This is a genomic window from Haemophilus parainfluenzae (genome assembly GCF_014931395.1).
In the GTDB taxonomy this organism is placed as follows: Bacteria; Pseudomonadota; Gammaproteobacteria; order Enterobacterales; family Pasteurellaceae; genus Haemophilus_D.
In genome coordinates this window covers 935,506-1,050,848 of record NZ_CP063120.1, presented here as the reverse complement: position 1 = coordinate 1,050,848, position 115,343 = coordinate 935,506, and the positions used below count along the sequence as shown (strand labels likewise).

General features: G+C 39.4%; 107 protein-coding genes and 3 tRNA genes (2 of these 110 only partly in view). 42 read left to right on the top strand and 68 right to left on the bottom strand.

The window, feature by feature from the left end:
- The 5 genes from uspA to INP94_RS05125 form a co-directional block, all read right to left on the bottom strand.
- Nucleotides 1-314, bottom strand: partial view of a universal stress protein UspA gene (uspA, locus tag INP94_RS05145; RefSeq protein WP_005698692.1) — the 5' portion only. 112 nt of this gene lie to the left of the window's left edge; the window shows 314 of its 426 coding nt (coding positions 1-314); it begins with the start codon at nucleotides 312-314; the stop codon falls past the left edge of the window.
- A 103-nt stretch (nucleotides 315-417) separates the two neighbouring features.
- Nucleotides 418-1,710 carry a Xaa-Pro aminopeptidase gene (pepP, locus tag INP94_RS05140; RefSeq protein ID WP_197544224.1) on the bottom strand — a complete coding sequence of 431 codons (1,293 nt, stop codon included), beginning with the start codon at nucleotides 1,708-1,710 and terminating at the stop codon, nucleotides 418-420.
- Nucleotides 1,711-1,722: 12 nt separating this feature from the next.
- Nucleotides 1,723-2,271 carry a YecA/YgfB family protein gene (locus INP94_RS05135; RefSeq protein ID WP_049365675.1) on the bottom strand — a complete coding sequence of 183 codons (549 nt, stop codon included), beginning with the start codon at nucleotides 2,269-2,271 and terminating at the stop codon, nucleotides 1,723-1,725.
- 111 nt (nucleotides 2,272-2,382) lie between these two features.
- On the bottom strand, nucleotides 2,383-4,029 hold the full coding sequence (groL, locus tag INP94_RS05130; protein ID WP_005696764.1) for a chaperonin GroEL: 1,647 nt from the start codon (nucleotides 4,027-4,029) through the stop codon (nucleotides 2,383-2,385).
- Nucleotides 4,030-4,051: 22 nt separating this feature from the next.
- Nucleotides 4,052-4,342: a co-chaperone GroES gene (locus INP94_RS05125; protein WP_005629492.1), complete on the bottom strand. Its 291-nt coding sequence runs from the start codon at nucleotides 4,340-4,342 to the stop codon at nucleotides 4,052-4,054.
- Nucleotides 4,343-4,563: 221 nt separating this feature from the next.
- Here INP94_RS05125 and aspA point away from each other — a divergent pair, with 221 nt between their 5' ends.
- Nucleotides 4,564-5,982, top strand: coding sequence for an aspartate ammonia-lyase (aspA, locus tag INP94_RS05120; protein WP_070591602.1), 1,419 nt, complete (start codon nucleotides 4,564-4,566; stop codon nucleotides 5,980-5,982).
- Nucleotides 5,983-6,065: 83 nt separating this feature from the next.
- Here the strand turns inward: aspA and INP94_RS05115 are convergent, their stop codons facing one another.
- From INP94_RS05115 to frr, 15 genes are all read right to left on the bottom strand, one after another.
- On the bottom strand, nucleotides 6,066-7,055 hold the full coding sequence (locus INP94_RS05115) for a transferrin-binding protein-like solute binding protein (RefSeq protein WP_178163516.1): 990 nt from the start codon (nucleotides 7,053-7,055) through the stop codon (nucleotides 6,066-6,068).
- Between the two features lie 198 nt (nucleotides 7,056-7,253).
- Nucleotides 7,254-7,847 carry a DJ-1/PfpI family protein gene (locus tag INP94_RS05110; RefSeq protein WP_178163514.1) on the bottom strand — a complete coding sequence of 198 codons (594 nt, stop codon included), beginning with the start codon at nucleotides 7,845-7,847 and terminating at the stop codon, nucleotides 7,254-7,256.
- Between the two features lie 85 nt (nucleotides 7,848-7,932).
- Nucleotides 7,933-9,786 carry an SLC13 family permease gene (locus INP94_RS05105; RefSeq protein WP_197544223.1) on the bottom strand — a complete coding sequence of 618 codons (1,854 nt, stop codon included), beginning with the start codon at nucleotides 9,784-9,786 and terminating at the stop codon, nucleotides 7,933-7,935.
- 35 nt (nucleotides 9,787-9,821) lie between these two features.
- Complete coding sequence (gene rnhB / locus INP94_RS05100; RefSeq protein WP_197544222.1) at nucleotides 9,822-10,424, bottom strand: ribonuclease HII; 603 nt, start codon at nucleotides 10,422-10,424, stop codon at nucleotides 9,822-9,824.
- A complete protein-coding gene (gene lpxB / locus INP94_RS05095; protein WP_197544221.1) occupies nucleotides 10,417-11,586 on the bottom strand; it encodes a lipid-A-disaccharide synthase in 1,170 nt (389 codons plus the stop codon). Before lpxB ends, rnhB begins: the two co-directional genes overlap by 8 nt.
- 96 nt (nucleotides 11,587-11,682) lie before the next feature.
- Complete coding sequence (lpxA, locus tag INP94_RS05090; protein ID WP_049363211.1) at nucleotides 11,683-12,471, bottom strand: acyl-ACP--UDP-N-acetylglucosamine O-acyltransferase; 789 nt, start codon at nucleotides 12,469-12,471, stop codon at nucleotides 11,683-11,685.
- A 23-nt stretch (nucleotides 12,472-12,494) separates the two neighbouring features.
- On the bottom strand, nucleotides 12,495-12,899 hold the full coding sequence (gene fabZ, locus INP94_RS05085) for a 3-hydroxyacyl-ACP dehydratase FabZ (protein WP_049363477.1): 405 nt from the start codon (nucleotides 12,897-12,899) through the stop codon (nucleotides 12,495-12,497).
- 140 nt (nucleotides 12,900-13,039) lie between these two features.
- On the bottom strand, nucleotides 13,040-14,065 hold the full coding sequence (lpxD, locus tag INP94_RS05080; RefSeq protein WP_197544220.1) for a UDP-3-O-(3-hydroxymyristoyl)glucosamine N-acyltransferase: 1,026 nt from the start codon (nucleotides 14,063-14,065) through the stop codon (nucleotides 13,040-13,042).
- Nucleotides 14,066-14,077: 12 nt separating this feature from the next.
- Complete coding sequence (locus INP94_RS05075) at nucleotides 14,078-14,686, bottom strand: OmpH/Skp family outer membrane protein (RefSeq protein WP_049370886.1); 609 nt, start codon at nucleotides 14,684-14,686, stop codon at nucleotides 14,078-14,080.
- Between the two features lie 103 nt (nucleotides 14,687-14,789).
- Nucleotides 14,790-17,168, bottom strand: coding sequence for an outer membrane protein assembly factor BamA (bamA, locus tag INP94_RS05070; RefSeq protein WP_197544219.1), 2,379 nt, complete (start codon nucleotides 17,166-17,168; stop codon nucleotides 14,790-14,792).
- Between the two features lie 26 nt (nucleotides 17,169-17,194).
- Nucleotides 17,195-18,526, bottom strand: coding sequence for a sigma E protease regulator RseP (gene rseP, locus INP94_RS05065; RefSeq protein ID WP_197544218.1), 1,332 nt, complete (start codon nucleotides 18,524-18,526; stop codon nucleotides 17,195-17,197).
- A gap of 9 nt (nucleotides 18,527-18,535) precedes the next feature.
- Nucleotides 18,536-19,402 carry a phosphatidate cytidylyltransferase gene (locus INP94_RS05060; protein ID WP_197544217.1) on the bottom strand — a complete coding sequence of 289 codons (867 nt, stop codon included), beginning with the start codon at nucleotides 19,400-19,402 and terminating at the stop codon, nucleotides 18,536-18,538.
- 11 nt (nucleotides 19,403-19,413) lie between these two features.
- Nucleotides 19,414-20,133, bottom strand: a complete 720-nt coding sequence (gene uppS, locus INP94_RS05055; RefSeq protein ID WP_005698715.1) for a polyprenyl diphosphate synthase — start codon at nucleotides 20,131-20,133, stop codon at nucleotides 19,414-19,416.
- Nucleotides 20,134-20,173: 40 nt separating this feature from the next.
- Complete coding sequence (gene ispC / locus INP94_RS05050) at nucleotides 20,174-21,373, bottom strand: 1-deoxy-D-xylulose-5-phosphate reductoisomerase (protein ID WP_197544216.1); 1,200 nt, start codon at nucleotides 21,371-21,373, stop codon at nucleotides 20,174-20,176.
- An 89-nt stretch (nucleotides 21,374-21,462) separates the two neighbouring features.
- Complete coding sequence (gene frr, locus INP94_RS05045; protein ID WP_005696784.1) at nucleotides 21,463-22,020, bottom strand: ribosome recycling factor; 558 nt, start codon at nucleotides 22,018-22,020, stop codon at nucleotides 21,463-21,465.
- 153 nt (nucleotides 22,021-22,173) lie between these two features.
- Here frr and INP94_RS05040 point away from each other — a divergent pair, with 153 nt between their 5' ends.
- A complete protein-coding gene (locus tag INP94_RS05040) occupies nucleotides 22,174-22,596 on the top strand; it encodes a hypothetical protein (protein WP_232087417.1) in 423 nt (140 codons plus the stop codon).
- Nucleotides 22,597-22,777: 181 nt separating this feature from the next.
- Nucleotides 22,778-23,659 (top strand): DUF4189 domain-containing protein, encoded by an 882-nt coding sequence (locus INP94_RS05035; protein WP_197544215.1) that lies wholly within the window; start codon nucleotides 22,778-22,780, stop codon nucleotides 23,657-23,659.
- Between the two features lie 55 nt (nucleotides 23,660-23,714).
- On the opposite strand, the gene pyrH is transcribed toward INP94_RS05035, so the two are convergent.
- Nucleotides 23,715-24,428, bottom strand: a complete 714-nt coding sequence (gene pyrH, locus INP94_RS05030; protein WP_197544214.1) for a UMP kinase — start codon at nucleotides 24,426-24,428, stop codon at nucleotides 23,715-23,717.
- Between the two features lie 125 nt (nucleotides 24,429-24,553).
- Here pyrH and INP94_RS05025 point away from each other — a divergent pair, with 125 nt between their 5' ends.
- Nucleotides 24,554-26,113: a phosphoethanolamine transferase gene (locus INP94_RS05025; protein WP_197544213.1), complete on the top strand. Its 1,560-nt coding sequence runs from the start codon at nucleotides 24,554-24,556 to the stop codon at nucleotides 26,111-26,113.
- A gap of 65 nt (nucleotides 26,114-26,178) precedes the next feature.
- Here the strand turns inward: INP94_RS05025 and tsf are convergent, their stop codons facing one another.
- The 4 genes from tsf to mtr form a co-directional block, all read right to left on the bottom strand.
- A complete protein-coding gene (tsf, locus tag INP94_RS05020; RefSeq protein ID WP_005699805.1) occupies nucleotides 26,179-27,030 on the bottom strand; it encodes a translation elongation factor Ts in 852 nt (283 codons plus the stop codon).
- Nucleotides 27,031-27,163: 133 nt separating this feature from the next.
- Entirely contained in the window at nucleotides 27,164-27,886 is a 723-nt protein-coding gene (gene rpsB / locus INP94_RS05015) for a 30S ribosomal protein S2 (RefSeq protein ID WP_197544212.1), read from the bottom strand.
- Nucleotides 27,887-28,055: 169 nt separating this feature from the next.
- Nucleotides 28,056-28,829: a class I SAM-dependent methyltransferase gene (locus INP94_RS05010; protein ID WP_070583016.1), complete on the bottom strand. Its 774-nt coding sequence runs from the start codon at nucleotides 28,827-28,829 to the stop codon at nucleotides 28,056-28,058.
- A 65-nt stretch (nucleotides 28,830-28,894) separates the two neighbouring features.
- Nucleotides 28,895-30,151: a tryptophan permease gene (gene mtr / locus INP94_RS05005; RefSeq protein WP_070583015.1), complete on the bottom strand. Its 1,257-nt coding sequence runs from the start codon at nucleotides 30,149-30,151 to the stop codon at nucleotides 28,895-28,897.
- Between the two features lie 125 nt (nucleotides 30,152-30,276).
- Here mtr and INP94_RS05000 point away from each other — a divergent pair, with 125 nt between their 5' ends.
- On the top strand, nucleotides 30,277-31,059 hold the full coding sequence (locus INP94_RS05000) for a M48 family metallopeptidase (protein WP_197544211.1): 783 nt from the start codon (nucleotides 30,277-30,279) through the stop codon (nucleotides 31,057-31,059).
- A 130-nt stretch (nucleotides 31,060-31,189) separates the two neighbouring features.
- On the opposite strand, the gene acrB is transcribed toward INP94_RS05000, so the two are convergent.
- The 5 genes from acrB to priA form a co-directional block, all read right to left on the bottom strand.
- Nucleotides 31,190-34,294, bottom strand: a complete 3,105-nt coding sequence (gene acrB, locus INP94_RS04995; RefSeq protein WP_197544210.1) for a multidrug efflux RND transporter permease subunit AcrB — start codon at nucleotides 34,292-34,294, stop codon at nucleotides 31,190-31,192.
- Nucleotides 34,295-34,307: 13 nt separating this feature from the next.
- On the bottom strand, nucleotides 34,308-35,504 hold the full coding sequence (acrA, locus tag INP94_RS04990) for a multidrug efflux RND transporter periplasmic adaptor subunit AcrA (RefSeq protein WP_197544209.1): 1,197 nt from the start codon (nucleotides 35,502-35,504) through the stop codon (nucleotides 34,308-34,310).
- A gap of 30 nt (nucleotides 35,505-35,534) precedes the next feature.
- Entirely contained in the window at nucleotides 35,535-36,113 is a 579-nt protein-coding gene (locus INP94_RS04985; RefSeq protein WP_197544208.1) for a TetR/AcrR family transcriptional regulator, read from the bottom strand.
- Nucleotides 36,114-36,269: 156 nt separating this feature from the next.
- Entirely contained in the window at nucleotides 36,270-37,160 is an 891-nt protein-coding gene (ftsN, locus tag INP94_RS04980; RefSeq protein WP_197544207.1) for a cell division protein FtsN, read from the bottom strand.
- Between the two features lie 93 nt (nucleotides 37,161-37,253).
- Nucleotides 37,254-39,443: a primosomal protein N' gene (gene priA / locus INP94_RS04975; RefSeq protein WP_197544206.1), complete on the bottom strand. Its 2,190-nt coding sequence runs from the start codon at nucleotides 39,441-39,443 to the stop codon at nucleotides 37,254-37,256.
- A 113-nt stretch (nucleotides 39,444-39,556) separates the two neighbouring features.
- Here priA and trmB point away from each other — a divergent pair, with 113 nt between their 5' ends.
- The 9 genes from trmB to INP94_RS04930 all read left to right on the top strand — a co-directional run bounded on the left by trmB (nucleotide 39,557) and on the right by INP94_RS04930 (nucleotide 47,272).
- Complete coding sequence (gene trmB, locus INP94_RS04970) at nucleotides 39,557-40,303, top strand: tRNA (guanosine(46)-N7)-methyltransferase TrmB (RefSeq protein WP_197544205.1); 747 nt, start codon at nucleotides 39,557-39,559, stop codon at nucleotides 40,301-40,303.
- Between the two features lie 52 nt (nucleotides 40,304-40,355).
- Entirely contained in the window at nucleotides 40,356-40,697 is a 342-nt protein-coding gene (locus INP94_RS04965) for a YggL family protein (RefSeq protein ID WP_005696799.1), read from the top strand.
- Nucleotides 40,698-40,919: 222 nt separating this feature from the next.
- The gene (gene napF, locus INP94_RS04960; protein WP_005696800.1) at nucleotides 40,920-41,462 is read left to right on the top strand and encodes a ferredoxin-type protein NapF; all 543 of its coding nucleotides are present in this window, start codon (nucleotides 40,920-40,922) and stop codon (nucleotides 41,460-41,462) included.
- Entirely contained in the window at nucleotides 41,449-41,712 is a 264-nt protein-coding gene (locus INP94_RS04955; protein WP_005696801.1) for a chaperone NapD, read from the top strand. Before napF ends, INP94_RS04955 begins: the two co-directional genes overlap by 14 nt.
- 61 nt (nucleotides 41,713-41,773) lie before the next feature.
- Nucleotides 41,774-44,260: a nitrate reductase catalytic subunit NapA gene (gene napA / locus INP94_RS04950; RefSeq protein ID WP_197544204.1), complete on the top strand. Its 2,487-nt coding sequence runs from the start codon at nucleotides 41,774-41,776 to the stop codon at nucleotides 44,258-44,260.
- A gap of 116 nt (nucleotides 44,261-44,376) precedes the next feature.
- Entirely contained in the window at nucleotides 44,377-45,282 is a 906-nt protein-coding gene (gene napG / locus INP94_RS04945) for a ferredoxin-type protein NapG (RefSeq protein WP_049384758.1), read from the top strand.
- The gene (gene napH, locus INP94_RS04940) at nucleotides 45,282-46,172 is read left to right on the top strand and encodes a quinol dehydrogenase ferredoxin subunit NapH (protein ID WP_197544203.1); all 891 of its coding nucleotides are present in this window, start codon (nucleotides 45,282-45,284) and stop codon (nucleotides 46,170-46,172) included. Before napG ends, napH begins: the two co-directional genes overlap by 1 nt.
- 21 nt (nucleotides 46,173-46,193) lie before the next feature.
- Nucleotides 46,194-46,622: a nitrate reductase cytochrome c-type subunit gene (locus INP94_RS04935; RefSeq protein WP_049373152.1), complete on the top strand. Its 429-nt coding sequence runs from the start codon at nucleotides 46,194-46,196 to the stop codon at nucleotides 46,620-46,622.
- Nucleotides 46,623-46,633: 11 nt separating this feature from the next.
- Entirely contained in the window at nucleotides 46,634-47,272 is a 639-nt protein-coding gene (locus INP94_RS04930) for a NapC/NirT family cytochrome c (protein ID WP_049373150.1), read from the top strand.
- 52 nt (nucleotides 47,273-47,324) lie between these two features.
- Here the strand turns inward: INP94_RS04930 and gss are convergent, their stop codons facing one another.
- Together gss and INP94_RS04920 are read right to left on the bottom strand one after the other, a co-directional pair.
- Nucleotides 47,325-49,214: a bifunctional glutathionylspermidine amidase/synthase gene (gss, locus tag INP94_RS04925; RefSeq protein WP_197544202.1), complete on the bottom strand. Its 1,890-nt coding sequence runs from the start codon at nucleotides 49,212-49,214 to the stop codon at nucleotides 47,325-47,327.
- 171 nt (nucleotides 49,215-49,385) lie between these two features.
- Complete coding sequence (locus INP94_RS04920) at nucleotides 49,386-50,459, bottom strand: tRNA/rRNA methyltransferase (protein ID WP_197544201.1); 1,074 nt, start codon at nucleotides 50,457-50,459, stop codon at nucleotides 49,386-49,388.
- A gap of 149 nt (nucleotides 50,460-50,608) precedes the next feature.
- On the opposite strand from INP94_RS04920, the gene pssA reads away from it, so the two are divergent.
- From pssA to bamJ, 3 genes are all read left to right on the top strand, one after another.
- Nucleotides 50,609-51,976 (top strand): CDP-diacylglycerol--serine O-phosphatidyltransferase, encoded by a 1,368-nt coding sequence (gene pssA, locus INP94_RS04915; protein ID WP_197544200.1) that lies wholly within the window; start codon nucleotides 50,609-50,611, stop codon nucleotides 51,974-51,976.
- A 125-nt stretch (nucleotides 51,977-52,101) separates the two neighbouring features.
- Nucleotides 52,102-52,971, top strand: a complete 870-nt coding sequence (gene asd, locus INP94_RS04910; RefSeq protein ID WP_197544199.1) for an archaetidylserine decarboxylase — start codon at nucleotides 52,102-52,104, stop codon at nucleotides 52,969-52,971.
- Nucleotides 52,972-52,993: 22 nt separating this feature from the next.
- Entirely contained in the window at nucleotides 52,994-53,626 is a 633-nt protein-coding gene (gene bamJ, locus INP94_RS04905; protein WP_197544198.1) for a BamJ family beta-barrel-assembly machinery protein, read from the top strand.
- 35 nt (nucleotides 53,627-53,661) lie between these two features.
- On the opposite strand, the gene INP94_RS04900 is transcribed toward bamJ, so the two are convergent.
- A complete protein-coding gene (locus tag INP94_RS04900; RefSeq protein ID WP_049365632.1) occupies nucleotides 53,662-54,042 on the bottom strand; it encodes a hypothetical protein in 381 nt (126 codons plus the stop codon).
- A 112-nt stretch (nucleotides 54,043-54,154) separates the two neighbouring features.
- A complete protein-coding gene (gene proB, locus INP94_RS04895) occupies nucleotides 54,155-55,264 on the bottom strand; it encodes a glutamate 5-kinase (RefSeq protein WP_197544197.1) in 1,110 nt (369 codons plus the stop codon).
- A 141-nt stretch (nucleotides 55,265-55,405) separates the two neighbouring features.
- On the opposite strand from proB, the gene folA reads away from it, so the two are divergent.
- Nucleotides 55,406-55,906: a type 3 dihydrofolate reductase gene (folA, locus tag INP94_RS04890; protein WP_197544196.1), complete on the top strand. Its 501-nt coding sequence runs from the start codon at nucleotides 55,406-55,408 to the stop codon at nucleotides 55,904-55,906.
- A gap of 77 nt (nucleotides 55,907-55,983) precedes the next feature.
- Here the strand turns inward: folA and pfkA are convergent, their stop codons facing one another.
- The 4 genes from pfkA to dprA form a co-directional block, all read right to left on the bottom strand.
- Nucleotides 55,984-56,949 carry a 6-phosphofructokinase gene (pfkA, locus tag INP94_RS04885; protein WP_049363272.1) on the bottom strand — a complete coding sequence of 322 codons (966 nt, stop codon included), beginning with the start codon at nucleotides 56,947-56,949 and terminating at the stop codon, nucleotides 55,984-55,986.
- A gap of 112 nt (nucleotides 56,950-57,061) precedes the next feature.
- Nucleotides 57,062-57,652, bottom strand: coding sequence for an HI_0983 family protein (locus tag INP94_RS04880; protein ID WP_197544195.1), 591 nt, complete (start codon nucleotides 57,650-57,652; stop codon nucleotides 57,062-57,064).
- Entirely contained in the window at nucleotides 57,645-58,421 is a 777-nt protein-coding gene (yaaA, locus tag INP94_RS04875) for a peroxide stress protein YaaA (RefSeq protein WP_049375008.1), read from the bottom strand. Before yaaA ends, INP94_RS04880 begins: the two co-directional genes overlap by 8 nt.
- A 64-nt stretch (nucleotides 58,422-58,485) precedes the next feature.
- A complete protein-coding gene (gene dprA, locus INP94_RS04870; RefSeq protein ID WP_197544194.1) occupies nucleotides 58,486-59,604 on the bottom strand; it encodes a DNA-processing protein DprA in 1,119 nt (372 codons plus the stop codon).
- Between the two features lie 522 nt (nucleotides 59,605-60,126).
- Here dprA and leuA point away from each other — a divergent pair.
- The 9 genes from leuA (at nucleotide 60,127) to INP94_RS04825 (ending at nucleotide 71,320) form a co-directional block, all read left to right on the top strand.
- On the top strand, nucleotides 60,127-61,674 hold the full coding sequence (gene leuA / locus INP94_RS04865; protein ID WP_005696823.1) for a 2-isopropylmalate synthase: 1,548 nt from the start codon (nucleotides 60,127-60,129) through the stop codon (nucleotides 61,672-61,674).
- Between the two features lie 73 nt (nucleotides 61,675-61,747).
- The gene (gene leuB, locus INP94_RS04860; RefSeq protein WP_197544193.1) at nucleotides 61,748-62,824 is read left to right on the top strand and encodes a 3-isopropylmalate dehydrogenase; all 1,077 of its coding nucleotides are present in this window, start codon (nucleotides 61,748-61,750) and stop codon (nucleotides 62,822-62,824) included.
- Nucleotides 62,825-62,978: 154 nt separating this feature from the next.
- Nucleotides 62,979-64,388 carry a 3-isopropylmalate dehydratase large subunit gene (gene leuC / locus INP94_RS04855; protein ID WP_041918225.1) on the top strand — a complete coding sequence of 470 codons (1,410 nt, stop codon included), beginning with the start codon at nucleotides 62,979-62,981 and terminating at the stop codon, nucleotides 64,386-64,388.
- A gap of 10 nt (nucleotides 64,389-64,398) precedes the next feature.
- On the top strand, nucleotides 64,399-65,001 hold the full coding sequence (leuD, locus tag INP94_RS04850) for a 3-isopropylmalate dehydratase small subunit (RefSeq protein WP_197544192.1): 603 nt from the start codon (nucleotides 64,399-64,401) through the stop codon (nucleotides 64,999-65,001).
- Between the two features lie 175 nt (nucleotides 65,002-65,176).
- Nucleotides 65,177-68,869, top strand: a complete 3,693-nt coding sequence (gene metH, locus INP94_RS04845) for a methionine synthase (protein ID WP_197544191.1) — start codon at nucleotides 65,177-65,179, stop codon at nucleotides 68,867-68,869.
- A gap of 368 nt (nucleotides 68,870-69,237) precedes the next feature.
- Complete coding sequence (locus tag INP94_RS04840; protein ID WP_197544190.1) at nucleotides 69,238-69,459, top strand: hypothetical protein; 222 nt, start codon at nucleotides 69,238-69,240, stop codon at nucleotides 69,457-69,459.
- Nucleotides 69,460-69,505: 46 nt separating this feature from the next.
- Nucleotides 69,506-69,793, top strand: coding sequence for a helix-turn-helix domain-containing protein (locus INP94_RS04835; RefSeq protein WP_049375703.1), 288 nt, complete (start codon nucleotides 69,506-69,508; stop codon nucleotides 69,791-69,793).
- Nucleotides 69,786-70,736 (top strand): reverse transcriptase family protein, encoded by a 951-nt coding sequence (locus INP94_RS04830; RefSeq protein ID WP_197544269.1) that lies wholly within the window; start codon nucleotides 69,786-69,788, stop codon nucleotides 70,734-70,736. Before INP94_RS04835 ends, INP94_RS04830 begins: the two co-directional genes overlap by 8 nt.
- 116 nt (nucleotides 70,737-70,852) lie before the next feature.
- On the top strand, nucleotides 70,853-71,320 hold the full coding sequence (locus INP94_RS04825; RefSeq protein WP_197544189.1) for a hypothetical protein: 468 nt from the start codon (nucleotides 70,853-70,855) through the stop codon (nucleotides 71,318-71,320).
- Between the two features lie 89 nt (nucleotides 71,321-71,409).
- Here the strand turns inward: INP94_RS04825 and INP94_RS04820 are convergent, their stop codons facing one another.
- From INP94_RS04820 to INP94_RS04795, 6 genes are all read right to left on the bottom strand, one after another.
- Complete coding sequence (locus INP94_RS04820) at nucleotides 71,410-72,831, bottom strand: sucrose-specific PTS transporter subunit IIBC (RefSeq protein WP_197544188.1); 1,422 nt, start codon at nucleotides 72,829-72,831, stop codon at nucleotides 71,410-71,412.
- A gap of 127 nt (nucleotides 72,832-72,958) precedes the next feature.
- Nucleotides 72,959-73,044: transfer RNA gene (locus INP94_RS04815), tRNA-Leu, on the bottom strand.
- Between the two features lie 20 nt (nucleotides 73,045-73,064).
- Nucleotides 73,065-73,412, bottom strand: coding sequence for a preprotein translocase subunit SecG (gene secG / locus INP94_RS04810; protein ID WP_005696834.1), 348 nt, complete (start codon nucleotides 73,410-73,412; stop codon nucleotides 73,065-73,067).
- Between the two features lie 116 nt (nucleotides 73,413-73,528).
- Nucleotides 73,529-75,472: a DNA topoisomerase III gene (locus INP94_RS04805; protein WP_197544187.1), complete on the bottom strand. Its 1,944-nt coding sequence runs from the start codon at nucleotides 75,470-75,472 to the stop codon at nucleotides 73,529-73,531.
- 4 nt (nucleotides 75,473-75,476) lie between these two features.
- Nucleotides 75,477-76,079, bottom strand: a complete 603-nt coding sequence (recR, locus tag INP94_RS04800) for a recombination mediator RecR (protein ID WP_005696838.1) — start codon at nucleotides 76,077-76,079, stop codon at nucleotides 75,477-75,479.
- A gap of 61 nt (nucleotides 76,080-76,140) precedes the next feature.
- Nucleotides 76,141-76,470, bottom strand: a complete 330-nt coding sequence (locus INP94_RS04795) for a YbaB/EbfC family nucleoid-associated protein (protein ID WP_005696839.1) — start codon at nucleotides 76,468-76,470, stop codon at nucleotides 76,141-76,143.
- A 135-nt stretch (nucleotides 76,471-76,605) separates the two neighbouring features.
- Between INP94_RS04795 and INP94_RS04790 the strand changes: the two genes are divergently transcribed.
- Complete coding sequence (locus INP94_RS04790) at nucleotides 76,606-77,697, top strand: metallophosphoesterase (RefSeq protein ID WP_197544186.1); 1,092 nt, start codon at nucleotides 76,606-76,608, stop codon at nucleotides 77,695-77,697.
- A 45-nt stretch (nucleotides 77,698-77,742) separates the two neighbouring features.
- Here the strand turns inward: INP94_RS04790 and INP94_RS04785 are convergent, their stop codons facing one another.
- The 3 genes from INP94_RS04785 to epmA form a co-directional block, all read right to left on the bottom strand.
- Entirely contained in the window at nucleotides 77,743-79,113 is a 1,371-nt protein-coding gene (locus INP94_RS04785; RefSeq protein WP_049373211.1) for an L-serine ammonia-lyase, read from the bottom strand.
- Between the two features lie 35 nt (nucleotides 79,114-79,148).
- A complete protein-coding gene (locus INP94_RS04780) occupies nucleotides 79,149-80,387 on the bottom strand; it encodes an HAAAP family serine/threonine permease (protein ID WP_197544185.1) in 1,239 nt (412 codons plus the stop codon).
- A 238-nt stretch (nucleotides 80,388-80,625) separates the two neighbouring features.
- Nucleotides 80,626-81,609: an elongation factor P--(R)-beta-lysine ligase gene (gene epmA / locus INP94_RS04775; RefSeq protein ID WP_049365332.1), complete on the bottom strand. Its 984-nt coding sequence runs from the start codon at nucleotides 81,607-81,609 to the stop codon at nucleotides 80,626-80,628.
- A gap of 279 nt (nucleotides 81,610-81,888) precedes the next feature.
- Between epmA and frdA the strand changes: the two genes are divergently transcribed.
- The 5 genes from frdA to INP94_RS04750 all read left to right on the top strand — a co-directional run bounded on the left by frdA (nucleotide 81,889) and on the right by INP94_RS04750 (nucleotide 86,185).
- Nucleotides 81,889-83,688 carry a fumarate reductase (quinol) flavoprotein subunit gene (frdA, locus tag INP94_RS04770; RefSeq protein WP_197544268.1) on the top strand — a complete coding sequence of 600 codons (1,800 nt, stop codon included), beginning with the start codon at nucleotides 81,889-81,891 and terminating at the stop codon, nucleotides 83,686-83,688.
- The gene (locus tag INP94_RS04765; protein ID WP_005696861.1) at nucleotides 83,681-84,451 is read left to right on the top strand and encodes a succinate dehydrogenase/fumarate reductase iron-sulfur subunit; all 771 of its coding nucleotides are present in this window, start codon (nucleotides 83,681-83,683) and stop codon (nucleotides 84,449-84,451) included. The genes frdA and INP94_RS04765 overlap by 8 nt, the downstream gene beginning before the upstream one ends.
- A 10-nt stretch (nucleotides 84,452-84,461) precedes the next feature.
- Nucleotides 84,462-84,872, top strand: a complete 411-nt coding sequence (frdC, locus tag INP94_RS04760) for a fumarate reductase subunit FrdC (RefSeq protein ID WP_197544184.1) — start codon at nucleotides 84,462-84,464, stop codon at nucleotides 84,870-84,872.
- Between the two features lie 11 nt (nucleotides 84,873-84,883).
- Nucleotides 84,884-85,228 (top strand): fumarate reductase subunit FrdD, encoded by a 345-nt coding sequence (gene frdD / locus INP94_RS04755; protein ID WP_197544183.1) that lies wholly within the window; start codon nucleotides 84,884-84,886, stop codon nucleotides 85,226-85,228.
- A 117-nt stretch (nucleotides 85,229-85,345) separates the two neighbouring features.
- The gene (locus tag INP94_RS04750) at nucleotides 85,346-86,185 is read left to right on the top strand and encodes a MurR/RpiR family transcriptional regulator (RefSeq protein WP_197544182.1); all 840 of its coding nucleotides are present in this window, start codon (nucleotides 85,346-85,348) and stop codon (nucleotides 86,183-86,185) included.
- A 37-nt stretch (nucleotides 86,186-86,222) separates the two neighbouring features.
- Here INP94_RS04750 and INP94_RS04745 read toward each other — a convergent pair whose 3' ends face one another.
- On the bottom strand, nucleotides 86,223-88,133 hold the full coding sequence (locus INP94_RS04745) for a bifunctional 5-dehydro-2-deoxygluconokinase/5-dehydro-2-deoxyphosphogluconate aldolase (RefSeq protein WP_197544181.1): 1,911 nt from the start codon (nucleotides 88,131-88,133) through the stop codon (nucleotides 86,223-86,225).
- A gap of 309 nt (nucleotides 88,134-88,442) precedes the next feature.
- Here INP94_RS04745 and iolD point away from each other — a divergent pair, with 309 nt between their 5' ends.
- Genes iolD through iolG form a run of 3 tightly spaced genes read left to right on the top strand, consistent with a single transcriptional unit; the run spans nucleotide 88,443 to nucleotide 92,339 of the window.
- Nucleotides 88,443-90,389 carry a 3D-(3,5/4)-trihydroxycyclohexane-1,2-dione acylhydrolase (decyclizing) gene (iolD, locus tag INP94_RS04740; RefSeq protein ID WP_197544180.1) on the top strand — a complete coding sequence of 649 codons (1,947 nt, stop codon included), beginning with the start codon at nucleotides 88,443-88,445 and terminating at the stop codon, nucleotides 90,387-90,389.
- Between the two features lie 40 nt (nucleotides 90,390-90,429).
- Nucleotides 90,430-91,326 carry a myo-inosose-2 dehydratase gene (iolE, locus tag INP94_RS04735; protein WP_014064784.1) on the top strand — a complete coding sequence of 299 codons (897 nt, stop codon included), beginning with the start codon at nucleotides 90,430-90,432 and terminating at the stop codon, nucleotides 91,324-91,326.
- Between the two features lie 2 nt (nucleotides 91,327-91,328).
- The gene (gene iolG, locus INP94_RS04730) at nucleotides 91,329-92,339 is read left to right on the top strand and encodes an inositol 2-dehydrogenase (RefSeq protein WP_197544179.1); all 1,011 of its coding nucleotides are present in this window, start codon (nucleotides 91,329-91,331) and stop codon (nucleotides 92,337-92,339) included.
- A 293-nt stretch (nucleotides 92,340-92,632) separates the two neighbouring features.
- Here the strand turns inward: iolG and INP94_RS04725 are convergent, their stop codons facing one another.
- From INP94_RS04725 to INP94_RS04685, 9 genes are all read right to left on the bottom strand, one after another.
- Nucleotides 92,633-93,586 carry an ABC transporter permease gene (locus tag INP94_RS04725; RefSeq protein ID WP_049375417.1) on the bottom strand — a complete coding sequence of 318 codons (954 nt, stop codon included), beginning with the start codon at nucleotides 93,584-93,586 and terminating at the stop codon, nucleotides 92,633-92,635.
- Nucleotides 93,587-93,641: 55 nt separating this feature from the next.
- A complete protein-coding gene (locus INP94_RS04720; RefSeq protein WP_111326388.1) occupies nucleotides 93,642-95,153 on the bottom strand; it encodes a sugar ABC transporter ATP-binding protein in 1,512 nt (503 codons plus the stop codon).
- Nucleotides 95,154-95,213: 60 nt separating this feature from the next.
- The gene (locus tag INP94_RS04715; protein WP_197544178.1) at nucleotides 95,214-96,146 is read right to left on the bottom strand and encodes a sugar ABC transporter substrate-binding protein; all 933 of its coding nucleotides are present in this window, start codon (nucleotides 96,144-96,146) and stop codon (nucleotides 95,214-95,216) included.
- 78 nt (nucleotides 96,147-96,224) lie between these two features.
- Nucleotides 96,225-97,163, bottom strand: coding sequence for a substrate-binding domain-containing protein (locus tag INP94_RS04710; protein WP_049380131.1), 939 nt, complete (start codon nucleotides 97,161-97,163; stop codon nucleotides 96,225-96,227).
- 269 nt (nucleotides 97,164-97,432) lie between these two features.
- Nucleotides 97,433-98,572: a Gfo/Idh/MocA family protein gene (locus INP94_RS04705; protein WP_197544177.1), complete on the bottom strand. Its 1,140-nt coding sequence runs from the start codon at nucleotides 98,570-98,572 to the stop codon at nucleotides 97,433-97,435.
- A 91-nt stretch (nucleotides 98,573-98,663) separates the two neighbouring features.
- Complete coding sequence (locus INP94_RS04700; protein ID WP_193475716.1) at nucleotides 98,664-100,172, bottom strand: CoA-acylating methylmalonate-semialdehyde dehydrogenase; 1,509 nt, start codon at nucleotides 100,170-100,172, stop codon at nucleotides 98,664-98,666.
- A 291-nt stretch (nucleotides 100,173-100,463) separates the two neighbouring features.
- Nucleotides 100,464-101,300: a phosphatidylinositol-specific phospholipase C domain-containing protein gene (locus INP94_RS04695; RefSeq protein WP_197544176.1), complete on the bottom strand. Its 837-nt coding sequence runs from the start codon at nucleotides 101,298-101,300 to the stop codon at nucleotides 100,464-100,466.
- 24 nt (nucleotides 101,301-101,324) lie between these two features.
- Nucleotides 101,325-102,689, bottom strand: a complete 1,365-nt coding sequence (locus INP94_RS04690; RefSeq protein WP_197544175.1) for an MFS transporter — start codon at nucleotides 102,687-102,689, stop codon at nucleotides 101,325-101,327.
- Nucleotides 102,690-102,739: 50 nt separating this feature from the next.
- A complete protein-coding gene (locus INP94_RS04685; protein WP_197544174.1) occupies nucleotides 102,740-103,537 on the bottom strand; it encodes an inositol monophosphatase family protein in 798 nt (265 codons plus the stop codon).
- Nucleotides 103,538-103,791: 254 nt separating this feature from the next.
- Between INP94_RS04685 and iolB the strand changes: the two genes are divergently transcribed.
- Nucleotides 103,792-104,622: a 5-deoxy-glucuronate isomerase gene (gene iolB, locus INP94_RS04680; protein WP_197544173.1), complete on the top strand. Its 831-nt coding sequence runs from the start codon at nucleotides 103,792-103,794 to the stop codon at nucleotides 104,620-104,622.
- A 99-nt stretch (nucleotides 104,623-104,721) separates the two neighbouring features.
- Here the strand turns inward: iolB and rplI are convergent, their stop codons facing one another.
- The 5 genes from rplI to infA form a co-directional block, all read right to left on the bottom strand.
- The gene (gene rplI, locus INP94_RS04675) at nucleotides 104,722-105,171 is read right to left on the bottom strand and encodes a 50S ribosomal protein L9 (RefSeq protein WP_197544172.1); all 450 of its coding nucleotides are present in this window, start codon (nucleotides 105,169-105,171) and stop codon (nucleotides 104,722-104,724) included.
- A 14-nt stretch (nucleotides 105,172-105,185) separates the two neighbouring features.
- The gene (rpsR, locus tag INP94_RS04670) at nucleotides 105,186-105,416 is read right to left on the bottom strand and encodes a 30S ribosomal protein S18 (protein WP_005696867.1); all 231 of its coding nucleotides are present in this window, start codon (nucleotides 105,414-105,416) and stop codon (nucleotides 105,186-105,188) included.
- 11 nt (nucleotides 105,417-105,427) lie between these two features.
- Complete coding sequence (priB, locus tag INP94_RS04665; RefSeq protein ID WP_005627623.1) at nucleotides 105,428-105,754, bottom strand: primosomal replication protein N; 327 nt, start codon at nucleotides 105,752-105,754, stop codon at nucleotides 105,428-105,430.
- Entirely contained in the window at nucleotides 105,741-106,118 is a 378-nt protein-coding gene (gene rpsF / locus INP94_RS04660) for a 30S ribosomal protein S6 (RefSeq protein ID WP_005627620.1), read from the bottom strand. Before rpsF ends, priB begins: the two co-directional genes overlap by 14 nt.
- A 188-nt stretch (nucleotides 106,119-106,306) precedes the next feature.
- The gene (infA, locus tag INP94_RS04655; protein ID WP_005627617.1) at nucleotides 106,307-106,525 is read right to left on the bottom strand and encodes a translation initiation factor IF-1; all 219 of its coding nucleotides are present in this window, start codon (nucleotides 106,523-106,525) and stop codon (nucleotides 106,307-106,309) included.
- Between the two features lie 225 nt (nucleotides 106,526-106,750).
- Between infA and rsmA the strand changes: the two genes are divergently transcribed.
- From rsmA to INP94_RS04635, 4 genes are all read left to right on the top strand, one after another.
- Entirely contained in the window at nucleotides 106,751-107,614 is an 864-nt protein-coding gene (rsmA, locus tag INP94_RS04650; protein WP_197544171.1) for a 16S rRNA (adenine(1518)-N(6)/adenine(1519)-N(6))-dimethyltransferase RsmA, read from the top strand.
- 14 nt (nucleotides 107,615-107,628) lie between these two features.
- Nucleotides 107,629-108,456 carry a bis(5'-nucleosyl)-tetraphosphatase (symmetrical) ApaH gene (gene apaH, locus INP94_RS04645; RefSeq protein WP_197544170.1) on the top strand — a complete coding sequence of 276 codons (828 nt, stop codon included), beginning with the start codon at nucleotides 107,629-107,631 and terminating at the stop codon, nucleotides 108,454-108,456.
- A gap of 9 nt (nucleotides 108,457-108,465) precedes the next feature.
- Entirely contained in the window at nucleotides 108,466-109,089 is a 624-nt protein-coding gene (locus INP94_RS04640; protein WP_197544169.1) for a glucose-6-phosphate 1-dehydrogenase family protein, read from the top strand.
- Nucleotides 109,090-109,190: 101 nt separating this feature from the next.
- Entirely contained in the window at nucleotides 109,191-110,525 is a 1,335-nt protein-coding gene (locus tag INP94_RS04635; protein ID WP_197544168.1) for an NAD(P)/FAD-dependent oxidoreductase, read from the top strand.
- 44 nt (nucleotides 110,526-110,569) lie between these two features.
- Here INP94_RS04635 and gorA read toward each other — a convergent pair whose 3' ends face one another.
- From gorA to mutY, 6 genes are all read right to left on the bottom strand, one after another.
- On the bottom strand, nucleotides 110,570-111,940 hold the full coding sequence (gene gorA / locus INP94_RS04630; RefSeq protein WP_070715071.1) for a glutathione-disulfide reductase: 1,371 nt from the start codon (nucleotides 111,938-111,940) through the stop codon (nucleotides 110,570-110,572).
- A gap of 163 nt (nucleotides 111,941-112,103) precedes the next feature.
- A tRNA-Asn gene (locus INP94_RS04625) sits at nucleotides 112,104-112,179 on the bottom strand.
- Between the two features lie 2 nt (nucleotides 112,180-112,181).
- Nucleotides 112,182-112,257: transfer RNA gene (locus INP94_RS04620), tRNA-Phe, on the bottom strand.
- 228 nt (nucleotides 112,258-112,485) lie between these two features.
- Entirely contained in the window at nucleotides 112,486-113,565 is a 1,080-nt protein-coding gene (gene mltC, locus INP94_RS04615) for a membrane-bound lytic murein transglycosylase MltC (protein WP_005696844.1), read from the bottom strand.
- A gap of 9 nt (nucleotides 113,566-113,574) precedes the next feature.
- A complete protein-coding gene (locus tag INP94_RS04610; protein ID WP_049365232.1) occupies nucleotides 113,575-113,847 on the bottom strand; it encodes an oxidative damage protection protein in 273 nt (90 codons plus the stop codon).
- Nucleotides 113,840-114,958 carry an A/G-specific adenine glycosylase gene (mutY, locus tag INP94_RS04605; RefSeq protein ID WP_197544167.1) on the bottom strand — a complete coding sequence of 373 codons (1,119 nt, stop codon included), beginning with the start codon at nucleotides 114,956-114,958 and terminating at the stop codon, nucleotides 113,840-113,842. The genes INP94_RS04610 and mutY overlap by 8 nt, the downstream gene beginning before the upstream one ends.
- Nucleotides 114,959-115,151: 193 nt before the next feature.
- On the opposite strand from mutY, the gene rpmE reads away from it, so the two are divergent.
- Nucleotides 115,152-115,343 carry the 5' portion of a 50S ribosomal protein L31 gene (gene rpmE / locus INP94_RS04600; protein WP_005696847.1) on the top strand. The gene runs 21 nt beyond the window's last position, so the window shows 192 of its 213 coding nt (coding positions 1-192); the start codon lies at nucleotides 115,152-115,154; its stop codon lies beyond the right edge, outside the window.

The following is a 115,343-nucleotide window of genomic DNA, read 5'->3' as shown; positions in this document are numbered from 1 at the left end:
AGATCTACATCATACTGATCAATAGCGTCTGTCAAAACTTGACCTAAATCACCGCTACCGCTCAATTTTTCTTTTATTGGATAACCAGCATGTTCCGCTAAATTAATTAGCGCTTTTTGGGTTTCGCTCGAGATTCTATCTTGCATTGATGACATATTGACATCAATTAAACCAGTATAGAGATCCGAGAAGTTTACATCTACATGAATAATGGAAAGTTGCGCATCATTACGTTTTGCAATTCCCACGGCTTTTTTGAGTAGAAATTCACTTTCATCAGAAAGATCTACCGCAACTAAAACGTGTTTGTACATAATCGACTCCTTACTGATTTGATTGGCCTTTTTTATCTAACAGCATATTAGCACCTTAAATGCACAAAAAACTTGCACTAGATCACAATTTTGAGAATTCTTCTCAATTTTTCATTAAATTTTCAATATCATCGATTTCTTTTGGTGCCGCCGCGGTCAGATTTTTATTGCCATATTCAGTCATTAGCAAATTATCTTCAATACGCACGCCAATGCCTTTATATTGAGCAGGCACATCTGCTTCTTCTGAAATATAAATGCCTGGCTCAACAGTGATGATCATCCCCACTTCAAGCATGCGGCTACGATCATCATCATAACGGCCAACATCGTGCACATCCAAGCCAAGCCAATGGCCTAAACCATGCATATAAAATTGACGATAAGCTTTTTCTTCAATCAGCTTATCGACATCCCCTTTCAGAATGCCTAAATCCACCAAGCCTTGAGTTTTAATACGAATCACTTCATCATTGGCCAACTTAATTGAATTACCTGGCACTAATAGCTCAATCGCGCGTTTTTGTGCTTTTAACACTAATTCATAAATCTCACGTTGTGGCTGAGTAAATTTACCGTTCACCGGGAATGTACGTGTGATATCGCCTGCATACATAGCAAACTCACACCCCGCATCAATCAAAACAAGATCGCCATCTTTCAAAGGTTGATCATTTTCAGTGTAGTGCAAGATACAGGCATTATCGCCCCCGGCAATAATGGAATTGTAAGACGGGAATCTAGCGCCATGACGATTAAATTCATGCAGAATTTCGCTTTCAATTTCATATTCAAAACGATTTGGACGAGTCACTTGCATCGCTTTAATATGTCCGAATGCAGTAATCTGTCCCGCTTGCTGCATTAAGCGAATTTCATTCGGGGATTTGATTAAGCGCATTTCACTTAACATCGGCTGCCAATCAAAAACAGCGTAAAATTTCACCGCACTTTCGGCTAATAATTTATCGCCCCAAGGATGACGATCGGCCACATGATAAAATGCGGTCAATTTTTCCGTTAATTTTGGAAATTCTGTTTTAAAATCATCGATAGAATAGGCTTCATCAACATTGAGTTTTTGCGGTGCGCGCTCAACGCCTAATCGACGACCATTCCAGGTTTCAAGTAAAGGATCTCGCGGACGAAGAAATACCACTGCCTTTTCAGCCTCTTCCGTTTTAATCAATAACAACGCTGCATTTGGCTCATTAAATCCCGTTAAATACCAAAAGTAACTGTCTTGACGGAAAGGAAAATCGCAGTCGTTATTACGACGTTTTTCAATTTCGGAAAATAGCAATAAAGCAGAATTTGGCTGCATTTGTGCGAATACTTTTTGACGACGTTCTGTAAATTCTTCTTGCGGTAATGCCGCCATGTATGCGAGATCCATGTTTCGCTCCTTTTAATGTAATATCGGTTTTATTTCTTGTGCATCATCGTTGAAATGGGTGTAAAACAGCATGGCAATGGTGCGAACATATTCAATAATTTCTTCTAGGGCTTCAGCAAGCTCTTCTTCATCATCATCTTCTTCATAACCAAGCTGACAAATATCTTGTAAATCATCTACCGCTTCGCCAATTTCGCCTTTTTCTTTATCTAATTCAGGCTGGACAAGCCCTAAACCCAATAAAAATTGGTTTGCCCAGTCTGATAGACTGTCTGCACGTGCAAACACGCTCTCATCTTCGGTTAAGCCTAATTCAAAATCAAATCCTTCTACATCCCCTAAGGTTTTACCAATCTGTTCATAGATTTCGGTAATCGGCTGAATTAATGCGGTTGGATAGGCGTGGTTATCGTTACTGAATTGATATAAAAGCGGTAACCAGCTTTGATCTTTCAGTCCACCACAAATTAAGCCGCTCAAAAAGCCATGTAATTCAGTTGCATTAATACCAATACCGGCAGATTTGAGTTGTTGATTAAGTTCAGTTTGGGAAATTGTCATTGTTATACCTATAAAATCATTGAAAACCATTAAAGTGTAGCACCACACAAATAAAAATGCGATCGCATTTCTATAAAGAAAAACGATCGCACTTTCTTTTGCAAAGGGGAATTACATCATTCCGCCCATGCCTCCCATACCGCCCATTCCAGCAGCACCTAAATCGGCTTTATCATCTTTTGGAAGATCGGTCACCATACATTCTGTAGTGATCATTAAGCCCGCTACAGAAGCCGCGAATTGTAACGCTGAACGAGTTACTTTAGTTGGATCTAGAATACCCATTTCGATCATATCGCCATACTGTTCAGTACCTGCGTTATAACCAAAGTTACCTTCGCCATTTTTAACCGCACTTGCCACAACAGATGCCTCTTCACCCGCGTTAGTGACGATTTGACGAAGTGGCGCTTCCATTGCACGTAATGCAAGTTTGATACCTACATCTTGTTCTTCGTTATCACCTTTTAAGGTTGCCGCGACTTTGGTTGCAGCACGAACTAATGCAACACCACCACCAGCAACGATACCTTCTTCAACTGCTGCACGAGTTGCGTGTAATGCATCATCCACACGATCTTTTTTCTCTTTCATTTCAACTTCAGTTGCTGCACCAACTTTGATTACAGCGACACCGCCGGCAAGTTTAGCCACACGCTCTTGAAGTTTTTCTTTGTCATAATCAGACGTTGATTCTTCGATTTGCTGACGAATTTGCGCTACGCGACCTTTGATTTGTGCTTCATCACCCACACCATCGATAATCGTGGTATTGTCTTTGTTGATGACAACACGTTTTGCTTGACCTAAATCTTCTAATGTCGCTTTTTCAAGTTCCATACCGATTTCTTCAGAAATCACAGTACCTGCAGTTAAGATCGCAATATCTTGTAACATTGCTTTACGACGATCACCAAAGCCTGGCGCTTTTACTGCTGCCACTTTTACGATACCGCGCATGGTGTTCACGACTAAAGTTGCAAGTGCTTCACCTTCGATATCTTCAGCGATAATTAATAATGGTTTGCCCGCTTTCGCGACACCTTCTAATACTGGAAGTAATTCGCGAATGTTTGATACTTTTTTATCTACTAAAAGAATGTACGGGTTATCTAATTCAACAGTTGCCGTTTCTGGTTTGTTGATGAAGTAAGGTGATAAGTAACCACGATCGAATTGCATCCCTTCAACAACTGCTAATTCATCGTCAAGACCCGTACCATCTTCTACAGTAATCACGCCTTCTTTACCCACTTTTTCCATTGCTTGAGCAATTAATTGACCCACAATGCTGTCTGAGTTCGCAGAAATTGTCCCTACTTGCTCAATTTCTTTAGAGGTTTCGCAAGGTTTAGATAAATTTTTAAGCTCAGAAACAACCGCACTTACTGCTTTATCGATACCACGTTTTAAATCCATTGGATTCATACCCGCAGCCACAGCCTTTAAGCCTTCATTTACGATAGCTTGAGCAAGAACTGTTGCTGTCGTTGTACCGTCACCTGCTGCATCATTGGCTTTAGAGGCAACCTCTTTCACCATTTGTGCACCCATGTTTTCAAATTTATCTTCTAGTTCAATTTCACGTGCGACAGATACACCATCTTTAGTGATGGTTGGTGCGCCAAATGATTTATCTAAAATGACATTACGACCTTTAGGGCCAAGGGTCACTTTTACTGCATCGGCTAATACATTCACGCCTTTAAGCATTTTTACGCGTGCATCGTTACCAAATTTTACGTCTTTTGCTGCCATTTTCTTTTTTCCTTAATTTAAATTATTCCACAATCGCCAAAATATCGTTTTCAGAAATGATTAACACTTCTTCACCATCGATTTTTTCACTTTTCACACCATAACCATCATTGAAAATGACTGTATCGCCAACTTTTACATCTAAAGGTTGAACGGTACCATTTTCCAAAATACGACCTTTACCCACTGCCAATACTTTCGCACGGGTTGATTTAGTCGCCGCTGAACCGGTTAATACGATACCGCCAGCTGAACGAGTTTCTACTTCTTCACGTTTAATGATTACACGATCGTGTAAAGGACGAATATTCATGATTAATTTCCTTCTTATTAAAATAAAGTGTTTTAAATGTGGGGATAACTTTTTCGGTTTCAAGGGGATAAATAAAAAAATTTCACCCTAAAAAAATTTATGCGAGAAATGAAAATATCTCTTATACGTCTTATTTGAAATGTGATCCACGTCAAATTTATTTTCTATTTAAATTCCTATAATTAACTCAAATTAATTAACAACCAGGAAAGGTGATTAAAATGACTCAATACAGAAAAGAAGTGGATTTATTAGGTGAACGCGATGTACCAGCAGATGCATACTGGGGTATCCATACCTTAAGAGCGGTTGAAAACTTCAATATTTCTAATGTAACCATTTCTGATGTACCGGAATTTGTTCGCGGCATGGTAATGGTTAAAAAAGCGACTGCCCTAGCGAATGGTGAATTAGGTGCTATTCCAAGTGATATTGCAAAAGCGATTGTAGCAGCTTGTGATGAAATTCTTACCACGGGGAAATGCTTAGATCAATTCCCATCTGATGTATATCAAGGTGGTGCGGGTACTTCTGTCAATATGAATACCAACGAAGTCGTTGCTAACCTCGCGCTTGAAAAAATTGGTCATAAAAAAGGTGAATATGATGTTATTAACCCAATGGACCACGTGAACGCTAGCCAATCTACCAACGATGCGTATCCTACCGGTTTCCGTATTGCGGTATATAACAGCATTTTAAAACTTATCGACAAAATCCAATACTTACATGATGGTTTCGATAATAAAGCAAAAGAATTTGCTAAAATTTTAAAAATGGGCCGTACCCAATTACAAGATGCTGTACCTATGACCGTTGGTCAAGAGTTTAAAGCCTTTGCCGTATTACTTGAAGAAGAAGTACGTAACTTAAAACGTACCGCTGGATTACTCCTTGAAGTCAACCTTGGTGCAACAGCAATCGGTACTGGTTTAAATACACCACAAGGTTATACAGAATTAGTAGTAAAACACCTTGCCGAGGTAACTGGATTACCTTGCGTACCAGCTGAAAACTTAATCGAAGCAACATCTGACTGTGGTGCTTATGTCATGGTTCATGGTGCATTAAAACGTACCGCAGTAAAACTATCTAAAGTATGTAACGACTTACGTTTACTCTCTTCTGGTCCACGTGCAGGTATTAAAGAAATTAACTTACCTGAATTACAAGCAGGTTCTTCTATCATGCCTGCAAAAGTAAACCCAGTTATTCCAGAGGTGGTGAACCAAGTATGCTTTAAAGTAATTGGTAACGATACTACCGTTACTTTCGCATCTGAAGCGGGTCAATTACAATTAAACGTAATGGAGCCAGTGATTGGTCAAGCAATGTTTGAATCTATCGACATCTTAACCAATGCTTGCGTGAACTTACGCGATAAATGTGTAGACGGTATTACTGTAAACAAAGAAATTTGTGAAAACTATGTATTTAACTCAATCGGTATCGTGACTTACTTAAATCCATTTATCGGCCACCACAATGGCGACTTAGTGGGTAAAATCTGTGCTCAAACCGGTAAAGGCGTGCGTGAAGTCGTATTAGAAAAAGGTTTATTAACAGCAGAACAATTGGATGATATCCTTTCTGTAGAAAACTTAATGAACCCAACTTACAAAGCGAAATTAAATAAATAATCTCGCTGAGGTATAAAAAGAGCGGTCAATTTTGACCGCTCTTTTTTATTAACATTCATTAAAACATGATTAACGACACTTAACTACCATTCATGTCTCGCACTAAATGCACCACTAAAACCTTCTTTCTCATTGATATAAACGCCACCCATTTCATTAGCATTTTCACCAAAGAATGCGCCTTGCAGTTTTGTATCATTTTTTGTACCACTGAATTGGTTTCCAGAGATAGTTCCCTCTAATTCAGCGAGTACATTATCATTCTTCGCTGCACTGGCATGAACTAGGTGGCCAGCAACCGTTTTATCTTCAAAATTTGCCGTCATATCAACACCTACAATACCAAATCTTGGAGGCGCGCCATAAAGATTATCAAGAGCACCTTCACGTAGTGTATCATTATTCACATGGTAGCTACTTATGCCAAGATAACGCACTTTGCCGGTTTTCGGAATATTATCTGTCGGAGTAAGTTCACCTTGGATATAAACGTAGGTTTTTCCATCTTTTTGGTTTTGATAAATCCCATTTTGCATACTGTCTTGGAAAACGACACCATTAACAAAAGCCCCTGTACTTAAATGAATTTCTCCATCCTTATCCACATAAGTATACGCTGGATTTACACCCTCTGGTGCAATATCAATGCGTTTACCATTAACGTTTAACACGTAGATATTATCCGTTGATAATTGATGTACTTTTGGATTCGCAATTTTGTCACTGTCATAACGGCTGCTAAATTCATAAGCAATTCCATTAAATTTACCGGTTGTTGGAATCGCATTATCTTTTGCTGTTGATGGGTGCCCTTTACTTGCCGGTCCTCTTTCAATTATTGTCAAGTGAGGTTGGGTTGATTGGTTTTGGTTATTTGATTCGTTTGTTTGATTTGCTGAATCATTTTCTGATGAAGATTGGTTTGCCGAATTATTCTCTGATGAAGATTTATTCGGTTGGAAAGTTGAAACATTATTAGAAGATGGGTCATAACTCTCTTCTTGGCTCGATGAACAAGCAGATAATCCCATAGCAAGTGCTATAGCTAGTGCAGAAAGCGTTACTTTTCTCATAAAGGAATTCCTCGACTAAGCGGTTAAAAATAAAAGATAATCACTATTTATCATCCAGGATGATACAAGGTAGCATAACAAAAAACAAAACAATAGTATAGTAAATTCATCAGGAATTTTAATATAAATAACGGTCAAAACTCTTTGTATTTTTGACCGCTCTTTTTTTAGATTAAAGAAAATTTAATCTTTTACTTATTATCTGTATATTCCAGCAAAATCATCAAGGCTAGGCTCACTTTGCCAATGATATTCGGTGTGGTTAGCAATGTCTTGAGCCAAGTCACTGCCATAATAATCAGCAATAAACCCAAGCGCCATATCCATACCAGCAGAAACGCCTGATGAAGTGTAAAACTTGCCATCTTTCACCCATCTTGCAACGGGCTGCCATTTTACAGCTGGGCGACATTGTTTTACCCATTCAAAAGATTTTTTATTAGAAGTCGCTTTTAAACTATCTAATCGCCCCGTACAAGCCAATAATGCTGAACCTGTACAAACACTGAGACAAATCTCTGACTCATCAATCCATTTACCAAGCTGATTAATAAATTGTTCATCGTTTACTAACTGACGAGTTCCCTGTCCACCAACAACCAATAACACACTATGAGGTAATAAATGTTCTAGCTTTTCTGTTTCAATATAAAATCCTTGCTTACTACGAATTAATCCACCAACTTGGGATACATAGTGAAGCTTAACATTAGGGACTCTTGCTAAAAACTCAACAGAACCCATTAAATCTAACGTTTCATAGTCATCAAAGACAAGGCAATAAATATTCATTTTCTATTCCAAATACATAATGCAAATGCTTTATAAATTACGACAGCAGTAAAAATTTAACCTCAAAACTGACCGCTCTTTTCATTTAAAATGGAAATAGTGTTGGCACAATAAAAACAGTTACCAACATAACAATTAAGGTAAAAGGCACGCCAATTTTAATAAAGTCAGCAAATTTATAGCCACCAGGTCCCACTACCATGGTATTCACCGGAGAAGATACTGGAGTCATAAATGCAGCTGAAGCCGCAATCGCCACGACCATTGCAAATGGCACTGGAGACACATTAAGCTGGGTTGCGAGAGAAATCGCAATAGGTGCCATCAAAATTGCAGTGGCAGTATTCGATATAAACAATCCGACTAATGCACAAAAAATAAAGAGCACAATCAATACAGGATACATTCCCCATCCATCAATGATTTGAGTCAGCCATTTCACTGCAAACTCAACTCCACCTGTTTTTTGAAGTGCGGTTGAAAATGGCATCATTCCGATAATCAGAATAAGGCTCGGCCATTGAATGGAGTCATAAGCACTTTTCGCATCAACACAGCGGAAATAAGCTAGCATTAAACAGCCAATTAAAGCCGCTACAACATTCGGCACGATGCCTGAAACCATTAATACCACCATAGTTAAAATGGATAGTAAGGCTAGTGGTGCTTGACGTTGAGCTGGTACGGCACGCGCCATTTCTTTCGGATAATTCAATACAAGGAAATCTTTCCGACGATCACGCATCGCTTGAATAAGACGCCAATCGCCAATCACTAAAAGCAAATCACCTGAGCGATATTTTTCTTTAAAGGCATCACTCACCACTACCCCATCTCGCTTAATCCCAACTACATTCAACCCATATTTAGTACGGAATTGTAACTCAGCAGTCGTTTTACCAATACAGGCTGAGTTTGGCACAATAATTAACTCAGCCATTCCAATGGAACGTGCCTGCTGATCAAACGATTGTGATTTGATTTCGGCAGGTTCTAAATGAAACTCTTGGCAAAACATATCGAAATTAAAATCACAGCGTTCCAAATCCACCATGAGAATATCTTTTGCTTTTATCTCTGATGTGCCAAGAGGCATAATGTAACTTGGACGGAAATGCTTCCAACGCTCAATCGCCAACACATTTAGTTGATAGCTAGAACGCAAATGAAGCTGATCTAAGGTTTTACCTACGAAAGGAGAAGTGCTTTTCACCACCAAACGTTTGGTACGATCTTTCAAACCATATTCATTAATTAGCTCATTCATAGAGCTTTGCAGGGTATCTTGATTGCTTTCATCGTTATTATCAGAAAGCCATCGACGGGCAATAAGCATATAACCCATGCCTAGCACTAAGATCAACAATCCGATTGGTGTGAAATCAAAAAACTCAAGACGAAGATTCGTATCTTTCACTAATTCCGCATTCACCACAAGGTTAGGGGCTGTCGCGATTAACGTCATCATCCCACTGATTAATCCCGCTACGCTTAATGGCATCATTAATCGTTTTGGGGAAATATTCATTTGACGGCAAATCATCATCACAACAGGGATAAACACTGCAACCACGCCAGTAGAACTCATAAATGCACCTAATCCAGCCACTGAAAGCATCAGTAAAATAAGCACTTTAGCTTCACTATTTCCCGCAACTTTCAAGATGCCGTCACTCACACGATAAGCAATTCCTGTCCGAACCAAACTTTCCCCCACAATGAAGAGTAAAGCAATCAGGATAATATTAGGATCGCTAAAGCCAACTAAGATCTCTTGGATACTGAGAATGCCACTTAGATAAAAAGAGAGCATCACCAATAATGCCACCACATCCATACGAATTTTATTATGCACAAATAAAATGATGGCTACGCCAAGCAACATCAATGTCCAAAATAATGGGCTCACCCAAAGTGCATGATCAAAAATGGTATTCATTCTCTATCCTTTAATCTTACGACCTTCCACTCTAACTATTCTTCTATGCCTAATGCTTTCTTCACGGGTGAAAAACTACGACGATACTCCGGTAAAGGACCAAGCTCCGCTAACTTTTCTAAATGTAATTTAGTGGGATAACCTTTATGTTGAGCAAAAGCATATTCAGGGTGTTTTTTATCTAATTCTTCCATTTCCTGATCCCGTGCGACTTTTGCCAAAATAGAGGCAGCGCTAATTTCAGCCACAAGTGAATCCCCTTTCACCACAGCTTGGGCAGGCAAACCAAGGTTAGGCGGAATTCGATTACCATCCACCAACACAAAGTGCGGTTGAATTTTTAAGGCTTTTACGGCTCGCTCCATGGCTAACATAGAGGCATGCAGAATATTCAATTCATCAATCTCGGCTGGCTCTGCTCGCCCCATTGCCCAAGCTAAGGCCTTCTCTTTAATTTCTGCTGCGAGTGCAAGACGTTTTTTCTCGCTGAGCTTTTTAGAATCCGCCAAACCAGAAATCGGCTTATTCGGATCTAAGATCACTGCAGCCGTTACAACTGCCCCCACTAAAGGGCCTCGGCCAACTTCATCCACTCCTGCAAATAATTGATAACCTTCAGGATAAACAAAATCAGTCATGTTTTTGCTCCAATAAATCAATCACAGCTTGTGCGGCTTGGCTATCCGCATCACATTGAATTAATTTATGCAACGCTGTAAAACGTTGAATTAAAACACTGCGAGATTTGACCGCACTTTCGTCATCGCCTAAATACTGAGAAAGTTGTTCTGCCAATTTTTGCGGTTCGCAATCTTCTTGAATCATTTCTGGCACAAGCATTTCATCCGCTAACAAATTAGGCAATGAAATATATTTTGTTTTGACCAATCGTTTTGCCAAGAAATGCGTGAAAGGTTTCATTCGATACCCCACTACCATTGGCGATTTACACAACATCGCCTCAAGCGCTGCGGTACCCGAAGCAAGTAAAGTTGCTTCGGCAGCAATCATCACTTGGCGTGCTTTACCATCAATTAAATGCATATCGAGATCAGGTGCAATCTGAGCCTTTATTTCCTCAAATTGCTGGCGACGTTTTTCATTCACTAAAGGGACTAAAAACTGCAAGTCTGGATATTTTTCTTTTAATAACAAAGCGGTTTTTAGAAATGGTTCTGAAAGAAACCCAACTTCGTTCCCCCTACTCCCCACTAAAATGGCAAGATAACGTCCTTTTTCATCAATACCTAAGATCTGGCAAGCTTCCGTTCTATTTGGTTTTAATAGAATCGTATCTGCCATGGTATGGCCAATAAAACGGCAAGGCACATTAAAACGATCATAAAAGGCTTTTTCAAAAGGAAGAAAGGCTAATACTTGATGAGTCGCTTTGGCAATTTTATAAATACGATTTTGACGCCAAGCCCAGACAGATGGACTCACGTAATGAATGGTCTTAATCCCTTTTTCTTTTAATTTCAGTTCAACCGTAAGATTGAAATCCGGTGCATCAATACCGATAAATACATCAGGTTTAATGTCAGAGAGTTGGTCGATGATACTACGACGAATTTTTAGCAATCGCGGCAAATGTTTGAGAACTTCTACTAGCCCCATGACAGAGAGCTCTTCCATATCAAAAAAGCTTTCAAAGCCTTGAGCAATCATTCGCTCGCCACCAATCCCGACAAATTTAGCTTGCGGATAGTGGCGTTTTAGCGCCTGAATGAGACCTGCACCAAGAATATCGCCAGAGACCTCGCCGGCAATAATCGCAATAATCGGATTTTCTTTAATCATTAAATTTATCCTAAAAAACAACCGCACTTTGAACAAATCATAGTGCGGTCTCTTTGTTATTTCATCATTTTCTCTTAATGAGAAAAGAAACGTTAATTAACGAATAATGCCACGGGTAGAACGTTTGAAGAATTCCACAAAGAAACTAATTGCAGATTCAGTTTGCGCAATCTGTTCAATTTCAGGCAATACTTCTTCGAGGGTTTTACCACTACGGTAAATCATTTTATAGACGTTACGAATCGCGTGCATGGTTGGTTTATCAAAACCACGACGTTTTAATCCTTCCAGGTTAACACCGAAAGGCTGAGCATGGTTACCTTGAGCCATCACATAAGGTGGCACATCTTGGCTAACCATAGAACCGCCACCTAGCATAACATGTGCCCCTACGATCACAAATTGGTGAATCGCAGACATACCACCAACAATCACAAAATCATCTAATTCAACATGACCAGCAAGTGTTGCGTTATTTGCTAAGATACAGTTATTCTTGATTTGGCAATCATGAGCAACATGTACGTTTACCATGAGTAAATTGTTATTACCAATACGTGTTACACCACCACCTTGGATAGTGCCGCGGTGAATCGTCACATGCTCACGAATACGGTTTCCATTACCAATAATGGTTTTTGTTGCTTCGCCCTTATATTTTAAATCTTGGTTCACTTCACCAATGCTGGCGAATTGATAAATCTGGTTATCTTCACCAATCACGGTATCGCCTTTCACGACAATGTGAGAATTTAAAACAGTACGTGCTTTAATCTCAACGCTCCCTTCAATAATACAGAAAGGACCGATAACAACATCTTCGCCAATAACTGCGCCATCAGCAACAAGCGCGGTCGGGTGAATTTTTGCACTTGGGTGGATCATACTTACCCCTTAATTTTCTTTAATTATCGACGAGCACACATTAATTTGGCTTCACAAGCTACTTCACCGTTTACGGTTGCAATACCCGTGAATGCTGTAATACCACGACGTTCTTTAATCACTTGAACGTTCAATTCCATTTGATCTCCAGGTAATACTGGGCGTTTGAAACGCGCTTCATCAATACCTGCGAAATAGAATAATTCGCCACCTTTTAATTCATGAGTTTTAAATGCAAGTAATCCCATTGCTTGTGCCAAAGCTTCAAGAATTAACACACCTGGTAAAATCGGTTCACTCGGGAAATGGCCGGTAAAGCAAGGTTCGTTTACACTGATATTTTTAATTGCTTTTAACCATTCACCTTCTTTGTAGTCCAACACGCGATCCACTAATAAAAATGGATAACGATGTGGCAATAAGGTCATAATTTCTTTTGCTTCAATCACTTTACTTACTTGATTCTCTGACACGTCTAATACCTTTAAAATAAATAATAATAAAACATTGAGATTATACGATATTTCTGTATAAAAATAAAACGCACCCTAAGGTACGTTTTAAAATCTTAGCCAAGTTTTTTCTCAAGGGCTTTCAATCGTTTATTCATACCATCAATTCCCAAGGTAAGTGCGGCTGTTTTTCGCCACTCTTTATTGGTTTGTAGTGGAATGCCCGATGAATATACGCCAGGCTCAGTAATTGGGCGCATCACCATGCCCATGCCTGTCACGGTTACTTTATCGCAGATTTCCATGTGGCCATTAATCACACTTGCTCCGCCAATTAAACAATAACGACCTACTTTTAGGCTACCCGCCATAATCACACCGCCAGCCACCGCTGTACCTGTGCCAATATGAACGTTATGGGCAATTTGACAAAGGTTATCAATGATGACGTTATCTTCAATGACTGTCGCGTCTAAGGCACCACGGTCAATACAAGTACAAGCACCGATTTCGACATTATTACCAATAATCACTTGCCCTACTTGTGGAATTTTCACCCAGCGGCCACGATCATTCGCATAACCGAAGCCATCACTACCGATGACTGCACCTGATTGAATTAAGCAATTTTGCCCAATTTCGACTTCATGATAAACGCTTACGTTTGCCCAAAGCTGTGTACCCGCGCCAATTTTTGTGAATTTACCCACAAAACAACCCGCGCCAATAATCACGTTATCGCCTAATACAACACCTTCTTCAATAACGGCATTTGCACCAATTGATACATTTTCACCAATTGAAGCTTTTTCAGAAATAACCGCACTTGGGTGGATATTTTGAGCAGCTTTTGGGGTGGTGTCCATATATTGAGCTAATACTGCATAAGCAACATAAGGATCTTTTACGATAAGTAAATTACTTTCAGGTGAGCAAAATTCCACATCCGCTTCTGACACGACAAGAATACCAGCTTTAGATTCAGCTAATAAAGGGCGAAATTTTGCATTAGAAATGAAGGTCAGTTGGTTAGGTTCTGCTTTTGATAGTGCGGCAATATTATTAACGACAACGTCGGCGTTACCGCGAAGGGTACCGCCGACTTTTGTTGCTAATTCCTGTAAAGAGTAGGATTTTTGCATTATGAGAACCTATTATTTTTTCTCTTCAGTTTTTGCTGGCGCTGCTTTTTCAGTTGCTGGAATAGATTTTAATACTTCTTCAGTAATATCTTTACCATCTACTGCAAATACTACAGAGTTAGCATCTAAAACATAAGTATAACCTTTTGCTTTTGCTAAGTTATTCGTTGCAACTTGAATGCTTTCTAATAATTTACCACGCTCTTCAGTTTGACGTTTTTCGTTTAACTCTTGGAACTCTGCCACTTTTTTATCTTGCTCTTCCATTAATTTATTTAATGCAGCTTCTTCATCTGAACCAAATTTAGTGATTTCTTCTTGGCGTTTTTGAATTTCAGCTTGACGTAAACGAGGTGCATCTTTTTGTAAAGCAGCCACTTTTGCTTCTACTTTTTTACGAGATGCTACGATTTTGTCATCAATTTCTTTCTTACTTGCAGCAAGTTTGTCCGCCATTGGTTTGAATTCTGCATCTAACTTATCTGCTACAGCTTGACGATCCGGGTGATTTTGGAATAAGTAACCCGCATTGATGAATGCGATATTTTCATCTGCAGCAGCAAAACCTGATGCAAGTGCAAGACCTAAAGAAAGTGCGGTAACTTTTACTACGTTTTTCATATTTGAATTTCCTTAAATTAGTTTAGTAAATATTTCTGTGTCAGCTAACTCACTGACACAGAACGAAGATTTTGACTTAAATAGAACGTAAAAGTTCAATTTATTAGAAAGAACCACCAATACTAAATTGGAATTGTTCTACATCATCATTTTCATATTTTTTGATTGGTTTCGCGTAAGAGAATACCAATGGTCCGATTGGTGATTGCCATTGGAAAGCAACACCAGTCGAAGCACGGATTCGACCTGCTTTGCTGTAATCAGGTAATGTTGCATAAATCGGAGATGATTTTAAGCCTTCTTTATCTGATTTCCATTTTGTATTCCAAACGCTCGCTGCATCAACGAAAAGTGAGGTTCTTACGCTATTTTGGCTTTTATCTCCAACAAATGGGGTTGGAACAATAAGTTCCACGCTTGCTGTAGCCATCGCGTTACCACCAACGACATCAGTACTTTGATACCATTGGCCATATTTGTCTTGATAAATCGCATTAGGACCTACTGCACCATAAGCAAAACCACGTAATGAACCGATACCACCCGCCGTATAAAGTTGATAGAACGGTACACGTTTACCACCTAAGCCATTTGCATAAGAAGCAGTTGCTTTTCCAGATAATACCCAGCGATGATCACGATCTAATGGGTAGAAACCTTGAAGATCAGCACTTAATTTATAATATTTATTATCAGATCCTGGAATGGTGACACGGCCACCTAAACTTGCTTTCACCCCTTTAGTTGGGAAATAGCCACGGTTTAGGCTGTTGTAGTTCCAACCAAATGAGAAATCAAAATCATTAGTTTTGATTGAGTTTCCAGTCAAATTCATTGACTTCATGTATAAATCACGGTTGTATTCATACGCGAAGTTACTGATTTTATTATAAGTATAACCTAATCCCACGTAATATGAGTTATTCTCATTAACTGGGAATCCTAATGTCATGTTACCACCATAAGTGGTACGTTTATAGGTTGATGAAGTATCACTTTTCGAGTTATCGTAAGTTTCATAGAATACGTTTCCACCTAAACTTACGCCATCTTTAGTAAAGTATGGTTCTGTATAACCCAAGTTTACACTTGTACCGTAGTCATTACGTGTACCACCTAGACTTACCGCCGCACCTGTTCCCAAGAAGTTATCTTGTTTCACACTAGCTTGATAGCTAATACCACTTTCTGTACCATAACCGATACCAAAGTTAATGCTACCGGTATTACGTTCTCTTACTTTATATACGACATCGACTTCATCATTAGAACCCTGGATTGGTTCAACACGATTTTCTACGCTCTCAAAGAAACCTGTTCTATCTAAACGCACTTTACCTAACTCAACTAATTGTGAGTTATACCAAGTTCCTTCTTGCTGACGCATTTCTTGACGTAATGTACTATCTGCAGAAACGGTATTACCTTCAAAGCGAACTTGACGTACAGATAAACGACGTCCTGCATCAACCACAAAGGTTAATGCTAATGTTTTATTCGCATCATCAAAAGTTGGTACAGCATTAACCGTTGCACTACCGTAACCACGTTCACCTAATTTATCTTTAATTAAGCTTTCAACATTTTGCACATCCGCACGGCTGAACGTATCGTTTAAGTGAAGTTCACCTAATAATGGTTGCAATTCATCAGCCATACCACCTAAGTTACCGACAATACGAGCAGAACTTAAATTGTATTTTTCGCCTTCACTTACATCAATAGTGATATCTGCTTTGGTATGCTCTTCATTTAACTGAACATCTGTTTTAGTCACTTTCGCTTTTGCGTAACCATTATTTTGGTAGTAATCTTGGATAGTTTGGATATCTTTCTCAAACTGAGAACCATCAAACTTATTACCCCAAAGTTTCCACCAAGCATCCGGTTGAAGCTCCATTTGTTCTTGTAATTTGCTGCTAGAAATCGCTTCATTTCCATTAAAAGTCACTGAACGAAGTTTTGCTGTATCATCTTCATCAATTTGAAGGGTTATTTCTGCACGGTTATTGGGTAAAGTCGTCACGATAGGCTCAACTTTCGCATTATAGCGACCTACGCTCTTATAATGTTCTCTTAAGCTTTGAGCAAACCCTTCTAACTTCGCACGATTTAGCACCTCACCGCTCTTTAATCCATTTGCATCAAGATTTTGTTTCAGTGCTTCCGTAGGAACGGCTGAGTTGCCTTTAATATTCACTTCAGAAATGATTGGTTTCGCAATAACGCTCACAACTAATGCGTCGCCATCTTGGAAAGCTTTAACATCATCAAACTGTCCACTTACGAATAATGAACGTACAATATTGGCTACATCTTTATCCGTTACACGCTGACCACTACGAACAGGAAGGCTTGCGAGAATTTGCTGTTCTAAGTCTCCTTGAGCGCCGTCAACACGAATGTCTTTTGCTACAAATGGTGCCGCAAATACACTCGTTGTAGTACCGAATAACAAACTTGCGATTAGAAGTTTTTTCATCGACTTTATCCTATAAAAAACAATAGTTATAAACGTAAGAAATCATTAAAAAGCACAAAAATTGTTTCAATTAACAAGATTGTGAGCCCTATACGATAACTTAAATTTTGTACCCGTTCTGAAACAGGTTTTCCTTTGATAGCTTCCGCTGCCAAAAATATGAGATGTCCACCATCTAAAACTGGCAACGGAAATAAATTCATTATGCCTAAATTAACACTGATTAACGCGAGAAAACTTAAGAAATAAATCACCCCCGCGTTAGAAGATGCGCCTGCACCTTGGGCAATTGAAATTGGCCCCGCCAAACTGGAAAATGAAAGCTCTCCACTAAACAATTTCCCGATTGCCTTCACAATAAACCAAGAAATTTGGCCTGTTTTTTCCACACCTTTTTGTAGGGCATCAAGAATACCATATTTTAATTCAGTTCGATACTGTTCGCCAACTTTTAAGAACGTCGGACTTAACCCAACAAACCATTTACCGTCTTGATTCTTCTCCGGTTGCAAGGTTTTGTCAAAAATTTCTTGATTGCGTTCAACCTTGATTGTAAAAGGTTGACCTTGTTGCACCAGTGCAACAAAAGCTTTCCAATCAAGTGCGGTCGAATTTTCTGCTAAAATTTTATCGCCAATTAACAAGCCTGCTTTTTCTGCTGGTGAGTTTTCCACTACTTTAGATAGTGTCATCTCTACTTTACTTGAAACGGGATTGATCCCTAATGTTTCAAATGCTGTTTCTTTATCTGGCTCAAATGACCAATTTTGCAGATTAATAGTTCGTTGATAAGGTTGTTCTTCACCAAAAGGCGTTAATGTGAGTTCAACCGAATCAGAACCTAACTTATCAGTGAGCAATAAATTAATGGTTTCCCAATCGGGTGTATTCTTCCCATCAATTGCTAAAATCTGGCTATTCGGTTCAATTTGAGCCATCGCAGCGGGAGAATTTGGCGTGACATTTTCAATGACTGGTTTAACACTCGGAATTCCAACGGCATAAATGACCCAATATGCCAAAATCGCAAAAATAAAATTAGCCAAAGGGCCTGCAGCAATCACAAAAGCACGTTGCGCGACTGATTTGCTTTCAAATGCCTGCGATTTTAATTCTGCGGGAACTTCTTCATTTCGTCCATCAAGCATTTTGACATAACCGCCAAGTGGAATGGCCGAAATAGCAAACTCTGTGCCTAATTTATCTGTGCGTCGCCAAATCACTTTACCAAAGCCAATCGAAAAACGATGAACTTTAATACCACACTTTCTTGCCGCCCAAAAGTGGCCGTATTCGTGTATAGCAACCAATATGGCAATTGCAACAATAAATGAGCCAAGCGACCACAAAAACGACATGTTCTTTCCCTATAACACAAAGAAATAGAAGTATGTGAAGAATGGTACTGCTGCCGTTAAGCTATCAATACGATCTAAAATTCCACCATGACCAGGAATTAATTGACTACTATCTTTAATGCCGGATTCACGTTTAAACATACTTTCGGCTAAGTCACCTAATACAGAAATAGCCACAGTTGCCACAGAAAGCACAACAAAACCGCTCATTGCACGGCTACCTAATAAGGTTTCACCTGAGAAATGAATAAAGACAAATGCCAATACCGCTGCGGTGATCATGCCACCAAATACGCCTTGCCATGTTTTCCCCGGTGATACTTTCGGTGCAAGTTTGTGCTTACCAAAAGTGCGTCCTGCGAAATATGCACCTGAGTCAGCTGCCCATACTAATACAAATACATAGAGCAATAAGAACAAGCCATGATGTGGATCAGCCGTATAATTATCTAAACGTAAACGCAAGACGGCGGCGACAAAAGGAATCAACGTAGAAAAAGCAAATAAAAGTTGTAAAGGAATATTTTTACCCCAAAACTTCGCTGAGCTTGGATAAGTCACCACTAACACTAATGCAAGTGCCCACCAACCGACTGAATTTAGCAATAAAAGCGGTAAGTAGTTTTCAAACACTCTCCCCGCATCTAAATAATTCCCTTCGTTGTAAAGCCAAAGGAAGATAAATGCGCCTAAAAATGCCGCGATACAAAGACGCGCCAAAGGATTTTTAAAACGAGCAAATTGAGCCCACTCCCAAATACCAAGCGTCGCCACAAAACCTAAGGCTAGGGCAAAATAAAATGGGGTAAATAAGAACAAGGCACATAATACCAAAGCAATCAACACAATGGCTGATAATACACGTTCTTTAAGCATAAGTTCTCCGCTTATTCTGTCCCGCCAAAACGGCGATGACGTTGTTGATAGCAGGCGATTGCCTGATTAAAATCTTTTTCACTAAAATCTGGCCAAAGCACATCTAAAAAACACAATTCCGCATATGCAATTTGCCAGAGCAAGAAATTACTAATGCGTTGCTCACCACTTGTGCGAATTAGTAAATCGACCGGCGGTTCATCTTGTGTCACTAAATGTTGTTGGAAAAGTGATTCATTAATATCACTTACCGAAATCTCATTATTTTTTACTTTTTCAGCGAGTTGTTGAGTCGCTTGAACAATATCCCAACAACCACCGTAATTCGCCGCAATATTTAAAGTCAGTGCAGTATTATTTTCCGTTAAATTTTCTGCTTTTGCGATCTTCTCTTGCAATTTCTCACTAAAACGAGAAATATCACCGATGATCTTTAAACGAATATTATTTTTGTGTAATTTTTTAACTTCTCGATCAAGTGCTTGCATAAAAAGTGTCATTAATGCACTCACTTCTTGCTCGGGGCGATTCCAGTTTTCGCTGCTAAATGCATATAACGTCAAAAATTTAACGCCAGTTTGTCGTGCATAACTCACCGCACGGCGCACTGCCGCCACACCATTTGTATGGCCAAAAATACGCAGCTTATTTTGTTGTTTCGCCCAACGCCCATTGCCATCCATAATAATAGCAACATGTTCGGGAATATTATTGTTATCAAGTTCTTTCATTCTAAAATATTCGAATTTTATGACCGCACTTTTGCGTATTCTACATCAACTTTTTAATCAGCGAATCGGCTAATTCACGGGCTTGCTCATCTACAGCTAATACATCATCAATGCTTGAAATAATAGAAGATGGCATTTTCTCAACCGATGCTTGGTTAATTTTCGCAATATCCGTAAATTTAATATAGCCATCTAAAAAGGCTTGTACGGCAATTTCATTTGCTGCATTCATTGCGGTTGTCGCATACTGCCCTTCTGCAAACGCATCAATCGCTAATTTTAAATTTGGATAACGATTAAAATCAGGTTCGATAAATGTTAATTCTTTGATTTTAAAGAAGTCTAATGGTTCCACACCACTGACTGTACGATTTGGATAAGCCATGGTTTCCGCAATGGGCGTACGCATATCCGGGTTACCCATTTGAGCAATGACCGAGCCATCGACATAACGCACCATTGAATGAATAATAGATTGAGGATGAATAATCACTTCCATTTCATCTGCTGATGCATTAAATAACCAGCGCGCTTCAATGTACTCTAAACCTTTATTCATCATCGTGGCAGAATCCACAGAGATTTTTTTGCCCATTGACCAGTTTGGATGAGCAACGGCTTGTGCGGGAGTTATATGCTCAAACTCATTTAATGGCGTATAACGGAAAGGTCCACCAGAACCAGTTAAGACAATTTTACTGACCCCTAATTCTTTCAAAGGACAAAATCCAACCTTTTCTTGTGCCTCCGGCGGTAAGGATTGAAAAATCGCGTTATGCTCACTATCAACAGGCAATAATTTTGCTTTTGATTGTTTCACTGCATCAATAAAGAGCTGGCCACAAGTCACCAACGATTCTTTATTCGCAAGCAAGACTTTCTTACTTGCTTTTACTGCTGAAAGAGTCGGTAGTAATCCCGCCGCCCCAACAATGGCTGCCATAACTTGATCTGCATCTGGATGTGCTGCCAACTCACAAATGGCTTTCTGTCCCGCTAAGACTTCCGTTTTAATGTGGTGTGAAGCTAATTTTTCTCGCAATACCTTTGCTGCATTTTCATCATCTAATGCAGCAAAGTGCGGTTGAAATTTCACGCATTGTTTAAACATTGTCTCAACATTTTTGCCCCCTACTAACGCAAAGGCATGGTATTTGTCAGGATTATGTTCGATAACAGAAAGGGTGCTATGACCAATAGAACCGGTTGCTCCTAAAATAACAAGATTTTGTTTTTGCATAAAATTTCGACCGCACTTTGTGCTTTTATTTTTTTATCAGAATAGAACAAGGGCAGACACTTGGTCTGCCCCAAAACATGGTTCGACAATTAGAAATCCATTAATTCTTTTTCTTTATCTGCTAAGATCTCATCCACTTTTTTGATATAGCTATCAGTCACTTTTTGAATGATTTCTTCTGCTTTGTGTTGATCGTTTTCGCTGATTTCTTTGTCTTTTAATAATGCCTTGATTTTATCATTTGCATCACGACGTACGTTACGAATCGCTACTTTACCTTGCTCACCTTCGCTTTTTACGATTTTGATTAAATCACGACGGCGTTCTTCAGTTAATGGAGGAAGAGGCACACGAATTGTTGTACCTGCTGAAGATGGGTTTAAACCTAAATCAGACGTTAAAATTGCTTTTTCTACTGCACTGATTAAAGAACGGTCAAATACTGTTACCGCTAAAGTACGTGCATCTTCTGCAACAACGTTAGCTAATTGACGAAGTGGTGTCGCTGCACCATAGTATTCCACTTGGATTGCATCTAATAAGCTTGGTTGTGCACGGCCTGTACGGATTTTTGCAATATGCCCACGCAACGCTTCGAGGCTTTTTTCCATGCGAGCTTCAGCATCTTGTTTGATTTCATTAATCATTCATCTGTCCTTTTTAATAAATAAAGATAAAACACAGTGATTTTACTGGATTTTTAGGGAGTTTTGAATCTTTTATTTTGAATATAAGTTTCTATTGCTTAAAGCATGATTTGATAGTATCTTGGCGCTCAATTAATAACAGAGGATTTTAGTATGATTTATAACATAAAAAACGTATTCCGTATTGCTGCTATAGTTTGCGCTTCAGCGTGGTTATCTAGCTGTTCAACTTATGCTCACCCAGGTACAACATTATATTGGTCAGGTAAAGATATTAGCGAATTTATAGCAGATGAAGGGATTTGGCCTGACACTAAAAAGATTTGTAAGGATAAAGATAAGCCATTTCTTATTTATGGTTTTGCTAAACCTATTTACAATACATATGACCGTGAAGTAGGCCGAGGCCATCATGCTTATGGTACAACTATTTATACGCAAACAGAATATCAATTTACAGGTAGATATAGATGGAATTATGTATTTACTGACATTGAAGGCAAAATTACTTCTAACCGTTTTGACACAGGCTTTGGTGACATTGATAAAGAGTTTAACTGCCAAAATATGGACTAAGTACTCAATGATAAAGCTAAAGTAATGAAAGGCCTTTGTGCAACAGCTTGCGATATGGAGCATGAGAAAGATTGTATATTGCCGAAACCAGAAGTAATTGCACCATAATATAAAACAAACCGCTTATCGTTAAGGTAAGCGATTATATTTTCACTAAAAAATTCGACATAAAGAGTCTCATATGAAATATTCAATAAAACCATTATTAAAGCTCGCGTTTTTTACCTCTATTTGCGGATTCTTAAGCAGTTGTTCCACTTATATTCACCTTGGTACAACACTTTATTGGTCAGGAAAAGATGTTAATGAATTTATGGAAAGCAAAGGGCTTTATCCAGATGATATTAAGCAATGCTCTAGTGAAAAGGAGACTTTCTTAATTTACGGTTTTGCTAGACCGCTTTACAATGTTTTAGAATATGAAGTAGGGCGTGGCCATCATGCTTATGGCACAACCATTTATACTAAAAAAGAAAAAGTCTTTACAGGTAACCATAAGTGGACTTATGTTTTTACCGATATGAATGGCAAAATTAAATCTCATCGTGCTGAGACTGGGTTTGGTGATCTTGATAAAGAATTCAAATGTAATGGATATTACGATACAAGCAAACTAGAATTAAAACCTCGTACTTGGTCTGCAGTTGCAGTAAGACAAGGAAATAAAAAACAAGGAATATGGGGTAATGATGTTCCTGCTTCAAATTTAGCAAATGCCAAAAAAGAAGCCATTAGTCAGTGTGAAAAAGAAAGTGGTGAACGTTGCGAATTTCTATTTGGATTTAGTAATGCTTGTTTAAGCGTCGCACATGCAGAGAAAAATGGACCTACATCTTATTTCGGATTAGGGATTCTTGGTCAGCGTTCCAAAGATGACGCCTTAGCAAATTGCAAAGAAGATGGTGCTTCAAATTGCCAAGTATCAAATATTTATCCTGTATGTTCTACGCCATGCGATTATGAACAAGATAAGCAATGCTTCTTTGATAAACCACAATTAGCCAAACCAGGCAAAAATGGGCAAGATGACATTTTTAATGCTGGGGAAAAGAACTTATTTTAATTAACAAAAAACGGTAGAAATCATTTCTACCGTTTTTCATTTTGACTTTATTAAATTAACAAATCGTTGTGCCTTCTTCTGTACCGAGTACCACTTTGCGTAACGCACCGGGTTTACACATATTAAATACACGAATTGGCATACCGTGGTCACGAGCGAGTGTGAACGCAGCTAAATCCATTACTTGTAATTCTTTATCAATCACTTCTGCATAAGATAATTTATGGTATAGCTTCGCATTAGGATTTTTTGCAGGGTCGCAATCATACACGCCATCAACTTTGGTCGCTTTTAACACGATATCCGCTTCAATTTCGATACCACGTAAGCATGCAGCAGAATCCGTTGTAAAGAATGGACTACCTGTACCGGCTGAGAAAATGACTACACGTTTTTCACGCAACATTTTGATGGCTTCAGACCAGTTATAGGTATCACAAATCCCATTTAATTGGAACGCAGACATTAATTTTGCATTCACATCTGCACGATGAAGCGCATCGCGCATTGCCAAGCCATTCATTACGGTTGCAAGCATCCCCATATGGTCGCCCACTACGCGATTCATGCCGGCTTTAGCTAATTTTGCACCACGGAATAAGTTACCACCACCGAGCACAACACCAACTTCCACGCCCATTTCAATTAATTCTTTAATCTCTAACGCCATACGATCAAGAATAGAAGGATCGATACCGAAGCCCTCATCCCCTTGTAATGCTTCACCACTTAATTTCAATAAAATACGTTTGTAAATTGGTTGGCTCATTTGTCTTTTCCTTTGTCGGTTACAAAAATTGGCTTATTCTAGCAAAAGAGCGAAAAAGTTAAAAATGGAAATTGGTCAGAAAAGTACGATAAAATAATGCCATTTTGATTTTATAGGTAAACTTTATGAAGATTTCAAAAACCTCACAAATTTTAACCGCACTTTTTTCTTTGGCTTGTGCCATTGCTGCCGGTTATTTGATTTTACGAGGTTCAGGGATGTTTCCTGAGCCATCTATTAGTCTGATTTTACTCACGGCTATTTTCATTATTTTATTAAGTAGTAGCCGAAAATCCTTCTATTTTATTTTATCACCCTTAGTTTGCTTACACGCAATTTATACGCCGACAGGCTTAAATTTTGGTGCGCCAAGCTACCAATATATCGCTTCGGTTCTTGCAACAGATATGTTAGAGACCAAAGAGTTTCTCATGCAAATCCCTGTGAGCAGCTATTTAGCAGCATTCGCTATTCCAGTTTTAGTCTTTTTACATTACAAAAGTGCGGTCAAATTTGGGGTGAAATTTTATCGCAATAAAACATTCATTGCCCTCGCAACCCTGTTAATTGGCTACAACTTACCGATTGCTGCGCCATTAAAAGAAACAATAGATTCGAGTGTAGAAATTGTTAATGAATGGCAAAAATTGAAAAAAATGTCACAGGAAAGCAGCTGGGGACAATCCACATTAGAAAATTCTAAATACCAAGATTATGTAATTATTTTGGGTGAAAGTGCACGAAAAGACTACTTGCATGCGTATGGATACCCCGTCAATGACACACCCTTTATGTCATCTGCAAATGGTACACTGATTGATGGGATGACATCTGCCGGAACCAACACTGTCGCCTCATTGCGCTTAATGTTAACGTTACCTGATAAAGAAAAATGGGAACCAAACTATGATTTAAGCTTAGTGGATCTCATTAAGTCTGCAGGTCTGAAAACCTACTGGCTGTCTAATCAAGGTTTCTTAGGTGAATACGATACGCCAGTCGCTTCGCTTGCATCAAAATCTGATGAAACCATTTTCTTGAAAAAAGGTGGGAGCTTTAATTCGACAAACTACAGCGATTTTGATTTAATCCCTAAATTTGCCCAAGTTTTAGAAGATCCAACACAAGGTAAACGCTTTATTGTATTACACATTTATGGTTCACATCCGCTCGCTTGCGATCGCATTGAAGATTACCCGAAAATTTTCAATGACAATGACATTGAGAAAAAGAACGAATACTTAAATTGCTATATTACATCCATTAAGAAAACCGATGATTTCATCAAGAAAGTGTATGAAACGCTCAAAGAAAACGAGCAAAAAACACACCGCACTTTCTCCATGATTTATTTTTCAGATCATGGTTTATGTCATCAGGAAGATGATAAACATGGCGTCACCTTGTTTAACCAAAACTGTCACAGCCAATTACATCATAATATTCCGCTCTTTAAGATTTCATCTGATGATACGACACGTAAAGAATACAAAGCCTTTAAATCTGGTTTGAATTTCTTAGAAGGTATTGCTAATTGGATTGGAATTAAAAATCCGAAGCTGACATTAGAAGAAGATTTATTCTCTGAACAAGCTGACAAAGATGACTATGGACTGAAAAAACTGATTGAAGAAAAATATCGTAAAGATGCAGACCCTGCCATCGATATTCGTCCAAAGAAATAGAAAATTTCAGACAACAAAAAAAGCCGATATTCAATATCGGCTTTTTTATATCTCAATGGAGAAAATTAAGCGTTACCGCCAGTGATTTTTGCAACTTCAGCTGCGAAATCTTCTTCTTTTTTCTCGATACCTTCACCCACTTCTAAACGGATGAAGTTAGACACTGAAGTGTTTACTGATTTTAAGAAGTCACCTACAGATACTGAAGGATCCATGACGAATGGTTGACCTGTTAATGAAACTTCACCAGTGAATTTCTTCATACGGCCTTCAACCATTTTTTCTGCGATTTCTTTTGGTTTACCAGAGTTAACTGCGATATCAATTTGAATTTGACGCTCATGTTCAACAACATCTGCAGGTACATCTTCTGGGTTCACGAATTCTGGTTTAGATGCCGCTACGTGCATTGCCACTTTTTTAAGTTCATCTTCTGAACCTTCACCTGCAACTAATACACCGATTTTTGCACCGTGTAAGTATTGAGCAATAACTTGACCTTCTAAGTAAGCAACACGACGGATGTTCATGTTCTCACCGATTTTAGCCACTAATGCAGCACGTTTTTCTTCAAATTGTGCTTGTAATGCTTCGATAGTGGTACCTTTGTGTGCTGCTGCGAAATCAGCTACTTCGTTTGCTAAACCTAAGAAGCCAGCATCTTTTGCTACGAAGTCAGTTTCACAGTTCATTTCAACTAATACACCGAAACCATTTTGTACACGAGCAAGGATAACACCTTCAGCTGCAACACGGCCTGCTTTTTTAGCTGCTTTAGCTTGACCAGATTTACGCATGTTGTCGATTGCTAACTCGATATCACCGTTTGCTTCAACTAATGCTTTTTTACATTCCATCATACCGGCACCGGTACGTTCACGAAGTTCTTTTACTAATGATGCTGTGATTTCAGCCATTTTAAAAATCCTCTGTCGAAAGTACGATTCATTTTGACCGCACTTTTAGATAAAAATATAGGGGCTAAATTTTAGCCCCTATGCCAATTAATCGTTTGATTATTAAGGGCTTCGCCTTATTGCAAAACTTAAATTATTCTGCGTCAGCTGCTAATTCTTCAGCAACTTGAGCTTCGTTACTACGACCTTCTTTAACCGCTGCTGCAGCTGCAGAAACGTAAAGTTGGATAGCACGAGTCGCATCATCGTTACCAGGGATAACGAAATCTACGCCAGCTGGAGTTGAGTTAGTATCAACGATAGCAAACACAGGAATACCTAGGTTGTTTGCTTCTTTAACAGCGATATGTTCGTGGTCTGCACCGATAACGAATAACGCATCTGGTAAGCCGCCCATATCTTTGATACCGCCAAGGCTTAATTCAAGTTTTTCCATCTCACGGGTACGCATTAACGCTTCTTTTTTGGTTAATTTGTCAAAAGTACCGTCTTGAGATTGAGTTTCTAAATCTTTTAAACGTTTAATTGATTGACGAACGGTTTTCCAGTTAGTCAACATACCACCTAACCAACGGTGGTTTACATAATATTGTTGACAGTCTAATGCTGCAGCTTGTACTGCTTCTTGAGCCGCGCGTTTAGTACCAACGAATAATACTTTACCGTTGTTGCTAGCAATACGGGTTAATTCCGCTAAAGCTTCATTGAATAAAGGTAAAGTTTTTTCTAAGTTGATGATATGAACACCGTTACGAGCACCAAAAATGAAAGGTTTCATTTGTGGGTTCCAGTAACGAGTTTGGTGTCCGAAGTGTACGCCCGCGTTGATCATGTCGCGCATTGAAACTTGTGCCATAATATTTTCCTTTTGTTGGGGTTGAGCCTCCACATATCAGCTAATCGACCGTTTGGCACCCCGATTAAGCCTTAATGATATGTGTGTGTTGTTAATAATTAAAAACGCTGCTTTTGAAACCCAAAAACAGCGGTGCGATTTATACCATAAAGTGCGGTCAAAAACCAGTTTATTTTGTCAAATTTATTACTTTTCTTGCTTTAATAAACAATAAAGGGGGACGATGCCGCAAATCTTTAAATTCATCATGCCATTGTGGCTGCTCGGCTAACATGGGTTCAGCCATTTGTTCAATTTGAAAACCTGCAGCAATTAAATCATTAATAATCGTTGCCGTCGTACGGTGATAGGTTTTAAAAGGTTGTTGAAACCAATTCCGCTCTCTTAGCCCTTCATCACGGTAATGATTTAAACGATAAGCGACTTGCTGCTTTTTCTCATTTTTTTCCCAGCGCTCCCCTTCTTTATGGCAAGTGGTAATCGGATGCTCTTGGGAAAAAACTAATGTACCATTAGGCTTAAGTTTGTTGGCAATAGAAGCTAATAAAGCAGGAAAATCTTCAATATAGTGAAAAGCAAAAGAGCTGGTAATAACATCAAAATCACTTTCTGGCAATTCTGACAATTTTTCCATCGGTAGTGGATATAACGAAAAACATCCAGAAAATTGACCGCACTTTTGTAAATCTTTTTCGGCTTGTTCGAGCATTTTAACTGAAAGATCTGTTCCCACTACTCTCTCCGCATCGCGTTCTAGATAGAGTTGCAAATGTCCGCCCGTTCCACAGCCTAGATCGAGTAATTTTTTCCCTTGTAAATCAGGTAATAGGGAAAGCATCGTTGGCTTTTCCACTATTTCATTGAGACTGATGGGATTAGATCGAAGTTTTTGATAAAGCGCAAAGAAGTTTTCTTTATCGTAAACACTCGTTTTGTTATTCATCTCATTTCCTATGCAAAATTAAAAAGGGCGTATTTGATACGCCCCTACTATATTAACGTGAAAACTTATCCTGCGAAACTTGCAAACCATCCTAAGTTTGCGCCTACTTGTGCCACAATATTTAACACACCGAATAAGATCACAAAGCCAATCATAAAATTACCACCATAGACTTTATAAGTCGCATTTGGGAATTTTTGACGACTGGCTTTAGCAAGCAGTGCTGGTACGATTGCTGCCCAAATGGTTGCAGCTAATCCGGCATAACCAATAGCGATCACAAAGCCATAAGGGAATTGTAAACTTAACAATAGTGGCGGTAAGAATGTCACCAATGTGGTTTTGGTTCTGCCTAATAAGCTGTCATCAAATTTAAATAAATCAGCAATATAATCAAATAACCCTAAAGTCACCCCTAAGAATGAAGTCGCAATAGCCATATAAGCAAAGAAATTCAACACAACGGCAATGTATTCTACTTCAATGTATTTGTGTAACGCTTCTAATAATGCTGATACATCGCCACCTTTTGCAATCACCGGAGCAAACTCGGTACGCGGTAAATTACCTTGCACCGCAAGCTGCCATAAGATGTAAATCACTAAGGCTAAGCCCGTACCGATAAAGATCGATTTCATTACACGACTACCATCGCGATCGTAATATTTTACGAGACTAGGTACATTTCCGTGGAAACCAAAAGACACTAAGCAAACAGGAAGTGCGGTCAATAAATAAGGTAAATAAGTTTGCTCACCTTCTGCAATGCTATTGAATAACACCTCTGTTTTCACAGAGCTCAATAAACCTGCAGTAGAAAGGAAGAAAGCAACTACCATTCCAACAATCAATACCGTTGTGAAACGATCCACAGCTTTAGTAGAAAGCCATACGAAAGCTGCAAGAATAAAACAGAAAATTAAGGATCCAGAAGTACGTCCAATATCGACCGCACTTTCAGCAGAACCAAAGGCTTGATTGAGCAAGTTTTGTGTAATACCGCCACCAGACGTGATATAAGCATAAGTCAAAATATACAAAACAAAAGCCACAGAAAGGCCGTTGATAATATTCCAACCTTTTCCTAACAAATCTTTCACTATGGTGTCAAAGCTTGAGCCGGTAGGATAATGTAAGTTAGCTTCTAAAATCATCAAACCTGATGTAGTCATACAAAACCAGGTGTAAACCAAGGCCAAAATAGAGCCGATAAACCATACACCGGCCGTTGAGGTTGGGTTAGCGAGCATGCCAGCACCAATCGCGGTACCGGCAATAATCATGGCGCCGCCTAATAAAGAAGGAGATTTTTTTATTGTCATAGTAAAGTCCTAGAATATAATTTTGCACTATTATAGTAGTACAAAATTAAAAGACAATCTTTTTATATCGACAACAATAAAGAAATTTATATAATATTGATATTTTAACCAAAAAGGACTTAATTATGAAAAAACAAATTAAAAGCTTTGCTTTTGCCGCGTTAGCGGGTGTTGTATTAACTTCATGTGCTGATTCTGCCTCTATCAATCAACAGGCTGCAAGTAGCTATACCCAAGAAATGGGGAATATGCGTGCACATGGTGTAATTGATACTTCATCAAAAACTGCAAAACGTGTTCATGCAGTGTTTAATAAAATGGTGCCTTATGCAGACCAAGCGAATGAAACTGGACAACAATTTAACTGGCAAATCAATGTCATTAAATCAAAAGAACTGAATGCTTGGGCAATGCCAGGCGGTAAAATGGCATTCTACACAGGTTTAGTGGATACCTTACAGTTAAACGATAATGAAATTGCTGTTGTAATGGGTCACGAAATGGCACACGCTTTAAAAGAACACGGTAAAGCGAAAGTGAATTTTGGTATGGCTACTAATATTGCAGCAAGTTTAGGTCATGCTGCACTTTCTACTGTTATCGGTTCAAGTGCAAGTGAATTAGCAGTAGGTTTAACCAAAGACTTTGCTTTAGATAAACCTTACTCTCGTAGTGCAGAGACAGAAGCTGATGAAGTAGGTTTAATGTTAATGGCTCGCTCAGGTTACAATCCTGAAGTTGCACCAGGTTTATGGCAAAAAATGGCTAAAGCCTCGGGTGGTTCTAAAGGAGTACTTGATGTATTAGCATCTACTCACCCGAGTGATGCCTCTCGTGAAGAAAACTTACAACGCTTATTACCAGAAGCGATGGAACTTTACAAAGCCGCTAAAAATAAAAATGGCTAAATAAAACAGTCAAAAAATTGACCGCACTTTCATAAATAAAAAGCGAACATCATGTTCGCTTTTTTAATCTCTCAAAGAAAACCGCACTTGAAAAATAAAAGTGCGGTTTGTTTTTTTATAGTATTTTCAATTAATGTTGTTCGTTAATGTGACCTTCGATTGGTTTCACATTTTCATCAAACACTGGTAACGGTTTGTGTTCGCTTGCAATGTAAGAATAAATTACTGGCAACACGAACAAGGTAAACAATGTACCGATTGCCAAACCTGCCACGATAACGATACCAATACTAAAACGAGATACCGCCCCCGCACCTGTTGCATAAAGCAACGGTACAAGACCTGCAATCATCGCAGCGGTTGTCATCAGAATTGGACGTAAACGTACTTTAGCCGCTTCGGTAATCGCTTCAATACGCGTTTTACCATGATTTAACTGCTCTTCTTTCGCTACTTCACACATTAAAATACCATGTTTCGTGATAAGACCAACTAAGGTAATCAAACCAACCTCTGAGTAGATATTTAGCGTTGTCCCTGCAATGCCAATAAATCCGAAGGCATTTAAGGCTAACAATGCGCCACTCACGGCTAACGGTACGGAAATCATAATCACGATTGGATCGCGAATTGATTCAAACTGAATTGCCAAGACTAAGAAAATAATCACTACCGCAAGTAAGAACGTTACAGCAAGCGCATTACCTTCTTGTACTAACTGACGCGCTTCACTTTTAAAGTCATAGTTATAACCTTGCGGTAAGGTATTTTTCGCATTGTCTTGCAACCATTGGATTGCATCACCAATTGAAGTCCCAGGCATCGGTACAGCACTAATCACCGCAGAGTTTAACTGACTGAAACGAGGCAATGTACTTGGTTGCGGTTCCAATGTAGCCGTCACCAAGCTGCTTAATGGCACAGAGGTACCATTTGCCGCAGTGACGTAATACTTATTAAAACTTTCCGGTGATAAACGATTGTCACGTTTTACTTGGGAAATGATTTTATAAGCACGGCCATCAATATCCACACGTTCAATAGTTGCGGCAGATAAGAAACTACCTAAAGTACGGCTGATTTGTTGCATCGTAATACCGTAAGTTCCTGCTTTTTCACGGTCAATCTTAATACGCATTTGAGCAGTATCAAATTTAAGATCGAGATTGGTATAAACAAACTTACTGGATTTCCGCATATCCTCTAAGAATTTACCCGCCACATTTGCTAAATCACCGTAGTCTTGTGATGTGCTGATCACAAAACCAATTGGAGGACCTTGCTCTCCTGTATCAATTTCTGGGAACGCAAAGCCTTGTACAGACACTTCAGGAATGGATTTTGCTTTTTCATTCAACTCATTCATGATAGCTGTTTGGCTTTTTGAGCGTTCTTTCCAATCTTTTAAAGTCACAACGTTTAAAGATTGGTTAGAGCTTGGTGCCCCTGCAATCGTCATCGCAAACTGTACTTCTGGCGTATTGGTTAAAATCTCTTGATAAGGTGTCATCGCATTTTGCACGTAATCTATGTTTACGTTAGAAGGTGCAGAACCGACCGCTATAAATGCGCCTTTATCTTCTGTAGGTGTTAATTCACTTGAAAGTGATTTAAACAACACGGGTAAGGTTGCAAAAATGATTGCCGCAAACATCAACATACATTTACGGTTTACCATCACCAAATCAAGTACATACGCATAAGCTGCATTCACTTTACTAAGGGTATGCTCTACTCGTTGTTCCAATTTACTTGGAGCCTCATTGGATTTTAGCAATTTACTGGTCATCATTGGTGAAAGCGTTAATGCTACGATACCGGAAATAAATACTGCTCCAGCAAGGGTTAAAGCAAACTCTTTAAACAACGTACCCGTAATACCGCCCATTAACGCCATTGGAGAATATACTGCAATCAAGGCAATGGTCATGGAAATAACCGGAACGGCAATTTCACGCGTACCTATAATCGCCGCACGGAATGGCGTTTCACCTAACTTAATGTGGCGGTCTACGTTTTCCAATACCACAATCGCATCATCCACCACCAAACCGATGGCTAGAATCAATGCCAGCAACGTCATCAGGTTAATAGAAAAATCAAATGATTGAAGCAACATGATTACCCCAATTAATGAAATCGGAATGGTGATAACCGGGATTAAAATCGCGCGGAATGAACCAATAAACATGGTAATCACCACTAACACGATTATCGTTGCCTCAACAATCGTTTTGATTACTTCATTAATTGAGTTATTAATCGCAATTGTACGGTCATATAAGATATCAGATTCAATAGCATCCGGTAGATTATTTTTAATACTGTCATATAGCGGACGTACTTTCGCCGCTACTGTTAATGGGTTTGCTGACGAGGTTGGGTTAATCGCTAATACAACAGAATCTGCGCCATTCGCTACCGCACGTGAGCTATCACTTGATTTATTTAATTCAATATCAGCGATATCGCGTAAACGTACTAACTTATCACCGCTAGACTCTACAATTAAATTACCTAATTCTTCAACCGATTTTGTCGTGGTTTCTACTTTGTTTTTATAGGTTACAAAATAGCCATTATCATTACCAGCTGCCGTTTGAACGTTATTCGCTGATAATGCGGACATCACTTGTGTAGCAGAAAGGTTTTGAGCCGCCATTTTTTCTGGGTCTAACCAAACACGAAGAGCGTACTCTGATGCACCAAAAATATCTACACTTGCCACCCCTTCTACGGTAAAGAACTGAGGTTTGACTACGCGTTGAATATAGTCAGTCACTTGGCTTGCATCAAGTTTGTTAGAACGGAAACTAATGTACATAATTCCCGAACCACCTGTAGAGGAAGAAACCGTTGGATCTTCAATACCACTTGGCAATTCAGAACGAACTGAGTTAACTTTAGCTAAAACATCTGCCAAGGCCGCATTCGGATCCGTATTTAATTTCATTTTTACGGTGACCGTTGACGTACTTGGACTAGAGCTTGAAGACATATAGTCCACATTATCTGCTTGCGCTACCGCCTCTTCAATTTTGGAAGTAACAAACGCTTGAATTAAGTTCGCATCCGCCCCTGGATATGCAGTGGTCACCGTAATCACCGTCGTGGTCATTTTCGGATATTCGCGCACAGCCAATTTCGAGATCGCTTGTAATCCTAAAATAATGATTAACAAGCTAATCGAAACGGCCAAAACTGGACGACGAATAAATATATCGGTAAATTTCATTCGCTTTTCCTAATTAAAGATTCGTTTTATTCGCAGGTTGTTCAGTACCTACGCCCGCTTTATCTGCAACAGAGACTAATGCACCGTTACTTAAGTTTTGCTGACCGCCGGTCACAATTTTATCGCCGACTTTAACTTCATCGCCTTTTAATTGTGCATAAATACCTTGACGATCTTTCGTAAATACAGTGATTGATTTTGCACGGTACATATTCGCCGCTTTTTCTGCTCCGCCTAATTTCTCAATATCTTCATCTGAAAGTACGGTCAAAATATAAAGCGATTCGCCATACATGTTGTAGCTCACTGCCACTTGTGGCACAACGATTTGATTATGCTCAGTTGGTAAAGCAACATTTAAGCGAGTAAACATACCGGATAATAATTTTGCGCCATCTTCTGGTTCAAACGTTGCTTGAACATCGACTAAACCCGTTGAAGAATTAATTGCTGGCTCAATTGCTGTAACCTTCGCGGCAAAAGTTTCACCTTTACGCGCATCTGCCGTAGCTGTTACTTTTTGACCAATATGCAATTTATCTAATAGGTTTTGAGCAATCGCAAAATCCACTTTCATAGAAGAACGATCTTCCACACGCACAATTTCAGTACCGTTTGAAACGTACTGACCAACATTCACTTTCACGATACCGGCTTTACCATCAAATGGTGCCACGATTTGGCGACGTTCAATCGCCGCTTTTAATGACTCAATATTTGCCGCTTGTGCTTCATAAGCTGCTTTTGCATTATCTAATTCTTGACGAGAAACAGCCCCGCTGCCCGCAAGGTTTGCATAACGTTGATAAGTTTGACGTAATGACACCACCTGAGCTTGTGCGGCTTGTAAGCTTGCACGCTCAACTGAGCTATCTAACTCAACTAACAAATCACCTTTTTTCACGCTCTGTCCATTTTGCACGAGCACTTTAGACACGGTTCCTGCACTTTGAGCGCTTAACATCGCCCCTTGGTTCGGACGAACAATACCTGTCGTTTCAATGATTGGCGTCCATTCTGAAGCCTTAACTGTCATTGCAGTCACAGGAGAAGCTGTTTCAGGTTTATTTGCTAAGAAATCAGCAATGCCTTTTGCTTTCATATGATTCAGAAAAATCATTGCAGCAAAAATTAACACAAATACGCCTAACGCTAATTTCAAAAAGAAAACGTGTGAGCGCTTTGGTCTATTAGTTTGAGTTATACTCATTTGGAAAACTCCATTAAGACAATAAAATTACTACTTCTGAATTGCACGCCAAGAGCGTTCAATAACAGATTCTAAAATTACATCAGTCACTGTTGTACCGAGAAATTTGTTATCTGAGACTATAACCATCGCGGTTTTAAGGCTCAGCAAAAATAACATATGAGGATCTAAATCAGCTAACACATTTGCGGCTTGTCCCTTGAGACAAAACTGTTCCCAACACGAATGCTCCGTTTCTTTGCAGGTTTCAATAAACTCTGGTAAAGATCGATATTGATTCATGTTTAACAGAATCGTTGGATTTTCTTGAAGAAAATGCCAAATATTCCACCACATTTTTCTGTATTGCTCGAAAAAAGATTGGCTTTCATCAAAACCTTCTTCAATCGCCACAACAAACTTATTGAATACTCGACGAGCAAATTGTGCTAATAACTCGTCTTTACTCTTAAAATAAAGATAAATCGTACCTGCTGCGATGCCTGCTTCCTTGGCTAACTTATGCATAGAAAGATGATGTAATCCTTCTTTTGCCATAAGACGATCTGTTGCATCAAAGATCTGCTCACTGACATCAAGCTTCGTTTTAGAGGCTTTTACTTGTCGCATAATAAAAAATTAAATTCTTAGGGTTATATATGAGAAAGGTCATTTAAGATAAACATCAAAAATGAATGAACGTTCATTTTATTGATTTTTCGTTTTTTGGCAAGTGAAAATATAAAAAAAGTGCGGTTATTTTTAACCGCACTTTTAAATTCTGAATTACATTCCAATCACAACGCAACTCGCTACTGATTTTGCTTTATCTTGTGCTGCTGTTGCTGCATCTCGACTACCAAATGGTCCTACACGTACGCGGTTCCATTCTTCACTTGTCGCAATTTGTGCATTTACGCCAGCCATCGCTAGACGACCTTGTAAGCTTTCTGCTTGTGCACGATTTTTAAATGCACCACATTGTAAACCAAATTTTTTGCCGCCAGCCTGTACTTGTTGTTCAGCGGGTTTCGGTTCTGCTTTTTTCGATTGCTCAGTTTTAGCTGGTTCCGTTTTAGCTGGTTCCGCCTTCACTACTTCTACTTTTTTCGGAGGTTCAGGCTTTTTAACTGGCTCTGTTTTTTTAACTGGCTCAGGCTTTTTCACTTCCGTTTTTGCTGTTTGCTGTGGCTGTGTTGGCTGAGTTTGAGCTGTCTGTGCTGGTTGAGCTTGCTGTGCTTGAGCCGCGGCTTTTTCTGCATTCGCCGCTTCTTGCTCTTTACGTTGAGCTTCTAATTTTTTTGCTTCTTCTGCCGCTTTTTGTTCTTTTTCCATTTGAATAAGCACTTGACGCTGTTCTTCTGTCAAACGCATATTTTTTTCAACTGAAGAAGGATTATTATCCACCGGCACCGTACGAGTTTCTAATTCTTTAATATAGTGCCACACTTCTTCTGGGCGATTTGGTAACACACTTTTCGGTTGTGTTTTTTCCGGCTGAACATTTGTCGTCACTACAGGTGCTGGTGTCTTACTTTTTAAGAAGTAAAGCCCTAACCCAAAACCTAATACCGCCACCAACGCAAGAACAATTAAGGTATTGCGATTAAAACTTTTCTTTGCTTTCTTTTTATTATTTTTTGAGCCGCTTCGACCGGCAAAATCTCGATGAGCCACGATAAAATCCTAAAATATTCGATAAATTAAACTTAGAGTATAAAAAACGCTTAATTCTACTGAAAAACTGTGCATTTTTCTAGGGAATTTTTGCTAACTCAAATCCAATGGATCCACGTCTAAAATCAACCGCACTTGAGAAGACTTTATCAGCTCTGGCGAATATCGACTTAATGCCGCCTGTAATTGTTTCCGAGACGCGTGCTGTAATAGTAACTGCCAACGATATTGCCCCGCTTTTTTGCTGAACGGTGCGGGAATCGGTCCCAACACTTGCAAGCCTTCTATTTTTTGTTCATAGAAGAAAGAGGCTAATTGCGACAATGCATTTTCCGCCTCTTCAGAATGACGACATTGTGCTTTAAACAATGCCTGGAAACTAAACGGAGGCAAGCCCATATTATGCCGCAACTTCAAGGTTTCTTCTGCAAAGGCTTGATAGCCCTTTTCAAGTAAGGTAGTTAATAACGGGTGATCCGGATAATGCGTCTGCAAAACCACTTCGCCTTGTTTTTCGGCTCTGCCTGAGCGTCCTGCAACTTGTATATAAAGCTGCGCTAAACGCTCTTCGGCTCTGAAATCCAGGGAAAATAAGGCATTATCTACATTCACTAAAGCAACCAAAGTGACATTCGGAAAATGGTGTCCTTTGGCTAACATTTGGGTGCCAATTAAAATCTGACTTTTACCTTGCTGAATATCCTCTAAATAACCTTCAAGCTTGCCTTTTCGTGCTGTGCTATCACGATCGATACGAGCAATATTATATTGCGGGAAACGTGCTTTTAGGGTTTCCTCCAGTTGTTCTGTGCCTAACCCCGTTGTGACTAAATGCGTTGAACCACAATGACCACATTGCATCGGCACTGTTTTTTGCGCACCACAATGATGGCAGCGTAAAACGCGCTGGTGTTGGTGATAAGTATAAGGTTTTTCACAATGATGACATTCATCAATCCAGCCACATTCATGACATAACAACACAGGCGCAAATCCACGTCGATTAAGGAATAACAATACTTGGTTGCCTTTTTCTAAGTGTTCTTGCATACGTTGTAATAGCGGCTCGGATAAGCCGTTTTGAATTCGTTGATGTTTTAAATCAATCACAAACTGGCGAAGTGCGGTCGCATTTCCAGCCCTTTTTGATAGCACCAAATGATGATATTTACCATTTTGTACGTTATTTACACTTTCTAAACTTGGTGTGGCAGAACCTAATAAGATAGGAATATTGAGTTTTTGCGCTAAAACAATACCTAAATCTCTCGCATGATAACGCCAACCATCTTGCTGTTTAAACGAGCCGTCATGTTCCTCATCTAAAATGATTAAGCCAAGATCTGAAAACTGGGTGAAAAGCGCCGATCTCGTGCCAATTACGATTGCACTCTGTCCTGTTCTTGCTCGCTCCCAGACATTTAAGCGTTGCGTATCGTTCAAGTTGGAATGCAATACATCAATTTCCACATTAAAACGTGCTTGGAACCGTCTCACTGTCTGAGGGGTAAGCCCAATTTCAGGAACAAGCACTAAAACCTGCTTGCCTTTCTTTAACACCTCTTCAATGTATTGCAGATAAATTTCGGTTTTGCCCGAACCAGTTACGCCTTCTAATAACCACACATTAAAGCCTTCTTGGAAAAGCAACTGGCTAAATGCGAGGGCTTGTTGCTTGTTTAAGGTCAATCGATTATCAAGATTAACTAAAGGATTATCCCCTAGAGCTTGTTGCCAACTTTTTTGTTCGGTAGGCACAATAATCTCTTCCACATAATCTTTGCCTTTAAGGGCTGACCAAATTGCGGAACTGATTTCATTGTTACCTTTTTCTAAATCTTGCATTAGCAACAAATTTAAGGCTTCAATTTGTTTTTTGGCGCGTTTTAATTCACCCGATTCTAATGCTTGTTTTCCAAGTTCCGTAATACGCCAAAAAGTGCGGTCATTTTTAACCGCACTTTCTCCATTACGGAGTTTGACTGGCAAAGCTTGAAACAACACATCACCTAAAGCTGCACGATAATAATTAGCGGACCAAGCCAACCAATCCCACGTTGTCGAATTAAAGAGTGATTCAGTATCAAGTACATCAATAATCGGTTTTAACTTCTCTTTTGCGACATCCGAAGAAGCGGGCAAATCCACCACGATCCCGACTCGTTTCTGCGAACCAAAAGGCACCAACACTCGCCCACCAACGATTGGCGTCAAGTCGGGCGAATAGAGATAATCAAAAAATCGGGGAAGCGGTACGGCTAATGCAACTCGGACAATATTCATAATAAAAAACAATTAAAAATTTTCGCCATTATACGGGAATTAGGTGGAAAAATCCCACAACCTTGCCTTTTAGTGTATAATCGCCGCCAATTTTAATTGAGCGAATAAAAACCATGACAGAAGCGCAAAAAACCTTTGCTGATCAAAAACGTAAAACCGTTGAAACGGCTGAATTTACAGAAGATGGTCGTTATAAACGTAAAGTTCGTAGCTTTGTGTTGCGGACAGGTCGCTTAAGTGATTTTCAAAAAAATATGATGAACGATCACTGGGCTGATCTTGGATTAGATTATCAAAACGCCCCTTTTGATTTTGCCGTGATTTATGGCAATACGAATCCCGTTATATTAGAAATTGGCTTCGGGATGGGTAAATCTTTAGTAGATATGGCAGAAGCAAATCCTGATAAAAATTATCTCGGTATTGAAGTACACACGCCTGGTGTGGGAGCCTGTATTGCTTATACGGTAGAAAAAGGCGTGAAAAACCTTCGCGTAATTTGCCATGATGCCACTGAAATTTTACGTGATTGTGTAAAAGACGGCGAGTTAGGCGGTTTACAGCTTTTCTTCCCAGACCCTTGGCATAAAGCAAAACATCATAAACGCCGTATTGTTCAACCGCGCTTTGTAGAGCAAGTCGTCCAAAAATTACAACCCAATGGCTTTATTCATATGGCAACGGACTGGGAGAACTATGCAGAACAAATGCTCGAAGTGCTTTCAGCCAATGAAAATTTAGTCAATACTGCCGAACAAGATTATATTCCACGTCCTGATTTCCGCCCTCTTACAAAATTTGAGGCGCGTGGCCATCGTTTAGGTCACGGTGTGTGGGATTTATACTTTAAGAAAAAATAATCATCGAGACGATGACTATACCCCATTACCTTAACATAGGAGAACATTGAAAATGAAAACTCGTAATCAACGTCAACGTAAAAAACTTCACTTAGCTGAATTCCAAGAATTAGGCTTTTTAGTGAATTGGCAATTTGCTGAAGGAACCAGCATCGAAACTATCGATGAAACCGTTGATCGTTTTATTGCTGAAGTGATTCAACCAAACGGCTTAGCTTATGAAGGTAGCGGCTATTTACATTGGGAAGGCTTAGTTTGCTTAGAGAAAATCGGCAAATGTGATGAAAGCCATCGCCAATTAGTGCAAAAATGGTTAGAAGAGAATAAATTGCAACAAATCGAAATCAGCGAATTATTCGATATTTGGTGGGATTACCCAACCAAAAACGCATAATGTTTTAAATATTTTTAAGGGCGGGCTTTCCGCCCTTTTTAATAATCATTTTCACTTATTTTTTAACAATTTATTTACATTAATAACATATTTTAAAAATATCTTTGATCTAACTCAATAAAAGTGTATATTTTTTAAAAATTACTCCTTTTAGGTAGTTACTATTTTATCATTAGAACTGGATAATGCACCCTCTGAAAATACCGGATTTTAAAGAAAAATATGGCGATTGAGAACCCTTCTCGCAGACAGTTATTACGTGGGCAGTTTTTGCAATCGTTACATTCTGAAAGCGCTAAAATTCAAGGTATTAATGCTATACGTCCACCTTGGTCAATTAATGAAGCAGACTTTACGGATAAATGTACCCGCTGTGGTGATTGCATACTGGTATGTGAAACCCAAATTATTGTAAAAGGTGATGGTGGCTTTCCTGAAATACAATTTGACAAGGGCGAATGCACGTTCTGCCAAAAATGTGTTTTAGTATGCGAACAACCGATTTTTCGTTCATTAGAAGAAGAACCTTGGACACATAAAGTTGAGATTACAACGCAATGTCTAACAGAAAATCGGGTGGAATGTCGAAGTTGCCAAGACAGTTGTCCGATGAACGCCATCCGTTTTCGATTACAACTTGGTGGTGTAGCAAAACCAATGTTAGATTTAGCAAGCTGTAATGGGTGTGGCGCTTGTTTAAGTGTTTGCCCGACAAAAGCAATAAAAATTATTAATTTTGAAACAAATACAGATGAATCAATTTAGCGAAAATGAAAACTGGTATGTATGCAGTATTGTTGTGCAAGCCAGACCAGAAAAACTTAACCAAGTCAAAGAAGCCATTTTAGCGATTCCAACGGCTGAAATTCATGGCGAGAAGTCTGATGAAGGCAAATTGGTGGTCACTCTTGAAAGTAATCGTCAATTAGCGTTAGCAGATCTTATGGATGAAATTAAAGATATTCCTGGGGTTATTGTCGTTTCTTTAATTTCTAATTACTTAGATGAAAAATAAATAACTTAGGAATACATATTATTTGTATATTCTAAAAATTCAACAATGAGTGGGGAAAACTATGGAACTTAATCGTAGAGATTTTATGAAAGCCAATGCTGCACTTGCAGCAGCAGCGGCTGCCGGTATGACCATCCCTGTTAAACAGGTAAATGCGACCGAAGATATGGGCATCAAATGGGATAAAGCCCCATGCCGTTTCTGTGGTACAGGATGTAGCGTATTGGTAGGAACCAAAGATGGTCGAGTTGTCGCAACTCAAGGTGACCCGGATGCAGAGGTAAACCGCGGTTTAAACTGTATCAAAGGTTACTTCCTTTCTAAAATCATGTACGGTGCAGACCGTGTACAAACTCCGTTATTACGTATGAAAGATGGTAAATTCCATAAAGAAGGTGACTTTACACCAGTTTCTTGGGATCAAGCTTTCACTATCATGGCGGAAAAAATCAAAGACATCTTGAAGAAAAAAGAACCAAATGCTGTTGGGATGTTCTCTTCCGGTCAAACTACTATCTATGAAGGCTATGCAAAAGTAAAACTTTGGAAAGCCGGTCTTCGTTCAAATACTATCGACCCTAATGCTCGTCACTGTATGGCATCTGCAGCGGTGGCGTTTATGCGTACATTCGGTATGGACGAACCAATGGGTTGCTATAACGATATTGAGAAAACCGATGCATTTGTGCTTTGGGGTTCAAACATGGCGGAAATGCACCCAATTTTATGGTCTCGTATTTCTGACCGTCGTCTTTCTTCTGATAATGTGAAAGTGGTGGTTATGTCAACATTCGAACACCGTTCGTTTGAATTAGCTGATGTGCCTATCGTATTTAATCCACATGCAGACCTTGCAATCCTTAACTACATTGCAAACTACATTATCCAAAACGATAAAGTAAACTGGGATTTCGTTAATAAACATACTAAATTCAAACGTGGTGAAACTGATATCGGTTATGGTCTACGTCCAGAACACCCACTTGAAGTTGCAGCGAAAAACCGTAAAACTGCAGGTAAAATGTATGACTCTGATTTCGAAGAATTCAAGAAAATCGTTGCACCTTATACATTAGACGAAGCACACCGTATTTCTGGTGTACCAAAAGATCAGCTTGAAACCCTCGCGAAAATGTACGCGGATCCAGAACAGAACTTAGTGTCTTACTGGACAATGGGAGCTAACCAACATACTCGTGGTGTATGGGTTAACCAAATGATCTATAACGTACACTTATTAACCGGTAAAATTTCTAAACCAGGTTGTGGTCCGTTCTCATTAACTGGTCAACCTTCAGCTTGTGGTACAGCGCGTGAAGTGGGTACTTTCGTTCACCGTTTACCAGCGGACATGGTAGTAACCAATCCTAAACACGTTGAAATCGCTGAGAAAAAATGGAAATTACCAAAAGGTACCATTCCAACTGTACCTGGATACGCAGCTGTACAACAAAGCCGTGCATTAAAAGATGGTAAATTAAACTTCTTATGGCAACTTTGTACCAACAATATGCAAGGTGGTCCAAACATTAACGACGAAATTTTCCCTGGTTGGCGTAACCCTGAAAACTTCATCGTTGTTTCAGACCCTTACCCATCCGTTTCTGCAGTTGCAGCAGACCTAATTCTCCCTACTTGTATGTGGGTAGAAAAAGAAGGGGGCTATGGTAACGCAGAACGTCGTACCCAATTATGGCGTCAACAAGTGAAAGGTCCTGGTGAGTCTCGTTCTGACTTATGGCAAATTGTGGAATTCTCTAAATACTTCAAAACAGATGAAGTATGGGGCGAAGAATTATTAGCTCAAATGCCAGAATATCGTGGTAAGACTTTATATGAAGTACTTTACGAGAATGGTGAAGTAAACAAATATAAAGTACCAACGGATGTTCCAGGATACATCAATGATGAAGCAGATCACTTTGGTTACTACCTACAAAAAGGCTTATTCGAAGAATACGCAAGCTTTGGTCGTGGTCATGGCCATGACTTAGCACCATTTGATACTTACCACCAAGTACGTGGTTTACGTTGGCCGGTTGTTGACGGTAAAGAAACCTTATGGCGTTACCGTGAAGGCTTTGACCCGTACGTTAAAGCAGGCGAAGATGTTGCGTTCTACGGTTATCCGGATAAAAAAGCAATTATCTTAGGTGTGCCTTATGAAGACCCTGCAGAATCACCAGATGAAGAATATCCATTATGGTTATGTACTGGTCGTGTACTTGAACACTGGCATACCGGTACCATGACTCGTCGTGTACCTGAACTACACCGTGCGTTCCCGAACAACTTAGTGTGGATGCACCCAGCGGATGCGAAAAAATATGGCTTACGTCATGGGGATAAAGTGAAATTAATTACACGTCGTGGTGAAATGGTTTCTTACTTAGATACCCGTGGTCGTAACAAATGTCCTCAGGGCTTAATTTACACCACCTTCTTTGATGCGGGTCAGCTTGCTAACAAATTAACATTGGATGCAACCGATCCAATTTCAGGCGAAACCGACTTCAAAAAATGTGCGGTAAAAGTGGAAAAAGCGTAGGATTTTCCTTTCGTTTCTAGTCACTCCTCTCTTTAATGAGAAGGGAATTTAAAATAAGAGCGGTCAAATTTTGCAACATTTTTACAAAATCGGGCCGCTTATAAAAGGAAACGCAGATGAGACTTGATCCTAACCGTCGTCAGTTTTTAAAAAATGTGACAAGAACGGCAGCCGGAGTATGTGGGGTTGGTATTATTCTTGGCTTACAGCAACAACAAGCTAAAGCTAAAGAAGGAATCGCCTTGCGTCCACCTGGTGCTTTACCGGAAAAGGATTTCTTGGCAGCTTGTACCCGTTGCGGACAATGCGTCCAAGCCTGTCCATATGATATGTTGCATTTAGCTTCGCTGATTTCACCAATGGAAGCGGGCACACCTTATTTTATCGCGCGGGATAAACCTTGCGAAATGTGTCCAGATATTCCATGTATGAATGCCTGTCCAAGTGGTGCATTAAGTAAAGAACTCAAAGATATCAATGATGCCAGAATGGGCTTAGCCGTCTTGCTGGATCATGAAACCTGCTTAAACTGGCAAGGTTTACGTTGTGATGTTTGTTATCGCGTTTGTCCATTAGTAGATAAAGCGATTACACTTGAACGTATCCACAATGATCGTACTGGGATTCATGCAAAACTTATTCCAACGGTTCACTCCGATGCTTGCACCGGATGCGGTAAATGCGAACAAGCTTGTGTGTTAGAAGAAGCGGCAATTAAAGTCTTACCGATGGATATCGCCAAAGGGCTACTCGGTCGCCACTATCGCTTAGGCTGGAAAGAAAAACAAAATGCCGGAAAATCCTTAATTGAGGAGCAACATCCAGATGGCTTACGTCCAGCAATGGATGCTCGTATGCCGGAAGGCTCACATGAGCCGGTTTATCAGCCAATGCAAGTTCAACCGAACCAAAAAGTTGCAACACCAAACCGTGCAACAATGGATTATGTACCAAATCCAACAACAGTTCCGGAAGCAGAGCAATTCCCAAATCTGGACTTAAACATTAAGGGGGTTAAATAATGGCTGAAAAATATACCCCGAATAAGCCAAAAGATGCTGGCTTAGAAGCTCGCCAAAAACTCGGTTGGTGGCATGCTTACCGCTTTTTAATTCTACGTCGAATCAGTCAATTAAGTATTATTTTGATGTTCTTAAGTGGCCCGATTTGGCAAGTTTGGATTCTAAAAGGCAATTACAGCTCAAGCATGCTTTTGGATACCGTGCCATTAACGGATCCATTGATTACCGCTGAAAGTTTAGCGACAGGTTACTTACCTGAAATCACGACGATTATTGGTGCCCTAATTATTGTTATATTCTACGCTATCATTGCTAGCAAAGCCTTCTGTAGTTGGGTCTGTCCAATGAATATGGTGACAGATACTGCAGCTTGGTTACGTAGAAAATTAGGTATTCGACAATCATTAAAAATCTCACGTCAGCTTCGATATGTGATTTTAGCGGTGATTTTAGTTGGTAGTGCGATAACTGGCACGCTCTTATGGGAGTGGATAAACCCTGTTGCCGCACTTGGACGCGTCTTTGTTTTTGGTACAGGTGCAACCCTTTGGCTAGTTACAGTCATCTTTTTATTTGACTTACTTGTTGCCGAACATGGTTGGTGCGGTCACCTTTGTCCGATTGGTGCGATTTATGGTGTCATTGGCAGTAAAAGTTTAATAAAAGTTAATGTAATTGATCGTGATCGCTGTGACCGTTGTATGGATTGTTATAATGTTTGCCCAGAGCCGCAAGTATTAAGACTTCCTTTACACGGTGGACCAGAAGATAGCCAAATTGTATTGGCAAAAGATTGTATTACTTGTGGACGCTGTATTGACGTGTGCGCAGAAAATGTATTTACATTTGGATCTCGATTTGAGAAACAAATAAAAATTAAAAATATTTAATTATTTAATGGAGTGGATTTCATGAAAAAATCATTTATTTTCATGCTGGCTTTATGTAGTGGATTGGCATTTGCTGATGCACCACAAGTTGCAAACAGCATCGATAAAACAGCAGAAAGTCTTGCACCTGCATTTAATAATCCTTATAAAGATGTAGGCAATATTCCTGTTACTTTTCCTAACCAACCCCCACTTGTTCCACACAGCATTCGTGGCTTACAAGTAACTAAAAATGCGAATCAATGTTTAGGTTGCCACGCGCCAGATGTTGCCCCAACAACGGGTGCGCCACGTGTTCCTGAGAGTCATTTCTTAACACGTGATGGTCAAAAAACAGAAGGTACCTCACCACGTCGTTATTTCTGTTTACAATGCCACGTTCAGCAAACTAACGTAAATCCAATTATTCAAAATAAATTCGAAACCATTCGTAAAACGCAAGGTAAATAAGGAGCTAAACCATGATTAAATCAAGCATTCAAAAAGTTTGTCGTTGGTTACGCTCGCCGAGCAAAATGGCAATTGGTGGGGTGATTTTATTAACTATCATTGGTACTATTGTTGGAACTAACCTATTTAATGTCGGTATGTCAGCAACTAATACTGAACAATTCTGTTCAGATTGTCATACTAACGATGTTGTACCTGAATACCAAGCATCAATTCACTTTAGCAACCGTTCAGGTGTGAAAGCGATTTGTTCTGACTGTCACGTTCCTCATGAATTTGTGCCAAAAATGATTCGTAAAATGCAGGCTTCTACTGAAGTATTAGCATACTATACGGGTAAAGTTGATACTAAAGAAAAATTTGAAAAACATCGTTTAGAAATGGCTGAACGCGAATGGGCGCGTATGAAAGCGAATAACTCACAAGAGTGTCGTAACTGCCATAACTTTAATGATATGGATTACTCACAACAAAAAACTGTGGCACAACAAATGCACGCACTCGCACAGGAACAAAACAAAACCTGTATCGACTGTCACAAAGGGATTGCACACCATCTTCCAGATATGTCAAAAGTACAACAAACTTTTATTCCTGCTGATATGTTAAAAACAGATGAAAAACCAACTGATAACAAAGAAGCAAAATAATTTTATAAATTAACAATAACAAATCGGCACCCATTGAGTGCCGATTTTATTTTTATTTCTTAAGGAAAGATTTATCTAATAATACTCTTAACGGTTGCATATCACTGTTTCCCATAATAACCAAACTCGGGTCTGAGCGTAAACAGCTACCACCATAATGCCCCCCTACAGTGAAAGTACAAACCTGAACATATTGGTCTTCCACTTTTGGTAAACACCACAGTTGTTGATAAATACTTTCCTGCTTATCAAATCGACCGTCTGTGCTATCAAGTACAGATTTGCACTCACCAATGAGTTTCACATTATCACCTCGACGGCCTGCAATTGGTTTTTGTGCATAACCATTTTTAACCAACTCTGGTGTCAGTTCAAATCCTGCTTCAAGTAAATAACGATGATTCGGGAATAATGACCATAATACAGGTAAGATCGCTTTATTACTTGGAATAGCTGTCCAAAGCGGCTCATAGACTAAGACTTCTGGACGAAGTAGAACGTCAATTAACCGTACTTTATCTTCCGGATAGCCCGTGCGAATTGGTGGAGCCACTTCCATGCCTGTCGCATCTTCACGAAGTTGCTCCAACATGGTTTCCCAAGCCCATGTTTTCCACACCGTTTTTATCTGGTTATCTTCATCATCAATTAAACGACCACGACTATCCCAATGTAATCCCTCTGTGCCATGAATAATTTTGGCTTGAAATCCGGCTTGGACCAGTGCGTTACGCATAAACAATGAGTGGTAATCTTCTTCATCATCATGATCTTGCATAATATGAACAAGCGGCGTAGCTTCACTGTGTTTCCAACAATCCGCTAATGCATTACGTAAACCATCAGCAGGATTTTCACCAATATTCAATCCGCCTTGGATTGCCCATCGATTCATAAACTCACCGGCTTCCGCATGACAAGAGGCTGAATCTGCGTTGTATTCATACACTTTCAATCCACGACTATCCATGCAGAAATCTAAACGCCCCGTAATGGTTTGATAACGGCGATTTTGCCAAGATAAACGTAAGCGAGGCCATAATAATTTTGGAATATTGAAATATTCTAATAACTTATCGTCTTTTAAAACTTTATCTGTGGCATGCAAATACATTAAATGTAATTCATTAGTTGCACGAATCAACTCATGCTGTGCTGTTTCAGACATCGTAAAGTAACGATATTGGTCAGAATGGCTAACTTTATGCCCTCCCATTGCTTTCACATAGGCAGCTTCAAATTCATTTTGCTCATTCAGCCATTTATGTTCAAACTGACCGTTGTTTTCAATATGTTCTGCATGAATTTCAAGTTTCTCTTTTTCAGGCATTGGCTGTGGCAGACTGTATTCGGTGTCTTCCGTTTGGATCATCCAACCTAAAATTTCGGTATCATCAAAGGTATCATGTAGAAAATAACCACTTTCAGAAACCGTCATCGGTAATTCACGCGTCCATTGCTGCCCGCTTGGTAAGCGAGAGTGAATCACGTTTTGCTCAGCAATGCGGATTTTATCCTCTAAGACTTCGGTAATAATCGCTACATGCCCCGTATGTTTAAATTCGCCCCCCTCTTGCCAAATTAAAAGGGCGCCTGCTTCAGGCTTACGTTTGCAACCATTTGCAAAGGCTTGTAAGGGTAATAAGGCATCATTTACCACTTGACGTAAAAATCGTAGAGAAAAGATCTCGTAAGCCATTCCTACATCAGTAAACACCATGCCATGATTGAGATATAAATAACGGCGCGCAAATTCTACACACTGCCATTTGTAGCCCATGTACTCTCTTCCTAAATAACTGCGAAAGGCAGCATCATCCGGATACTCTTTCTCATCGGCTGTATGATAATCTGAGGAATAAATCGCAATCCCACCCGGTGCATAACCTAATAAACTTCCGAAAGGATCATGTGTACTAATATTGGCTGAACGTTCAGGCATAAAAACTCCCTGTTAAATAACTACTCGGAATAGTATAGATCTTTTGTCCAACTTCCCCCAAAAACTTTATGAAAGAAAGATGAAAAATTGAATACTACACAATGTTGAAAAAGAAAAAGAGCTGACAGATGTCAGCCCCAAAAACGAATCAAAAAATGACCGCACTTAAGGTTATTTCACATACCAATGCGCTAATAAAATCCCTGTATTTACCGCAATATTTAATCCTGCTTTTAATGGATTACTTAAAGAAAGACACACATTTACATCTTGTTTCTCACGAATATCATCTGTACTACCTTCGCTCAATACCAACGCGACTTTCTCTGCAAATTTGAGTTGTTCCAACGCAACACCTTGTTTATTGGTTGATACATGAATAATCTGATAGCCAGCCTTACGTAAAGCCTCTAACGCAACTTCTGTACTTTCTGTTTCTAAAATACGAATATGCTCCATCCCGCCTTCAGCCACACGCATCGCAGCCGGTGCATAAAGCTGTTCAACTTGATTGGTTACCACATTTTTAATGCCATAGAAGGCGCAAGTACGCACAACGCCACCTAGGTTTTGCGCATTATTGACTTGATCAAGCAATACTAAGCAGTCTTCTTGACGCGGGACATCTAAATAACCTTGCAAAGAGAAAGTACGTTGCTTCTTCACTAGCATACAAATGCCACCATGATGCTCAGTGCCACTTACTAAGCTTAGCTCATCGCTATCCACCACGTGATACACTTTTTTATTCGCGGCTAAATAACTGAAAATCTCGCCAATTCGATGCGACATTTGCACCGTTGCCCATACGCGAACAATGCTCTCTGGACGCTCAGCAAACAATTCTAAGCACGCATTTTCACCATACACTTTCATTTCTTCAGCACGGTTCTTTTTAATTTTCTCCGGTGCGCGTGGTGATAATGCACCCGTTTTCTTTTCTTTCGGTTTATAACTCACTCCAGTGCTTTTCACCGTTACTTTTACCGAGCCACTTTCACCATTCGCTTTATTTAATGAAAGCTCTGCAATTTTTGGCTCTCTCACTTCTTGCTGTTGAAAACCACGAGAAGGTTTACGATCATCCCGTTTTTTATCAAAGTGCGGTCGATTTCCATCATGTTTTTCATTATTACGACGATCATCAAAGCGACGTTCTTTGTCATTAAATGCACGTTTTGGGCTACGCTCTTGAAAAGATTTGGTGGAATTTGTTTGGAATGATGGTTTGCGTGAATTGCTCATAATTTGCTTCTCGAAGGAAAAATTGGATAATAATTCGCCAAAAAATGCGAAAATTTGTGAGCATTATAACGAAAAAAAACCTTTTTTCTATCAATCCACAAAGGAAATATTGTAAACTAGAGCATTAATTTTTAGTGTAGAGATCGATTATGTTAATCAATAAAGCTAAACGAGCAGAACAAAATTTAAAAAATTTGCCTTTTCTTCCTTTACAGGCAGAACAGGTTGAGTTTCTGTTTAGTCCGCTTGAATTCAAAGCACAAATTATAGAATTAATTCGCCAAGCTAAAAAACGCATTTACGTGACCGCACTTTATTGGCAAAAAGATGAAGCGGGACAAGAAATTCTCAATGAAATTTATCGCGTAAAACAAGATCATCCAGAATTGGATGTGAAAATTTTAGTGGATTGGCATCGCGGACAACGCAATTTACTCGGTGCAGAAAAATCTGCTACTAACGCTGATTGGTATTGTGAACAACGCCAAACCTATCAACTTCCCGATGAACCGAATATGTTCTTCGGTGTGCCAATTAATACCCGTGAAGTCTTCGGCGTGTTGCATATTAAAGGCTTTGTCTTTGACGATACCGTGCTTTATAGCGGCGCAAGCATCAATAACGTGTATTTACAACAACAAGATAAATACCGTTACGACCGCTATCAAAAAATCCATAATGCTGCATTGGCAGACTCTATGGTTAATTTCATCAATGATTATTTATTGGATTTCAGCGCAGTACATCCATTAGATGTGGCTAATCGTCCTCGCACCAAAGAAATTCGTAGTGCAATAAAAGCTTATCGTAAAAACTTATCTGCCCATGCGGAATATCAGTTGGAAAGTGCGGTTGGTTTTTCCGATGTTTTAACCATTTCACCACTTTTTGGTTTAGGTGCATCGGGCAATGAATTAAACCAAGTTATCGAAGATTTATTCTTACAAGTGCAGGAAAAACTGGTGATTTGCACCCCTTATTTCAACTTCCCTCGCACACTAAGAAGTAAACTTGCCCGCTTATTAGAGCAAGGAAAGCGTGTCGAAATTATCGTGGGTGATAAAGTCGCAAACGATTTCTATATTCCACCAGAGCAGCCATTTAAAATGGCTGGCGCATTGCCTTATTTATATGAAAGCAATCTTCGTCGTTTCTGCGAGAAATTTGATGCTTACATTAAAAATGGCCATTTAACGGTGCGTTTATGGAAAGATGGCGATAACACTTATCACCTCAAAGGTGTTTGGGTGGACAACCAGTATATTCTTTTAACGGGGAACAACTTAAACCCTCGCGCATGGCGTTTAGATGCGGAAAATGGATTATTAATCCACGATCCAAAACAAGAACTTCTGCCTCAAGTGGAAAAAGAATTGTCACACATCCGCCAACATACCAAAGTATTGCAAGATTATTCTGAATTAGAAGAATTGACGCAATATCCTGAACCGGTGCAAAAACTGTTGAAAAAATTTGCTCGGATTCAAGCAGACAAATTAGTCAAAATGATTTTATAACCGCAAAAAGAGGCCGACAAATGTCGGCTTCTTGCTTTCATCTTACGCAAAAACCTCGACTAACATTGCACAAGTGAAATAAGTTGTTATAATCGCCCGACTTTTAAATCTTATTGGAGAAATCAATGAACCCAATTTCTTATTGGCAACGCCTAAAAGTTGCATTTCAATATGTGATGCCACAAATCTATATGACACAAGCAGCAGGTTGGTTAGCTAAACAAAAATGGGGCGCGGTGACACATTTTGTGATTAAAGCGTTTGCAAAAAAATACAACATTGATATGAGCATTGCTGAAAAAGAAAAATTCAGTGATTACGCTAGTTTTAATGAATTCTTTATCCGTTCATTAAAAGAAAATGCACGACCAATTAACCAAAATCCAACCGCACTTTGCTGTCCTGCGGATGGCCGTGTAAGTGAATGTGGGCACATTGAAGATGACCGCCTATTACAAGCAAAAGGTCACTTCTTCAGCTTAAACGATTTATTAGCGGAAGATAAAGATTTAACCGAGACCTTTAAAAATGGGGAATTCGTCACCACTTATTTATCACCACGTGATTATCACCGTGTGCATATGCCATGTGATGGTACACTTCGCAAAATGATTTACGTGCCGGGTGATTTATTCTCCGTCAATCCATTTTTAGCAAAACATGTACCGAACCTCTTCGCACGTAATGAACGTGTGATTTGTGTCTTTGATACTGAATTTGGCACCATGGTACAAATCTTGGTAGGTGCAACAATCACCGCAAGTATCGGTACAGTTTGGGCTGGCGTGATTAATCCGCCACGTTATAGCGAAGTGAAAGTCTGGACTTATGAAGGTGAAAGTGCGGTTAAATTAAGCAAAGGTCAAGAAATGGGTTGGTTCCAACTTGGTTCTACCGTAATTAATTTATTCCAAGCCGGTCAAGTGCAAATTGCCGATCATTTAAGTGTTGATGAACCTGTGCGCATGGGTGAAATCTTGGCATTGAAAAAATAGTTTTACAACAAAGGAAAAAATAATGACAGCTCAAATTTTTGAACAAGTAAAATTAGAAAGTATTTCTGAAAAAGGCAGCTACGGTATCGGTTTACAAATCGGTCAACAATTAGCAGATAGTCAAATGGATATTTCTGTTGAAGCGGTAGCAAAAGGCATTTTCGACGCGTTAAACCGCAATCAACCCGCATTAGAAATTAATGATTTAATGCATTCTGTTCAAGCCCTTCAACAACAAGCGGCTGAAGCACAACAAGCGCAATTTAAAGCGATTGAAGAAGAAGGTAAAAAATTCTTAGAAGAAAACGCGAAAAAAGCGGGCGTAAAAGTTACTGACAGCGGTTTACAATACGAAATTCTAACCGAAGGTAACGGTAATAAACCAGCTGCGACAGACAAAGTACGTGTTCACTACACAGGTACATTACCAGATGGTACCGTATTCGACAGCTCTGTTGCACGCGGTACGCCAGCTGAATTCCCAGTAAATGGCGTAATTCGTGGTTGGGTTGAAGCATTACAAATGATGCCTGTTGGTTCTAAATGGAAACTCACTATTCCACACGAACTGGCTTACGGCGAACGTGGTGCAGGTGCATCTATCCCTCCATTCTCACCTTTAGTGTTTGAAGTCGAATTACTCGATATCCTTTAAAACAAAAAAGTGCGGTTAATTTTAACCGCACTTTTTTATTCTTCGTCGTCTTCGCTATAACGATCATCATCGTCATAATCATAGGTTAAGATCGCATCCTCATCATAACCCTCTATATCAACCTGAACGCCGTTTGAGCCAGCATCAAATCCATTAAACCATGCGGTTCTCAGCTCTTCAGGTACACGTCGGCCACAAAAGTTAATTCGTTTATTCAGTTGAGATTGGCTTTGTGCTTGGAAATCTTTCCCGACACGATAACCATCTAAATACCAGTCATCTTTATCATGACAAGCCGTCGTATTTAAACGCTTTACGTGTTTACTCACTGAAATGGGGCTACGATGTTTTACATAATAGCCCTGCGTACAAGCACTTAATAGCCCAACAGCTAAAACGGTCGCGATTAATCTCATGTTGTCTCCTTTTACTACTTAATATCGGGTTATTGCCCTTTTTATGGTTTTATAGACCGACAAAATAAAAGGAAGGTTCAGAAAATATGAGAGATCCGATTTCTATTGCAGGCTATAGCACAATCATATCATCACGATGTAGCGCAACTGCACCGTACTCATAACCAAGAATTTGCTCAATATCTTGAGATTTTTTCCCTTTGATTAATTCTAAGGCATCGCTGTTATAACGAGGCATACCGAGTGCAATCACTTTACCTGAGGTATTCTTAATTTTGACGACTTCACCGCGTGAAAAACGCCCTTCCACAGCCGTAATCCCTGCAGGCAGCAACGATTTATTCTGTACTAACATAGCATTTTCAGCACCTTCATCAATCGTCAGCATTCCTGCTGATGGTGCTGCAAATAACCACTGCTTACGGTTTTCTAAACGATCAGAATGATGAGCAATAAATTTGGTGCCAATTGGTTTATCGTACGCCAAATCCACAATGACATCAGGTCGGCTACCTGGCGCAATAATCGTTTCAATACCTGAACGCGTTGCCACATCTGCCGCAATTATTTTTGTACTCATCCCGCCAGTACCAAGGTTTGTACCACTACCGCCTGCAATAGAACGAATATGGTCGGTAATTTGCTCAACCACAGGAATTAATTTCGCATCTGGATTTTTACGAGGATCGCTTTCGAACAAACCTTGTTGATCCGTTAATAAATAAAGTTGTTCCGCTTGCACTAAAATCGCGACTAATGCAGATAAGTTATCATTATCTCCTACTTTTATCTCAGCTGTTGCCACCGCATCATTCTCGTTAATCACAGGAATAATATGATTGTCTAACAGGGCATGTAATGTATCGCGCGCATTTAAAAAACGTTCACGGTCTTCAATATCAGCACGAGTTAATAAAATTTGTCCAATATGAATATCATAAATCGCAAATAATTTTTCCCAGGCTTGAATCAGCTGACTCTGCCCTACTGCAGCTAGAAGTTGCTTTGACGCAATGGTTGGCGGAAGTTGAGGATGATTTAAATAATGCCGTCCTGCTGCAATCGCACCTGATGTCACAATCACGACACGAAAACCCGCTTGATGAAGCTGGGCAATCTGGCGAACAATATCGACCATGTGAGGCGCATTCAATTTTGGGGAACCATGTGTTAATGTGCTAGTACCAAATTTTACGACGATTGTTTTGCGATTTGCCGACATAGTTTGTCCTCAGTGAAAAAATAGAAAAGTGCGGTTAAATTAGCACTAAAATTAATAAAAATCACGAAAAAAACCATCTCAAATTCAGATTTTCTGAATAGCTATGATATAATGCAAAAAAAGAAAAATAGGATAGAAAATATGACATTAAGTTTGATCGTTGCGATAACAAAAAATAACGTCATCGGAAAAGATAATCAAATGCCTTGGCACTTGCCTGCTGATTTAGCCTGGTTTCGTAAAAACACTACGGGAAAACCGGTGATTATGGGCCGTAAAACTTTCGAAAGCATTGGTCGCCCACTACCGAAACGGACTAATATTGTCCTTTCACGCACGCCTTACGAACATGAAGGTGTCATCTGGAAAAATAGTTTTGAAAGTGCGGTCGATTTTGTCAAAGAATTTGATGAAATTATGTTGCTCGGCGGCGGAGAGTTATTTAAACAATATTTACCTAAAGCAGATAAATTGTACCTCACGCAAATTCAAGCAGACATTGACGGTGACACCTTCTTCCCTGAAATTAATTGGGCTGAATGGAACATCGAGTTTGAAGAATATCGCCAAGCGGATGCGGATAATCCCTATGATTGTCGTGTTTTTATTTTGCAGCGTAAGAGAAATAACTTAAAAGCTTAATCTAAACAGATAAAAATCGGGCTAAAACAATGATTGCTTTAGCCCGATTTCTTTTATTTTAAATAACCTTACAAAGATTATTCTAAGCGTTTAGCCATTTCTAACCAATCTGCTTTAAATTCACGACGCATATTGTTGATTGCATCAATAATATCGTGGTGAACTAATTTTTCATTTTGAATACCCACACAGTAGCCACCTTTACCTTGTAGCAATATATCTACCGCATATACGCCCATACGTGAAGCTAAAATACGGTCAAAGGCACAAGGCGAACCACCACGTTGAATATGGCCTAATACGGTTGCACGGGTTTCATGACCTACACGAGCTTCAATTTCACGAGCGAGAGAATGCACGTCAGTGATTAACTCAGTAATCGCAATGATGGCGTGGCGTTTTCCACGAATAATACTGCGCTCAATTTGGCGAATTAATTCTTCACGATTAAATTCCATTTCAGATGCCACGATATATTCACAACCACCTGCGATGCCTGCAGAAATAGTTAAGTCACTACAGTGACGGCCCATGATTTCTACGATAGAAATACGTTGATGAGAACTTGAGGTGTCACGTAAACGGTCGATGGCATCCACCGCTGTTTGTAGCGCAGTTTCATAACCGATTGTGTAATCCGTACCTGCCACATCATTATCAATCGTGCCTGGAATACCCACGCAAGGGAAACCATGTTCTTCTGTGAGCAATTTCGCCCCCATGTAAGAACCATCACCACCGATAACAACTAAAGCATCAATACCATGTGAACGTAAAATTTCTGCACATTTTTCACGTACCGCTGGATCCTTAAATTCAGGGAAACGAGCAGAACCTAAGAATGTACCACCACGGTTAATAATATCTGATACATTATAACGGTTTAACTGTTTGATTTTATTGTTGTATAAGCCTTGATAACCATCATAAATGCCGAATACATCAAGCCCTTCTGCAAGTGCTGCACGCACAACACCACGAATAGCAGCATTCATACCAGGAGCATCACCACCACTGGTTAATACAGCAATTTTTTTAATCATATTTACCTACTTTGAATTCTTAAAAACAATTGGTGCTAAGATTACACCATCCATAATTTCTGCTCTAGCAAAATTTGAAAAATTTACTTGAGATTTGATCTAGTTATACATTTTAGTGATTGAAATAACTTTCACATTTCCAAGAAAGATCCGCTTTTTGTAATGTTTTACTTTCTTTTGCGACAAGATACTTTTGTAAATTTTTCACAATTTTTACTTTGCTTAAGCGCTGAAACTTTTTCATTTCCATTTTTTGGGAATATTGGTATTGCACGAAACCACAACGTGGCACATTTTTGCCCTTAGCAATATCCACTTGCCAGGACGGATTTTGTTCTGTCGGAGCATAAATGACATAACCATTTAACTCAGTAGCGGGCTTTTTCGGATTCGTTGAATTCGCAAGAATTTTGAAATCTGTCACGCCTAAATTACGGTATACCTTCTCACGCAATGCTACGCGTTGCTCAATAGAACGGGATAAATCACGATCAAGCAACACTTCAATTTGAGATTGCCAATTTTCTAAGGTATCTGGCTCGGCAAGATAAACATAGCGCGCAATCGTATCCAAATCTTGGCTTGCAGTAAGTTTATAAGTTTTGCCGTTGTACTCAATTTTTTCAGGAGTTTGAAGCTGACTCACTTTTGCCGCACAACCTGAGAGTAAAAGTGCGGTCAATATAACCAAGATTTTATTCATTGATATCTCGCTTAAATACAAATTCTTTTTCAGTTGAGGATGTCGCATCAAACCAATAACCACCTAGGTCAAACTCTTTCAGTTGTTCAACACGTTCCAAACGATTTTGAATGATAAAACGACACATTAAACCACGGGCTTTTTTCGCATAAAAGCTGACCACTTTGTATTTACCATTCTTATTATCTAAGAAAACAGGCTTAACAATCTGTGCCTCTAATTGGCTTTCTTTCACTGATTTATAATATTCATCGGAGGCTAAATTGATCAAAATACGATCGCCTTGCTCATCAAGCGCTTGTTGCACGGATTGAGTGATGATGTTACCCCAAAAAGCATAAAGATCTTTCCCTTTTGGATTCGCTAACTTCGTGCCCATTTCCAAGCGGTAAGGTTGCATTAAATCAAGGGGTTTAAGTAAGCCATATAAGCCAGAAAGCATACGTAAATGGCGTTGTGCGAATTGCACATCTTCATCAGATAAGCTATCCGCATCCAAACCGGTGTAAACATCACCTTTGAATGCCCAAATGGCTGCGCGTGAATTTTTTTCGTTGTGAGATTTTGTCCATTCAGCAAAACGAGCGGCATTTAAGCCCGCAAGTTTATCGCTGATAGACATTAAGGAAGAAAGATCTTGGGGAGATAATTGACGACAGATTTCAATCAGTTGCTCACTATAATCCGTCAAGTGCGGTTGAGAAACAGGAAGATTTCTGACCGCACTTTCAAAATCTAAGGTTTTTGCCGGGGAAATAATGGCTAACATAGGTTCTCCTTTCTAAACACTGAGCCGTATCTTAGCACAGGATAGTCTCCTTACTCTACCCCGTTTATGCTATCCGCTTATAGAGTCCATTCTCATTGACGATTAAATCTTGTAACTCCAAATCTAACAACTGCACTAAAAGCAAATCCACCGGCAAATTCAATGTAACCGATAAATCATCAAGGCTTATTGGTGTATAACTGATATGTTGATAAAGTTCAGGATGACTTGGTTCCACGGCTAGTGTTTTTGCTGTGAGTGGTTGAGCTATCGGCTTATTAATTTGCGTATTATGTACTGGAGGCTGAAAAACAACGCTGTGATTGAGGCTATCTAAAATATCTTTGACATTTTCCACCAACATCGCCCCTTGCTTAATCAGTTTATGGCAGCCTTGACTGTATTCACTTTGAATATTCCCTGGTAAGGCAAAAATATCGCGATTTTGTTCTAAAGCATAGCGTGCTGTAATCAATGAACCGCTTTTCTCTGTGGCTTCAATGACTAATGTTCCTAATGAAAGCCCGCTAATAATGCGATTACGACGAGGAAAATTTTCAGCAATCGGTGCTTGCGTAGGGATAAATTCAGAAACTAATGCCCCGTTATTTTCGATAATTTGCTCGGCTAATCGGCGATGTTTAGCGGGGTAAATGTGATCTAATCCGCTGCCCAATACGGCAATGGTCTGCCCTTGAATATCCACCACCGCCTGATGGCTAAATCCATCGATACCTACAGCCAACCCACTCGTCACCGTTAATCCTGCGAGAGAAAGCTCTGTCGCAAAATATTTTGCCCAATATTCCCCATAAGCGGAGCAATAACGACTTCCAACCATGGCGATTTGCTGTGCTGAAAGTGCGATCAGATTACCTTTCACAAATAATAAGGGCGGAAAGCCACTAATTTGTTTGAGTAAAAAAGGATAGTCATCTGAAAAACAGTGTATTAAATGATGGCCTTCTTTTTCTGCCCAGCTCAAAGCGGGTTCAATAAATTTCATTTCTGGCTGAAACCAACGACGAATCTGCAAAGCCTCCCAACCCATTTGTTGAAATGCCACTTCATCATAATTTAACAATTCTTCTATATTCACATGGGCCAAAATTTGTTGAATCCGCACACTGCCCAATTTGGGCACTTGAGCTAATCGCAACAAAATCGACGTAAAATCGCTCATAATTCTCTCCTTTAAAAAGAAAATTATGGCGAGATTTGTCTCAAAAAATGAAAAGTTTGTCTTAATTCTGCGATTCAGATCGCAAAAAGAGAAAAAATTTTAGAAAAAATAGGCATACCAGAAACGAGGAATAAAACAGGACAAAAACAGCTTCTTAAAAGCTATTTTTAGAGATTAATTCTGATAAAAAACTTATATTAAGAGAAATACACTTTTAAGATTGTGTAGAGATATTCATTTTAGATATAAATCACTGATAAATGATTTGACAGCAACATTTTTATCCGTAATATGGACAGCGTTCTACAGAATTTTTTACAGGATTATCTTTTTATGTACCAAGCTGTTTCTTTATCTCTCAACCTCCTGCTCTCACATTCTTTGTGCGGCTAAGTTGTGGATAAAAAACACCTTTATGTAAAAAATCTATTATCAACCCGCACTTTTAAGATTGCGGGTTTTTTCGTTTTAAAATCACGGTAAAAATGACCGCACTTTGAGTGATAAAAGAAGGAAAACATTATGACAGATCGCGTTATTATTTTTGATACTACCTTGCGTGATGGCGAACAAGCGTTAAAAGCAAGCTTAACCGTTAAAGAGAAATTACAGATTGCTTTGGCACTTGAACGTCTCGGCGTGGATGTGATGGAAGTCGGTTTCCCGGTTTCTTCTCAAGGTGATTTTGAATCTGTTCAAACCATTGCACGCCATATCAAAAATAGTCGTGTTGCGGCACTTTCCCGTGCAGTAATTAAAGATATTGATGCTGCAGCTGAAGCCTTAAAAGTGGCAGAAGCGTTTCGTATCCATACATTTATTGCAGTTTCAGCCTTACACGTTGAAGCCAAATTAAAACGTACTTTTGACGATGTCGTTGAAATGGCGGTGGCAGCAGTAAAACATGCACGTAATTATACAGACGACGTAGAATTTTCTTGCGAAGATGCGGGCCGCACCGGTATCGACAATATTTGTCGTATTGTTGAAGCCGCAATTAATGCAGGTGCAACAACTGTAAACATTCCTGACACTGTTGGTTTCTGCTTACCTAATCAATTCGGCAATATTATTGCTGAAGTACGTAACCGCGTACCAAATATCGATAAAGCTGTGATTTCCGTACATTGTCACAATGACTTAGGTATGGCAACGGCTAACTCCTTAACCGCTGTACAAAATGGTGCACGTCAAATTGAATGTACTATTAACGGCATTGGTGAACGCGCAGGCAACACCTCTCTTGAAGAAGTGGTGATGGCAATGAAAGTTCGTCAAGAATTTATGGGCGTGGATACACGTATCAACACACAAGAAATCCACCGTGTCAGCCAAATGGTGAGCCAACTTTGTAATATGCCAATCCAACCGAATAAAGCGATTGTAGGCTCAAATGCTTTTGCACATTCATCCGGTATTCACCAAGATGGCATGTTAAAAAACCAAAATACCTACGAAATCATGTCGCCAGAAACTATTGGCTTGAAAAAAGAAAAATTGAACTTAACCGCACGTTCTGGTCGCGCAGCGGTAAAAGGTCACATGGCGGATATGGGCTACACCGAACAAGATTACGATTTAGACAAATTGTATGAAGCCTTCTTAAAATTAGCAGACAAAAAAGGCCAAGTATTCGATTATGACTTAGAAGCTTTAGCCTTTATCGATATGCAACAAGGGGATGAGGATCGTTTAGTGTTAGATAAACTTTCTGCACATTCCACTAAAGAATATCCAGCAACTGCGTTTGTTCAAGTGGAATTGGATGGTAAAAAATTAAGCACCTCTTCTATCGGTGGTAATGGTCCGGTTGATGCAGTTTACAATGCGATCTTGAATTTAACCGGCTTAGATATCAAAATGTCGCACTATAACTTAACTGCAAAAGGCGAAGGTGCTGAAGCCTTAGGTCAGGTGGATATCGTGGTTGAACACGAAGGCCGTAAATTCCATGGCGTTGGTTTAGCGACAGACATCGTTGAATCTTCCGCACTTGCTTTAGTTCATGCAATTAATGCTATTTATCGTGCGCATAAAGTCGCCGATATTAAAAGCCACAAACATCATTAATCCAATCCCCCTCTTTAGCAAAGAGGGGAGAAAATTAACCGCACTTTAGTGTGAAAGAAATAGGAAAAATAATATGCAATCATACAACATCGCTGTTCTACCAGGAGACGGTATCGGTCCGGAAGTCATGGCTGAAGCCATTAAAGTATTAAACAAAGTCCAAGAAAAATTCGGTTTTAAACTTAACTTCAATGAATTTTATGTAGGTGGTGCTGCAATTGATCATTGTGGTTGCCCATTACCGGCAGACACCTTAAAAGGTTGTGATGAGGCTGATGCGATTTTGTTTGGCTCTGTTGGCGGCCCTAAATGGACAAATTTACCACCGGATCAACAACCAGAACGCGGTGCATTATTACCATTGCGTAAACATTTTAAATTATTCTGCAATCTTCGTCCTGCTACCCTTTATAAAGGACTCGAAAAATTCTGTCCATTACGTGCAGATATTGCAGCGAAAGGGTTTGATATGGTGGTTGTACGTGAATTAACGGGTGGGATTTATTTCGGTCAGCCTAAAGGTCGTGAAGGTGAAGGCGCACAAACCAAAGCATTCGATACGGAAGTTTATTACAAATATGAAATCGAACGCATTGCACGTGCAGCTTTTGATGCGGCAATGAAACGTCGTAAACACGTCACTTCTGTCGATAAAGCTAACGTATTACAAGCTTCAATCTTATGGCGTGAAACCGTGACAGAAGTGGCGAAAGACTATCCAGAAGTCACCTTAGATCACATTTATATCGACAACGCGACCATGCAGTTAATCAAAGCGCCTGAATCTTTCGATGTACTCCTCTGCTCTAACATTTTCGGTGATATTATTTCTGATGAAGCGGCGATGATCACGGGCTCTATGGGGATGTTGCCATCTGCTAGCTTAAATGAAGAAGGTTTCGGTTTATATGAACCGGCTGGCGGTTCTGCACCAGATATCGCAGGCAAAGGCATTGCCAACCCAATCGCACAAATTCTTTCTGCGGCGATGATGTTGCGTTATAGCTTCAACTTAAACGAAGCAGCGGATGCCATTGAAAATGCCGTGCAAAAAGTCTTAGCAAATGGTCACCGTACCGGTGATTTAGCCGATGACTCTGCCCCTGTTTCAACGGCAGAAATGGGTACATTAATCGCTAAAGCAATCTAATAAAAACAATTAAAGTGCGGCTTAAAAACACTGACAAAAAGCAATGCTTTTTGAACGTTGGCTCTGCCAACGGCTCCGAAGGAGCGAGTAAATCTTCAGGATTTACGAGTAATAATTTGACCGCACTTGCTACTCTAACGAATTGAGAAAAATTATGGCAAAAACACTCTACGAGAAACTATTCGATGCCCATGTGGTGTACGAAGCTGAAGGCGAAACGCCGATTTTGTATATTAACCGTCATTTAATCCATGAAGTGACCAGCCCACAAGCCTTTGATGGTTTACGTGTGGCAGGCCGCCAAGTACGTCAAGTAAGTAAAACGTTCGGTACCATGGATCACAGTATTTCTACCCAAGTACGTGATGTAAATAAACTTGAAGGCCAAGCGAAAATTCAAGTATTGGAGCTCGCAAAAAACACAAAAGCGACCGGTATTCAATTATTCGATATGACCACAAAAGAACAAGGTATCGTGCATGTCATGGGGCCTGAACAAGGCTTAACTTTACCTGGCATGACTATCGTTTGTGGTGACTCCCATACCGCCACTCATGGTGCGTTTGGTGCTTTGGCATTTGGTATCGGTACCTCCGAAGTCGAACACGTATTAGCCACACAAACCTTAAAACAAGCTCGTGCGAAAAATATGAAAATTGAAGTGCGTGGCAAAGTGGCGCCAGGCATTACCGCAAAAGATATTATTCTTGCTATTATCGGTAAAACCACCATGGCTGGTGGTACAGGCCATGTGGTGGAATTCTGTGGTGAAGCCATTCGTGACCTTTCTATGGAAGGCCGTATGACCGTTTGTAATATGGCGATTGAAATGGGCGCGAAAGCCGGCTTAATCGCACCAGATGAAACGACTTTCGAATACTTAAAAGGTCGTCCACATGCACCAAAAGGTAAAGATTGGGATGATGCCGTTGCTTATTGGAAAACCTTAAAATCCGATGATGATGCGAAATTTGACACGGTCATCACGTTAGAAGCCAAAGACATTGCACCACAGGTGACTTGGGGAACAAACCCAGGCCAAGTAATCGGTATCGATCAACGCGTACCTAATCCAGCAGAAATGACCGATCCTGTGACTCGTGCTTCAGCAGAAAAAGCGTTGAATTATATCGGTTTAGAACCGAATACTGATTTAAAAGATATTCCGGTGGATCAAGTCTTTATCGGTTCTTGCACCAATGCTCGTATCGAAGATTTACGTGCGGCAGCGGCTGTCATGAAAGGGCGCAAAAAAGCTGACAATGTAAAACGTATTTTAGTGGTACCGGGTTCAGGCTTAGTGAAAGAGCAAGCAGAAAAAGAAGGCTTGGATAAAATCTTTATCGAAGCGGGCGCTGAATGGCGTAACCCTGGCTGCTCAATGTGTTTAGGGATGAACGATGACCGTTTAGGTGAATGGGAACGCTGTGCTTCCACTTCGAACCGTAACTTTGAAGGTCGCCAAGGCCGTAATGGTCGTACTCACTTAGTGAGTCCTGCGATGGCTGCCGCAGCGGGAATGTTCGGCAAATTCGTTGATATTCGTGACGTCACATTAAACTAAGGAGCAAAAAATGGCAGGATTTAAACAACTTTCAGGCTTAGTAGTGCCATTGGATGCGGCAAACGTGGACACGGATGCGATTATTCCAAAACAATTTTTACAAGCCATTACGCGCGTAGGTTTCGGCAAACACTTATTCCATGAATGGCGTTATTTGGATGTAGAAGGCACCAAGCCAAATCCAGATTTCGTATTGAATTATCCACAATATCAAGGCGCGACCATTTTATTAGCGCGTAAAAACCTTGGCTGTGGTTCTTCGCGTGAACATGCACCTTGGGCATTAGCCGATTACGGTTTCAAAGTGATGATCGCACCAAGCTTTGCGGATATTTTCTATAACAATAGCTTGAACAACCACATGTTACCGATTCGTTTAAGCGAAGAAGAAGTGGAAGAAATCTTTCAATGGGTGTGGGCAAATGAAGGCAAACAAATCTACGTAGATTTAGAAGCGATGACGGTCACTGTAGGTGATAAAGTCTATCACTTTGAACTGGATGAATTCCGCCGTCATTGTTTATTAAACGGCTTAGATAACATCGGTTTGACGTTACAACACGAAGATGCCATCAGCGAATATGAAAAAAATATTCCGGCATTTTTACGTTAATCTGTTTTTTTACTCGGACAGCAAATATTGCTAACCATTCGGCGGACAATTTGTCCGCCTTTCTTTTTGAAAACATTCCATTTTTTTACCGCACTTTCTCCCCTTTTATTTGACACTCTGTGTGCTTATACCTATCATTCTCTTCAATATTGATTGATTTTAAAAAGAGCTGTCTATGTCACATAATCAAACCGAATTACTGAAAAAATCCCTCGCTGAACGCATCCTCATTTTAGATGGTGCGATGGGGACGATGATCCAAAAATACAAACTCACCGAGGCTGATTTTAGAGGCGAGCGTTTTAAAGAAAGTGCGGTTGATTTACGTGGTAATAATGACTTGCTCACCTTAACCCAACCGCTATTAATTTCTGCGATTCATGAGAAATACTTACAAGCGGGCGCCGATATTATTGAAACCAATACCTTCAGTTCGACCACCATTGCGCAAGCGGATTATGATTTACAGTCTATTGCCTACGAACTGAATTTTGCAGGGGCAAAACTAGCCCGTTTAGCTGCAGACAAATACAGCACACCAGAAAAACCTCGCTTTGTTGCAGGTGTATTAGGGCCAACCAACCGCACCGCCTCTATTTCTCCCGATGTAAATGACCCGGGTTTCCGTAATGTGACATTTATGGAATTGGTGAATGCCTATGCCCAAGCGACTAAAGGCTTAATTGAAGGTGGTGCTGATTTGATCATGATCGAAACCATTTTTGACACGTTAAACGCAAAAGCCGCCATTTTCGCCATTGAAACCGTATTTGAAGAATTAGGTGTGGAATTGCCGATTATGATTTCCGGCACCATTACCGATGCTTCCGGCCGTACCCTTTCTGGGCAAACCACCGAAGCGTTCTACAACTCGCTTCGTCACGCTAAACCACTAACGTTCGGTTTGAACTGTGCGCTAGGCCCGAAAGAACTTCGTCAGTATGTTGAACAACTATCTAAAATCAGCGAAACCTATGTGTCTGTTCACCCAAATGCAGGCTTACCAAATGCCTTTGGTGGCTATGATCTAGGTGCTGAAGAGATGGCGGCACATCTTAAAGAATGGGCTGAAAGTGGCTTTGTGAACATTGTCGGCGGCTGTTGTGGTACAACACCGGAGCACATCAAAGCCTTTGCAGATGCAATGCAAGGTATTGCACCACGTAAATTGCCGGAAATTAAAACTGCAATGCGTTTATCCGGCTTAGAGCCACTCAATATTGATGATGAAAGCCTGTTTGTTAACGTGGGTGAACGTAATAACGTGACAGGTTCAGCGAAATTCAAACGTTTAATTAAAGAAGACAAATTTGCCGAAGCCATTGAAATTGCTATCGACCAAGTGGAAAACGGCGCGCAAGTGATCGACGTCAATATGGATGAAGCATTATTAGACGGCAAAAAAGCCATGACCCGTTTCCTCAATATTATGGCGACCGAGCCTGATGCGGCAAAAGTGCCAGTCATGATCGACTCGTCTAAATGGGAAGTGATTGAAGCAGGTTTACAGTCGGTACAAGGTAAACCGATTGTGAACTCGATCTCATTGAAAGAAGGCGAAGAAATCTTTATCGACCACGCTAAACTGGTGCGTAAATACGGTGCAGCTGTGGTAGTCATGGCGTTTGACGAAGTGGGACAAGCCGATACCGAAAATCGCAAAGTCGAAATTTGTAGCCGTGCTTATGACATTTTGGTGAACCAAGTCGGCTTCCCGCCAGAAGACATTATTTTTGACCCGAATATTTTTGCCATCGGTACGGGGATTGAAGAACACAACAACTACGGTGTGGATTTCATCAACGCTACAGGTCGTATTAAACGCGCACTACCGCACGCAAAAATCTCGGGCGGGGTGTCAAATGTGTCTTTCTCATTCCGTGGTAATAACGTGATGCGTGAAGCCATTCACGCCGTCTTCCTCTATCACGCCATCAAACAAGGCATGGATATGGGGATTGTGAATGCAGGACAACTCGCAATTTATGACGATCTCGATCCTGAGTTACGTGAAATTGTGGAAGATGCGGTATTAAACCGCAGCCATGATGCCACCGAAAAACTGCTCGATATTGCGGAAAAATATCGTAACCAAGGCAACGATGAAAGTGCGGTCGATTCTGTTGCAGAATGGCGCACTTGGCCGGTGGAAGAGCGTTTAAAACATGCCCTCGTGAAAGGGATTACCACTTACATTGTGGAAGATACTGAAGAAGCTCGCCAAACATTGCCAAGTCCATTAGATGTCATTGAAGGGCCTCTGATGGAAGGGATGGATGTCGTCGGTGATTTATTCGGTGACGGTAAAATGTTCCTACCGCAAGTAGTGAAATCTGCGCGCGTAATGAAACAATCTGTGGCATATTTAGAGCCGTTTATCAATGCCACCAAACAAAAAGGCTCAAGCAACGGTAAAGTGGTGATTGCGACCGTGAAAGGCGACGTGCACGACATTGGTAAAAACATCGTAAGCGTGGTGATGCAATGTAATAACTTTGAAGTGATTGACTTGGGCGTGATGGTGCCGGCGGACAAAATCATTCAAACCGCCATTGATGAAAAAGCGGATATCATCGCGTTAAGTGGTTTGATTACCCCTTCTCTAGATGAGATGGAATACTTCTTAGGTGAAATGACCCGTTTAGGCTTGAAGCTGCCTGTGATGATTGGCGGTGCAACCACCTCTAAAGAACATACAGCAATTAAACTTTATCCAAAATATAAAGAACACGGCGTATTTTATACTTCTAACGCCTCCCGTGCGGTGACGGTGTGTGCAACCTTAATGAACCCTGAAAGCCGTGCGGCATTATGGGAACAATTCAAGAAAGATTACGAGAAAATTCAACAATCTTTCTCTAACCGTAAACCACTTCGTAAGCAACTGAGCATTGAAGAAGCACGAGCAAACCGCTTTGATGGCTTTAGTGGCGAATGGGCTGATTATGTGCCACCAAAACCAAATCAAACTGGCATCGTGGAATTTAAAAATGTGCCGATTGCCGAACTACGTAAATTCATCGACTGGTCGCCATTCTTCCGCATTTGGGGCTTGATGGGCGGCTACCCTGATGCCTTTGATTATCCAGAAGGCGGCGAAGAAGCACGCAAAGTGTGGAACGATGCGCAGGTAGTATTAGATGAATTAGAGCAAAACCACAAACTCAACCCAAGCGGTATTTTAGGCATTTTCCCAGCCGAACGTGTGGGCGATGATGTCATGCTTTTCTCTGATGAAGATCGCAAACAACCCATTGGCACCGCTTACGGCTTACGCCAGCAAACCGAACGTGGCAAAAACAGCAAAAGCCCGTTTAACTTTGCCTTAAGTGACTTTATTGCCGATCGCGAAAGCGGTAAAAAAGACTGGTTCGGCATGTTCGCCGTCTGTGCGGGCATTGAAGAAATGGAATTAGTGGAAGGCTATAAAGCAGCAGGCGATGACTACAATGCTATCTTACTACAAGCCGTGGGCGACCGCCTCGCCGAAGCCATGGCAGAATACCTGCACTTTGAGCTACGCACCCGCATTTGGGGCTACACGCAAGAGGAATTCGACAACCAAGGGTTAATCAATGAAAACTATGTCGGCATCCGTCCAGCACCGGGTTATCCAAGCTGCCCTGAACATACCGAAAAAGCCTTGATTTGGGATTTATTAGAAGTGGAACAACGCATCGGCATGAAACTCACCGAAAGCTACGCCATGTGGCCTGCCGCTTCCGTCTGCGGTTGGTACTTCACCCACCCTGCAAGTAACTATTTCACCTTAGGTCGCATTGATGAAGACCAAGCTCAAGATTATGCTAAACGTAAAGGTTGGGATGAGAGAGAGATGATGAAATGGTTGGGTGTGGCGATGAAGTGATAGATATGATTTTTTTTGACTACCAGTAAAATTAATATTGATTTAGTCCAAATTTAATTATAGAATTATTCTCGTGACAGGGAGCTCCTCCCTGATGCAACTTCTAAAAATTTAATCATTATTGAACTATGAACGAGGCTCTCAAGGGTCGATTGCATTAGCAATCAAATTTCCAGCAAATGCAAAGAAGCAGAGCAGCAAAGCTGTTAAGTTTTTTATTAACTAAATGTTTAATACAACTGGAACGGATAACTTCGTTATCCGAAGACAATGAGTAACCTGTGTTATCCATCTTATTTCTATTCAGTTCAATATTGTGTTGACAACTGGTGCAATGTCGCACTGAATCCAACATGAGGTAATACTCAATGATTAAAAAATCTTTAGAAGAATCAGTTCTATTGTTGAAACAACTAAGAACAGAGATGCATGATAAGATGGATAACAGCCAATTAGAAAATCTTGACTCAGTCATTCGTCAACTTGAGGTTGCACAATCTCAAAGTCAGATTTTGGAATTACTAGGTAAAGCACTTAGTTCAATACCTTGGATTTACAAAATTATTGAACATTTGTCTTTATTACCATGAAAACTTATTGGCAACAGGTTATTCTTTTTTCTTGGACGATGAGTATATGAATATTGGAAAAGCTATAATGTTGTGCCGAACACAAAAAGGTATAACAAAAACCCAATTAGCTAATGACGCTAACATTTCTATCTCATATTTAACCTTATTAGAACAAGGTAAAAGAGAACCTAATTTAACTACTATAAATAGCATTTGTAAAGCACTACAAATCCCTCCGAGCATACTAATTTTTCTAGCTTCTGACTCTACTGAACAAGATGGTATTACCTTAGAACTTGCGGAAAAATTATCTTATTTGGCATTATCTCTAATGGAGAAAAAAACTGAGTAATCCAATTTATCCCCATAAACCAATTGGAAGTCTAGAAGTTTTAGCTAATGTACTAGGTATTAGAGATATCGATGAACTTCTATTAATAAAAAAACATTCTGATAATTTTTTCTTTGTAGCATCCGTAATAAAAAAAAGGGATGGTACTCTAAGAAACACATATGATATTAAACACAAATTAAAATCAATACATAGGAAAATAAAGAATGTTTTTCTAAAGAAAATTTATTACCCTGAATATTTACAAGGAAGCCTTGCTAAACGAGATTATTTAACTAACGCTAATATTCACACGAATAGTAAGTGTATTATTACCGAAGACATTAAGAATTTTTTTCCTAGCATTAGTAAAGATATCGTAGTTAGCATATGGAAAAATATATTTCATTTTCCTCATGATGTTTCAGAGACATTAGCTGAATTAATCACTTACAAAGGATTCCTAGTTCAAGGCAGCCCTGTAAGTAGTTACATAGCGAATCTAGCTCTATGGTATAAAGAACCTGAATTAGTTAATACATTATCTCAAAAAGGATTTATATATACTCGATATGTAGATGATATTTCTGTTTCCTCTAAAAGACCTATTACCAAAAAAGAAAAAACCCGAATTATCCGCCAAATTCACACAATGCTAAGTAGCATTGGCGTAGAACTTAACAGAAAAAAACATAAGATTATGCCAAGAAATAACCGTCAAGAAATTCACAGAGTTAATGTAAATACTAATGCTCCTACCTTACCAAAGAAAGAAAGAGAAAAAATTGAATCTGCAGTTTATCAATGCGAAATAATGTATAAATCCTCTCCAAAGTCATCTGAATATAAAACTTTATTTAATGCTACTCAAGGACGGGTTAATATGCTATCCAGATTACATAGTCCGTTAGCAACTAGATTAAAATGCAGATTAGAAAAAATTAAACCTATAAAAAATACCTAAAAATAGAGTACTCTGATTAATATCAAAGCCACACATTCAATCCCATCCCTTGCACAATCCCCAATTTTCGCTATCATAGTCTCTTTCTCATTCACTCTACTCTCGGAACTTTATCGATGAATAAATTTAAAATAGCATTACTGACGACTGCATTCGTAGGTTTGTTTGCTTGTACCACAACACAACAACCAAAGAAAACCGTTAAAACACGATATCTTAAAAATAACATTAGCCAAGCGGAATTAAACAATCCGAAAGATTACAAGCGTTATTACTATTCTTGCCGTAATTCAGAAACGGGCTCGAATTCTTATTTAACCACTTACTTCCCACTTTCAAGAGAAAGCCGCATGAAAGATAACTTTGGTATTTATTTCCAATTAGACGATGGAAAAGCGGTACCGTTTGATCATGTGGAAAATCGTACCTTAAATGCACGCGGAAACCGCTTTGAAGTGATTTATCGCTCTTATGAGCCGATTGATGGCAGTTATGTTGATTTAATCGCTCGTGAAAATAATTCCGTGTATTACAAGAATAATCAAGGCATGAAAACCACTTGGTTAAACTGTCGAGAAGGCTAATTCTCACTGAAAGTGCGGTCATTTTTAGACGCATTTTTCCAAACAAAAAAGCACGAGGTTAAACTCGTGCTTTTTCTTTTTTATTTCAATTATGCTTTTACTTGTGCGCGTTTCACGAAAACGACTGAAAGCGTGAATGCCACCACAAATGAAATCACCATACCGATGCAGTACATCGCAAGGCTATCTGGTTTGATAGATGGGATACCTAAGAAACCTGCTGCCCCTAATGCAATGGCTTTTACATTAAAGAACGCGATAAAGGCACTTGCTAAGCCTGAGCCAATCATCGCCGCAAAGAAAGCCTGACGATAGCGTAAGTTCACCCCGAACATTGCCGGTTCAGTAATCCCTAATAATGCAGAAATACCCGATGGCACCGCTAAACCGCGTACTTTTGGATCTTTTAATGCCACTGCCACACCTAAACAAGCTGCACCTTGTGCGATGTTTGACATTGCCGCGATAGGGAAAATAAAGGTACCGCCTGTATTTGCCATTTCAGCCAATAATTGTGTTTCAACTGCAATGAAGGTTTGGTGCATACCGGTGATCACGATTGGTGCATAGAATGCCCCGAAGATCGCGCCACCCACGAAACCTAAAGTGTCATATAACCAAGTTAAACCTGATGCAATTAATGACCCCGCTTCACGACCGATTGGACCAATTACGGTAAATGCTAAAAAGCCCGCAATAAAGAGCGAGAATAATGGGGTAATAAGGTTATCTAAGTAAGAAGGCACAAACTTACGGAAAGTTTTTTCTAAGGTTGCTAATACCCAAGCAGAAACTAATGTTGGGATAACGGTACCTTGATAGCCGACTTTTTCAATTTCAAGACCGAATACATTCCAGTATTGGATTTTGCCTTGCGCAAGAGTTAAAGCATAGTTCCAACCATCTGCTAATGCAGGGTGAACTAATAACATCCCAAGTGCAGCCCCTAAGAATGGGTTACCGCCGAATTTACGGGTCGCAGAGAAACCAAGTAATACCGGTAAGAATACAAACGGTGCGTTCGCGATGGTATTAATGAAGTCCACCAAATCCGCAAGACCTGGGTGCATATCAATCACACTCAACTCATCAACGAAGAAACCTTTCGCTGTCAGCATGGAGTGAATACCCATTAACAAACCGCCTGCTACGATTGCCGGAATGATTGGCACGAAAATATCCGCTAAGCCTTTCACCAAACGTTGTAATAAGTTTTGGTTGCCTGACGCCGCTTCTGCCACTTCGGCTTTGCTCACATCGCCGATACCAAGCAATTTGGTAAGTTCAGCATGGACTTTATTCACCGTACCTGAACCAAAGATAATTTGATATTGACCGGCGACAGCAAACTGCCCTTTCACGCCTTCAATGTTATCAATACCTTCTTTGTCCACTTTGCTTTCATCGTTTAGCACAATACGTAAACGCGTTGCACAATGTGCTGCTGTGGCGATGTTTTCTTTGCCGCCAAGCTTATCAATCACTTGCTGGGCGATTTGAGGGAAGTTCATAGTGCTCTCCTAATGGGTTTCTAGAAAAAGAAAATCGACAGATTGTAACCAAAACAGGGGATAATAACTAGCTATTCAAGCAAATTTTAGGCGAAAAAAAACCGACTTAATTAAGTCGGTTTATATTTGGTGCTCTGGGCGAGACTTGAACTCGCACGGCCTGCGGCCACTACCCCCTCAAGATAGCGTGTCTACCAATTCCACCACCAGAGCGTTTATTCTGTTTTTATTCCTTATTGCGGAATATCGTTATTTTTGTTTTCAACTGCTGGAGCAGCTTGTTGTTGCTGTTGTTGAACTTGTTCAGCAGTTTGAGATAAATCGTCGAACGAACCTTTTTGTACGTTGCCACGATGAGAGTTGATATTACCCAACACTAAAGCAATCACAAAAAAGCCAGTTGCTAAGATTGCGCTGGTACGGGTTAAGAAGTTACCTGCACCTGCAGAACCAAACATGGTACCTGATGCACCGCCGCCAAATGACGCACCCGCGTTCGCACCTTTACCTTGTTGAACAAGGATAAAGCCGATTAAGGCGATACAAACTAATACATAAATAAATAATAAAATATTGTACATTATTCTTTCTTCTCTAAATTGCGATTCCGCAAGAAAACTGGGAGCAAATGTTATATAAAATTCATGCTTTTCGCAAGCGCTTTCCCATTTTTTTTACTTAATTGTATTAAGTTTAATCAATTTTCAACGTTTAAATCTTCTGATTTTTTGACCGCTCTTTTTCGTTTTGCAGGTGCCGCATTTAAACCCTTTGAAATCTGACTTAAACGACGTAATGCAGTGAAATCCACAAAACGTACTAAATCCGGCAACATTTGATTGAGTGTAAACATAAATTGCTGATAACTCGCCTGTTTTTGACTGATATCCGTTAATTGCGCTTCCCAATGTGCCGTCATATCAGGTTGTGTAGCAATATCCGGTAGCGCTGAAATGAGGATCCGACCCGTTTCTGTGCTGTGAATATTACGCCCTTTTTTCGTCAAAAAACCGCGTTTAAATAACAATTCAATAATGCCTGCTCGGGTGGCTTCTGTGCCAAGTCCATCTGTTTCACGCAGAATTTTTTTCAATTCTTTATCTTGCACAAAGCGCGCAATACCCGTCATGGCCGAAAGCAATGTCGCATCAGTAAACGGTTTCGGTGGTTGTGTTTTTTTGCTTACCACTTCGCCTCTTTCACAGTAAAGGATCTGTCCTTTCTTCACGATCGGCAATAGCGGCTCTTGATTTTCATCTTCGTCTTCTTTGCCAAGCAACTCTTTCCAACCAGCGGTTTGCAAGTTGCGCGCTTGAGCCACAAAAGTACCGCCCGCAATACTTAAGGTAATTTTGCTTTTACGATATTCCGCATCTGGACAGAATTGCAATAAATACTGGCGTGCAATCAATTCATAAATACGTTGTTCATCAATACTTAAATTAATCGAACGTGTGTTAGCCGTCGGAATGATCGCATGGTGCGCTTCCACTTTTTTATCATTCCAACAACGATTACGTTGCTCATTATCCACCACCGATGGCAAGGTTTGATAAATCTGACAATGCTGTGAAATCGCATTCATCACTTTATGTCGTTCAGCAAAATGCTCTTCCGGCAAATAACGACAATCAGAACGTGGATAGGTAATCAAACGATGGGTTTCATATAACCGCTGACAGGTATCCAACACACTTTGCGCTGACATGCCAAACCGTTTTGCCGCATCAATCTGCAATGCTGACAACGAATAAGGTAAAGGCGCCGTTTCTTTCTCGCGCTTGTCCACATATTCGGTCACTTCAGCAGGTTGATCGGTAATGCGCTTCACCACATTTTCGGCTAAGCCTAAAGACAGTACGCGACCATCTTCATCTTGGTAGTCTTCGCAAGCTTTACTTGGTTGCCAAAGTGCAGAAAAAAGTGCGGTCGGATTTTCGGCTGTTTTTTCTTCTTTTACCCACGCCAACACTTCATAGAAATCTTTGGGTTGGAAATTTTCAATTTCTAAATCACGGCGAACAATCAAGCCTAATACGGGCGTTTGCACTCGCCCAACAGAAAGCACGCCATCATAACCGGCTTGGCGACCACGAATGGTATAAGCGCGAGTCATATTAATGCCGTACAGCCAGTCCGCACGCGAACGCGCCAGCGCAGAGGTTGCCAATGGAATAAAATGACGATTCGGTTGAAGTTTTTGTACCTCTTTTTCGACCGCACTTGGGTTAAGATCGCTAATCAAACAACGCAAAATGCCATCGCGTTTTTCCGCTGATAAATTGGCATAACTAAACACTTCATCCACTAGCAACTGCCCTTCTCTATCTGGGTCACCCGCATTAACTAAAACATCGGCTTGATGAATCAGTTTTTCCACCACGGAAAGTTGTTTTTTGACTTCTTTTCGCGGTAACAGAATCCATTTTTCAGGAATGATGGGTAAATGTTCTAAACGCCATTGTTTAAATTTAGGATCGTAGGCATCGGGCTCAGCTTGTTCGAGCAAATGCCCCACGCACCAAGTCACAACGTCATCATTGCCACATTTAATAAAACCATCCCCCCGTTGATGAGGTTTTGGCAATACATCGGCAATCGCTCGCCCAAGACTGGGTTTCTCGGCAATAAACAGGCGCATAAGATTAGTCGATCTGACGACGACCTAAGAAAGAATGGGTTAAGGTGGTGCCATCCACGGTTTCTAACTCCCCTCCAACAGGGATCCCATGGGCAATACGGCTTACTTTAATATTATGTTGATGGCAAATTTCCGCAATATAATTGGCTGTCGCATCGCCTTCTACCGTTGGATTGGTCGCTAAAATCACTTCATGGAAAGATTCTTCTACCAGACGTTTTTGCAATAAATCTAAACCAATTTCTTTTGGACCAATACCATCTAAAGGCGATAAATGCCCCATTAAGACAAAATAGCGCCCAGAAAATTGGCCGGTTTGCTCAATGGCTTGAATATCCGCAGGCATTTCCACCACGCAAAGCAAACCTGAATTTTGACGGCGAGGATTGTTACAAATATTACACGTTTCCTCTTCGGTAAAATCACGACACTGAGAACAATGCCCAATTTTAGACATCGCTTCCGTTAATGCACGCGCCAAATTCATCCCACCGCTACGATTGCGCTGTAAAAGATGATAAGCCATACGCTGTGCTGATTTCGGGCCAACACCCGGCAAGCAACGAAGGTTTTCAATAAGATGTTCTAAAAGTGGACTGCTTTGCATAATATTTATGATGGGAGAAAATGGATGATGTGTGAACCGATAGATTCACACACCCGATGAATTAAAATGGAAGTTTCATTCCTGGCGGTAATGGCATGCCTGCGGTTACAGAAGCCATTTTTTCTTTTTGCAATTCTTCTGCACGACGGACTGCATCGTTGAATGCGGCAGCGATTAAATCTTCCAACATTTCTTTATCGTCTTCCATTAAAGAAGGATCGATCTCAATACGACGGCAGTTGTGCGCACCATTAATCGTGATTTTTACTAAACCCGCACCACTTTCGCCAGTTACTTCTAATTGGGCAATTTCTTCCTGCATTTTTTGCATTTTTTCTTGCATTTGTTGGGCTTGTTTCATTAAGCCGCCTAAACCGCCTTTTCCGAACATTGGATTTTCCTTCTTAAATTAACTAAAACGAGCCGCATTTTAGCGAAAAAATTTGCCTTTGGGAACAGAGAAATTTATTATTCCACACTTCAAAACCAGGTCAAAAACGACCGCACTTTTATTTAGGAATTGCTGATGGAAACCCGTTATTACTTCATATTTACGGCAGCTATTATTTTGTTACAACTGCTGATTTATATTTTTAATAAAACGCTGATTTGGTGGCTTAACAAACCGTTATCAAAAAAGGCTAGACGATCGATCACTTTTACCAGTTTTTTGCTTCCTAATGTCTTAGTTATTTGTCATTTTTTAAAGCTTTTTACGGCATTTCGACTTATTGCTTTAGTGCTCGCGCTGCTTCTTTTTTCAGCCTTTGCGAGCATTGCTGTGGGAGGTATTCACTTCCTTTTCCGAAAATCTAAATCCATCACAAAAATCGACCGCACTTTGCGTATTGCTTATCCTGTTTTATTTATTGGTATCACTGCCTTAAGTGTGTATAACGCCTATGTCACACGTGTTATTCATTATGAAATCACGCTAGATAAACCGATTAAACCATTGCGAATTGGCATGGCAAGCGATCTCCATTTAGGCAAATTATTTGGCGGGAAAGAATTGGATAAACTGGCTGATATTATGCAGCAAGAAAAGGTGGATATCATTTTATTGCCTGGCGATATTATGGATGATAACGTCAATGCTTATTTAGCCGAAAAAATGCAACCCCATTTAGCGAAACTCAAGGCCCCAATGGGCGTTTATGCCACACTAGGCAATCATGATTTATTTGGAGATCAAGACCGAATTGATCAGGAAATTCGCAAAGCTGGTATTACGGTATTAAGAGATGAAACATTAACATTAAATAATGAATTGGTACTGATTGGACGAAATGACAATCTTGCTCACGATAGACCAAGTACCGAGACGTTATTAAAACAAGTGAATACTGATTTGCCGATTATTCTATTGGATCACCGCCCAACAGATATCGAAAAACATGCTTCACTCCCGCTTGATATTCAAGTTTCAGGGCATGCACATAAAGGGCAAGTATTCCCGGCGAGTTTAATCACGAAAATGATGTATCGTTTAGATTATGGCCATGAAAAAATTGGCAATCCACATGTTTTTGTCACTTCAGGCTATGGCTTTTGGGGCATCCCAATGCGCTTAGGTTCACAGTCTGAAGTAATTATTATTGATGTGAAAGGGAAATAAAAAAGAGCGGTCAAAAATGACCGCTCTTTTATTATCAATGAAATCTTAAGAACACACTACTTTCACCGCTAAGCCACCTTTCGATGTTTCGCGATATTTGGCATTCATGTCTTTACCTGTTTCATACATAGTTTCGATCACTTTATCCAAGGTTACGCGAGGATTCGTGGTTCGGCGTAATGCCATACGGCTAGCGTTAATCGCTTTTACTGAAGCAATTGCGTTACGTTCAATACAAGGTACTTGTACTTGACCACCAACTGGGTCGCAAGTTAAGCCCAGATTATGTTCCATCGCAATTTCAGCTGCGATACACACTTGTACTGGTGTACCGCCTAAGATCTCCGTTAAACCTGCGGCAGCCATTGAACATGCCACGCCCACTTCACCCTGGCAACCAACCTCAGCTCCCGAAATAGATGCATTCATCTTATAAAGGGAACCAATCATACCGGCAGCCAATAAGTAGCGTTCAATGACTTCTGGGGTTAAAGGTGCAACAAATTTTTCATAATAAGAAAGTACCGCTGGCACAATACCACAAGCCCCGTTAGTTGGTGCAGTCACAACTCGACCACCTGCCGCATTCTCTTCATTTACTGCAAGGGCAAACATATTCACCCAGTCGATCACATACATTGGGTCATGGGCTAAACGGCCGCTATTTGCCTCCAAGAGACGATAAAGTGATGGCGCACGACGAGCAACTTTTAATGGCCCTGGTAACACACCTTCTGTTTTAATACCATGTTCAATACAATCTTTCATGGTTTTCCAAACATTCTGTAAATGTGCTTCAACCTCTTTTTTATCACGCAATGCTAATTCATTTTTCATCATCACTGTTGAGAGCATTAAGCCACTCTCCTGACAATGTTTCAAAATATCTTCAGCATGTTGATAAGGATACGGCACCGTCACCGGATTTTCTTCCTCTTGACCAAAATGCGCTTCATCCACGATAAAGCCACCACCAATAGAGTAATAGGTTTGACGGTAAAGCACATTACGATCAGCATCTAATGCAGTAATGGTCATACCGTTTTCATGCAATGATAAAAAGGAATTATGGAATACCATATTGGCATCCCAATCGAAATTAACCGTTTTTTTGCCCTGTGCAATCGACAGTTTTTTAGTTTGTTTAACCTGTTCGATAAAGGTTGGGATTAAATCAATATCCACATCATGCGGTAGATAACCAGCTAATCCCATAATGATCGCAATATCTGTATTATGACCATGTCCCGTCATTGAGAGAGAGCCATACACATCAACGTGCAAGGTTGCAACAGCATCAAATTTACCTTGCTCGATTAAATCGTCAATAAACTGCTTGCCTGCTTTCATCGGGCCAACAGTATGGGAGCTGGATGGCCCAACCCCCACTTTAAACATATCAAATACACTAATCATATTATTTTAAATCCTAAGCTAAACTAAAAAGCCGCTTATAATAATCCATATACGACCGCGGAGATAGCAATTAATCCCATAACTGTAACAAATACATTGCTAAAACGACCTTGATAGCGTTTCATTGATGGAACATTGCGAATCGCATACATAGGCATAATGAAAAGGATCATCGCAATGATTGGGCCGCCAAGGGATTCGATCAAACCTAAAATACTTGGATTAATGATCGCCACACCCCATAAAGTCAATAAGAAGAACACTGCAGTACCGTAATTTAATTTTTTACGATTTACACTTTCACCTTTCATTTTGAGATATAAGCCTTCTAAACCTTCACGTGCGCCTAAATAATGACCAAAGAATGAGCTTGTAATCGCGAAGAAAGCCACTAATGGTGCGAAATAAGAAATGTATGGGTTATCAAATTTGTTCGCAAGATAAGACAAGATACTAATATTTTGTGCTTTTGCTTCTAATAACTCTGCTGGTGTTAAGGTTAATACACAGCTAAATACAAAGAACATCACGAAGAACAGTAATACAGTTGAAGTGCCCTTTTCTGTACGGCCGATGTGATATTCCGTTGTATTAAAATCTTTATATTCACGTTGTTGAGAAAGCGTGAAAGATGAAATTGCCGGAGAATGGTTAAAAGAGAAAACCAAGACTGGGATGGTTAACCACAATGTCGTGATGAAGCCACCAGCAGTAGGAAGCTCATAAAGCATTGAAGCATTCCATTGAGGAATAAGATAAATCGATAACGCAAAGAGAATTAACACCAGTGGATACACCAGTAATTCGGTGATTTTCAACATCACTTTTTCACTGAACAACATGACTGAAATCAATATCGCAATTAATACAAAAGAAAGAATGACACGATTTGGTGAAGGCATGCCTAATTGGTTGACGATAAAAGAATCAACCGTATTGGTGATCCCGTTTCCATAAATCAATAAAATTGGGAAGATCGCAAAGAAATATAATAAGGTAATTAATTTCCCAGCGGTCGGGCCGAAATGTTCTTCTACCACTTCGGTAATATCACTGCCTGGTTTAGAAGAAGACAACACGAAATAAGCCAAACCACGATGCGCAAAATATGTCATCGGTCCGACTAAAATCGCCATCACAACCAAAGGCCAAAAACCGCCCATCCCTGCATTGATTGGTAAAAATAATACCCCTGCACCCACCGCAGTACCAAATAAATTTAATACCCAAGCCGTATCAAATTTATTCCATTTTTTGTTAGTTGTAGTGCTCATAAATCACCCTCTAAAGTTAAAATTATAAAATCGTTTATTTAATGACTATTCATTCATTAAATTAATGGTGGCATTATGATAACGTTAGGGGGTGATCGCAAAGTGCAAAATAATAAAGTGTGATCTTACTAACAATTTTATGTAACTTTTTTACATAAATATTTATCTAAATCAAAAAAAGTGCGGTACAAATTGAAATCATTTTTAGGTAAGAGTGAGTAAAGCACACTATATAAACTTAAGCACATTCCACCGAAAATGAAATCACTTCTTTAATACTTTCAGCGCCTAATGCAATCATAATCAAACGATCCACACCCAAAGCCACACCAGAAGTATTTGGAATGCCTGCTTGTAAAGCGCCTAGAAAACGATAGTCAATTTCACGCTGTGGCAAGCCTGCTTTTTCCCGTAGGCGATTGTCTTTTTCAAAGCGATATTGTTGTTCGCGAGCATCCGTGAGCTCATGAAACCCGTTGGCTAACTCTAAGCCTTTATAATAGAACTCAAAACGTTCTGCCACACGGCTATCTTCTGGACTAAGTTGTGCGAGCGCTGCTTGAGAAGAAGGGAAATGATAAACCGCAACAGGGGCTTCTTGCCCAATTTTAGGCTCTACCACTTCACTGAATAGAAATTGTAATAAGGTATCACGATCTTCATCTTCATCTGCCATAAAGTTATGCTTACGCGCCGCTTCCACCAGTTCTTGACGAGTGGCTGATAATGGATCTAATCCGACATATTCTTGGAAAACGAACTGATAACTTAAGGTTTCTGCCGGTTTACAATCGAGGATCTGTTGTAATAAATCATCCACTTCATTCATCAGACGATACATGTCAAAGTGCGGTCGATACCATTCAAGCATCGTAAATTCCGGATTATGACGATTCCCCGCTTCTTCATTACGGAACACTTTACCAATTTGAAATATCGGTCCGCTGCCAGCCGCCAGTAAACGCTTCATGTGATATTCCGGACTTGTGGAAAGCCAGAGTGTTTTCGAGAGTTCGTCAAAAGGGGCAACAAATTCTGTATTAAAGGTGGAAAGGTGAAGATCCGTCACGCCAAATTCACTTAAAACGGGCGTTTCCACTTCTAATAATCCCCGTTCAGTAAAGAACTGGCGGATATCTGCAATGATTTTGGCACGCGCCAATAAGTTTTGAATTGATGCAGAAGGTTGCCATTCTGTTTTTTTATCGCTAAGTGCGGTCATTTTTTTCTCCGTTTTCACCTTTAAAATGAATAAGGCTATTGTAAACAAGAGCGATTTTTAACTCAATAATCCGACTAAATCATTCTTAAACGAAAACGGTTATCATCTAAAAAATATAAAAAAAGTAACTTTTTTGAGTTAGATCACACTTTTGATATTTTATCCGTTTATTCCGGAAAAAAGGTTACTAATTTGTAAACAAAAATGGCAGAATGGCAATATATCCCCTATTTATTTGGGGCATTTTATTTTTTTACTTTCTATTGATTGGAGGATATCGTGCAAACGGTTAATGTCGATATTGCTATTGTTGGTGCCGGTGGCGGCGGTTTACGTGCAGCAATTGCAGCAGCAGAAGCAAACCCTAACTTAAAGATCGCATTAGTTTCTAAGGTTTATCCTATGCGTAGCCATACGGTTGCAGCAGAAGGTGGTGCGGCCGCAGTAATTAAAGAGGAAGATTCCTACGATAAACACTTCCACGATACCGTTGCCGGTGGTGACTGGTTATGTGAACAAGATGTGGTGGAATACTTCGTTGAACATTCTCCAGTAGAAATGACTCAACTTGAACGTTGGGGCTGTCCTTGGAGCCGTAAAGCTGATGGTGATGTGAATGTGCGTCGTTTCGGTGGGATGAAAATCGAGCGTACTTGGTTCGCGGCAGATAAAACCGGTTTCCACTTATTACATACTCTTTTCCAAACATCCATTCAATATCCACAAATTCAACGCTTTGATGAGCACTTTGTTTTAGACATCCTAGTTGATGATGGTCATGCTCGCGGTATGGTGGCGATGAATATGATGGAAGGTTCACTTGTTCAAATCAATGCAAATGCAGTGGTTATTGCTACTGGCGGTGGCTGCCGTGCATTTAAATTCAACACCAACGGCGGTATCGTAACCGGTGATGGTTTATCAATGGCATATCGTCATGGTGTTCCTCTTCGTGATATGGAGTTCGTCCAATATCACCCAACCGGCTTACCGAACACCGGTATCTTAATGACTGAAGGTTGTCGTGGTGAAGGCGGTATCTTAGTGAATAAAAACGGCTACCGTTATTTACAAGATTATGGTCTAGGCCCTGAAACCCCAATCGGCAAACCTGAAAACAAATATATGGAACTTGGTCCACGTGATAAAGTTTCACAAGCATTCTGGCAAGAATGGAAAAAAGGTAACACCTTAAAAACTGCAAAAGGTGTTGATGTGGTTCACCTTGACTTACGTCACTTAGGTGAAAAATATTTACATGAACGTCTTCCATTCATTTGTGAATTAGCCAGTGCTTATGAAGGTGTAAACCCAGTTAATGAACCAATTCCAGTTCGTCCGGTTGTTCACTACACCATGGGTGGTATCGAAGTGGATTTCAACAGCGAAACTCGTATTAAAGGTTTATTTGCTGTGGGTGAATGTGCGTCTTCTGGTTTACACGGTGCAAACCGTTTAGGTTCTAACTCGCTTGCTGAATTAGTGGTTTTAGGCCGTGTTGCCGGTGAATATGCCGCACAACGTGCAGCGGATGCACAACCAGCAAACCGTGCAGCAATTGATGCTCAAGCGCAAGATGTTGTGGCTCGCCTCAAAGCGCTTTATGACCAAGAAGGTAATGAATCTTGGTCTGAAATTCGTGATGAAATGGGTACCGTGATGGAGGAAGGTTGTGGTATCTACCGTGACCAAGAAAGCATGCAAAAAGCAGTAGATAAAATTGCTGAGCTTAAAGAACGTTATAAACGTATTCGTGTTGCAGACCGTTCAAGCGTATTCAATACCGATGTGCTTTACACCGTAGAATTAGGTTACATCCTTGATGTAGCACAATCTATTGCCAACTCTGCAATTGAACGTAAAGAGTCTCGTGGTGCACACCAACGCTTAGACTACACCGAACGTGATGATGTGAATTATTTAAAACACACCCTTGCTTACTACAATGGCGATGATGCACCGCGTATTGAATACAGTCCGGTGAAAATCACTAAATCTCAACCAGCAAAACGTGTTTATGGTGCTGAAGCAGAAGCGGCAGAAGCGGCTGCGAAAGCTAAGGAGCAAGCAAATGGCTAATTCACCGGTAATGACTGTAGAAGTATTACGCTACAACCCAGAAAACGATCAAGAGCCACATTTAAGCTCTTATCAAGTACCTTATGATAACCAAACCTCTCTTTTAGATGCGTTAGGTTACATTAAAGATAAACTTGAACCGTCTCTTTCTTATCGTTGGTCTTGCCGTATGGCGATCTGCGGTTCTTGTGGGATGATGGTCAATAACAAACCAAAATTGGCTTGTAAAACGTTCTTACGTGATTACAGCGGCCACATGCGTATTGAACCATTAGCAAACTTCCCTATTGAACGCGACTTAGTGGTTGATTTAAGCCACTTTATCGAAAGTTTAGAGGCAATTAAACCTTATATTATTGGCAACGAAGCACCAGCATTAGATGGTAAACCACATCCATCAAAAGAATTGCAAGTTAGCCGTACTAAACAAACCCCAGCACAGCTTGAAAAATATCGTCAATTCTCAATGTGTATTAACTGTGGTTTATGCTATGCCGCTTGTCCGCAATTTGGTTTAAACCCTGAATTCTTAGGCCCAGCTGCAATTACAATGGCACACCGTTACAACCTTGATAACCGTGACCATGGTAAAGCACAACGTATGCCATTATTAAATGGTAAAAACGGTGTTTGGAGCTGTACTTTCGTCGGTTATTGTTCTGAAGTGTGTCCAAAACACGTGGATCCAGCTTCTGCAATTAACCAAGGCAAAGTGGAAAGTGCCAAAGATTATGTTATCTCAATGCTAAAACCAAAAGGCTAAGGGGAAGAATATGTCAGTAACAGTAAGTAAACGTAAAAAATATGTTCGCCCAATGACGGCTACTTGGTGGCAAAAATTGGATTTCTACAAAGCTTATATGGTGCGTGAAGCAACTTCTATCTTTGCCGTATGGTTCTGTATCGTATTGCTTTATGGCGTACTTTGCCTTGCAAGCAATCCTATACCAGGCTTAGGTATTGTTGATTTCATTGGCTTCTTAAGAAATCCAATTGTGGTGATCTTAAATATCATTACATTAATTGCGACTTTATATCACACTGCAACTTATTTCGTGATGACACCAAAAGTGATGAACATCATTGTTAAAAATGAACGTTTACCACATCACGTATTAAGAAATGCACTTTGGGCAGTTACAGCGGTGATTAGTGTTATCGCATTAATTTTAATTTATATGTAGGGAGAGAAAAAATGGTCGAACAAAATCCAAAACGCTCTGGTGAACCACCAGTATGGTTGATGTTTGGTGCTGGCGGGACTGTCAGTGCGATTTTCTTTCCTGTGGTAATCTTAATCCTTGGTTTATTGTTACCATTCGGATTAATTAATCCACATAACCTAATTACATTCGCTTATTCTTGGATCGGAAAATTAGTTATCTTAGTTTTAACTATTTTCCCAATGTGGTGTGGTTTACACCGTATCCATCACGCGATGCACGATCTTAAAATTCACGTGCCTGCAGGCGGATTTATCTTCTACGGTCTAGCAACCATTTACACTGTTTGGGTGTTATTTGCCGTATTAGGTTTGTAATTTAAAAGTACTAAAGTGAAGAAATAAAAGTGCGATCATTTTTGACCGCACTTTTTTCTTGAATTTTTCGTTCATCTCTATAAGATCTGCGAACATTTATTCTAAAAATAACTTTATATGAAAGAAAAATCTCAATTAACCAATTTACAAACAGAAATACAAACTCGTTACGATAGTTTAAGTAAAAGACTTAAACAAGTTGCAAAATATATCTTAGATAATAGCGACAGTATTGTTTTTGATACCGTTGCCGTTATTGCAGAAAAAGCTGATGTTCCCCCTTCAACGCTTATTCGTTTTGCTTCTGAATTCGGTTTTTCCGGTTTTAACGAAATGAAACAAATCTTCCGTGAAAATCTTATGGAAAAAACCACTAATTACACGGAAAGACTTCAACTTTCACATAAAATTGCTAAATCAGAAGGTGAAGAATCACCAGAAGATATTTTGACTATTTTCTCACAAGCCAATAGCCAAGCGTTACATCAGTTAGCCGAACAAACCACAAATGAACAAATTAATGAAGCAGCCAAAATTCTCAAAGAGGCCAATAATATTTTTATCATTGGATTAAAGCGTTCTTTTAGTGCTGCCTGCTATTTAAACTATGCCTTACAACACTTAGATTGTCGTTCTTTTTTAATTAATGGATTAGGTGGAATGTTTGATGAACAGCTTAATCAAGTCAAAGAAGGAGACGTTGTTATCGCAATTAGTTTCTCACCTTATGCAGCTGAAACGGTTAATATTAGTAAGGTTTGTGCTAAAAAAGGGATTAAACAAATTTCTATTACAGATAGCCAAATTAGCCCATTACTCGCATTCAGTGATATTGCATTTGTTATCAAAGAAGCACAAGTACTCGGCTTCCGTTCTCAGTGTTCAACAATGACCTTAGTACAAACACTTGCAATTGTATTAGGTTTAGAAAAAGAAAAAGATAAAAACACCAAATAATAAAAATGCCCCAAGATGGGGCATTTTACATTTACAATTATTGATGAGATTTCCAAAGCTTAATGAGTCTTCTGTATCTTTCACTCACTTCAGCAATAAGCTCATCATCTGTTAATTTTCCACTTAACCACTCTCCTGATGGTTGCCCGAAAATTGTTCGTCCTACAGCAAAACCTTTGACTAAAGGTGCATTGGTTGATGCATCAAATACTGCTTTAAACTTATCTTCCGGTGCATCCAAACCTAAAATCAAGATTCCACGGCAATATGGATCATTTGCTTGAATGACTTCGCTAATATGCGCCCAAGCTTTTGCTGAAACACCTGGTAATTTCCACCAATCTGGTTTAATGCCTAAATGATAGAAATGCGTAATAATTTCAGCATAGTATTCTTCATTTTGTTCCATATCTGAAGGTAAAATCACTTCTAATAGCAATTCATGTCCTGTTCGACAGCAAGCTTGATACACTTGTTTTAATGTTGCATCTTGCTCTGTTTTCATTTCAATACTGTCTTTCGGATGGTAAAAGACCAAACATTTCACCACATGTTCTTGTGGCCAGCTTGCTAATTGACTACCTAAATCACCATATTCCAAACGTAATGGGCGAGAAGCAGGAAGTTCAATTGGACGGCCAATCCACCAATGTTTACCCGTAATTTCATTTAATGCAGCTTGCCCAAAAGTAGTATCAGCAAGAATTCCTGCTTGTCCATCATAAATCCCCTCTTCTTGTGCTGTTCTTTCTGCAGCTTGTAAGAGAAGTTGTTTCAATTTAGGAATTCGTTTGACATCTGCACCACATTTCTCAGCGAGATCAACTAACTGTTTACGATGATCAAAAGCAAAGATACATAAATTATCCCATTTTGCTTTTCGGGTAGTCACTCGATGTAAATGATTTAATTGTGGATCTAGATCTGGACGAGGTACTGATTCTGCTCGAGCTAAGTAATTATCTAACTCGGTTTTTGTTGGCATGGCTGGAGCACAACCGTGGCGAGATACCACTAATGCACCACAAGCGTTTGCATAACGACAAGATTGTTCCCAACCTTCATTATTAATGTAACCTCGAATGAGTCCTGACATGAATGCATCACCTGCACCAAGTACGTTCAGCACTTCCACTCTCACGCCATAAACATTTAATCCACCATCCAAATCATCAGGGATATCCCCTTCAAATACTGAACAACCTAATGCGCCACGTTTACAAACCAAAACAGCATGGCTGAACTTACGCACATTTTTAAGTGCGGTTAATGTATCAGTTGAACCACCAGCAATATGAAATTCTTCTTCGGTACCCACGAGTACATCAAAATGATGTAATACTTCTTGTAACGATTTTGTCACTGCTTCTGAATCAATAAAGCGAGTTTCACCATCACCAAGAGAAGTTAGTCCCCATAATACCGGGCGATAATCAATATCTAACAAGCGTTTCGTATTATTTCTACCGGCATACTCTAATCCGGTTAACACGGCTTCTCTGGTTTTCGGATGGGATAAATGCGTCCCTGTGATAGCTAATGCTCTAGCAGAGGCAATATAGCTTTCATCAAAGTCTTCTTTTGTAATAGCCATATCAGCACAATTTTCACGATAGAAAATTAATGGGAATGTGTCCTGATCTTTAATACCTAAAATGACAAGTCCGGTTAGGCGCTCTTTATCCGTAATGAGATGACTGGTATCTACGCCAACACGCTGTAATTCTTCACGCAAGAAACGGCCCATATGCTCATCCCCAACTCGTGCTAGCATTGAGGATTTCACACCTTGCACAGCAGTTCCATAGGCAACATTACCTGAAGATCCACCTAGATATTTGGAAAAAGAAGATGCATCTTCTAATCTCGCACCAATTTGTTGCGCATAAAGATCAACAGCTACGCGACCGAGACAAATGAGGTCTAGTGTTTTTTCTACCGTTTTCATAATGCCATTCCTTCTAATTAATAAAGTTGCTTCGCCAACACAAATTGAAACATATATTTCAAAAAAAGCAATAACGAAATTTCATTTTTTAGACATTAATCACAAAATCAATATCTAAAAACTGTTCTACTACATTTAAAACAATCCTGTTTACTACACTGTCTAACCTTCATTTATAAAATCGAATTCTCATGCTAAAAAAAGTTTGATCTATGTCTCAAAAATGAAATTTTTATTTCAAAAATATTTAAAATTAGAAGAATGCTTATATACTAGCACTAATGCAAGTTACCCTAAAAGGAGATTACAATGAAAACTGTAAGACTAACTGTGGCACAAGCGCTAATAAAATTCCTTGATAATCAATATATTGAGTTTGACGGTAAAGTCACTAAATTTGTTGAAGGTATATTTGGTATTTTTGGACATGGCAATGTATTAGGTATTGGTCAAGCATTAGAACAAGACAGCGGTAATCTCATCGTTCGTCAAGGGCGTAATGAACAAGGTATGGCTCATGTGGCCATTGGTTTTGCAAAGCAAAATCTACGCAAAAAAATTTATGCGTGCACCTCTTCTGTTGGGCCTGGTGCGGCCAATATGATTACCGCAGCCGCAACCGCAACCGCCAATCGTATCCCACTTCTTCTTTTACCGGGTGATGTGTTTGCAACCCGCCAACCTGATCCTGTTTTACAACAAATTGAGCAATTTCACGACTTAAGCATTAGCACAAATGATGCATTTAAAGCAGTAAGCAAATATTGGGACCGTGTTAGCCGTCCTGAGCAATTGATGACTGCCTGTATTAATGCCATGCGAGTATTAACTGACCCAGCAGATACCGGTGCAGTAACTCTTGCACTACCGCAAGATGTTCAAGCTGAAGCCTATGATTTCCCTGAATATTTTCTACAAAAACGGGTTCACAGAATTGAAAGAACACTACCAACTGAGCCGATGTTGAAATCTGCCATTGAGCTTATTATGAGTTCGAAAAAACCATTAATTATTTGTGGTGGTGGTGTGCGTTATTCAGAAGCCGCAGAACAACTCAAACACTTTGCAGAAACATTCCATATTCCTTTTGCAGAAACACAAGCGGGTAAAAGTGCGGTCGTTTCTGAACACAGTTTTAACGTTGGCGGTGTCGGTGAAACAGGTTGTTTAGCCGCTAATCTCTTGGCAAAAGAGGCAGACCTCATTATCGGTATTGGTACTCGCTATACGGATTTCACTACTTCCTCTAAATGGATCTTTCAAAATCCAAATGTGAAATTCCTAAATATTAACATTGCCCGTTTTGATGCTTATAAATTAGATGGCATTCAAGTGGTTGCAGATGCGAAAGAAACGCTAGAAAAACTCACCGCACTTCTATCACCAACAGGTTATCGTTATCGTGCACAATGGGGCAATTCAATTAGTGAAGCTAAAGCTCAATTTAAACAGGAATTACAACGTATTTATCACGCGACTTACACTGAAAAAGATTTCATCCCAGAAGTGAATGATGCCTTGGATCGAGAAAAAGTTTATGAGGAATTTATTAAGCTTACTCAATCTTGCTTAACACAAAGCCGTGTTCTAGGCATTCTCAATGAGACCTTAGGTGAAAACGATATCATTGTAGGGGCGGCTGGTAGCTTACCTGGCGACTTGCAAAGAGCGTGGCAATCTAAAGGTGAAAATACCTACCATTTAGAATATGGTTATTCTTGTATGGGCTATGAAGTCAATGCGGCTTTAGGAGCAAAATTAGCTCAACCAGAAAAAGAGGTTTATGCCTTATTAGGTGATGGTTCTTATATGATGCTTCATTCTGAACTTGTCACATCCATACAAGAAAATAAAAAAATTAACGTCGTGTTATTCGACAATATGACTAACGGATGTATTAACAACTTACAAATCGGCAATGGTATGGATAGCTTTGCGACAGAATTCCGTTTCAGAAATCCACAAACTAACAAATTAGATGGTGGATTCGTACCTGTCGATTTTGCCATGAACGCTGCTTCTTATGGATGTAAAACCTACAAAGTCACAACAGAAGAAGAATTGTACGAAGCCTTAGCAGATGCTAAAAAACAAAATGTTTCCACCTTAATTGATATCAAAGTACTACCAAAAACCATGATACATGGTTACGGCAGTTGGTGGCACGTCGGCGTAGCAGAGGTTTCTGAAAAAGAGACTATCCGTAAGGCTCATGAAAATAGTGTGAAACACATTAACGAAGCGAGACGCTATTGATTTATCTCCAATTTAACCACTCTTTCGAGAAGGAAAAACTATGAAAGCTGAAAACGTGAAATTAGGTATCGCGCCAATTGGTTGGACTAACGATGATATGCCTGATCTTGGCAAAGAAAATACCTTTGAACAATGTGTTAGTGAAATGGCGCTGGCCGGTTTTACTGGATGCGAGGTCGGGAATAAATATCCGCGCGATGTGGAAGTGCTAAAACACAAATTGAGTGTTCGTGGAATTCAAATTTGTAATGCTTGGTTTAGTACCTTTTTTGTAGATGGCAAAAAAGAAGAAACGATCAAAGAATTCATTAAACATCGAGATTTTCTTCATGCTATGGGAGCTAAGGTTATTGGCTGTTCAGAACAAAGCCGTAGTATCCAAGGCACAACAAAAGCTGTTTTTAAAGAAAAAACTGTTTTTACTGAAGAAGAATGGCAGCTCCTTGCTGAGGGCTATAATGAACTAGCCAAATTAGCAGCTGAAAAAGGAATGAAAGTATGCCTGCATCATCACATGGGTACAGGTATTCAAACTCCGGCTGAAATTGATAAATATATGGCAGTCGTTAACGATGACGTGTATTTGTTATTTGATTCTGGTCATATCTATTATTCTGAAGGCTCACAAAAAGCGATGCTAGACGTATTAGAAAAATACATAGACCGAATTTGCCACGTGCATTTAAAAGATGTGCGTGATGAAGTCGTGGCTGAAGTAAAAGCAAATGATCTTAGCTTTTTAGAAGGTGTTCGCAAAGGCACATTTACCGTACCAGGTGATGGTGTAATCGATTTCAGACCAATTTTTGATATTCTTGAAAAACACAATTATAAAGGCTGGATGGTGGTTGAGGCAGAACAAGACCCAGCCATCGCTAACCCATTTGAATACGCCGTCAAAGGCCGTAAATACATTAAAGAAACAGCGGGGATCTAATTATGATTAAAGTAGGTATTATCGGCGCCGGTCGTATTGGTCGCGTACATTCTGAAAGTATTACAAAATATGTGAAAGGCGCTGAAATTAAAGCAATTTCTGACGTCAGAGTGACAGATGAACTTAAACAATGGGCGAAAGGCATGGGCATTGCTCATGTTTATGAGGATTACAAACAAATTCTACAAGATCCTGAAATTGATGCTGTATTAGTCTGTTCTTCCACCAATACCCATGCGCCAATTTCTATTGAAGCTGCTCGAGCAGGCAAGCACATTTTCTGTGAAAAACCAGTTGATGCAGATGTCAATCGTATCAAAGAAGTCTTAGCAGAAGTAGAAAAAGCTGGCGTGAAATTCCAAGTTGGCTTTAATCGCCGCTTTGACCATAACTTCAAAGCGATTAAAACTCGCGTAGAAAATGGTGATATTGGTGAACCGCACTTAATTCGAGTAACCTCTCGTGACCCAGATGCACCACCAATTGAATATGTAAAAGTATCTGGTGGAATGTTCTTCGATATGACCATTCACGACTTCGACATGATTCGTTATTTATCTGGCAGTGAGGTTGTAGAAGTGTACGCAGCTGGTGGTGTGTTGGTCAATCCAGAAATCGGTAAAGCTGGCGACATCGACACCGCTGTTATCACCTTAAAACTTGCTAACGGTGCTATTGGTGTGATCGATAATAGCCGAAAAGCAGTTTACGGTTACGATCAACGAGCTGAAGTATTCGGCTCAAAAGGGGCGGTGCAAACTCGCAATGATACCGATTCTACTGCGGTTTATTCCTGTGAAGCCGGTGTGATTGCCGAGAAACCTAAATATTTCTTCTTAGAACGTTATATGCAATCTTTTGCTGACGAAATGGCTTGTTTCGTTGATTCCGTAGTGAGCGACAAACCGACTTTAGTGAATGGTAATGATGGATTACAACCGGTAATTATCGCTCTTGCAGCTAAACGTTCATTAGATGAAGGACGCCCAGTCAAATTAGCAGAAATTGCTTAGAACTAAACATATAAATATAGAAAAAGGCCTAAAGAAATTTAGGTCTTTTTTATATCCTAAAACAACAAAAAATGGTGAGAAATATTCCCTTATTTATCATAACAATTTAGTTTCTAATAAGTCCAACTAGCATTTCAGATAATTACTACGTCATTTCAAAAACGCCCTCTTTTTTGACCGCACTTTTCTTAATAAAAACGCATACATGTATTCTTTTTATGCTTTAAACCTTAATGCAAATAAAAAGGCTACCATAGGTAGCCTTTTCTGAAATCAATGGGTATTTGTCTCCATTACCCTTTTTTACGACGTTTTAAAGTATCAAGTAATACTGCGATTACAATAATCGCCCCTTTAACAATTTGCTGCCAGTATGGGTCCACACCTAACATATTTAAGCCTTTATTGGTGGTACCGATAATTAAAGCTCCAATCACACACATTGGAATAGTACCGAAGCCACCACTTAAAGAAACCCCACCAATAACGGCTGCCGCGATAGCATCAAGCTCCCAAGCTAAACCGTAAGATGGGTTACCCGCATAGGTTCGTGATGCGAGTAAAGCGCCTGCTAATCCAGATAATGCTCCACCTAGAACATAAACCCAAATTAATGTTCTATTTGTGTTAATACCACAAATTTTAGCTGCATTCAGATTTCCACCTACTGCATAAACATGACGACCAAAAGTTGAACGGCTAAGTAAAATATGAGAAGCAATCACAATTAAAATATACAACAAAACCAGCCCTGGAAGTCCAAAAATATTCACATCAGCAATCCAGGTAAATGCTTCTGAAGATGCATCAATTGGACGACCATCAGAATAAAGCTGTGCAGCACCACGTGCAATAATCATCATACCTAAAGTTGAGATAAACGGCGGAATGCCTCCAAGCGCTGTCAATCCACCATTAAATAATCCCAATAAAGCACCAATTAAAATTGATGCGGCAAAAGCCAGTAGCGCAGATGATACACTATCGTTACCAGTCACAATTGAAGCAGAAACGACCGCTGTAAGCGCCACCACAGAGCCTGATGATAGATCAATACCTGTGGTAATGATGATGAAGGTTACGCCAATTGCAATAATACCAAACATGGATACCTGTTCGATAATACTCCATACTGTTCTAGCTGAAAAAAATCCGTCTATTGAAACAGATAATGCCAAAAAGAGAAGAATTAAAATTAAGACCATTCCATACGCATTAATCATTTTCTTCAGTGTCACGTTTTCCATAATAAACCTCTCACTTTTTTAATCTTAATAAATAAACTATTCTAATTAATAGACACTAACCCGAAGCCAATTCAAGTACTCGCTCTTGAGTCAATTCTGTATGTGGAATGATGCCAACTTGATGCCCTTCATGCATAACCATAACGCGATCACTCATTGATAAAAGCTCCAACATATCTGACGTAATCATAATGATCGTTTTACCTTGTTTTGATAACTCAACCATCAATTTATAGAGCTCAGCTTTAGCCCCTACGTCAATCCCTTTTGTTGGTTCATCTAAAATCAAAATTTCAGGCTCTAGTAATAACCAACGAGCAAGCAATACTTTTTGTTGGTTACCTCCAGACAGATTATTCGTAATCACATCCACATTTGGCGCTTTTATTTTGAGTTTTGTTTTTTGTTCATTTGCCGTTTTTTGTGCTCTTGCAACAGATACAAGGAAATTCTCTAAATAAGGCGACATTTCCGGCATAATCATATTGTCTGTAATGCTCAGATTTAGGAATAAGCCTGTCAATTTTCTGTCTTCAGTTACAAAGCCAATTTTATGCTTCATGGCATCTAGCGGATTATTAATAATCGCTTTTTCGCCTTTAATATAAATCTCACCACTATCCGCAGGTTTATAACCAAATAAGCCTTCTACAATTTCCGAACGACCTGCACCAACTAATCCAGCAATACCAAAGATCTCACCTTTACGTACAGCAAAATTAATATCTTGATATTTTCCTTCTCGGGTAAAATGTTTAATTTCTAAAACAATCTCATCAGATAACTCAAAACGCTCACGTTGGAACATTTCTGACATATCACGGCCAACCATCATGGAAATGAGTTGTTCTTTGGTCACTTCTTTTGTTGGCTTCGTATCCACATATTGACCATCGCGAATTACCGTGATCTCATCAGACACTCTAAAGACTTCATCTAATTTGTGAGAGATGAAGATAATCGCAATGCCTCTTGCTTTAACCGTCTCAATAATGCGATAAAGTTGATCTACTTCATTTTCAGTTAATGCCGTTGTTGGCTCATCCATAATGATCACCTTCGCATCATTAGAAACGGCTGTCGCAATCGCAACCAACTGAGCTTTTGCCACCGATACATCGGACATTTTTTCTGTCACATCCATTGGCACACCAAGTTCTTTTAAAATAGCGGAAGCTTGCTCATTCATTGCTTTTTGATTAAGGAAAAATTTACCTTTCGTTATTTCCCGACCTAAATAAAAATTATCCGCAATCGTCAAATTAGCAGCAGGAGAAATTTCCTGAGGCACCATAGTGAGACCTCGACGAATTGCATCAATAGGACGTCCCGGTTTAAAAGGTTTATCATCTAGAATAAGTTCTCCACCTTCATCAGGAATATAAATTCCATATAGAATTTTCATCAATGTGGATTTACCAGCTCCATTTTCCCCCATCAGAGCGTGAACACTTCCACGCTTGACCCGGAGATTGATCTGATCTAATGCCTTAACCCCAGGAAATGTTTTCGATACATTTCTCATTTCTAAAATATAGGGAGAATTTGAGCTATTACTATTCGTCATGTTTAACTCCTTGACTCGGTAAAAATAAATACGGAAATAACGTTATAAAGTGCGGTAAATTTACTCCTTATATTTGTTGATATATTGTTCCTTCATTTCTGGGGTAACCAATTCAAAAGGAATCCAGTTATATTTGGGAACTTCTTCACCAAGCGCAGCCTTGTAGGCCATTTCTGCACTCAATCGTCCTTGTCCTGATGCAGATTGATAAACGGTAGCATCTAATCCGTTACCTAAATAAGCTAAAGCATCTGGTGTTGCATCAATTCCTACAATGAGTATGTCTTCATCTTTAAAGCCAAGTTTCTTTGCAGCCAATAAAGCCCCTATCGCCATTTCATCATTATTGCTTAGAATTACATTTGTATCTCGGTGAGCTGAAAGCAAGTTTTCTGCGACTTCCATCCCCTTAGCTCTATCCCATTTTGCTTCTTGTTCTGCGACCACTTTAATTTCAGGATGCTGAGCAAAGATCTTTTTATTACCTTCTGTTCGTTTAATTTGAGCTTCTAACCCCAACGGTCCAAGTAAAATAATGGCTTTAGCTGGTTTACCATTCAATGAATTAACAATAAATTTGCCCTGCATTTCACCACTTTTAATTTCTTCAGAACCAACGTAGCTCGCTACGTATTGCATGTCTTCTTCATTCGGTTTCACTGTCACCACAATTAAAGGAATCTTCGCTTTTCTTGCTTTTAATCCAATGGCTTTTACGATCTTTTGATCTGTTGGCATAATAATCAACGCATCGACCTTTGAATCAATAAAATTTTCCACATCATTTAACATCTTAGCGGGATCGCCATTCGCATCGGCATATTTAAATTTAAGATTAGATTGGGAGGTGACAAACTTATCCATGGAATCCTGCAAATACGTGGGATATTTATCTGCAAGGCTATACATTGAAACACCAACTACTATCGACTTGGCTAAAATAACTGGGGCGAAAAAGAGACTAATAACTAAAATGCATACTTTTTTTAACATTGTTCATCCCTCCATTAATAAATCTCTTTAGCTTTAACCGGAAGGGTTATGACCCTTCCGTTATTTAGATGAGAAAATCTATTTTTTATATCTTGCTTGATATTCCTCTTTTTTATCTGGTGTAACGAGTTCAAAAGGTACCCATTTCACAGCCGGAACTTTTTCACCTTTTGCAGCAAGGTAGGCCATTTCAGCCCCCGCAGAACCTTGTCCTGCAGCTGATTGGAATACCGTAGCATCTAATCCTTTACCTAAATAATCTAATGCATCAGGTGTTGCATCAAGACCAACAATAATTAAATCTTCATCTTTAAGACCTAATTTTCTACCTGCTAATACCGCACCAATCGCCATTTCATCATTATTACTAACAACAACATTTAAATTTTTATTTGCCGCAAGTAAGTTCTCTGCAATTTCTAAGCCTTTAGCTCTATCCCATTTACCTTCTTGTTCCGTAAAAATTTTAATATTTTTATGCTGACCAAAAATTTCCTTATTACCTTGTGTACGCTTAATTTGAGCATCCTGACCTAAAGGTCCCATCAAGATAGCAGCTTCAGCAGGGTTACCTTTTAAGGTATCAACAATGAAGTTAGCTTGAATACGTCCACCTTCGATTTCATCCGATCCTACATAACTAGTAACGAACTGCATATCTTCGTCTAATGGTTTACGGTTGATAATAATGAGAGGGATACCGGCTCGTTTCGCTTTTTTGCCAATAACCTTAACAATATTTGGATCTGTTGGAACCACTAGTAATGCATCAACTTTTTGATCAATAAATGTTTCTGCATCGTTTAATAAACGAGCGGGGTCACCATTCGCATCTGCAAGTTTAATTTCCACATCATCATGTGCTTTATCAAACTCACGAATGGCATCTTGAAGATAAGTTTGCCATTTATCAGAAAAGGCAACCATTGGTGCACCAATCACAACATTTTTAGCGACAACAGCTTGAGACGTTAATAAAACTCCACCAAAAAGTAACGCAAGCAATGTTTTTTTCATAATGCTACTCCCTTTATCAGTTAAACGAATAACAAAGATTGAAATACAGCTATACTCTCTCAGTATGCGAATATAAATTTCACCAATGCACAAATTGGAATAAATCATCCAACACTATCTATATCATTAAAAGAAGATTTTCTGCAACTGTCATTTTTTGAAAGTGTGAAGTAGATCTTACTTTTTAGTTGAAAATATTTACTATTCGCAAAATCTTCCGATTAATAATAAAAAATAAGGGGCACTATAATTGAATGCCCCTCATCGAATTACGCTATTTCTTCCACGTTTACCCAACGTTTTTGGTGATACGATAATGCTATTGCATCTAACACGCGAGACACCTTATATCCTTCTTCAAAATCAGGATATAAAACACCTTCAGGTGAAGCTAAACCATTTACTAAATCTCTGATCTCCACCGTTTTCTGATCGTTAAAACCAATACCATGACCTGCGCTCACACAAAAATTCTTGTAATCAGGATGCAATGGTCCAGTAAGGATTGTTTTAAATCCTTGTCTTGCTGGATCTTCATCATGTAAATAAAGCTTTAATTCAGCCATTCTTTCTTGAGTATAAGAAATACTGCCTTTTGTCCCCGTAATCACATAGCTCAGTCCCATTTTTCGTCCACATGCAATTCGAGACGTTTCAATCGTTCCCATGCATCCATTATCAAATCGAACCAAAGCTGTCGCCTGATCTTCATTCTCTACAGCTAAACGCTCTTGTACATTATGAGGGTTTGGGCGATTTTTAATTACTGTTTGCATGTCTCCAATAACAGCCCGAATATCCTGCCCTAATAAGTACTGAGACATCTGTACAATATGAGCCGCTAAATCCCCCAATGCACCTAGTCCTGCTTTTTCTTTCACACAGTGCCAATCTAATGGTGTATTTTCGTTAGCTAAGTAATCTTCATTATGAGTACCATAAAAATGTACTACTTCTCCAATTTCACCATTAGCAATAATTTCTCTGGCTAATTGAGTAGTTGGATTTTTTATATAATTAAACCCAACCAAGGTCTTAACATTTGCTTTCTTTGCCGCTTCATACATTAATTTTGCATCTTCTGCTGTGAGCGCTAGCGGCTTTTCAGAGTAAACATGTTTACCATTAGCAATAGCCGCTAATGCAATTTCTTTATGGAGAAAGTTTGGAGTGCAAATATCTACTACATCCACATTTGGATCTTGCACAATATCCCTCCAATCCCCTGTAAAACGTTTAAAACCGAATTCTTTTGCCTTTTCCTCGGCTAATTCTGGCGTAATCTCGGCTAAATATTCCAGAACCAATTCAGCATCAAGTGGAAATACTGTTGGCGCCTGAGCATAAGCAATGGCATGGCAACGACCGATATATCCAGTACCTATCAAACCAATACGAACTTGTTTCATATGATATCCTTACTATTTATTGCATAGAACAAGAGGAGATAACATCCTCAACGCAATTATCTCCTCTTTATGATTTAAAAAATTATGTTAATTACAGTGTCGGCATACTAAATGCAGCATTTTCAATTACATATTTATTTGGCCAACGTGTTGTCGTTGTTTTCATCTTCGTATAGAAACGGACACCGTCCGGACCATAAACGTTCAAGGTACTGTAAGATGAATGCTTCCAACCACCGAAACAATGGAATGACATCGGTACAGGAATCGGCACATTAATGCCCACCATTCCCGCTTGAACATGATATGCAAACTCACGAGCAGCACCACCATCAGAGGTAAAGATAGCAGTACCATTTCCATAAGGATGTTCATTAATTAACTTCATAGCCTCTTCAAAGCTTTTTGCTCTGACAATTCCCAATACAGGTCCAAAAATCTCTTCTTTATAAATCACCATATCGGAAGTGACATTATCGAACAAGGAACCCCCGATAAAGAAACCATTCTCATGACCAACTGGCTTTTTACCTCGACCATCAACAAGAAGTGTTGCACCTTCTTCCACACCAGTTGTAATATAATTTGTCACATTGTTGAGATGTTGCTGAGTAATTAATGGACCAAAATCCATTTCTTTTTCACCATCTTTTGGAATACCTGGACCATAACGCAGTGCTTCTACTTTTGGTTTTAAAGCTGCCACTAATTTATCTGCAGTTTCATCATCAATCGTAACCGCCAATGCCAATGCCATACAACGTTCTCCCGCCGCACCAAATGCGGCACCTAATAAAGCATTTGCAGTAGATTCAATATCTGCGTCTGGCATAATTAATGCATGGTTTTTCGCTGCACCAAAAGTTTGTACACGCTTGCCAAATTCTGAACCAACTTTATATACATGCGCTGCCGCTGGTGTAGAACCCACAAAACTCACCGCATGAACACGCGGATCTCGCAATAAAATTTCATTATCGTGACGATCACCATGCACCACATTAAATACGCCATCTGGTAAACCTGCTTCTTTTAACAGTTCAGCTAAACGAATAGATAAGGAAGGATCTGCTTTAGCTGGTTTTAAAATGAAGGTATTGCCGCAAGCTAATGCAATTGGGAACATCCACATTGGCACCATTGCAGGGAAGTTAAATGGCGTAATACCAACTGTTACCCCTAGTGGTTGCAAAGATGAATGAATATCGATGCCACGTCCTGCTTGCTCTGAAAATTCACCTTTTAATAAATGAGGAATACCGCATGAGAATTCAACAACTTCCAAACCACGAGTCAATTCACCACAAGCATCAGAATAAACTTTACCATGCTCCTCAACAATTAAACGAGCTAATGAATCCCAATCTCTTTCTAGCAATTCTTTAAATTTAAACATAATCCGGGCACGACGTAGCGGAGAGGTTGCTGACCAATCAGCAAACGCTTTATGTGCTACTTCTACAGCTTCATTTACATCATCCGGAGTACTCATAATCACTTGGCGAATTTGTTCACCTGTGGCTGGATTATAAATTGGATGCGCTTTTGTCCCTCTGCTTGGCACTTGTTTACCATTAATAAAGTTATAAACAGTTTCCATTTTGAACTCCTTCATACAGTTTCAGAAATTAAGATGCGACAAATGAATAACAACTTGCATAAAAAACAATATTCACTATCTAGGGTTAACATAGATTAGGGCAATAAATCGAACTTTTCAATTCATATTTGATTAAAATTGAACTTTTTATTTCATTTTGTGATCTATGTCTGATTTTAAAAATAAAAAAGCGATACACTTATTGGAATGTATCGCCTCACAGAATTTGAATTGTCGTATATCTTATTCAACAATTAACTAAAAAGGATAATCGAGAAGGATTTCATCCTGCTAATGATTTAGCATAAAAACTTCTCTAGACAAGCTTGGATCAATAAAATCATAAATTTGAACCCCTCTAATCCCCTGCTTACTTTTCCAAAATATTTGTGTATATGGATTTAAATTTTCAGCATAAAGATCAGGAAAACCAAATTCCCCATTAGTCGCACTAATATGATTGAGAATGAGCTTATCAGCTGGAATACGTATACTATTTTGGATAAGGTGTTCGACTGCCTCCTGTTTTTGATGAATAGTTGGACCATCCCACAAATCTTGCAATTCTATATTAGGGTTACAATGCCAGTTTGCTGCCCAGAATTTGTTTTCCAAATGATTAAATTTAAATTGAACAGGAGAACATTCTAAAGCGATAATTTTTCCTCTCACATCTTCAACCCTAGGCCATTTAGGATTTCCCTCCATATCTAACTCATTCTCAGTCCAAAAATAGAACATAGATGCATACTGGCTTATTTTCTCTAACAAAGATACTCCATACGCCTCAAAGTCATCCTTATTCTCATTGGCATTTTGAATACGCATCAAAATGAACTCTTTGGAATTTTGTTGTAAAAAATCATGACAATTTTTAATAATTTGATCAAATGTAATATGGCTTATCCATTCTCTGTGAGCGGCAACCATCTCTTGTCTTAATCGAATATCTAAAAACCGCACACCACAGGATAGTTGTTCCTCAAGAGATAAATGTTGTGTTTTATAGTATCTCTGCTGACAACTAGCTGTCATTGTATCGTGTGTACCCGGTATCAGTAATTCTGAAATACATAACCCAGAATCACAAAAAGACATCCAATTTCTTCCATTAATTAATTTATCCATAAGACTCTAACCTGTATTTAAATTTTAAGATCTTTGTTGTTTTAATTTAATTAAAATATGAGACATAAGAATTGATATAGCAACTAATACTGCAAGCCCTAAAAATGCCCATCCTAGAATCTGAGTATCTGTTAGATAAGAACGAATAATTTGACCTGTTGCATCTTTGTCTGGAGATTTTACAAGTCTACCTAATAAAATAGGTGCCAACAATGCTGGGAAATAACCAATAGTAATTGCAAAAGACATTGCTGCAGAGGAATGCTTTTTAGCCACCCCTAACTCACCAATAGGTGCATAATAAACTCCTCTAATCATAAAAATACATGCTGAAGCAGATAACATTAATACAATTAAACTCCAGAATATTGAAGGAGAAATAAGATTATCTGGTGCTTGATTAGGCAAATAGCCATTTGCATACAAAGAAATATCAGGATGGTTACTAAAAAATATAAATGAAATCGCTAACAGTATTACAGTAAGTATTACCTGCATTAATCTCATAAAATGAGCTGTAGAATCGAAAACTTTTTCAACTAATACTGTTGATACTAAAGGCAGCATTCGCAACGCTATCACAACAGTTGCAAATACAGCTGCAGCTACAGCACTGGTTCCATACCCCCCCTGCAAAAAGCGAGCAAAATAAGTACCTGCCGCAACAAATGCCCCATAGATACAAAATACATTAACCCCAACAATCCAAACAACTGGTAACTTGGCAACTTGCCAAACACCACTTAAGGCTTCTTTTGTACTATTTGCTTGAGCATCATCTCCAACCTTTTGTCCCTTCGGTACGACAAAAAAGACTGCAAGCCCTGTAACAATCACAATAACACAGCTTGTCATCATCATAGCTTTTGGGCTAGCCTGATAATAGAGCATGGCTGTCCATAGTAATGAAATAAGAAAAGCCAATAGGCCTCGACCAAATTCAAATAACCCAAATGCAGCACCTTGATGTTCTTCTGAAGTTGAAATTCTTAAAGCCTTAAAATTAGCTGGTTTGAATAACACTTCACTAAAAAACAACATAGAAAAAAAACATGCAAGTAGCACTGGCATACTTAATCCTGGTGAGCAAATTGTAAGAAAGAGAGATATACTACCAACACCAATAGTAGACAACAGCATAATACTTCGTATAGAAAATCGATCGCCAACCCAACCTAATGCTATTGTACCTAGAATAATTACAAGTCCTTGCATTGAATACAAATAACCAGCCTCTTGATCTGTCACACCTAATGCTGCAGGAAATCCACCTGGAACACTATTTCGGATATCCCAAAAAGCATAAATTAGCTGAGCATTTACAGTAATTAAAATAAGTTGGAAAAATGAAACGGGAGTAAATCCATATTTATAAAGTAAGTCTTTCATATAAAACTCCTTTTTATTAATGAAAATGTAGATATCATTGGTGCACATTATTAGTCATTAACACGTATAATACGGTTAAGTCTTAGAAACAGTTCTTCTGTGCAACAACCTAATATATAATTACCCTTTAACAATCCATCTTTTTCAAGGAAGTTATTCACATAACCTCCAGCTTCCTGAACAATAATAATGGCAGCACAAACATCCCATGCATTAATATGTGGTTCAAAATACCCAATCAAGCGACCAGCAGCCACATACACTAACATTAATGCTCCTGAACCATTACGAATAAATATCCCACCATCGAGTAAAATATGATTTAACACAGGCGTAAATGTATTAGGATGAACCCGGTGAGATACTCCTAATCCTATTAATCCCTCTTTTAATGAAATAGAAGAAGATGTGCGAATAGGATGATCATTCAGAAACGCACCATCTCCTTTCATTGCTCTGAATAGCTCATTATGAACAGGATCAAAAATCACGCCACAAACAATCTGATTTTTGTGTAGAATTGCAATAGAAATACACCAAGCATTTAAGCCATATAAAAATGAGCTAGTTCCATCAATAGGATCTACTACCCAACAGTACTCACAGGCTAAATTTTCAGCACCAGATTCCTCTCCCAAAAAACCATCTTGAGGAAAGTGGCTTTTCAGTGCATCTTTGATTTTTGCTTCAACAGTTTTATCTGCAATGCTAACTTGATCTTGCAAATCACCTTTCTTACATTCGATTTTTAACTCATTACGATTAAGATAAAAATCAAGTGCAATTTCCCCAACTTCTTTAACTAACTTTTGAGAAAATAAGTATCTATTTCTTAGTTCAATGTCCATACACCTCCTCCTGATGAATATTCCATTGTTAATCCACAGACTAAGCTTATAAATTACACACACTCATCCTTGTGGATTCTATATACAATTCCATAGTAGATCTCTATTTTGAAAATTTAAATACAAAAATAATGGATTTGAACTTTTTATTTCATTTATGTGATCTATGTCTGATTTTATATAAATCTCGCTAGATTAATTCACTGAACGGAGTATTATCTTAAGAAGTTATTTGGCTATTTTAGGAGCATGAAATGAGTTATTTACTATCCAAATCACGAAAAGATCATCCTGAAAAGAATGGTGAAGTACAAAAAATCACCCCAAAAACAGCAAATTGGGAGTACGTTGGTTTTGAAATGTACCATCTACAAGAAGAGCAAGAACTAACTTTTGATACTGAAAATACTGAAACCTGTTTTGTTCTCGTTGCTGGTAAGGCTACTATTGTTACATCCCAAGCCACTTTCGAGCATATTGGTAATCGCGCATCCCCATTTGAGCGCATTCCACCTTATTCAGTCTATGTTCCACACCAACAAAAAGTACAAATCAAAGCTGAAAGTTATTTAGAATTGGCTGTTTGTAGAGCACCAAGTCAAGGTAGTTTACCCATTCGCTTAATTAAACCTGAGGATGTTGGCGTAGAAAAACGCGGATATGGAAATAATAAACGCTTAGTACATAATATCCTCCCTGAAACTGAAACCGCAGATGCCTTATTGGTTGTCGAAGTATTTACAGATGAAGGTAATACAAGTTCTTTCCCTAGCCATAAACATGACAATAAAAACTCTCTGACTGAAACCTATTTGGAAGAAACCTACTATCATCGTTTCTCACCATCACAGGGTTTTGCATTACAACGAGTTTATACTGATGATCGTTCACTAGATGAATGTATGGCAGTGTATGATGGGGATGTTGTTCAAGTACCAAAAGGATACCATCCGGTTGCAACTATTGCAGGTTATGACAATTATTATTTAAATGTTATGGCTGGTCCTGTAAGAAAATGGCGGTTTACTTGGGAACAAGATCATTCTTGGATTAATACTGAAAAATATGCAGATAAATTTAAATAATTTGAGGTATTATCTTTGACTAAGAAAAATATTTTCTTAATCTAGAAAACAAAAAACCCGACATTACGTCGGGTTTTCTTTTATCAAAAACTTTGATAATTATTCTGCAACAACGATTACATCTAATGTTGCAAATACTTCGCCGTGAAGTTGGAAACGAACATCGTGATCACCAAGAGTACGGATTGGACCGTTTGGTAAACGAACTTCGCTTTTCGCAATTTCAACGCCTGCTGCAGTTACTGCTTCTGCTACATCACGAGTAGTGATTGCGCCGAATAAACGACCTTCCTCACCTGCTTTAGATGCGATAGTTACAGAACCTAATGCAGTCACTTGTGCTGCACGAGCTTGAGCTGCTGCTAAACTTGCGGCTGCCGCTGCTTCTAACTCTGCGCGACGAGTTTCAAAGTGTTCAATGTTAGATTTAGTTGCCATAACCGCTTTACCTTGTGGGATTAAGAAGTTACGAGCGAAACCAGATTTAACATTAACTTGATCACCTACGTTACCTAGGTGAACGATTTTATCTAAAAGAATTACTTGCATTTCCTAACTCCTTCTTAATTGTGATGAGAATCAGAGTAAGGTAATAACGCTAAATAACGAGCGCGTTTGATTGCGCGTGCTAATTGGCGTTGGTACTTTGCACGAGTACCGGTAATGCGGCTTGGTACAATTTTGCCGCTTTCAGAAATGTAGTTCTTTAATGTAGCGATATCTTTGTAATCGATTTCAACAACATTTTCCGCTGTGAAACGGCAGAACTTACGACGACGGAAATAACGTGCCATTTGGCTGTCTCCTAATCTATAAATTCGATTTGCTCGGCATGCAATACTAACTGCGTTAAACCATTTGAGGTTTTATGTGAAGTTATAAACCCCACCACAAGAAGTTTACTGCCGACCGTAATGCTTTGAGTTTTTTCTATTAACTGATTGCCACTGACTTGAACTGGCATCTTTAACCACGCTTGGCGTGATAAACCACTTTCGACTTGTTCGGAACGATGTTCTAGCCAAAACTGGCAATGCGCAATCCCGTTAGGGCTTTTGCTTCGTTTAGGTAATTGACACACTGTGCCGATTAACGAGAAGCGATTATCAAGTTTTGAATTACTCTTCAGCATCCTCAAAATCGTTGTTTTCAACTTCAGCTAAAGGTTTACGTTCTTCTTTAGCCGCTTTCATTGGGGACGCTTCGGTTACGGCGTGCTTAGTATGGATAACAAGACTGCGTAATACAGCATCGTTATAACGGAAAGTCGTTTCTAGCTCGTCGATGACTTGTTGAGGCGCTTCTACATTCATAAGCACATAGTGTGCTTTGTGTAATTTGTTAATTGGGTACGCTAATTGACGACGACCCCAATCTTCTAGGCGATGAACTTGACCACCAGCTTCTTTAACAGAACCTGTGTAACGTTCGATCATACCTGGTACTTGCTCGCTTTGGTCCGGATGAACCATAAACACGATTTCGTAGTGACGCATTACTGCTCCTTACGGGTTAATCAGCCTTTGACGTAGATTAGCCACCAATCTGCAAAGGCAAGGAACGAAAAAATGAACGTGGCTAAGGGCGCTGATTATACAGATTTTTTTACAGACTTCAAATAATTTGTACGCTTTTCAAACAAAAAAAGCCGATATCAACATATCGGCTTTTTCTAATTCTAAAATTAACGGCTACGGAAAATGATACGACCTTTGCTTAAGTCATAAGGCGTCATTTCTACAGTTACTTTATCGCCTGTTAAGATACGAATATAGTTTTTACGCATTTTGCCAGAAATATGAGCAGTCACTACATGACCATTTTCTAACTCAACACGGAACATGGTATTTGGTAAGGTTTCCAAAATTGTGCCTTGCATTTCAATGCAATCTTCTTTTGCCATTTTATCCTCTAAAATTATGATTTTTTTGACCGCACTTTTTGCGGCTATAAATGAAAAACGGGCGAATTATAGCCGTTTTTAATGTTAGACGAAAGATTAAAATAAAATTGAACAGAAAAAAATCACTTTTTTTACTAATTTGTAAGTTGTATCAAGACTTAGGAATGATTTACAAAAGAAATACAGGCTCTATAATAACCGCAATTTTCTTATTAAATAGTACTTATGAATTCAAAAAAACACTTAGGTCATACCGCCCGTAAACGCTTTGGGCAAAACTTTTTACATGATACTTCTGTGATTCAAGGTATCGTGGCGGCAATTCATCCACAATCGAATCAATTCTTAGTAGAAATTGGCCCAGGGCTTGGTGCATTAACCGAACCTGTTGGAGAACTTGTCGAGCATCTTACCGTAGTAGAACTTGACCGAGACTTAGCTGAACGTTTACGTCATCATCCATTTTTACATCAAAAGCTCACTGTTATTGAAACGGATGCCATGCAATTTGATTTTGGTGAACTTTATACAAAAGAACATTTAGCAGAAAAAGGTCAGAAATTACGCGTGTTTGGTAACTTGCCTTACAACATTTCTACCCCATTGATGTTCCACTTATTTAAGTATCACGATGTGATTCAAGACATGCACTTCATGCTACAAAAAGAAGTGGTAAAACGCTTATGCGCAGGCCCAAATAGCAAAGCTTACGGTCGTTTAACCATTATGGCGCAATATTTCTGCCAAGTGATGCCTGTACTTGAAGTACCACCTTCTGCATTTAAACCAGCACCGAAAGTAGATTCAGCCGTTGTGCGTTTAATTCCGCATAAAGAATTACCGCACCCTGTAAAAGATTTATATTGGTTGAACCGTGTTTGCTCCCAAGCGTTTAATCAACGTCGTAAAACATTGCGTAATGCTCTCTCAACACTATTTTCACCTGAAAATCTGACCGCACTTGGTATTGATTTAAATGCACGTGCAGAAAATTTGGCTATCGCAGATTATGCACGCCTAGCGAACTGGTTGGCGGATAATCCACCAGCTGATATCAATAAAGATGAAATCTTAGATTCAGAAGAGTAAAAGAGCGGTCAAAAATGGCAACCTATTTCGTCGGTGATTTGCAAGGCTGTTATGATGAATTACAGCTTTTATTAGAACGTGTAGATTTCAATCCTACGCAAGATAAACTTTATCTTGTGGGGGATCTTGTAGCGCGTGGGGATAAGTCACTTGAATGTCTTCGTTTTGTTAAATCCCTTGGCAATGCAGCACAGACAGTGCTGGGCAATCATGATTTACACTTAATTGCGACCGCACTGGGTATTAAAAAAGTGAAGCCTCGTGATCGAGTCGATGCTATTTTTAATGCGCCCGATTTTGATGAACTCATTGACTGGTTACGCCATCAACCCTTACTTGTGCATAATGAAAAATTAAACTTCCTGATGGCACATGCAGGCATTTCGCCAGATTGGGATTTGGAAACTGCGAAATCTTGTGCAGCTGAAGTGGAACGCATTTTACAGCATGGCGATTTTCATTATCTCATTGAAAATATGTATTCAGAACAACCCGATCGTTGGTCGCCAGATTTGCAGGGCTTAGCACGTCATCGTTACATTATTAATGCGTTCACTCGAATGCGTTTTTGCTATTCAGATCATCGCTTTGATTTTGCCTGTAAATCCTCTTTGAAAGATACACCGGCGGAGCTTATACCTTGGTTTAATTTGGATAATCCTCTTTATAAACAGATCCCGATTGTATTTGGGCACTGGGCAAGTTTAGTCGATGAGAATCTCCCTCAAGGTATTTATGCCTTAGATACAGGTTGTGTGTGGAATAATCGAATGACTATGTTGCGTTGGGAAGATAAACAGTTCTTCACGCAAAGTGCGGTCAAAAATTACGGTGATTTTTAAGGAAACACGATGCTCTCACTTAATGCTGAATCTTGCGAACTGTTCAATATTCCTTTCTACCAATTTGCCCAGATGAAGAAATTTTGTCCGGAAGATATTCCTGCGATCAAAGCTAATTACAAATTACATTGGGATAATTGGAAAGCGATTATTCAAGAAGTTTCAAAGCAACTCGGCATGCCTTTTGCAAAACCGCATATTGAAAGTTGGACCAATGGTTGGCAAGTCCGCGCCCATTTCTTCGCTTATTTTAAATATGAGTTTAATCAGAATTCTGCAGCCATTTTTTCTGTGCTATTAAATCGTCGCCGACTAAGAGTGTGTTTAGATTGGCATTGCTATCGTGCAGATCGTTCACAAATTAATGTGCAACAATATAATCAATGGCTTGATCAATTTGATTTCAAACAATTTGCCGATTTTGATATTTGGCGAGAAGATGAAAGCGAATATGATGATTTTCGCCAAGTGAAAGCCATTTCTGAAAAAGATCTTCTCTTGCGTTCAGAGGACGATTTTTGGTGTATTGGGAAAAGTATTGAAAAAGATCAACTAAGCCAAATTGATCCTGTTTTATTTATCACGCAAACCATCCAACAATTACAACCGCTTTACGATCGCTGTCATCAATAAAGTGCGGTCAATTTTCATTAAATTTTTTCGTCTTGTTTATTTGTTATGCTATCATTACATTAGTTTAACATTTTTAACAATTTTTCTTTTAGGAGAACTTTATGAAAAACGTCGTGATCGTTGGTGGTGGCGCTGGCGGCATTGAATTAGCGACATTTTTAGGTGACAAATTAGGTCGTAAAAAACAAGCTAAAGTAACGCTTGTTGACCGCAATGCGACCCACTTGTGGAAACCTCTATTACATGAAATTGCAACAGGTGTCATGGATGATGGTATGGATTCTCTGAGCTATCGTGCTCACGGTAAAAACCATCATTTTAGCTTCGAGCAAGGCTCAATCACACGCATTAATCGTGAACAAAAATATGTTGAGCTTGCCCCTGTTTATGGGCAAGAAGGCGATATGCTTGTAGTTGCGCGTCGCATTCCTTATGACTACTTAGTGATTGCAATCGGCAGTAAATCGAATGATTTCAATACAAAAGGCGTCGCCGATAACTGTATTTTCTTAGATAGCTCTGATCAAGCGCTTCGTTTTCAACAAAGAATGTTGGAATTATTCCTTAAATTCTCTGAGAACCGTGCATTAGATGATATCGGTGAAGAAGAGTTTAAACAAAAACTAGTGGATGAAAACAAAGTCAATATTGCGATTGTTGGCGGCGGCGCAACTGGTGTGGAATTAACTGCTGAACTTTATCATGCGACTGAAGACTTATCTTCTTACGGCTACGGTAAAATTGATAATTCTTGCTTGCAAGTCACCTTAGTTGAAGCGGGTCCTCGCTTATTACCGGCTCTACCTGAAAATTTATCTGCAGCGGTATTAGATGAATTGCAAGAAATGGGTGCTAACGTGAAATTAAATACGATGATCACAGAAGCCCAACCTAACACGCTAATCACCAAAGATGGCGAAGAAATCAAAGCTGATCTCATTGTGTGGGCGGCGGGTGTTCGTACCTCAACGGTGACACAGCAATTCGATGGATTAGAGCTTAACCGCATCAATCAATTAGTGGTAAAAGATACCCTTCAAACTACGGTAGATGACAGTATTTTTGCCATTGGTGACTGTGCAGCATTAATGCAACCAAACGGTAAATTAGTCCCGCCAAGAGCGCAAGCGGCACACCAAATGGCAAAAGCTTGTGCAAAAAACATCTTTGCAATTTTTGAGCAAAAACCATTAAAAGCATTTAAATACAACGATAAAGGAACCTTGGTTTCCCTTTCTAGCTTTACCGCATTGGGCAGCATTTCAAATAAATTTGGGAAAAATCCATTAACTGTTCAAGGTAAATTTGCACAGTTTGCGTATGTGTCTTTATATCGTATGCATCAACATGCTTTGCATGGATGTATTAAGATTGGCTTGATTATTTTAGTGGATAAACTTAACCACTATTTAAAACCAAGATTGAAATTACATTAATGCAAAAGTGCGGTTAAATTTAACCGCACTTTCTTTATCTGCAATTAACGCATTGTGACAAATTCTTCTGAACCGGTTGGGTGAATCGCCACTGTATTATCAAAGTCTGCTTTAGTTGCCCCCATTTTGATTGCCACAGCAAAACCTTGAATCATTTCATCCACTCCAAAACCAATACCGTGTAAGCCTACGATTTTTTCTTCTTTGCCGACACACACTAATTTCATTCGGCAAGGTTGACGATGTTCAGTGACCGCGGTGTACATTGCTGTGAAAGAGGATTTATACACTTTCACATTTTCTTCGCCATATTGCTCAATCGCTTGCGGTTCAGTTAAACCCACCGTACCAATTGGCGGGTGGCTGAATACGACGGTTGGCACGAGATTGTAATCCAAATGTTCATTCGGTTTGTTATTGAATAAACGCTCAGACAAACGACGACCTGCAGCCACAGCAACTGGTGTTAATTCAATACCACCTTCGATAATATCACCCACTGCATAAATGCCAGGTACGTTTGTATTTTGGTATTTATCAACAATAATTTGTCCGCGTGAATTCGTTTTCACGCCAGTTACTTCAAGATTAATCACATCAGTAGCAGGTTCACGACCAATCGCCCAAATTAACGTATCCACTGTAGTTTCTCGGCCATCTTGTAATTTCAAGGTAAGCGAACCATCCGCATTTTTCACCACTTCTTCTGGCAACGCTTTGGTATGTAATTGGATACCATCTTGTGCTAACACTTCAAGTAAAGTTTCGACAATCAATGGATCTTGATTACGCAATGGGGCATGTTGACGCACAAATAAATGGGTTTCGCTACCTAAGCTATTTAAAACGCCTGCTAATTCAACCGCAATATAACCCGCGCCTACCACTGCAACACGTTTTGGTAATTCATTTAAAGCAAATACACCATTTGAATCAATTCCGTATTCTGCACCTTTTACAGCAGGAATACTTGGGCGACCACCTGTAGCAATTAAGATATGATCGGCGGTTACTAATTCTGTTGAACCATCTGCATAGCTCACTTCAATCGTTTTCGCATCTTTAAAACGTGCAAAACCATTTAGAACATCCACGTTATTTTTCGCTAACACATTATTGTAAGACGTATGAATACGACCGATGTAAGCTTGACGGCTCTCGACTAATTTCGCGTAATCAAACTTTTTCACTTCTACATCAAAACCATAAGCAGGTGCATAGTTATTAATGGCTTCTGCCACTTGTGCGCCATAGAACATCACTTTTTTCGGTACACAACCTACGTTTACGCAAGTACCACCGAGATGTTTTGCTTCAATAATTGCACATTTTTTGCCATAGCTTGCCGCACGGTTAATTGAGGCAATCCCGCCGGAACCGCCACCGATCGCAATATAATCATAATGTTTAGTCATTTTCATTATCCTTTTTTACTCATTGGAATTTTGCTCTATTTTGCCTAAAACTGAACGAGAAAGCTATAAATTGATGTGATTGGAATTGTCTATATGAAGATTAGGAAATATTGAAACTAGAAAGAAAAAAGCCGCTAAATTACTTTAGCGGCTTCTTAGAATTTGGCTCCTCCTGCGGGACTCGAACCTGCGACATATGGATTAACAGTCCACCGTTCTACCGACTGAACTAAGGAGGAAATGGTGCCTCGAGGCGGAATCGAACCACCGACACGGGGATTTTCAATCCCCTGCTCTACCGACTGAGCTATCGAGGCGTTATCGTTATTGGCTACTGCCTGACAACGGAGCGTATTAAACTATTTTTTCGGGTATCGGTCAACAATTAAATTCAAAAAAAGTAAAAAAGTTGGTGTGTTTGAGTGGTTAATAACCAAAACGACTATAAAAAGAACGTATTTTGTAAAACTCAATCAAAAATAACCGCACTTTCTCAAAAAATAATGCCCGAAAATTCTTTCGGGCATTGTATTTCATCGTAGAAATTATCGTCTTACGCGGAATTTCTTCTGCGCCGCATCCACTTTCAACAAGTAGTTTCTTGCTTGTGAGGATGGGTGTGCAGTCGTTAAGATACGATATACTTGTTCCGGATACATCTGGTTGATCTTATAGATCGCCTCATCTTTATCCTCATCGAATACGCGTAATACTGCACCTGCACCACTGTTGTAGGCAGAAATCATTGCAAAACGTTTAGAGGTAGGGTTTGTAATACCATCTAAATATTGATTTTGCAGAATCCATAAGTAAGAGACACCCGCATCAATGTTATTTGCTGGATCATAAAGGTAACGTGCAGATGGTTGTCCACCTTTACCTTTCATCGCAAACACATCGCGACCTGCAGTGCTTGGTACCACTTGCATTAAGCCGATTGCATTCGCATAACTGATCGCATACGGGTTGAAGCTGGATTCTGTTTGCATAATACCTAAAATCAAGCTTTCATCAATGCCATAGCGTTCTGCAGCTTTACGGACTAATGGAATATATTTTTGTGCACGCACTTCAACGTGGTTTGCAATCATTGAGATCACCACAAATTGCACAGTGTTACCATTTTGTAAGCGACGAGTTTGTAATTTATTTTGGATTAAATAAGTCGCAAAGTTACTTGCAATCACTTGGTTAGCAATTTGCTGACCATTGTTATCCACAACCTGACCTAATAAGAAAGGACGTGTACTAATCGGCACATCGCCAGAAGCAAATAAGTCGATCCCTTTCGCATCGGAACCCATCAATAAAGTATGGACAATCGCATTGTGTAAGCGATTAAGATCTTGTTGAGTTTCAACAATAATTGTACCTTCGTCAAAGCTTACGTGGCTACGCGTATAGAAAGAGTCCGTGTATTTCACGTAGTCTTTACGACTCGCAACTAAAAGCTCATTCACCCCCCAAATACGATCGATATTATGGGAGAATTGACCAGTTAAAATATCTAAACCTTGCGTGTCTTTTGAAAACACTTCGTCGTAATTAATGCCACGTCGATGGGTTGGCGAATCGCTACAAGCATACAAAAGCGGAAGTAGCGCCAATAATAAATACTTTTTCATAATCTTTTGTTATTTAGATGGGGGAACGTAACCTTCAATATGCACATCTTTGCCTTCAAATAAGAAATTCACCATTTCTTCTTCTAATAATTTACGATGTTCGGCATTCATCATATTGAGTTTTTTCTCGTTCACTAACATGGTTTGCTTTTTGATCCATTCGCCCCATGCTTGTTTACTAATAGAATTAAAAATACGTTTACCTAATTCACCGGGATACAGTTGAAAATCCAACCCTTCCGCATCTTGTTTCAAATATTCGCAAAAAACGGTTCTAGCCATAATAATTCCTTACAAATTGCGTTAATAAATTTTTCACAGGCTGAGCTAACCCGATCTGTTCAGGTGACGTTGGATCATACCAATATTTGACCGCACTTAATAGACCAGATCGAGATTCTTTTCCTTTTTCTGATAATTTTTTCCAATCTGAACGATCGCCCTCTTCCGATTTTCGATCGATTTCGACATAAATCGGATGAATGTCTAAGTGAAAATGGCTAAACGTATGACGGAAAGTTACCCATTCTTGATACTCGGTAATCCCTTGTTCTTTCAGATAATTCAATAATGTTTGTTTATCGTCAAACTGAGGAAAACAATACAATCCGCCCCATAAGCCTTTGCTTTCACGCTGTTCCAACCCGACTTTTCCTTGATAAGATAAAATCAAAAAATAGCTCTGCTTTTCTGGCAATGATTTTTTGGGTTTCTTTCCTGGAAACTCTGTCCACTTTTCGAGTTTATTGGCTAAACAATCGTTACTTAGAGGACAAAGATCACATTTAGGTTTTGTTCGGGTACAAATCGCCGAACCGATATCCATCATCGCTTGATTAAATTCCGCCACTCTCGTTGTTGGTGTAACCTGCTCACTCAACTGCCATAATTGATTTTCGACTTTCTTCTCTCCAGGCCAACCTTCAACAGCAAAATAACGAGAAAGGACGCGTTTTACATTGCCGTCTAAAATCGGATAAGGTTGATTTTGTACGGAAGATAAAATTGCACCTGCCGTTGATCGCCCTACGCCTGTTAATGCCCAAACCTGTTCAAATTGCGTTGGAAATTCACCTTGATATTCATCTCTGATGGTTTGAGCGGCTTTATGCAAATTTCTCGCACGGGCGTAATAACCTAGCCCCGTCCACAAATGCAATACTTCATCTTGCGACGCATTAGCAAGTGCGGTCACATTAGGAAAGGTTTTGATAAAGCGTTCAAAATAAGGAATAACAGTAGAAACTTGAGTTTGTTGCAACATCACTTCGGAAAGCCAAACACCATAAAGGGTTTTATTTTGTTGCCAAGGCAAATTTTTACGCCCAAACTTTTCATACCATTGTAAAACAGAATGGGCAAAAGGGGTATCAACAGAGGATTGGGCTAACATAACTTTCCTAAAGTGCGGTCAAAAATAAACAAAAATTTTGCGATGATTCTATCACTAAAGCACACCTCTTGATCAATTTGATTTTTTCAGTATAATTCGCAGTCTATTTGGTGCCGGATTGTCGGCGATTATTAACTCACGCGGTGTAAGTGGAAAGCATTTATAGCGGCGTGGCTTCAATTTGAGGTTTTCTATGAAACAAGGTATTCATCCAGAATATAAAGAGATCACTGCAACTTGTTCTTGCGGTAACGTGATCAAAACTCGTTCAACTTTAGGCAAAGACATCAACCTTGATGTGTGCGGTAGCTGCCACCCATTCTACACTGGTAAACAACGTGTTGTTGATACTGGTGGTCGTGTTGAACGCTTTAACAGCCGTTTC

Excerpts from the sequence above, each read along its gene's own strand:
- pepP (WP_197544224.1), bottom strand. The coding sequence starts at position 1,710 with ATGGATCTCGCATACATGGCGGCATTACCGCAAGAAGAATTTACAGAA.
- INP94_RS05135 (WP_049365675.1), bottom strand. The coding sequence starts at position 2,271 with ATGACAATTTCCCAAACTGAACTTAATCAACAACTCAAATCTGCCGGT.
- groL (WP_005696764.1), bottom strand. The coding sequence starts at position 4,029 with ATGGCAGCAAAAGACGTAAAATTTGGTAACGATGCACGCGTAAAAATG.
- INP94_RS05125 (WP_005629492.1), bottom strand. The coding sequence starts at position 4,342 with ATGAATATTCGTCCTTTACACGATCGTGTAATCATTAAACGTGAAGAA.
- aspA (WP_070591602.1), top strand. The coding sequence starts at position 4,564 with ATGACTCAATACAGAAAAGAAGTGGATTTATTAGGTGAACGCGATGTA.
- INP94_RS05115 (WP_178163516.1), bottom strand. The coding sequence starts at position 7,055 with ATGAGAAAAGTAACGCTTTCTGCACTAGCTATAGCACTTGCTATGGGA.
- INP94_RS05110 (WP_178163514.1), bottom strand. The coding sequence starts at position 7,847 with ATGAATATTTATTGCCTTGTCTTTGATGACTATGAAACGTTAGATTTA.
- INP94_RS05105 (WP_197544223.1), bottom strand. The coding sequence starts at position 9,786 with ATGAATACCATTTTTGATCATGCACTTTGGGTGAGCCCATTATTTTGG.
- rnhB (WP_197544222.1), bottom strand. The coding sequence starts at position 10,424 with ATGACTGATTTTGTTTATCCTGAAGGTTATCAATTATTTGCAGGAGTG.
- lpxB (WP_197544221.1), bottom strand. The coding sequence starts at position 11,586 with ATGATTAAAGAAAATCCGATTATTGCGATTATTGCCGGCGAGGTCTCT.
- lpxA (WP_049363211.1), bottom strand. The coding sequence starts at position 12,471 with ATGATCCACCCAAGTGCAAAAATTCACCCGACCGCGCTTGTTGCTGAT.
- fabZ (WP_049363477.1), bottom strand. The coding sequence starts at position 12,899 with ATGACCTTATTGCCACATCGTTATCCATTTTTATTAGTGGATCGCGTG.
- lpxD (WP_197544220.1), bottom strand. The coding sequence starts at position 14,065 with ATGCAAAAATCCTACTCTTTACAGGAATTAGCAACAAAAGTCGGCGGT.
- INP94_RS05075 (WP_049370886.1), bottom strand. The coding sequence starts at position 14,686 with ATGAAAAACGTAGTAAAAGTTACCGCACTTTCTTTAGGTCTTGCACTT.
- bamA (WP_197544219.1), bottom strand. The coding sequence starts at position 17,168 with ATGAAAAAACTTCTAATCGCAAGTTTGTTATTCGGTACTACAACGAGT.
- rseP (WP_197544218.1), bottom strand. The coding sequence starts at position 18,526 with ATGTCGTTTTTGTGGTCGCTTGGCTCATTTATTGTTGCAATTGCCATA.
- INP94_RS05060 (WP_197544217.1), bottom strand. The coding sequence starts at position 19,402 with ATGCTTAAAGAACGTGTATTATCAGCCATTGTGTTGATTGCTTTGGTA.
- uppS (WP_005698715.1), bottom strand. The coding sequence starts at position 20,133 with ATGAAAGAACTTGATAACAATAATATTCCCGAACATGTTGCTATTATT.
- ispC (WP_197544216.1), bottom strand. The coding sequence starts at position 21,373 with ATGCAAAAACAAAATCTTGTTATTTTAGGAGCAACCGGTTCTATTGGT.
- frr (WP_005696784.1), bottom strand. The coding sequence starts at position 22,020 with ATGATTAATGAAATCAAACAAGATGCTGAAGCTCGCATGGAAAAAAGC.
- INP94_RS05040 (WP_232087417.1), top strand. The coding sequence starts at position 22,174 with ATGATTTATAACATAAAAAACGTATTCCGTATTGCTGCTATAGTTTGC.
- INP94_RS05035 (WP_197544215.1), top strand. The coding sequence starts at position 22,778 with ATGAAATATTCAATAAAACCATTATTAAAGCTCGCGTTTTTTACCTCT.
- pyrH (WP_197544214.1), bottom strand. The coding sequence starts at position 24,428 with ATGAGCCAACCAATTTACAAACGTATTTTATTGAAATTAAGTGGTGAA.
- INP94_RS05025 (WP_197544213.1), top strand. The coding sequence starts at position 24,554 with ATGAAGATTTCAAAAACCTCACAAATTTTAACCGCACTTTTTTCTTTG.
- tsf (WP_005699805.1), bottom strand. The coding sequence starts at position 27,030 with ATGGCTGAAATCACAGCATCATTAGTAAAAGAACTTCGTGAACGTACC.
- rpsB (WP_197544212.1), bottom strand. The coding sequence starts at position 27,886 with ATGGCACAAGTTTCAATGCGCGACATGATCAACGCGGGCGTACACTTC.
- INP94_RS05010 (WP_070583016.1), bottom strand. The coding sequence starts at position 28,829 with ATGAATAACAAAACGAGTGTTTACGATAAAGAAAACTTCTTTGCGCTT.
- mtr (WP_070583015.1), bottom strand. The coding sequence starts at position 30,151 with ATGACAATAAAAAAATCTCCTTCTTTATTAGGCGGCGCCATGATTATT.
- INP94_RS05000 (WP_197544211.1), top strand. The coding sequence starts at position 30,277 with ATGAAAAAACAAATTAAAAGCTTTGCTTTTGCCGCGTTAGCGGGTGTT.
- acrB (WP_197544210.1), bottom strand. The coding sequence starts at position 34,294 with ATGAAATTTACCGATATATTTATTCGTCGTCCAGTTTTGGCCGTTTCG.
- acrA (WP_197544209.1), bottom strand. The coding sequence starts at position 35,504 with ATGAGTATAACTCAAACTAATAGACCAAAGCGCTCACACGTTTTCTTT.
- INP94_RS04985 (WP_197544208.1), bottom strand. The coding sequence starts at position 36,113 with ATGCGACAAGTAAAAGCCTCTAAAACGAAGCTTGATGTCAGTGAGCAG.
- priA (WP_197544206.1), bottom strand. The coding sequence starts at position 39,443 with ATGAATATTGTCCGAGTTGCATTAGCCGTACCGCTTCCCCGATTTTTT.
- trmB (WP_197544205.1), top strand. The coding sequence starts at position 39,557 with ATGACAGAAGCGCAAAAAACCTTTGCTGATCAAAAACGTAAAACCGTT.
- INP94_RS04965 (WP_005696799.1), top strand. The coding sequence starts at position 40,356 with ATGAAAACTCGTAATCAACGTCAACGTAAAAAACTTCACTTAGCTGAA.
- napF (WP_005696800.1), top strand. The coding sequence starts at position 40,920 with ATGGCGATTGAGAACCCTTCTCGCAGACAGTTATTACGTGGGCAGTTT.
- INP94_RS04955 (WP_005696801.1), top strand. The coding sequence starts at position 41,449 with ATGAATCAATTTAGCGAAAATGAAAACTGGTATGTATGCAGTATTGTT.
- napA (WP_197544204.1), top strand. The coding sequence starts at position 41,774 with ATGGAACTTAATCGTAGAGATTTTATGAAAGCCAATGCTGCACTTGCA.
- napG (WP_049384758.1), top strand. The coding sequence starts at position 44,377 with ATGAGACTTGATCCTAACCGTCGTCAGTTTTTAAAAAATGTGACAAGA.
- napH (WP_197544203.1), top strand. The coding sequence starts at position 45,282 with ATGGCTGAAAAATATACCCCGAATAAGCCAAAAGATGCTGGCTTAGAA.
- INP94_RS04935 (WP_049373152.1), top strand. The coding sequence starts at position 46,194 with ATGAAAAAATCATTTATTTTCATGCTGGCTTTATGTAGTGGATTGGCA.
- INP94_RS04930 (WP_049373150.1), top strand. The coding sequence starts at position 46,634 with ATGATTAAATCAAGCATTCAAAAAGTTTGTCGTTGGTTACGCTCGCCG.
- gss (WP_197544202.1), bottom strand. The coding sequence starts at position 49,214 with ATGCCTGAACGTTCAGCCAATATTAGTACACATGATCCTTTCGGAAGT.
- INP94_RS04920 (WP_197544201.1), bottom strand. The coding sequence starts at position 50,459 with ATGAGCAATTCACGCAAACCATCATTCCAAACAAATTCCACCAAATCT.
- pssA (WP_197544200.1), top strand. The coding sequence starts at position 50,609 with ATGTTAATCAATAAAGCTAAACGAGCAGAACAAAATTTAAAAAATTTG.
- asd (WP_197544199.1), top strand. The coding sequence starts at position 52,102 with ATGAACCCAATTTCTTATTGGCAACGCCTAAAAGTTGCATTTCAATAT.
- bamJ (WP_197544198.1), top strand. The coding sequence starts at position 52,994 with ATGACAGCTCAAATTTTTGAACAAGTAAAATTAGAAAGTATTTCTGAA.
- INP94_RS04900 (WP_049365632.1), bottom strand. The coding sequence starts at position 54,042 with ATGAGATTAATCGCGACCGTTTTAGCTGTTGGGCTATTAAGTGCTTGT.
- proB (WP_197544197.1), bottom strand. The coding sequence starts at position 55,264 with ATGTCGGCAAATCGCAAAACAATCGTCGTAAAATTTGGTACTAGCACA.
- folA (WP_197544196.1), top strand. The coding sequence starts at position 55,406 with ATGACATTAAGTTTGATCGTTGCGATAACAAAAAATAACGTCATCGGA.
- pfkA (WP_049363272.1), bottom strand. The coding sequence starts at position 56,949 with ATGATTAAAAAAATTGCTGTATTAACCAGTGGTGGTGATGCTCCTGGT.
- INP94_RS04880 (WP_197544195.1), bottom strand. The coding sequence starts at position 57,652 with ATGAATAAAATCTTGGTTATATTGACCGCACTTTTACTCTCAGGTTGT.
- yaaA (WP_049375008.1), bottom strand. The coding sequence starts at position 58,421 with ATGTTAGCCATTATTTCCCCGGCAAAAACCTTAGATTTTGAAAGTGCG.
- dprA (WP_197544194.1), bottom strand. The coding sequence starts at position 59,604 with ATGAGCGATTTTACGTCGATTTTGTTGCGATTAGCTCAAGTGCCCAAA.
- leuA (WP_005696823.1), top strand. The coding sequence starts at position 60,127 with ATGACAGATCGCGTTATTATTTTTGATACTACCTTGCGTGATGGCGAA.
- leuB (WP_197544193.1), top strand. The coding sequence starts at position 61,748 with ATGCAATCATACAACATCGCTGTTCTACCAGGAGACGGTATCGGTCCG.
- leuC (WP_041918225.1), top strand. The coding sequence starts at position 62,979 with ATGGCAAAAACACTCTACGAGAAACTATTCGATGCCCATGTGGTGTAC.
- leuD (WP_197544192.1), top strand. The coding sequence starts at position 64,399 with ATGGCAGGATTTAAACAACTTTCAGGCTTAGTAGTGCCATTGGATGCG.
- metH (WP_197544191.1), top strand. The coding sequence starts at position 65,177 with ATGTCACATAATCAAACCGAATTACTGAAAAAATCCCTCGCTGAACGC.
- INP94_RS04840 (WP_197544190.1), top strand. The coding sequence starts at position 69,238 with ATGATTAAAAAATCTTTAGAAGAATCAGTTCTATTGTTGAAACAACTA.
- INP94_RS04835 (WP_049375703.1), top strand. The coding sequence starts at position 69,506 with ATGAATATTGGAAAAGCTATAATGTTGTGCCGAACACAAAAAGGTATA.
- INP94_RS04825 (WP_197544189.1), top strand. The coding sequence starts at position 70,853 with ATGAATAAATTTAAAATAGCATTACTGACGACTGCATTCGTAGGTTTG.
- INP94_RS04820 (WP_197544188.1), bottom strand. The coding sequence starts at position 72,831 with ATGAACTTCCCTCAAATCGCCCAGCAAGTGATTGATAAGCTTGGCGGC.
- secG (WP_005696834.1), bottom strand. The coding sequence starts at position 73,412 with ATGTACAATATTTTATTATTTATTTATGTATTAGTTTGTATCGCCTTA.
- INP94_RS04805 (WP_197544187.1), bottom strand. The coding sequence starts at position 75,472 with ATGCGCCTGTTTATTGCCGAGAAACCCAGTCTTGGGCGAGCGATTGCC.
- recR (WP_005696838.1), bottom strand. The coding sequence starts at position 76,079 with ATGCAAAGCAGTCCACTTTTAGAACATCTTATTGAAAACCTTCGTTGC.
- INP94_RS04795 (WP_005696839.1), bottom strand. The coding sequence starts at position 76,470 with ATGTTCGGAAAAGGCGGTTTAGGCGGCTTAATGAAACAAGCCCAACAA.
- INP94_RS04790 (WP_197544186.1), top strand. The coding sequence starts at position 76,606 with ATGGAAACCCGTTATTACTTCATATTTACGGCAGCTATTATTTTGTTA.
- INP94_RS04785 (WP_049373211.1), bottom strand. The coding sequence starts at position 79,113 with ATGATTAGTGTATTTGATATGTTTAAAGTGGGGGTTGGGCCATCCAGC.
- INP94_RS04780 (WP_197544185.1), bottom strand. The coding sequence starts at position 80,387 with ATGAGCACTACAACTAACAAAAAATGGAATAAATTTGATACGGCTTGG.
- epmA (WP_049365332.1), bottom strand. The coding sequence starts at position 81,609 with ATGACCGCACTTAGCGATAAAAAAACAGAATGGCAACCTTCTGCATCA.
- INP94_RS04765 (WP_005696861.1), top strand. The coding sequence starts at position 83,681 with ATGGCTAATTCACCGGTAATGACTGTAGAAGTATTACGCTACAACCCA.
- frdC (WP_197544184.1), top strand. The coding sequence starts at position 84,462 with ATGTCAGTAACAGTAAGTAAACGTAAAAAATATGTTCGCCCAATGACG.
- frdD (WP_197544183.1), top strand. The coding sequence starts at position 84,884 with ATGGTCGAACAAAATCCAAAACGCTCTGGTGAACCACCAGTATGGTTG.
- INP94_RS04750 (WP_197544182.1), top strand. The coding sequence starts at position 85,346 with ATGAAAGAAAAATCTCAATTAACCAATTTACAAACAGAAATACAAACT.
- INP94_RS04745 (WP_197544181.1), bottom strand. The coding sequence starts at position 88,133 with ATGAAAACGGTAGAAAAAACACTAGACCTCATTTGTCTCGGTCGCGTA.
- iolD (WP_197544180.1), top strand. The coding sequence starts at position 88,443 with ATGAAAACTGTAAGACTAACTGTGGCACAAGCGCTAATAAAATTCCTT.
- iolE (WP_014064784.1), top strand. The coding sequence starts at position 90,430 with ATGAAAGCTGAAAACGTGAAATTAGGTATCGCGCCAATTGGTTGGACT.
- iolG (WP_197544179.1), top strand. The coding sequence starts at position 91,329 with ATGATTAAAGTAGGTATTATCGGCGCCGGTCGTATTGGTCGCGTACAT.
- INP94_RS04725 (WP_049375417.1), bottom strand. The coding sequence starts at position 93,586 with ATGGAAAACGTGACACTGAAGAAAATGATTAATGCGTATGGAATGGTC.
- INP94_RS04720 (WP_111326388.1), bottom strand. The coding sequence starts at position 95,153 with ATGACGAATAGTAATAGCTCAAATTCTCCCTATATTTTAGAAATGAGA.
- INP94_RS04715 (WP_197544178.1), bottom strand. The coding sequence starts at position 96,146 with ATGTTAAAAAAAGTATGCATTTTAGTTATTAGTCTCTTTTTCGCCCCA.
- INP94_RS04710 (WP_049380131.1), bottom strand. The coding sequence starts at position 97,163 with ATGAAAAAAACATTGCTTGCGTTACTTTTTGGTGGAGTTTTATTAACG.
- INP94_RS04705 (WP_197544177.1), bottom strand. The coding sequence starts at position 98,572 with ATGAAACAAGTTCGTATTGGTTTGATAGGTACTGGATATATCGGTCGT.
- INP94_RS04700 (WP_193475716.1), bottom strand. The coding sequence starts at position 100,172 with ATGGAAACTGTTTATAACTTTATTAATGGTAAACAAGTGCCAAGCAGA.
- INP94_RS04695 (WP_197544176.1), bottom strand. The coding sequence starts at position 101,300 with ATGGATAAATTAATTAATGGAAGAAATTGGATGTCTTTTTGTGATTCT.
- INP94_RS04690 (WP_197544175.1), bottom strand. The coding sequence starts at position 102,689 with ATGAAAGACTTACTTTATAAATATGGATTTACTCCCGTTTCATTTTTC.
- INP94_RS04685 (WP_197544174.1), bottom strand. The coding sequence starts at position 103,537 with ATGGACATTGAACTAAGAAATAGATACTTATTTTCTCAAAAGTTAGTT.
- iolB (WP_197544173.1), top strand. The coding sequence starts at position 103,792 with ATGAGTTATTTACTATCCAAATCACGAAAAGATCATCCTGAAAAGAAT.
- rplI (WP_197544172.1), bottom strand. The coding sequence starts at position 105,171 with ATGCAAGTAATTCTTTTAGATAAAATCGTTCACCTAGGTAACGTAGGT.
- rpsR (WP_005696867.1), bottom strand. The coding sequence starts at position 105,416 with ATGGCACGTTATTTCCGTCGTCGTAAGTTCTGCCGTTTCACAGCGGAA.
- priB (WP_005627623.1), bottom strand. The coding sequence starts at position 105,754 with ATGCTGAAGAGTAATTCAAAACTTGATAATCGCTTCTCGTTAATCGGC.
- rpsF (WP_005627620.1), bottom strand. The coding sequence starts at position 106,118 with ATGCGTCACTACGAAATCGTGTTTATGGTTCATCCGGACCAAAGCGAG.
- infA (WP_005627617.1), bottom strand. The coding sequence starts at position 106,525 with ATGGCAAAAGAAGATTGCATTGAAATGCAAGGCACAATTTTGGAAACC.
- rsmA (WP_197544171.1), top strand. The coding sequence starts at position 106,751 with ATGAATTCAAAAAAACACTTAGGTCATACCGCCCGTAAACGCTTTGGG.
- apaH (WP_197544170.1), top strand. The coding sequence starts at position 107,629 with ATGGCAACCTATTTCGTCGGTGATTTGCAAGGCTGTTATGATGAATTA.
- INP94_RS04640 (WP_197544169.1), top strand. The coding sequence starts at position 108,466 with ATGCTCTCACTTAATGCTGAATCTTGCGAACTGTTCAATATTCCTTTC.
- INP94_RS04635 (WP_197544168.1), top strand. The coding sequence starts at position 109,191 with ATGAAAAACGTCGTGATCGTTGGTGGTGGCGCTGGCGGCATTGAATTA.
- gorA (WP_070715071.1), bottom strand. The coding sequence starts at position 111,940 with ATGACTAAACATTATGATTATATTGCGATCGGTGGCGGTTCCGGCGGG.
- mltC (WP_005696844.1), bottom strand. The coding sequence starts at position 113,565 with ATGAAAAAGTATTTATTATTGGCGCTACTTCCGCTTTTGTATGCTTGT.
- INP94_RS04610 (WP_049365232.1), bottom strand. The coding sequence starts at position 113,847 with ATGGCTAGAACCGTTTTTTGCGAATATTTGAAACAAGATGCGGAAGGG.
- mutY (WP_197544167.1), bottom strand. The coding sequence starts at position 114,958 with ATGTTAGCCCAATCCTCTGTTGATACCCCTTTTGCCCATTCTGTTTTA.